We start from the raw sequence: 115,091 nt of genomic DNA, 5'->3' as shown, positions 1-115,091 counted from the left end.
TCTGGAGGAGGTGCTCGGTCGGATCCTCGCGGAGGAGAACGCGGGCTGAAACGCGACCGACAGGTGCGCTGAGGCGGGGACGCCCAGGTCACTTCTTGCGCCGACGGCCCCTTCCGCCGCCCCGCGCCGCCGTGCTCGTGTCGGCCGCGCGGTCGGCGGAGACGACCAGGGCGGCCAGTGCGGTGGTCACCGGCACCGACGCGACGAGACCGATCGATCCCACCAGTGTCCGTACGATCTCCATCGCCACCAACTCGCTGTTGGCCACCGTTCCCACGCCGGACTGCGCGATCGAGAAGAGCAGCAGCAGGGGCAATGATGCGCCCGCGTAGGCAAGTACGAGCGTATTGACGACCGAGGCGATGTGGTCCCGGCCGATCCGGATGGCCGACTGGTACAGCGCGCGCGGCCCCATGGTCGAATCCGCCTGGTGCAGTTCCCAGACGGCCGATGTCTGGGTCACCGTCACATCGTCGAGCACACCGAGCGAGCCGATGATCACGCCGGCCAGCAGGAGGCCGGACATGTCGATCTCGGGGTAGAGACCATGGATCAGACCGGTGTTGTCGTCCGTGTTCCCGCTCAGCGCCGCCCAGCCGATGAAGAGCGAACCGAGCAGTCCGATGAGCAGCAGCGAGATGAGCGTGCCGAGCACCGCGACCGAGGTACGGGCAGAGACGCCATGGCACATGTAGAGCGCGATCAGCATGATGGCGCTCGCTCCGACGACCGCCACCAGCAGCGGATTCGAGCCCTGCAGGATCGCGGGCAGGATGAACAGGGTGAGCACGGCGAAGCTCGCGGCCAGTGCGATCAGGGCCATCACGCCGCGCATCCGGCCCACGACCACCACCGCGAGTGCGAAGATCCCGGCGAGCAGGGCCAACGGGATTTCACGGTTCACATCGGAGACCGAGTACTGGAGTTCGCGCGGCGCATCCGGCGCATACGCCACCACCACCTCCTGGCCCTCGTGCAGTTGCCGTGGTGCGTCCGGCTGCACGATCTCGAGGAACGTACGGCCCTTGTCCTTGCCGGTCGTGACCTCGACCGTCGCCTTTCCGCACGTTCGCTGCTGTGAGTTGACCGCTTCGCGCCCCTCGGGCGTCGGGGTGTCACCGGTGGGCGGCACCTGCGCGGCATTGACCTTGTCGCAGTCGACCTGCTCCACCTTCACCACCCTTCCCTCCTCGGTCTGCCGGTCGAAGCCGACACCTGTGCGCTCGTGCCCCGGTGTGCCGCCGGGCCAGAGGACGACGAGCCCCACGACGACTGCCGTGGCGAAGGGAATCAGCACCGCGGCGATGACCCGCCGCAGATGCCGGGAGACGGGCGCGGCGGGGCCGTGAGCGTGTGCATGGCCATGGCCGTGATCGATTTCGGGGCCGTTCGCTCCGCGGGCGCCGGCCTTGCGGTCGTGGGGTTCGGGCGTCTGCTGGGAGGAGGTCACCGCCAGATCATCGCAAGAACGGAGGAGGCCCACTGTTCAGCGCGCCCGGCGGGGCGCTAGCGTGGTGGCACCTTTGCACACGCGGGAGCTCGGAGCACCGGGCTGAGAGGGCGCTGACCGCCGTACAACGAACGGGACAGCTGCGCCGACCGCCGAACCTGTTACCGGGTAATGCCGGCGTAGGGAGTAGGTCACGATGACCGTTCAGGACACACGCACGCCTGCCTCCAACTCGAACGAGGGCGAGAGCGGGAAGTCCGTCGGCTGGCACAAGGGATATGTCGAGGGCTCCCGCCCGGACATCCGCGTGCCCGTTCGTCAGGTGCACCTCACCAATGGCAAGGACGTGACCCTGTACGACACGTCCGGGCCGTACACCGACCCCACTGTCGAGACCGATGTCCGCCGCGGGCTGTCGCCGCTGCGCGAGAACTGGATCATCGGCCGCGGCGACACCGAGGAGTACGCCGGCCGTCCTGTCCGCCCGGAGGACGACGGAATCAAGCACACCTCGCCGCGCGGCGGGCTGCGCAACCTCGACGCGGTGTTCCCCGGCCGCCCGCGCCAGCCCCGCAGGGGCCGCGACGGACAGGCGGTGACGCAGCTCGCGTACGCCCGTCGTGGTGAGATCACGCCGGAGATGGAGTACGTGGCGATCCGCGAGAACGTCTCCCCCGAGGTCGTACGTGAGGAGATCGCAGCGGGGCGTGCGGTGCTGCCCGCCAACGTCAACCACCCGGAAATCGAGCCGATGATCATCGGCAAGCGGTTCCTGGTGAAGGTCAACGCCAACATCGGCAACTCCGCGGTGACTTCCTCCATCGAGGAGGAGGTCGAGAAGATGACCTGGGCGACCCGCTGGGGCGCGGACACGGTCATGGACCTCTCCACGGGCCGAAACATCCACACCACCCGCGAGTGGGTACTGCGCAACTCCCCCGTGCCCATCGGTACCGTCCCGCTCTACCAGGCGCTGGAGAAGGTCGACGGCCGGGCCGAGGAGCTGACCTGGGAGATCTACAAGGACACCGTCATCGAGCAGGCCGAACAGGGCGTCGACTACATGACGGTCCATGCCGGCGTGCTGCTCCGGTACGTGCCCCTCACCGCCCGCCGCAAGACCGGCATCGTGTCGCGCGGTGGCTCGATCATGGCCGCCTGGTGCCTCGCGCACCACAAGGAGTCGTTCCTGTACGAGAACTTCGAGGAGCTCTGCGAGATCCTCGCCGCGTACGACGTGACGTACTCGCTCGGCGACGGCCTGCGACCCGGCTCGATCGCGGACGCCAACGACGAGGCGCAGTTCGCCGAGTTGAGGACCCTCGGGGAGCTCAACACGATCGCCAAGCGCCACAACGTGCAGACGATGATCGAGGGCCCGGGACATGTTCCGATGCACAAGATCAAGGAGAACATCGACCTCCAGCAGGAGATCTGTGAAGAGGCGCCCTTCTACACCCTGGGGCCCCTGACGACCGATGTGGCGCCCGCGTACGACCACATCACGTCCGGCATCGGTGCCGCCATGATCGCCTGGTGGGGTACGGCGATGCTCTGCTACGTCACGCCCAAGGAACACCTCGGCCTGCCGAACCGGGACGACGTCAAGACGGGCGTCATCACCTACAAGATCGCGGCTCATGCCGCCGATCTCGCCAAGGGGCACCCGGGCGCCCAGGAGTGGGACGACGCCCTCTCCGACGCGCGCTTCGAGTTCCGCTGGGAGGACCAGTTCAACCTGGCCCTGGACCCGGACACGGCACGGGAGTTCCATGACGAGACGCTGCCGGCCGAGCCGGCGAAGACCGCGCACTTCTGCTCGATGTGCGGACCGAAGTTCTGCTCGATGAAGATCAGCAGGAGCATCTCGGAGCAGTTCGGCGGTGATGAGCAGGCCACGACGGATGCCGAGATCGCCGAGGGCATGCTCCAGAAGTCGAAGGAATTCGCGGAGAGCGGTAGCCGCGTGTATCTGCCGCTCGCCGACTGAGTACAGTCCGGATCGGCCCGCGACCCAACCGGGGGAGTCGCGGGCTCCCTCCCCTCCGGGCCGACGGCATCGCCGCCGGCCACCAGGGGAGACCGCTGCCCCGGGGAGCCTCAGTTCCCCGGAGCAGCGACGGTGCCGGTGCCGTGCGTTCACGCCCGGGCGTGCCCGGGCCGTCTCTCAGGCGGCGGGGAGTTTTGCCGCCAGCACGTCGACCGGGCGGATGTCCGGGGCCTCGGCGAGCAGCGGGGCCGCGTCGGCGAGCGCTGCCGCGATCTTCCCTTCGAGGTGGGCGCGGCGGGCGTCCTCACTGCCGAACGCGTCGAAGACCCCGAAGGAGGTCGGACCGAGACGCAGGGCGAACCAGACCGTGGTGCGGTCCTCCTGCTCGGCCAGAGCGACCGCGCCGGTGAGGAGGTCCTGGATCTCCTGTGCGTGCTCAGGCTTGGCCTCGATACGGGCGAGCAGGGCAAGGCGGACGGATTCATGGGTGCTGGTCATGAGAAGCGTTCTCCGTGGATGGTCGGGGTGGCGTTGGTCCGTTTCCGATCGGTGTGATCAACGTACGGCGCCGACCGAGGTCGTCCCAGTGGCGGATCCGACACTTCTTCTACCGTTTCCGACATGGAGATCGAGGGCTTGCCGATGCCGGAATCTTCGATTCCGGGGCTGTCGTGCCAAGTGACGTCCTGCTGACGTCAACGAGCCGTGGGACGAACTTCGAGCCCCTGCACCCCTGAACGGTGAATCGCGCGGGTCCGCACGGCCCCGTGCGTACGGGCTGCGGGCCCGGCCGTGGGAACGCCGTAGAGCTCAGCCGCTCTGAGTGAACTCCCGGGCCAGGGCTCCGGACGGCCTCCGCTGCGGGACGGCCTCCCCTGCGGGACGGCCTTCGCCGCCCGCGACGGCCCGCCACCCGCGACGGCCTCCGCCTCCCGGATGTCCGGCGGCTACTCGGGCTGGTGCTCGGGCGGGCCGAAGTCCGGACTCGTGAAGTCCGGGCTGGTGAACGTCGGCCGGGAAGTGGTGGAAGAGCCCTCGCTCGGGCTCGAGAAGTCGGGCCCGCTGTAACCGATCTTGGGGATCCGGTTCACCCGGCGGGGCGGGGCCGGGGAAGTCGGGTCGGTGCTGGGGTCGGCGAGGGCGGCCCGCAGAAACGGGATGACACCCCGCTCCAGGACGGCGTGCCGCCAGGCATCCTTGGCGCGAGCCACCTCGTCGGGCAGTTCGCCGCTGGTCTCCTCGGCGGGCACCTGGGTCGCGCCGTTGCGCAGAGCGGTGATCAGCAGGCCGATCGCGGCGGCCAGAAGACCCGCCGCCGCGAGTGCCCCGAAGAACCAGCCGGCCGTCAGCAGGGTCTCCGCAAAAGCGGGTTCAGGGCTGAGCGCCTTCAGGACATAACCCACGAGCAGAAAGATCACCGCGGCGGTGCCCGCGAGGATCGGCGCCAGCACGGTGAGGACGGCGCCGAAGCCCGCCCCGGCACCGGCCTCTGCCGTGTCGCCGACCGCAGGTCCCAGCACCGAGCTCGCGACGGACGAGGCAGTGGGCGAGCGTTGCTCCTCGCGGAGTTGCACGTAGTACGCATACTCCGGGGCGGCTGCGCTGGTTATCAGCGCGGTGGCGTTGAGGGCCATCGTGCGCAGTTGTTCGGCGTTGAGCCGCTTTCCGACGGCGTCGAGATCCGGGCGTTCGTGTGCGTTGCGCAGCGCGTCGTCGAGGATGCGCTCGTATTCGGCGCGATCCTCGGTCAGCAGGTGCGGAGCGCTGTTCATGTGCATCCCCCGATGCTCCGTAGGGCCGGATTGCCCGCGTGGATGGGCAGTTGGGCGGAAACGGAGGAGAGCCTGCTACGGATAAGCCGATGGTAGAGCGGTCAAGGCACGGGGTGACAGGGGGTTTCCGGAAATCGCCTCCCCCGGATTGCCTCAGCTCTGCAACGGAAACTGGACGACCAGCAGCTTTCCGGCCATGGTCACGCCGCCGTCCATCGCCACGGCAAGCCCGTCCGCGTACACGTGCGGGCCCTCGACGACCGGTCCCGAGTCGCCCTCGCCGTCATCGGCGTCCTCGGTGCCCACCTGGCCCAGCAGATAGGGAATCGGGCTGTGGCCATGGACGATGCGCCGGCCGCCGTATGCGCCGAGCAGTTCGCGCACGGCCTCGGGGCCGTCGTCGTCACGGAAGGCGAAACGCTTGGTGAACTTGCGGAAGAGGTCCCAGCACTCGTCCGCGTCGTTCCGGTTGAGGATCTCGTGGACGTTCTCGTTGACGTCCTCGATGGTCGTGCCGAAGTCGAGGTAGGCCGTCGTGTCGGAGTGCATCAGCAGATGCCCGTCCTCCTCGACCACGGCGTCCAGTCGGGACATCCACTGGAGGTGGACGTCCTGGAGCCGGTCCATGTCGCACTTCTGGCCGCCGTTGAGGAGCCAGGCGGCCTGGAAGGTGGCGGTACCGGCGCCGGAGTTGACGGGGGTGTCGGCGAAGCGTTTCGCGCCGATGAGCAGCAGCTCATGATTGCCCATCAGGGCCTTGCAGTAGCCGCCGGCGGCCGCGGCCTCGGCGGAGAGCCGCATGACGAGGTCGATCACGCCGATCCCGTCGGGACCGCGGTCGGTGAAGTCGCCGAGGAACCAGAGCCGGGTGTTGCCGGCCGCCCAGTGGCCCTCGGCGTCGATCAGGCCCTGCTCGGTGAGCGCGGCGAGCAGCTCGTCGAGATAGCCGTGGACATCTCCGACGACAAAGAGCGGGCCGAGGCCGTCGGGGACGGGACTCTCCGCCTCGACGGGCGTGACATTCACCTGAACGGTGTCTCCGCGGCGGTTGATCACCGGCAGATCGCGTTCGGTGGGTGTGTACCCCTCGGGCAGCTCATCGTCCGGATAGGCGTTCCCGGGGTGGGCGGCCGGCTGCACGGACGCGCCGACGCCATGGGCGGGTGCCTGCTCGGTCACGGGCATGGCCTCGTGCGCCGCGGCGGTCTGCTCGGGCACGGGAGGGTGCTCATGCATGGCAGCCTGCTCGGCCACGGGCACGGGAACGTGCTCATGCGCGGCAGACTGTTCAGGGGCGGGCGGCTGTGACTGCCCGGCGACCTGTGACTGCACCGGAACCTGCGCATAGGGGGGCACCCGGAAGTCACGCAACGTCGCCGTCCGCACCACGGGTTCCTGACCGGCCCCCTGAGTCATCGACCCCTCCACCACCGTCGCGCCGCCGTGCACCGTCGGACCGGCCTGGTCGGGGGAGGCCCTCGGTGTCGTGCGCCCATCATAGGAATGCGGCTCGTGCTGTGTGACGCACCAGGGGTGCTGAATCCGGGTAGAGCCAGGGTTCGGTGACCGCTTCGCCCTAATTGGGGTGATCCAGGGTTCGGTGATCGGGCCACTCAGTCCTGAGTCTCGTCCTGGGAGGGCGACCGCGGGGGGCTCACCGTCGTCCGGGGGAAGCGGCGCTGTGAGGACGTACGGATGATGAGTTCGGTCGGTATCACCTGCTCGACCGGTCCGCCGTCGTCGACGCCCTCGATGGCGTCGATGAGCAGCTGGACCACAGCGGTGCCGATGCGCCGGGGCTTGAGCGAGAGCGTGGTGATGGGCGGCTCGGTGTTGGCGTACACCATGGACTCGCTGCAGCACACCAGCAGCAGGTCGTCCGGGACTCGCAGCCCGTACCGCCGGGCCGCGGCGAGAAGATCGGTGCCGTTGGGGTCGAAGAGTCCGTAGACCGCGTCGGGGCGGTCCGGCCGGGCGAGCAGCCGGTCGGCGGCGACGGCGCCCGCACACGGGTCGTGTGCGGGATAGGCCTCGTAGACCGGGTCCTGGCCGACCCGCTCGCACCAGTTGAGGTACGCGGTGGTCGAGAGCCGGGTGTAGGTGTCCGTGGTGGTGCCGGTGAGCAGGCCGATGCGGCGGGCGCCGGCGGCCGCGAGATGATCGAGCAGGTCGAGTACGGCGGCTTCATGGTCGTTGTCGACCCAGGCGGTGACGGGAAGAGTGCCTGCCGGGCGGCCGTCGGAGACGACCGGCAAGCCCTGGCGGACCAGTTCCGTGACGACCGGGTCGTGGTCGGAGGGGTCGATCACGACGGTGCCGTCGAGGGCGACGTTCGACCAGACGTCATGGCGCGAGGTGGCCGGGAGGATGACGAGCGCGTACCCGCGGGCGAGTGCGGCGGAGGTCGCGGCTCTGGCCATTTCGGCGAAATACGCGAATTCGGTGAAGGTGAAAGGTTCATCCCCGTACGTGGTCACCGTCAGGCCGATGAGTCCCGACTTGCCGGTACGGAGCGTTCTGGCGGCGGCCGACGGGCGGTAGCCCAGTCGGTCTGCGACCTCGCGCACGTGGCGGCGCGTGGCGTCCGGGAGTCTGCCCTTGCCGTTGAGTGCGTCGGAGACAGTCGTGATGGAGACACCGGCTGCGGCGGCCACGTCCCGGATGCCTGCCCGACCCTGCCGGCGGCCCCGGCGCGAAGTTTCTGTCCGGCTCACCTGGTGCTTCCCTGCTGCTGTCATGGCGAGCCGATAGTAGGGCGATGACGAGTGGTTGGTCCGGTCGCATATGCGCTCGTTGACAGGTACGTTTCTGCATGGCGAATGACCCGTAATTGTCTTTGAATCAAAGGGTGTTGATGGGGTCTGCGGTGGTCTCACGGTCGTCAACCGGCATGGGCCTGCCATAAGGGCGATGTCTCGAAGAGGTCTCAACTCACCACTACGGGTGATGCGCGCCACGGAGTGAGCCACCGGCGCGCGCCCAGATGGGGAGCGCTCCCCCTTTTCTCCGCGTTCCGCCTCCGCCCATTCGCAGCAGCCCGGAATCCTCATAAGGTGAGCAGCATTGGTGAGTGTGTAGGACGGTCGAGGAGGACCTGCGGTGAGTGAGACGAGCCCCAAGCTGCGCGCCGAGCTGGATGGCATTCCCACCTACAAGCCCGGCAAGCCGGCCGCGGCCGGTGCCGAGGGCCCGGCTGCCTTCAAGCTGTCCTCCAACGAGAACCCGTATCCGCCGCTGCCCGGAGTGATGGAGACCGCGGTCGCCGCGGCAGCGAGCTTCAACCGCTACCCGGACATGGCCTGCACCGGGTTGATGAACGAGCTCTCCGACCGTTTCGGCGTGCCTGTCTCGCACCTGGCGACCGGTACCGGCTCGGTGGGCGTCGCCCAGCAGTTGCTCCAGGCCACATCGGGTCCCGGTGACGAGGTCATCTATGCGTGGCGGTCCTTCGAGGCCTACCCGATCATCACCCAGGTCAGCGGTGCCACGTCCGTCCCGGTGCCGCTGACGCCGGGCGATGTGCACGATCTGGACGCCATGGCCGACGCGGTGACCGACCGGACCCGGCTGATCTTCGTCTGCAATCCCAACAACCCCACCGGAACCGTGGTGCGCCGGGACGAGCTGGAACGGTTCCTCGACCGGGTGCCCTCCGATGTCCTGGTGGTGCTGGACGAGGCGTACCGCGAGTTCATCAGGGACACGGCCGTACCGGACGGTGTCGAGATCTACCGGGAGCGGCCGAATGTCGCCGTGCTCCGGACCTTCTCCAAGGCCTACGGCCTGGCCGGCCTGCGGGTCGGCTTCGCGATCGCCCACGAGCCCGTGGCGGCTGCGCTGCGCAAGACCGCGGTGCCGTTCGGCGTGAGCCAGCTCGCCCAGGACGCAGCGGTGGCGTCGCTGCGGGCCGAGGACGAGCTGCTCGGGCGGGTCGGCGCCCTCGTCGCCGAGCGCACGCGGGTGTACGACGGGCTGGTGAAGCAGGGCTGGACGGTGCCGCAGACCGAGGCGAACTTCGTCTGGCTTCGGCTCGGCGAGCGTACGGTCGACTTCGCCGCGGCGTGTGAGCGGGCGGGTGTCGTGGTGCGGCCGTTCGCGGGTGAGGGCGTGCGGGTCACCATCGGCGAGTGCGAAGCGAATGATGTGTTCCTGAACACGGCGGAGGCGTTCCGCAACGCGATGTAGCGGGCCTCCGGACGATCGGGAGAGCCCCCGCGAGCACCCCGCTCGTGGGGGCTCTCCCATGCTGCCCGCGTGCTGTTCGGTGATCCCCGCCCCCCGGGCCCTCAGGGCCCCGAAGTCGACACTGCGTGGGGACGGCCGGCGGTGCAGCAAGCCGGTGACCGGCAGAGGGGGACCCGCTCACTCGTACGGTTTTCGGATAGGTCATAATTGCTTGTGAATGTGAACGCGTTCACAAGCACGATCCCTATGGTCCCGGTTTTCGGTGGGATGGGAGGGGCGAGTGCTGCGTGATCCGTGATCAGGCCGATGTGACCACGCCGACGTAAGGAGAGACGACGTGGACCTCGCTCTGGCGCCAGAGACCCTGGCGCGCTGGCAGTTCGGCATTACCACCGTCTACCACTTCCTCTTCGTCCCGCTGACGATCTCGCTGGCCGCACTGACGGCCGGACTGCAGACGGCGTGGGTGCGCACGGAGAACGAGAAGTACCTCAAGGCGACCAAGTTCTGGGGCAAGCTCTTCCTGATCAACATCGCCATGGGGGTGGTCACCGGCATCGTGCAGGAGTTCCAGTTCGGCATGAACTGGTCGGACTACTCGCGCTTCGTCGGTGATGTGTTCGGTGCCCCGCTCGCGTTCGAGGCGCTGATCGCCTTCTTCTTCGAGTCCACCTTCATCGGCCTGTGGATCTTCGGCTGGGACAAGCTTCCGAAGAAGATCCATCTTGCCTGCATCTGGATGGTCTCGATCGGCACGATCCTGTCGGCGTACTTCATCCTGGCGGCCAACTCCTGGATGCAGCACCCGGTCGGTTACCGCTTCAACAAGGAGAACGGCCGGGCCGAGCTCACGGACTTCTGGCTCGTTCTCACCCAGAACACGGCGCTGACCCAGGTCTTCCACACCCTCACCGCGGCCTTCCTCACGGGAGGCGCATTCATGGTCGGTATCGCGGCCTTCCATCTGGTGCGCAAGAAGCACGTCCCGGTGATGAAGAGCTCGCTGCGGCTCGGCCTGGTCACGGTCGTCATCGCCGGCCTGCTCACCGCCATCAGCGGCGATCTGCTCGGCAAGGTCATGTTTAAGCAGCAGCCGATGAAGATGGCCGCGGCCGAGGCGCTGTGGGACGGCGAGGGTCCGGCGCCCTTCTCCGTGTTCGCGTACGGCGACGTCGACAAGGGCCACAACAAGGTCGCGATAGAGATCCCCGGCCTGCTGTCCTTCCTGGCCAACGACGACTTCACCTCGTATGTGCCGGGGATCAACGACACGAACAAGGCCGAGCAGCAGAAGTACGGGCCGGGGGACTACCGGCCCAACATCCCCGTCACCTACTGGGGATTCCGCTGGATGATCGGCTTCGGCATGGCGTCCTTCGCGATCGGTCTGGCCGGACTCTGGCTGACCCGCAAGAAGTTCATGCTGCCGCGGTCGCTCAGGGTCAGTGAGGACGAAGTGCCGCATGTCGTCCTCCTCGGGAAGCCGCTCGGCCCGAAGCTCACCAGGCTCTACTGGCTGGCGGCGATCTGGACGCTGGGCTTCCCGCTGATCGCGAGCTCGTGGGGCTGGATCTTCACCGAGATGGGCCGGCAGCCCTGGGTCGTGTACGGCGTGCTGCGCACCCGTGACGCGGTCTCCCCCGGTGTCTCCACGGGCGAGGTGATCACCTCGATGATCGTCTTCACGACGCTCTACGCGGTACTCGCCGTGATCGAGGTCAGGCTGCTGGTGAAGTACGTGAAGGCCGGGCCTCCCGAGCTCACCGAGTCCGACCTCAACCCGCCCACCAGGATCGGCGGCGACGACCGTGACGCCGACCGGCCTATGGCCTTCTCGTACTGAGACCGACAGGGAGCTGAGGCATGGAACTCCATGACGTCTGGTTCGTACTCATCGCCGTTCTCTGGACCGGCTATTTCTTCCTCGAAGGCTTCGATTTCGGGGTGGGCATCCTCACGAAGCTGCTCGCCCGTGACCGGGCCGAGAAGCGCGTCCTCATCAACACCATCGGTCCTGTCTGGGACGGAAACGAGGTGTGGCTGCTCTCGGCGGGCGGGGCGACGTTCGCCGCGTTCCCGGAGTGGTACGCCACCCTCTTCTCGGGCTTCTATCTGCCTCTGCTGATCATCCTCGTCTGTCTGATCGTGCGCGGAGTCGCCTTCGAGTACCGGGTGAAGCGGCCGGAGGAGAGCTGGCAGCGCAACTGGGAGCTGGCGATCTTCTGGACCTCGCTGGTGCCGGCCGTGCTGTGGGGTGTGGCCTTCGGCAACATCGTGCGCGGAGTGAAGATCGATGCGGAGATGGAGTACGTCGGTACCTTCGGCGATCTGCTCAATCCGTACGCGATCCTCGGCGGACTGGTCACACTGTTCCTGTTCACGTTCCACGGGACGGTGTTCGCCGCGTTGAAGACGGTGGGCGACATCCGTGCCAGGGCGCGGAAGCTGGCTCTGCCGCTGGGCGTGATCACGGCCCTGACGGCGTTCGGCTTCCTGGGCTGGACCCAGGCGGACAAGGGGGACACGGCCAGTCTGGTGGCCATGACCGTCGCTGTGGTGGCGCTGGTCGGGGCGATCGTGGCGATCAAGGCGGGACGGGAGGGGTGGTCGTTCGCACTGTCGGGTGTCACGATCGCGGCCGCGGTCGCGATGCTGTTCCTGACGCTCTTCCCGAACGTCATGCCGTCCTCGCTCAATGAGGAATGGAGCCTGACGGTGACCAATGCCTCCTCGAGCCCGTACACGCTGAAGATCATGACCTGGTGTGCGGCGATCGCCACGCCTCTGGTGCTGCTCTACCAGGGGTGGACGTACTGGGTGTTCCGGAAGCGGATCGGCACGCAGCACATCGCCGATCCGCACTGAGTACCAGGCCCTCCGGGGTCCGCACGCCCCGAGCCAGGTACCGATCACTGAGCATCGCGCACAGGGCTCCGTCGACCTGCCGTCCATGAGTAGGGGATGTTTCACGTGAAACCCGTCGACCCGCGTCTGCTTCGGTACGCCAGGGCCACCCGCTTCTTCATGGCGGCTGTGGTGGTCCTCGGCCTTGCCGGGGCGGCGCTGGTCGTCGCCCAGGCGATGCTCATCGCCGAGGTGGTCGTGGGGGCGTTCCAGCAACGGCTGGACGTTTCCGGTCTGTGGACGCCACTGGTGCTGCTCGCCGGGGTTGCGGTGGGGCGTGGGCTGGTCGCATGGCTGACCGAGCTGGCGGCGCACCGGGCGAGTGCGGCGGTCAAGAGCGAGCTACGGATGCGGCTGCTGGCACGCGCTGCGGCGCTCGGTCCGGGGTGGCTGAGCGGGCAGCGCACCGGATCCCTCGTCGCCCTGGCCACACGTGGGGTGGACGCGCTCGACGACTACTTCTCGCGCTATCTGCCGCAGTTGGGGCTTGCGGTGGTGGTCCCGGTGGCGGTTCTGGCGCGCATCGTCACCGAGGACTGGGTGTCGGCGGCGGTCATCGTGGTCACGCTGCCACTGATTCCGATCTTCATGGTGCTGATCGGCTGGGCCACCGAGGCCCGGATGAACCGTCAGTGGGCGCTGCTGTCGCGACTGTCCGGGCACTTCCTTGATGTGGTCGCCGGACTGCCGACGCTCAAGGTGTTCGGGCGGGCGAAGGCACAGGCCGAATCGATCCGGTCCATCACCGCCGAGTACCGGCGGGCGACGCTGAAGACGCTGCGGATCGCCTTTCTGTCGTCGTTCGCGCTGGAACTGCTGTCGACGCTGTCGGTGGCGCTCGTGGCCGTGGGCATCGGAATGCGGCTCGTCCACGGTGACCTCGATCTCTACACGGGCCTGGTGGTGCTGATCCTGGCGCCCGAGGCCTATCTGCCGATCCGGCAGGTCGGGGCGCAGTACCACGCGGCGGCGGAGGGCCTGTCGGCGGCGGAGGAGATCTTCGCCGTGCTGGAGAAGCCCGTGCGGGGCGGAGGTGCGGGGACGCCGGGCTCGGTACGGCTTGAGCTCGCACAGGTGACGGTCCGTCGTGAAGGGCGCGCGGAACCGTCGCTGGACTCGGCGTCGCTGGTGGTGGAGCCGGGAGACGTGGTGGCCCTGGTGGGGCCGAGCGGGGCGGGGAAGTCGACGCTTCTCGATGTGGTGCTGGGGTTCGTTCCGCCCGACGAGGGCCGGGTGCGGGCAGGCGGAGTGGATCTGGCGTCGCTGGACCTGGATCGATGGCGGGAGTCGATCGCATGGGTACCGCAGCGCCCGTATCTCTTCGCGGGAACGGTCGCGGAGAATGTGCGGCTTGCGCGACCGGACGCGACCGATGAGGAAATCATGGCTGCCCTGCGGGATGCCGGGGCGTACGAGTTCGTCTCCGGGCTGCCCCAGGGCATGGGCACCCTGCTCGGCGAGGACGGCACCGGGCTGTCAGCGGGACAGAGGCAAAGGCTCGCGCTTGCCCGTGCGTTCCTCGCCGACCGCCCCTTGCTGCTGCTCGACGAGCCCACGGCCGCGCTGGACGGAGAGACCGAGGCGGGGATCGTGGACGCGGTCCGGCGGCTGGCGGCCGGCCGCACCGTGCTGCTGGTGGCGCACCGGCCGGCGCTGCTGGCCCTCGCGGACCGGGTGGTGGAGCTGGGCGCTTCCCGGGCGGTGCCCTCTCCCACCCGTCCGCCCACGGTGGAGCAGGCCGGGGACTCCCCCAGCGCCACCGGGCTGCCGCGGCCCCTGTCCTCGGCGGCCGGTGCGGCCGGTGACGGGGCGGAGACGGACAGGGGCGGTTCCGGGGCGGGGGGACAGCACTCCGCCCGGTCCTCGGCTGTCGTAGCGGGTGCGGGTGCGCTCCTGGGTGCGACGTCTCATGGGCGGCAGCGCGTCGCTGATCCGCAAGGTGCCGATGGTTCACGGGACGCAGACGCGACACGGGAAGTCAGCGGGCCACGGGATGCCCATGGGTCACAGGACTCCGGAGCGGAAGCGCCCGACCGGACCCGGCGCGACGGTGTTCTGGCACGGGTGCGGGGGATGGCCGGAGGGCTGCGGGGGCGGCTGGTGCTCGGGCTGCTGCTCGGGAGCCTGGCGATGGGGTCCGCGGTGGGGCTCATGGCAGTGTCCGGATGGCTCATCTCCCGGGCATCGGAGCAGCCTCCCGTGCTGTATCTGATGGTCGCCGTGACCGCGACCAGGGCATTCGGGATCGGGCGGGCCGTGTTCCGTTATGCGGAGCGTCTGGTGTCGCATGACGCAGTGCTGAGGATGTTGGCCGATATGCGGGTCGGTGTGTACCGGCGGCTGGAACGGATCACGCCCGCTGGGCTGCGGCGTGCCCGGCGCGGCGACCTGCTGTCGCGGCTCGTCGCCGATGTGGACGCCTTGCAGGACTACTGGCTGCGCTGGCTGCTGCCCGCGGGTGTCGCCCTCGTCGTCGGGGCCGGTTCGGTGGGCTTCACGGCGTGGCTGCTGCCCGAGGCCGGTGCCGTGCTGGCCGTCGGGCTGCTCGCCGCAGGGGTGGCCGTGCCGATGGTGAGCGGTGCGTCTGCGCGACGGGCCGAGGGCAGGCTCGCCCCGGCGCGGGGTGTGCTGGCGACCCGCGTCGTGGATCTGCTCCGTGGGGCGGCGGAGCTGACCGTCGCAGGCGCGGTCAGGGGCCGGGTGGCCGCGGTGCGGGAGGCCGACCATGCGCTCACCGGGATCGCGTCGCGTGCCGCGTCCGCCACGGCGCTCGGCGGCGGACTCTCCGCCGTGGCCTGCGGGCTGACCGTTGCCCTCGCCGCGTGCACCGGTGTCATGGCAGTGCATGCGGGCCGTATCGAGGGCGTGGAGCTCGCCGTCGTCGTACTGACCCCGCTTGCCGCGTTCGAGGCGGTGAGCGGGCTTCCGCTCGCCGTGCAGTACCGGCAGCGGGTGAAGCGGAGTGCCGAGCGGGTCTTCGAGGTGCTCGACGCCCCGGTGCCCGTGCATGAACCGCACACCGGGGCACCTGCACCGGCTTCCGCGTTTCCGCTCCAGGTGCGCGGCCTCGCCGCCCGGCACGCGGACCGGCAGAGCGACGCGCTCACGGGGTTCGATCTGACGCTCACCGCAGGCAAGCGGGTAGCTGTCGTCGGGGCCTCGGGTTCCGGCAAGACCACACTCGCCCAGGTACTGCTGCGCTTCCTGGACGCGCGGGCGGGCACGTACACCCTGGGCGGGACCGACACGGCTGCTCTGGACGGCGACATGGTCCGACGCTTCGTCGGCCTCTGCGCCCAGGACGCGCACATCTTCGACAGCTCCATCCGGGAGAACATCAGGCTCGCCCGCACCGATGCCTCCGAGGACGAGCTGCGGGCGGCGCTGGCCGGTGCCCGGCTGCTGGAGTGGGCCGACGGTCTCCCCCGTGGCCTGGACACGCTCGTGGGCGAGCACGGAGCCCAGCTGTCCGGCGGTCAGCGGCAGCGCCTCGCCCTCGCTCGCGCACTCGTCGCCGACTTCCCCGTGCTGGTGCTCGACGAGCCCGCCGAGCATCTCGACCTCGTCACGGCGGACGCCCTCACCGCTGATCTGCTGGCTGCCACCGAGGGGCGTACGACACTGCTCATCACCCACCGGCTGCGCGGCCTCGACGCGGTCGACGAGGTGGTGGTGCTGGACGGCGGCCGGACGGTGCAGCGCGGACCGTACGCGGAGCTCGCGGCAGCCGACGGGCCCCTGCGCCGGATGCTGGAGCGTGAGCGTGCCGGTGATCTGCTGGCCAGCCGACTTCGGGAGCCGACTTTCCAGTCCAAATAGGGCTTACTACGCTCAGGAGCATGACAGCGCCCGGTGCGAGCGGTCCGGAAGACCACGAGGGCCCCGGGGACCGAAGAGGGCCCGAGGACCCCAGGGGTCGTCTCGAGGCCGCCGCGAAGGCGGCCCTCAGTCTCCGGAGTCTGTCCGCCGAGTTCATCGCCCGCCTCCCCGAGCTGCTCGAGGCGATGGGCTCCTCCGGCACCGGTGCGGAGCTGCACTCCACCCTGGACCGGATCTGTCAGACGGCCACGGAACTCGCCGGCGCCCGCTATGCCGCAATCGGGGTCCTCGACGAGGCGGGCCGGGGACTCTCCGACTTTGTTGCGCACGGAGTGACCGAGGTGGTGGCCCGGCGCATCGGTCGCCGGCCGGACGGGAGGACGGGGCTCCTCGGCGCCCTGATGCGCGAGCCCGAGGCGATCAGGCTCGCCGATCTCACGAAGGACCGGCGCGCTGCCGGATTTCCGCCGGGCCATCCGCCGATGCGGTCCTTCCTCGGAGTGCCGGTCCGGGTGCAGGGGGAGATCTTCGGCAATCTCTATCTGGCGGACAAGCGTGGCGGGGACGAGTTCACGGACGAAGACTTCCATCTGGTGCGTGTTCTCGCGGCCGAGGCGGGCATCGCGATCGGCAATGCCCGGCTGTACGAGGCCGCACGGCAGCGCGAGCGCTGGATCGACGGCTCGGTGGCCGTCACCACCGCACTGCTCTCCGGCGGGGACGCGGACGACGCGCTGTCCGTGGTCGCGGAACAGGCGCGGATGCTCGCCGATTCGGCCGCCGGCGTCGTGCTGCTGCCTGCCGGGGAGGGAGGACTGGAGGTCGTCGCCGTCTCCTCGGAGCGGCCGGCCGTGCCGCTCGGCGCGGTGATCCCGGCGGACAACCCGGCTGCCGTGTCACTGCTTGCGGGCGAGTCGGTGTTCGCTGCGGACGCGGACGCCGATCCGCGCATGCCCCCCTGTCTGGCGAGCGAGTACGGGCCGAGCATGCTGTTGCCGCTGCAGAGTGGCGGCCGGGTGCTCGGTGCGCTGGCAACACCGAGGGCAAGGGGGGCGCGCCGGTTCACCGTGAGCGAGCGCACTCTGGCCGCCCAGTTCGCCTCGCAGGCCGCGCTGGCGCTGATGATGGCCGAGGCGCAGCGGGACCGGGAGCGGCTCGCCGTGTACGAGGACCGGGACCGGATCGCCCGCGATCTCCACGATCTGGTGATCCAGCGGCTGTTCGCCACCGGGATGATGCTGGAAAGCGCCCAGCGGAAGTCGCTCGTGCCCGGTGTGCAGGAGGGCGTGGGAAAGGCGGTCGACGAACTGGATGTGACCATCCAGGAGATCCGCACCGCGATCTTCGCCCTGCAGCAGGGGCCGGTGGAGGCACCCTCGGGACTGTGCACGCGTGTCCTGCGCGAGATCAACATGGCGGCCGTCCCGCTGGGCTTCAAGCCCTCGCACCGCTTTCTCGGCCCGGTCGACTCGGCGGTCGGCGAGCTGACCGGCAAGAATCTGATCGCCGCGCTGCGGGAGGCGCTCTCCAACGCGTTCCGGCACGCTGAGGCAACCCGTATCGACGTCGTCGTCGATGCGACGGTACGGCTGGAGGGGCTGCACGACCGGGGAGACGGCCGCAGGGTGCGGCTGTCCGTCGCGGACGACGGTGTGGGGATTCCGGAGGGCGGCCGGCGCAGCGGGCTGCGCAACCTCCGGCGGCGCGCCGAGTCCCTCGGCGGATCGAGCTGGTGCGAACCGGGGCTCGCGGAGGGCGGCGGCGGTACGACGGTGATCTGGGAGGCGCCGCTCCAGCTGCGCCCGGGCGCGGGAGCCGGACGGGATCAGCCGGAGGCATGACGGGTCCGGCGTGCCCGGCGCCTGGCTGACCGTCAGACTCCGTTGCAGGCACCGGGGGGCTGCTCCGGGCGCGGGCTTTGCGCAGCGATTGGGCTGGTTGGCGGTACGACACCGACGAAATACCGCACATCAGACAAATGTGGTGTGACGATCCGGACATGGGCCACCAACACCGCGACCGGCACAGGCTGCTGTTTGTGTCGTTGATGTGCCTGCTGCTGGTCCTGCCCGCACCGCGGGCCACCGCCACCGACGGGCCGACCGTCAGTGCCCAGGTGGCCGGGCTGCTGGAGGAGGCGGCAAGGGCGACCGTGTTGTACGAGCGGGGCCTGCATGCCGCCGAGGTCGAGCGTGCCCACACCGAGGTGCTCCAGCAGCGGCTGGCACAGCGGCGCCGCGAACTCTCGCGTCTGCACGACAGGATCGGCATGGTGGCCCGCGCCCAGTACCGCAGCGGAGGCTCCCTCGCGGTGACCGCGAAGCTGCTTCTCACCGACGACCCCGACGACATGATGCGCGGGTGGCAGCTGGCCTGGCAGATGGAGCTGGCGGTGAACAGGCTGCTGGACGAGGCCAAGAAGGCCGAGCGCCGGAGCGCCCGGGCGGAGCAGAAGGCGCGCATCGCCTGGCTCGATCTGGACGCTCGCGCCGAGCGGCTGGCCTCGCTCAAGCAGGGAATCCAGACCAAGCTCGAGACGGCTCAGTGGATGCTCCAGGCCCAGGCCGACCGCAGTGCCGCGGCCGGCCAGTGTGCCGGAGCGGTACGGCTCGACCAGCCGCCGTTGCCGGAAGGGCCCAACTGGGTGGCGCCGGTGCAGAACTACACGCTCTCGGCCGGTTTCGACAGTGCGGGCGAACACTGGGCACACCGCCACACCGGGCAGGACTTCGCCGTCGGCATCGGCACGCCTGTGCGGTCGGTCGGAGAGGGCCGGGTGGTTTCGGTGTCCTGCGGAGGCGGCTTCGGCATCGAGGTCGTCATCCGGCACTCCGACGGCTGGTACACGCAGTATGCGCACCTTGCCGCGGTCACCGTCGACCAGGGCGACTGGGTGAGCACCGGGCAGTGGGTCGGACAGGCGGGTACAACCGGCAACTCGACGGGGCCGCACCTGCATTTCGAGGCCCGGCTCACGCCCTATCTGGGCTCCGGGGTGGATCCGGTGGGCTGGCTGGCGGAGCGCGGGGTGTCGGTCTGAGCCGGGTGCCGGCTCCGTCCTGGCAGGTTTGAGGGCCGCTCGCTTCCCGGGCCGGCCGGTTCCGACGAGGTCGCCTCGGGACCGCGTCCGACGTGCCACACGAGTACGGGTGCTGTGAACACCACTGCCGCCGACCGCCGTTCCGCAGGCCCCGGAAATTCCGGGCAGGTGCTGGTGCCGACGGTCAGCGGCGGGGACCGGCGCCTGCCCGTGGGCCCCGCGCGAGCGTGGGCGATGTGGTGGTGGACCGACCGTGCTGTCGACAGCCGGTCCACGCCCAGAGGATGACCGTCGGCCTACGGCACCGGTCGTCGACGTGCCGCGCTACGCCTTGTGCGCGGCGAGTATCTGCTCGATGACGACCGCGACCCCGTCCTCATTGTTCGCGACGGTCCGGCCCGAAGCGGCGGCGAGGACGTCCGGGTGGGCGTTGCCCATCGCGAACGATGTGCCCGCCCAGGTCAGCATCTCCATGTCGTTGGGCATGTCGCCGAACGCCACGACCTCGTCGGACGAGATTCCCCGCTGCGCGCAGCAGAGGGCGAGGGTGGAGGCCTTCGAGACGCCCTTGCCACTGATCTCCAGCAGGGTGGTGGGGCTGGACCGGGTGAAGGAGGCCAGATCGCCCGCCGCCGTCCTGGCCAGGGCGAGGAAGCCGTCGGGCGTCAGCTCGCCATGGTGGGCGAGGAGCTTGAGCACGGGCGCCCCGCCGCCGGGCACCTCCTCGTGGAGGAGCTTCTCGGCGGTGGCCACGGTGGCCCCCGGGTCGAGATGGAAGGGCGGGTAGTCCGGCTCGTAGTGGATGCCCGTGCTCAGCTCGACCGCGAACGAGGTGCCGGGCGCCGCGTCACGCAGCGTCCTGACCACGGTGAGGGCGGTGTCCCGCGCCAGGGGACGTGCCTGGAGAAGCCTGCCGCCGGCATGGAGGTCGACGACCGCGGCGCCGTTCGCGCAGATCGCCAGGCCGTGGCCGTGGACGTGATCGCTGACGACATCCATCCAGCGCGCCGGGCGGCCGGTGACGAAGAAGACCTCGATCCCGGCCTCTTCGGCGGCGGCGAGCGCCGCGACGGTGCGGTCCGAAACGGACTTGTCGTCGCGCAGCAGGGTGCCGTCGAGGTCGGTTGCGATCAGCCGGACGGTGGCCGGGAGGGGGAGAGGATCGTTAGCTGAGGTCACAGACGCATTGTCCCGTACCGGGGTGCACGTGCGTGCGGGAGGTCGCACATCTGAGTGTGCGGCCCTGCACCCACAGTGGTCAGCCCAGCTGCGAGAGGCCTTCGGTGGCGATCCGCTCGAAGACCCTCAGGTCCGCCGCGAAGACCGATTCGGCGATCGGCCAGTGGACGACGAGCTCGGTGAAACCGAGCTCCGTGTGCCTTCCCGCGAAGTCGACGAAGGCATCGAGCGAATCCAGTGGGTGGCCATGCCCGGCCGTCGTGATGGCCGGGTCGAAGTCCGGGGTGAAACCGGTGAGCAGGATCCGGTCGAGCTCCGACTCGTCCCGGCCGGCCTCGGCGCACGCCTTGCCCAGCTTGCTGACCTGCCCGGCGATCGCCTCGAGCGACTGTTCCGGGGTCCCCGTCCCGTACAGCTTCGGGTCACCCGTCGTGACCCACGCCTGTCCGTACTGTGCCGCGAGCTTCAGCCCGCGAGGTCCGGTGGCGGCGACGGCGAAGGGGAGCCGCGGCCGCTGGACGCAGCCCGGGATGTTCGATGCCTCGGTCGCGGAGTAGAAGCGGCCGTCGGACGTCGTCCCTGCCGGTTCGCGCAGCAGCTTGTCCAGCAAGGACACGAACTCGCCGAACCTGTCCGCACGCTCACGCGGTGTCCAGGGTTCCTCGTCGCTCCTGAGCAGGGTCGTCGCATCGAAACCGTTGCCGCCGGCGCCGATACCGAGGGTGATACGGCCGTCGGAGACGTCGTCGAGGGTGATCAGTTCCTTGGCGAGGGTGACCGGATGGCGGAAGTTCGGGGAGGTCACGAGAGTGCCCAGGCGCAGCGTGCCGGTGGCTGCGGCGGCGGCGGTCAGGGTGGGCACGGCACCGAACCAGGGGCCGTCGCGGAAGGTGCGCCAGGCCAGGTGGTCATAGGTGTATGCGGCGTGGAAACCGATCTCCTCGGCCCGCTGCCAGAGCGCCCTGCCCCCGTTGTTCCAACGGTGCACGGGAAGGATCACGGTGCTGAGGCGCAGGTGGGACGTCATGCCCTCCAGCGTACGTTGGCCGTGTCGCCGTCCCGGTCGGCGTTTTGTGCCCGGCCGAAACCCCAGGTCATGCGGGGGTCAGCCGGGAAAGCGCAGAAACTTCGGCGGAACGGCATCCGTGAGCCAGACGCCATTGGCGCTGACATGGAACACATGGCCGGCCCGGTGCATCGCGCCGGCGTCCACGGAGAGGACGACGGGGCGGCCGCGACGGGCGCCGACGCGGGTGGCGGTCTCGCGGTCGGGCGAGAGATGGACATGGTGGCGTGCCATGGGACGCAGGCCCTCGGTGCGGATCGCCTCGAGGCTGCGGGCTGCCGTGCCGTGGTAGAGATACGCGGGCGGCTCGGCGACCGGCAGGTCGAGGTCGACCTCGACGGTGTGGCCCTGGTTGGCGCGGATCCGGTCGCCGTCGATCGTGAAGCGCCGCTTGTCGTTGACCGCGACGACGTGGTCGAGCTCGGCGCGGGTGAAAACGAAGCCGTGTGCGGCCGCGGCCCGCATCAGCTCATCGATGGTGACCCAGCCGTTCGCATCGAGGGTGATCCCGATCCGCTCGGGCTGATGCCGCAGATGTTTCGAGAGGTACTTCGACACCTTGACGGTGCGCTGTTCGTTCATGCCGTCAGAGTGCCCGCGGATGTCGGCCCGCCGCCACGCGATTTTCATTCGGACGAAAGTGCTCCACATGTTTGGTCCACAGCCAAGTGCGTTTTCCACAAGGGGACTTGGGCGATCTGTGGACAACAGTCCTGCGATTCAAGGAGTTTGTCCAACTTCGCCTGATTCGACATGGTTTGAAGTGAGTGAATCCAATGTTCTTGTATGCAGCTCCCGTTCCGTCGCTGCGGTGATGAAAGCCTCCGTGTTCACCACGCCAACCAGGCGCTGAACCGCACGAATTGTGGCGATCGGCAGTGACACCGGGTGCTGCTGGTCATCGGGCACCGGAGGGCCCTCGGCGCTCAGGTGGTTCTGCAGATGCCGGGTGGCGAACATCTGCATCGCTCTGGCCAGTTCGGCATCGACCGTCTGCTGTGCGAGCGGTCTCAGTCGCCGAACCAGCGAAGCCGCTTCCGCCGCGTCCGCGTCCGTCGGTGGCCGATGACCCAGATATCGGGCAAATACATGCTCAGTCGTGAACTCCAGGAAACGAACGGCGATGTGTTCGACCTGAACGCGAAGCTCCCTCAGATGCCCGGAGATTGCGAGCAGTGGTACGCCTGCCGCGTGCAACTCGGCCGCCACCGCGAGCTCCTGGGGGCTGGGCACCAGGAACTCGTCCTCCCGTCCCGGGACGCGCTCCAGGACTCCGAGCTCCACCGCCTCGGAAATGGCCTGATCGTCCGGTTGCCCGCCGAAGGTCTCGTTCAGCTCCGCGCGGGTGATCCGGTCCGCCACCTCGTCGGTCCACGGGCCGTGCACCTCGGCGACGAGTCCGAGTACCCCGCCGAGCCCCCTTCCCGTGTCCCAGGCCTCCAGCAGCTCCTTGATCGACGCCAGGGTGTACCCCCGGTCGAGGAGGTCGGCGATCTGCCGCAGCCGGGACAGGTGCGTGGCACCGTACACATTGGACCGCCCGCGTCGCTCGGGCTTGGGCAGCAGTCCCCGGTCCTGGTAGGCACGAATGGTCCGTACCGTGGCGCCGCTGTGATGCGCCAGGTCCTCGATGCGGTACTCCGACCGGTACCCGGCTGCCGGCTCTCCGGACACGACGCTCACTCCCTACTGCCCCGTGGCGGTGCGTGCCGTCGCTCCACACGCGCCGCGCGGAGGCCACGGGCGACGACTCGGGACACCCGACCGCCGTGCGCAGCAACCCTTCCTGCGAGGGATGGTACGACCGTCCGGGGCCGCCGGGTATCGCCGGACCCGGCGCTCTGCCCGCCGGACGGCACCCCGCCCGGCGGGGAGCGCCGGGCGGCGGCCGCAGTCCGGCGTACGGCTGCTCACAGTGGCGGCTTCAGCCGGGCTGCCGCACGCAGAGCCCCGGGGGCGAAACGGGACACAAGACGCGCACCGCGGGCTTCCGGTGTCACGGGCACCACCGCCTGGTTCCTCACGACGGAGCGCAGCACCGCATCGGCCACCTTTTCCGGAGGGTAGTTGCGCAGCCCGTACAGCCGGGATGCCTTCTTCTGCCTGCGCTTCTCCTCCTCCGCAGAGACTCCGGCGAAGCGGGCGGTCGCGGTGATGCCCGTGTTCACGATGCCCGGACAGATCGCGGAAACCCCGATGTCCTGTGCCGCCAGCTCGGCGCGCAGACATTCGCTGAGCATCAGCACAGCGGCCTTCGATGTCGCATAAGCGGGAAGGGCTCTGGAGGGCTGGAACGCTGCGGCCGACGCGATGTTGACGATGTGGCCGCCCTGGCCGCGCTCGGTCATCTGCCTGCCGAAGATCCGGCAACCGTGGATGACGCCCCACAGGTTGACGTCGAGCACCTTCCGCCAGTCCTCGCCCGTCGTGTCGAAGAACGAACCGGACAGACCGATGCCCGCGTTGTTGACCAGCACATCCACGATGCCGTACTCGGCGGCGACCCTTCCCGCGAGCTTCTCCATCGCCTCCTCGTCGCTGACGTCGGCCGGCTCGCCCCAGGCGTCCGGCGCACCGATCAGCCGGGCCATCTCCGCAGTCCTGGCCGCACCTTCCGCGTCGACGTCGACGGCGACGACCCGCGCGCCCGCCTCCGCAAAGGCGAAGGCCGTGGCCCGGCCGATGCCGCCGGCCGCACCCGTCACCAGCACCAACTGCCCGCCGAACCGCTCGGCATACGGACCGGAGGCGGTCTTCTCCCGGGCCGCCAAGGCCGATCCCGCCCGCTCGCCGTCTTCGTTCCTGGTCACGAACCCGGTGATCCAGGCGGCCAGTTGGTCGGGGCGTGAGCGCGGCACCCAGTGCTTGGCGGGCAGTGTGCGCCGCACCAACCGCGGTGCCCACCGGCCCAGATCGTCGTAGAGCCGCTCGGACAGGAAGACGTCCTCCGTGGGAGTGATCAGCTGAACCGGTGCATGGGCATAGGCGTCGGAACGCGGCCTGCGCAGCCGGGCGCGTATGTTGTCGCGGTAGAGCCAGGCTCCATGCGCCGCGTCGGACGGCAGCGAGGCGGTCGGGTACCCGTCGCCCGGCAGCTTCTCCACCCGCTCCAGGATCCTGGGCCACCGTTTGCCGAGCGGACCGCGCCAGACCAGCTCGGGCAGCACGGGCGTATGCAGCATGTACACGTACCAGGACTTGGCCCCCTGGCCGAGCAGCTGGGCGACACGACGCGGGGTCGGCCGGGTCATGCGCTGCTTGATCCAGTGCCCGAAGTGGTCGAGGGAGGGCCCGGACATCGACGTGAACGACGCGATCCGGCCCTCGGTGCGCTTCACCGTGACGAACTCCCAGCACTGCACGGAGCCCCAGTCGTGTCCGACCAGATGCACCGGCCGGTCCGGGCTGACGGCGTCGGCGACGGCGAGGAAGTCGTCCGTCAGCTTCTCCAGCGTGAAGCCGCCACGCAGGGGCAACGGCGCTGTCGAGCGGCCGTGTCCCCGGACGTCGTACAGCACGACATGGAAGCGCTCGGCCAACCGGCCGGCCACCTCGGACCACACCTCCTTGCTGTCCGGGTAGCCGTGCACCAGCACGACCGTCGGCTGTGTCCTGTCACCGAGCTCCGCGACGCACAGCTCGATGCCGCCCGTATGCACCCACCGCTCGCGCGCCCCTTCGAGCCCCTTGCCCACGCCCGCCTCGGTCACGCCGCCTCCTCCTCGTCGGCCCAGCGCCGCACATGCGGCAGATCGTCGTCCAGCCAGAACGCGCTCTGCTCCGGGTCACCGGAGTCGGTGACGACCAGGAGCTCCTCGAACTTCGCACCCGTGCCCCGGAATCCGAGGTGCGGCTCGACCGCCCACAGCCCCGGCGACGGCGGGTGGTCGGAGATCTTGTACGGAGACCACAGCGGCGACCAGCCGTCCCGGTGACCCCGCAGAACGTCGCCCGCGAGACCCTTCAGGGACTGCGCGCCGAACCCGAGGACCGTCGGGGACCAGGAGCGCTGCCTGACCCGTCCCACCTTGTGGGCGATGACGCCGACGGGATAAGCGCGATGCCTGTTGGCATAGCCCTGCCTGACCATCAGCCTGTCCACGTCCTCGTAGATCTCACGCAGCGAGCGGCGCTCGCGCACCTCGCGCAGGATCAGCTCGCGGTGCGCCCGGAGATCGGTGAGCAGTCTGTCGTGCAGAGGGTGGGGCCCCAGACAGCCGGAATAGCCGATGTCCGCAGTGAAGCCCCTGTGCACCGGAGCCATGTCGAGGATGAAGGGCATCCCGGCCTCCAGCTTCCGGTCGGTCGGGAAGAACTGCAGCGGCAACCTGAAGTTGACGAACGCCGTCCGGTCGCCGAACCAGGCGAAGGGCAGATGGAACCAGTCCCGCACACCCCGCTCGCGCAGCCATTCCCGCTGCATCCGCGCCGCCTCGCGCTCGGTCACCCCCGGCCGGAGCTGTGCCGCGACGGCCTCCGCGCAGTCGTAGGCAAGACGCTGCACCTTCCGGAACCCCTGCAGCTCCGCAGTCCGTTCACCGGTCACTGCCGGGGTTGCGCGGGTTGCGCGGGTTGCGCGGGTCGTGCCGGCCATGCGCGCCACCGTCCGTCCCTCGTCATACGCGGTACGTGGTCGTAACTTGACACTGATGAATGTGACAATGCCCGGCGGCGGCGTCAAGAGACGTGCACCAGCCTGTGGACAACCCCGGACCGGGTCCTCCTTCGGCGGGGTCCCCCTACGGGCCCGTACGCCTCGAGTCTGATGCGGAACCAGCCGCCAGGGCTGACGCCGGATGTGGTGCGCGCCACTACCTTCGAACCGTGACTGTGATCGTGACCGAAAGCCTGAGCAAGCGGTACCCCCGGGTGACCGCGCTTGACCGGCTCTCCCTGGACATCGGGCCCGGTGTGACCGGACTCGTGGGCGCCAACGGGGCCGGCAAGTCCACACTGATCAAGATCCTCCTGGGTCTTGCCCCCGCCACCGAAGGACGGGCCGAGGTGCTCGGTCTGGACGTCGCCACCTCCGGTGCCGCGATCCGTGAGCGCGTCGGCTACATGCCGGAGCACGACTGTCTGCCGCCCGATGTCTCGGCCACCGAGTTCGTGGTCCACATGGCGCGCATGTCCGGTCTGCCGCCGACCGCTGCACGCGAGCGCACCGCCGACACCCTCCGCCATGTCGGCCTCTACGAAGAGCGGTACCGCCCCATCGGCGGCTACTCGACCGGCATGAAACAGCGCGTCAAGCTGGCACAGGCCCTCGTCCACGACCCACGGCTGGTCCTCCTGGACGAGCCGACGAACGGCCTCGACCCGGTCGGCCGCGACGAGATGCTCGGCCTGATCCGTCGCGTGTACACGGACTTCGGGATCTCGGTCCTGGTCACCTCCCACCTGCTCGGGGAACTCGAGCGCACCTGCGACCACGTCGTGGTCGTGGACGGCGGCACCCTGCTGCGCTCCAGCTCCACCAGGGACTTCACCCAGATCACGACCACCCTCGCGGTCGAGGTCACCGACAGCGACACCCATCCCGACGGGACGGCGGCGCTCCGCGAGGCCCTGACGGCCGCCGGAATCACGCTGCACGCGGGTGTCGAGGACGGTCTGCCCGGCGCCGGCCACATCCTCCTGCTGGAGGCGGTCGGCGAGGAGACGTACGACATCGTCCGCGACACCGTGGCCGCCCTGGGGCTCGGACTCGTCAGGATGGAACAGCGTCGCCACCACATCGCGGAGGTCTTCCGCCCGGATTCGGCGGCCCAGCCCATGGAGGTGCCGGCGCGATGAGCACCGAGACGACCCGGACCGGGACCGCCGGCAACGGGGCATCCCGTATCCACAACATCGGATACCGCAACTACGACGGTGCGCGCCTCGGCCGTGCCTATGCGCGCCGCTCCCTCTACGCGCAGTCGCTGCGCGGAGCCTACGGACTCGGCCGCTCCGCCAAGTCCAAGGTGCTGCCGATGATCCTGTTCGCGGTGATGTGCATCCCCGCGGCGATCATCGTCGCCGTCGCGGTGGCCACCAAGGCGAAGGGCCTGCCGGTCGACTACACGCGCTACGCGATCATCACCCAGGCGGTGATCGGCCTGTTCCTGGCCGCCCAGGCCCCGCAGTCCGTCTCCCGCGACCTGCGCTTCAAGACCGTGCCGCTGTACTTCTCGCGGCCGATCGAGCGCGTCGACTACGTCCTCGCCAAGTACGGCGCGATGGCCTCGGCCCTCCTCGTGCTCACCGGGGCCCCGTTGCTGATCCTCTACATCGGCTCGCTGCTGGCCAAGATGGACTTCGCCGAGCAGAGCAAGGGATTCGGACAGGGACTGGTCTCGGTGGCGCTCCTCTCACTCCTCTTCGGCGGCCTCGGCCTCGTCATGGCCGCCCTCACCCCGCGCCGCGGCTTCGGAGTCGCCGCTGTCATCGCCACCCTGACGATCAGCTACGGGGCGGTGTCCACGGTCCAGGCCATCGCCGAGGCGACCGGGGCCTCCGGCGGAGTGGAGTGGCTGGGGATCTTCTCGCCCATCACGCTCATCGACGGTGTGCAGACCGCCTTCCTCGGCGCGAGCTCCTCCTTCCCCGGCGGCCACGGTCCCGGTGCGGGCGCCGGTGCGGTGTATCTGCTCGTCGTCCTCGCGCTCATCCTCGGCTCGTACGCCGTGCTCATGCGCCGCTATCGAAAGGCCGGGCTGTGACTACCCTCAACATCGACCGCACCTCGCGCTGGTTCGGCAATGTGGTCGCCGTCAACGACGTGACCATGACCATCGGCCCCGGGGTGACCGGACTCCTCGGCCCGAACGGCGCCGGCAAGTCCACGCTCATCAACATGATGGGCGGGTTCCTCGCCCCCTCCACGGGCAGCGTCACGCTCGACGGCCAGGCGATCTGGCGCAACGAGTCGGTGTACCGGCAGATCGGCGTGGTTCCCGAGCGGGAGGCGATGTACGACTTCCTCACCGGGCAGGAATTCGTCGTCGCCAATGCCGAGTTGCACGGTCTGGGCGCGAAGGCGGCCCAGCGCGCGCTGGCCACGGTGGAGATGGAGTACGCGCAGGACCGCAAGATCGCGACGTACAGCAAGGGCATGCGCCAGCGCGTCAAGATGGCGTCCGCCCTGGTGCACGAGCCGAGCGTGCTGCTCCTCGACGAGCCCTTCAACGGTATGGACCCGCGCCAGCGCATGCAGCTCATGGAGCTGCTCCGACGCATGGGAAGCGAGGGCCGGACGGTCCTGTTCTCGTCCCACATCCTCGAGGAGGTCGAGCAACTCGCCTCGCACATCGAGGTGATCGTGGCGGGACGGCACGCAGCCAGCGGCGACTTCCGCAAGATCCGCCGACTGATGACGGACCGGCCGCACCGGTACCTGGTCCGCTCCAGCGACGACCGTGCCCTGGCAGCCGCGCTCATCGCGGACCCGTCGACAGCCGGCATCGAAGTGGACCTCCAGGAAGGGGCGTTGCGGATTCAGGCGGTCGACTTCGGCCGGTTCACTGAGCTGCTTCCGAAGGTCGCCCGCCAGCACTCGATCCGGCTGCTGACGGTGTCGCCGTCGGACGAGTCCCTCGAATCGGTCTTCTCCTACCTCGTAGCGGCCTGAAAGGAGCCTCGACATGTACAACCCGACAGTCGCCCGGCTCACCTACCGGGCCCTCCTCGGACGGCGCCGGGCGGCGATCCTCTTCCTGCTTCCCGGCCTGCTGCTCCTCATCGCCGCCGCGGTGCGGGCGCTCAACGGGGTGGACGACCAGGTCGCCGCCGATGTACTCGGCGGATTCGCCCTGGCGACGATGGTGCCGTTGATCGGTGTCATCGCGGGGACCGGCGCGATCGGCCCCGAGATCGACGACGGCTCGATCGTGTATCTCCTCGCCAAGCCCGTGAAGCGACCGACGATCATCGTCACCAAGCTCATCGTGGCGATCGCCGTGACGATGGCCTTCTCCGCGATCCCCACGCTGCTGGCGGGTCTGATCCTCAACGGCAACGGTCAGCAGATCGCGGTGGCGTACATGGTCGCGGCCCTGGTCGCGTCGATCGCCTACAGCGCGCTGTTCCTGCTGCTCGGCACGATCAGCCGGCACGCGGTCGTGATCGGACTCATCTACGCACTGGTGTGGGAGGCGCTCTTCGGCAGCCTCGTGTCGGGGGCGAAGACCCTCAGCGTGCAGCAGTGGTCGCTGGCCCTTGCGGAGGACGTCGCCGGAGAGGGCATGGTCGCCTCGGACGTGGGCCTGCCTCTGGCGGTGTCGCTGCTGGTGGGTGTCACGGTGCTGGCCACGGGCTACGCGGGACAGAAGCTGCGGACGCTGACACTGGCCGGGGAGGAGTAGCGGGGAGGCTCCGGGACGGGTCGGTGCGTTCGTTCCGGCGGCGACCGGTTCCGGTCGCCGCACGGGCCATGGGCACCCCTCTCCGTTGTCCCGGAGCTCACGCCGTCCCGGCACTCACGCCCGCTTGACGGGGCGGCGAGGACACTGGCCGCCAGGAGAGACGGAGGAGCCGCCATGGCCGAGGAGCCGGTACCGGAAACGGGGGCGGAGCCAGGGGCGGGAACCTGGGAGTCCGCTGATTCCCCGGAGCCCCCGGAGCCCCCGGAGTCCAGGCGGTCCCAGGAACCCGGGCGACCCCGGGATCCCTGGGACGAGCTCGTTCTGGACCAGGACTTCGTACAGGCCGCGGAGACGGCCGAGCCGTCGGCTCGGGCGCGTATGCTCGCCGCCCGCTGGCGCGCCTCCGCGCCCGAGCCCCAGCCGTGGCGCTCCGACGAACCGCCCGCGGGATGGTTCTGGAGCCGGGCGCGCAGACGTCGGCGGTGGCGGAGACGGAAGAGCTGAGGCCCGAGGCGGCAGCGGAGGCGGGCGGCGGGGGGACGACGCCGCAGGAAATTCGGTGGCAGGGAACTGCCCGCGCGGGCAGAGTGGTGGGAGCAGTCGCGCAGAAGTGCATCGAATATTTCTTCGATTCCTTCGATGCGGCGCATGTGACACCACGCATGGGCACGGCGAATTTTTCGAGACCGGGGAGGGGCGCGGCGATGACCGAGAGTACGAGTCCGTCGAGCTCCCAGCAGGGCAGCGCGCGGCAGGCTTCGGAGTAATCATCGGACTCCGTCGAGCCGACCGCAGACAGCTGCCAGGGCGGCCGCTTCGAGCGCGCATCCGCGCGGGCCGCCCTCCCGGAGGATTGGCCGAGAGGTAAGGCACCGGCTTGCTAAGCCGTGGTCGGGGTCAACCCCGCGCGCGTTCGATCCGCGCATCCTCCGCACAACATCACTGAAGAAGCCTCGGACGGTGTCCACCCGCGGACGCCCCGGACCGTATCCACCGGGCCGTGTCGGACGGGTGCCCGCCGGGACGGCTCCGGCAGGGTCAGCCCGAGAGCAGTTGTTCCAGCACCACCGCTACACCGTCGTCGTTGTTCGAGGCCGTGACCTCGTGGGCCACGGCCTTGAGATCGTCGTGAGCGTTGGCCATGGCCACGCCATGAGCGGACCAGGCGAACATCGGGATGTCGTTGGGCATGTCGCCGAAGGCGATCGTCTGCGATGCCTTCACACCGAGCCGACGGGCGGCCAGGGAGAGACCGGTGGCCTTGCTCAGGCCCAGCGGGAGCATCTCCACGATGCCGGCACCGGCCAGCACCACGTCCACCAGACCTCCCACCGTGCCACGGGCGATGCGCGTGAGGGTGTCGTCGTCGAGCGACGGGTGCTGGACGTAGACCTTGGTGAGCGGTGCGGACCACAGTTCGGCCGGATCGTCGCAGAGGACGGCCGGGAGCGGCCCCTCCTGCATCCGGTAGCCGGGGCCGACCATCACCTTGCCTTCGAGGCCGTCGCGAGCGGCGGCGAGAGCCAGCGGGCCTACCTCGGCCTCCAGCTTGGCAAGCGCGAGACCGGCCAGCTGCCGGTCCAGGGTCACCGAGGTCAGCAGCTTGTGCTCGCCCGCGTGGTAGACCTGCGCGCCCTGGCCGCAGACCGCCAGGCCCCGGTAGCCCAGGTCGTCCAGGATGGGGCGGGTCCACGGGGTGGCGCGTCCCGTGACGACGATGTGCGCGGCGCCCGCCGCCGTGGCGGCGGCGAGCGCGGCGCGCGTGCGCTCCGAGACCGTTTCGTCGGAGCGCAGCAGCGTTCCGTCGAGATCCGTGGCTATCAGGCGGTAGGGAAAGCTCACTTGCCCACGGGCTCCAGCACTTCACGGCCGCCCAGGTAGGGCCGGAGCATCTCGGGCACCCGCACCGAACCGTCCGCCAGCTGGTGGTTCTCCAGGATCGCCACGATCGTGCGCGGTACGGCGCACAGTGTGCCGTTCAGCGTCGCGAGCGGCTTGACCTGCTTGCCGTCACGCATGCGCACCGACAGCCGGCGCGCCTGGAATCCGTCGCAGTTCGACGCCGACGTCAGCTCGCGGTACTTGCCCTGGGTGGGAATCCACGCCTCGCAGTCGAACTTCCGGGACGCCGACGAGCCCAGGTCACCGCTCGCCACATCGATCACCTGGAACGGCAGCTCAAGACCGGTCAGCCACTGCTTCTCCCATTCGAGGAGCCGCTTGTGCTCGTTCTCGGCGTCGTCGGGGTCGACGTACGAGAACATCTCGACCTTGTCGAACTGGTGGACGCGGAAGATGCCGCGCGTGTCCTTGCCGTAGGTACCGGCCTCGCGGCGGAAGCACGGCGAGAAGCCCGCGTACCGCAGCGGAAGCTTGTCGGCGTCGATGATCTCGTCCATGTGGTACGCCGCGAGCGGGACCTCGGACGTGCCGACGAGATAGAAGTCGTCCTTCTCCAGGTGGTACACGTTCTCGGCGGCCTGGCCGAGGAAGCCCGTGCCCTCCATGGCGCGCGGGCGGACCAGCGCCGGGGTCAGCATCGGGATGAAGCCGGCCTCCGTGGCCTGGGCGATCGCCGCGTTGACCAGGGCGAGCTCCAGGAGCGCGCCGATGCCGGTCAGGTAGTAGAAGCGCGAGCCGGAGACCTTCGCGCCGCGCTCGACGTCGATGGCGCCGAGCGCCTCGCCGAGCTCCAGGTGGTCCTTGGGCTCGAAGCCCTCGGCACCGAAGTCACGGATCGTGCCGTGCGTCTCCAGGACGGTGAAGTCCTCCTCGCCGCCGACCGGTACGTCGGGGTGGACCAGGTTGCCCAGCCGGAGCAGCAGCCCGCGGGTCTCCTCGTCGGCCTCGTTCTGCTCGGCCTCGGCGGCCTTCACGTCGCTCTTCAGCTGCTCGGCCTTCTTCAGCAGCTCGGCCCGCTCGTCCGGGGACGCCTTGGGGATGAGCTTGCCGAGCGACTTCTGCTCGGAGCGGAGTTCATCGAAACGGACGCCGGACGACCTGCGCCGCTCATCGGCGGAGAGCAGGGCGTCGACGAGCTCGACGTCCTCTCCACGGGCGCGCTGGGAGGCGCGAACACGGTCGGGGTCCTCACGGAGCAGGCGAAGGTCAATCACCCCACCAGGCTACCGGTGTGCGCTCCCGCCTCCCCAGTTGATATTGATTGCGTGTCCCTTTGTCCCAATTGCCCCGAATTAGGGAAAGGGGAGGCAAGGAGGAGCGGGCTTCCGTCAATGAACCGGACGCCAGTCCCGAAATGGGGCAAGTCTCCCTCCCTGCTTGACCCACCCCCCTTGTGGAGTGCGGAACTTGGGGGTCGTTGTCCACAGGGATGCGGAGCTCCGATGAGTTATCCACAGGCTGCTGGGGTGATCTGTGGATTACGGAAGAGATCATTCCGAAAGTGACATGAGGAGCGGGGGATTCCTCTTTCAAACCTGCCCCACACGCTCTTTCGAGTGGCAATTCCTCGCTCCAAAGAGTCGATCAAAGGAATTGTGCTGACGCGGGCAGCCGGTAGGGCTGTGGACCCATGTGGGATGACTGAGGTGATTTGTCGACCTTGTCGTTCTGTGATGTCGACTTGTCCCCAGGTCGAGAGTCCAGCCTGTGGATAACTTCTGTGGGCAAGGAAGGCAGGAAGAGCGTGCAGAAGCCATCGACCTAGGCGAACCCCGGGTTACGCCCGCCCGTCCTGACAGCGTGCCAGCCACTCCGCCGCATTCACGAACTCCGCGTCCGACGTCCCTGGCCGCAGCGCACGCGCCGTCTGCGCCGGCGTCGACACGCCCGCCTGCGGATACGAACCCAGGAATCGCACCTCCGGGCAGATCCGCTTGAGCCCCATCAGAGCCTCGCCCACCCGCCGGTCCGAGATATGGCCCTCGGCGTCGATCGCGAAGCAGTAGTTGCCGATGCCTGCACCGGTCGGCCGCGACTGCAGCAGCATCAGGTTCACCCCGCGCACCGCGAACTCCTGGAGCAGCTCCAGCAGCGCACCCGGGTGGTCATCGCGCTGCCAGATGACCACGGACGTCTTGTCCGCCCCGGTCGGGGCCGCCGGCCGGGCGGGGCGGCCGACCAGCACAAAGCGGGTCTCCGCGTTCTCCGCGTCATGGATCTCGGTGACCAGCGGTTCGAGACCGTAGGTCGCCGCCGCGAATGCACCGGCGAAGGCGGCGTCGAAGCGGCCTTCCTGGACCAGCCGGGCGCCGTCCGCGTTCGACGCCGCCGACTCCCACACGGCGTCGGGCAGATGGGCGCGCAGCCAGTTCCTCACCTGCGGCTGGGCAACCGGGTGTCCGGTCACCGTCTTCACGTCCGACAGCTTTGTGCCGGGCCTCACCAGCAGTGCGAAGGTGATCGGCAGCAGCACTTCCCGGTAGATCATCAGCGGCTCGCCGGAGGCCAGCTCGTCGAGCGTCGCGGTGACACCGCCCTCCACCGAGTTCTCGATGGGTACGAGCGCGGCCGCGGCCTCCCCGTTCCGTACGGAGTCGAGTGCGGCCGGTACCGACACCATGGGGACGAGCTCTCGGGTCGCGGCCTCGGGAAGCGTGCGCAGGGCGGCCTCCGTGAAGGTGCCCTCAGGGCCGAGATAGGCGAAGCGCGTGGCGGACATACCCGTCACCCTAGTGCGCCTACGCCCCTCGCTGCTTTCGTCGCCCTCGCTGGTTCCTCGCACCGCAGCGCCTGCGCCCGTGCCGTCGTTCCCGTCACCCGTGCCGTCCCTGTCGTGTCACGTCAGGTCCCGTCATGACTCGAGCAGACGCTGCCCGACGTATTCACCCTCCTTCGGCCCGCCCGGGACGGCGAAGAGGCCGCTCGATTCATGACGGATGAACGCCGACAGCGCGTCGCCCCGGTCCAGCTTGCGCTGCACAGGCACGAAGCCCTTGAGCGGATCCGCCTGCCAGCAGACGAACAGCAGCCCGGCGTCCGGTGTGCCGTCGACGTCGATTCCGTCGTGGAACGAGAACGGGCGCCGGAGCATCGCGGCTCCGTCGTTCTGCTCCGGCGCCGAGATACGGGCATGGGCGTTGTCAGGGATGACCAATTTCCCGTCGGGGCCGGTCTTGTCCAGTCCGAGTTCGGTCGTCTCGCTGCCACCGGTGAGCGGGGCGCCGTCCGACTTCCGCCGGCCGATCACCCGCTCCTGGTCCTTCAGGGACAGCTGCTCCCAGTCGTCGAGAAGCATGCGGATCCTGCGGACGACCGCGTAGGACCCACCCGCCATCCACGGGTGACGCCCGCCGGACGGGACGAAGACACGCCGGTCGAAGTCCGGTTCGGCGGGCTTCGGATTGCGGGTGCCGTCGATCTGCCCCATCAGATTGCGGGCGGTCATCGGCGCCGCCGTGGCTCCGGGCGAACGGTTGAAACCGTTCATCTGCCAGCGCAGCCGCGCTGCCCGGCCGGCGTCCTTCTGGATCGCACGCAGGGCGTGGAACGCGACCAGCGCGTCGTTCGCGCCGATCTGCACCCAGAGATCGCCGTCGGAGCGCCGGGCGTCGAGCTGGTCCGAGGAGAAGGGGGGCAGCGGGTCCAGCTCGGACGGGCGCTGCGCGGCCAGCCCCGTACGGTCGAAGAAGGTGCGGCCGAAGCCGAAGGTGATGGTCAGCGAGGACGGGCCCGCGTCCAGGGCGACGCCCGTGTCACCGTCCCCCACCGGCTCGCCGGCCATCAGCCGTGCCGCCGTCGCCGACCAGCGCCGCATCAGTGCCACGGCTTCCCTGCGGCCGGCGCTCGCGCCCGCGCCCGCAACGAGGTCGAAGGCGACGAGATGGCCGCGGGACTGCATGGGCGTGGTGATGCCCGCCTGGTGGTCGCCGTGGAAGGACTCGGTGGCGGAGCCGACGGTGGCCAGCGCGGTCACCGGTTCGCCCGCGGCTGCGGCATGGGTCGCGGCACCGCCTGCCGCGCCGAGAACCAGGCCGGTGGCGCCCGCGGCGCCGACCGTGCCCAGCAGCCGGCGTCGCGAGATCTCGATACTGCTGTCGCTCATTGCACTGTCAGCCGATCTTCACGTTCTTCTCGACGGTCGTCTGGTCGATGTCCGACGTCCGTACGGTGATCTGGACCTGCCACTCCCCGGGCAGCGGGACCTGGATGTTGTTCGCACCCCATTGACCGGTCGCGATGTGATCGGGGACGACCGGGAGCGGTCCGATCGCCTCGGCCTTGAGGGTGAACGCGACCTTCACCTCAGGGATGTCCAGGGGTCGTCCGTTGGGCCGGTTCACCCACAGGCGCAGCCCGTTGGCGCCCGAGCGGCCCGGGTCGATCTTCAGCCGGACCGTGCCCTTGCCGTCCTTGCCGCCGCTGTCGAAGGGCAGGGTGAAGTCGACGGGGCGGCTGGGTACGGCGCTGGACGCCTGGCCTCCGCTCGCTGCCCTCACGGCTTCCTCCGTGCGTCCGGGCTCGGTCGAGGTCAGCACGGTCGTCACGGCGAGGAGCACGACGGCGATGCCGGCCTCCGCGAGCACGGAGCGACGCAGCCCGTTGCGGGCCGGATCGGCGTCCCTGAGCCGCTTTCGCCGGGCAGTGGCCAGTGCGGCCCTCTGGCGGGCGAGTTGCGTGGCACGCTCGGGGTCGGAGCCCTGCGCTCCCGGACCGTCTGTCTCGGCCCTGTTCCCGTCAGCGGCTCCGGCGTCCGCCTCGTTCCCGTCGGCGTCGGCGTCCGCCTCGTTCCCGGCGTCGGCGTCGGCGTCGGCGTCGGCCTCGGCCTCCGCAGCCGCCTCGTCATGCCCGTCCGCCCCCGGCGCGGAAGCCTCCGCGAGCTGTGCCGTCCACCGCCGCGAGACCCACGCCACCGCCACGAGCACGGCGACCAGGCCCACCTTCACCAGCAGTAGCCGGCCGTAGGAGGTGCCCGTGAGCGCCGACCAGGAGCCGACCTGGCGCCAGGACTGGTAGAGGCCGGTCAGGGTCAGCACGACGACCGAAGCGAACGCGACCCGGGAGAATCGGAGCACCGCCGTACGTTCCAGGGAAGGCGTCCGGTACAGCGCCACCAGCACCGCCACCAGACCCCCGAGCCAGCAGGCCACGGCCAGCAGATGCAGCACGTCCACGGGCATCGCGACGCCCGGCTGGATCCCGGTCGACGCATGCTCGGAAAGCGCCCAGGTGCCGGCGATGCCGGCTGCGACGACAGTGCCGCCGACGGCGAGCCCGAAGGTGAGGTCGCCCTTCTCCTTCGCATCGTCCCCGGAAGCCTCGGCGTCCCGCCTCGCGTAGGCCCCGAACAGCACCGCCACGAACAGTGCGGCGGCGCCGAGCAGCAGCAGCCGCGACACCAGCGCCGCTCCGGTCTTGGTGTCCAGTACGGACTTCAGCCCGCCCAGGTCCAGGACGTCGGCCAACTCCCCGGAGCCCGTGTAGGGGTTGCGCAGCAGCAGCATCGCCAGCGTCGCCACGATGAGTGTCACCCAGCCCCGGACCACCAGCCGCTGCATCGGCCGTTCACCGGCACCGCGCGGCCAGCACGCGAGGATGAACGCGGCACTGCCCGCGAGCAGGATGAACCCGGTGTACGCGGCGTAGCGCGCGATGTCGTACAGCGTGCCGACGAGTCCGCCGCCCGCCTCCTGTTTCGGCAGCTCCACCACCGTCTTGGAGGGGGTGCCGATGGAGAACGTGAACGCGCCCGCGATCGGATGGCTGTCGGCGGACACCGCCTGCCAGGCGACCGTGTAGGTGCCCTTGGCCAGGCCCGGGTTCAGCGAGACGCCGTACTTGACGAGGCTTCCGCTGCACAGGTTCTGCAGTTCCCCGGTGTCGACCCGTTTGCTTCTGGGGTCGAGGACCCGGATCGAGCTGTCACCCATGGCGACCTGCTCGGAGAAGGTGAGTGTGACGTCCTTGGGGGCGGTGGCGAGCACCGCCCCGTCCTTCGGGGTGCTCCCGGTCAGCGCGGCATGCGCACTCGCGGGCGTCGCGCCCATGAGCACGGTGCCGACGAGCGCGGCCGCGACGAGGAGCAGCCGGATCAGGGAGGTGCCGGGATTCCGTGTCCCGAAGCGCGGGGCGGTGGCCGTCATGTTCTGTCCCCTCGGTGTGTCAGTGGTGCTTCGGGTTGTACGTGCGTTCCTTCACCGGAAGCTCGATCCTGACCGGTTCGGACTTCTCGAAGTGGAGCTCCACGGACACGTTGTCGCCCTGCTCGGGCTTCTGCTTCAGGCCCATGAACATGATGTGGCTGCCGCCGCGCTCAAGAGCCAGCTCGCCGTTTGCAGGGATGTCGAAGGACTTCACCTGCTGCATCTTCTGGTTCTTGGTCTCGTGGATCTGCACATCGGTGGCTATGTCGCTGGTGACCGAGGTGAGCTTGTCCGCCTCACCGCCGTTGTTGGTGACGGTGAGGAACCCGGCCGCCATGTCGTCGACGGGCTGGGGCATGAACGCCCCGCTGACCTTGAGCTCGGGAGCGGATCCGGAGCCGGACGAGCAGCCCGCCAGAGTCAGTCCCGCCGTGAGGGCGACGACGGAGGCGAGGGTGGAGCGGCGGGTCACGGGTTCTCCCCCTTGATGATCTTCGGCAGGTCCTTGGCAAAGTCGTCCGCGCGGGTGCTCTCCCCGTACAGGACATAGCCCTGGTCGGTCGTCGGGGAGAAGGCGATCACCTGCGTGCCGTGCATGGAGACGACGGAACCGTCCTTCTCCTTCTTCGGCGGATCGATGCCGATGCCGAGCTGGCGCGCACCCGCCTGAATGGTGGCGAAGTCACCGGTGAGGCCGACGAACGACGCGTCGCCGGCCGAGGGGAGCCACTTGGCGAGCTCCGCGGCGATGTCCCGCTCGGGGTCGGTGGTGACGAAGACGACCTGGAGCTTGTCCTGGTCGGCCTTGGGCAGCTGCTTCCTGGCGATGGCGATGTTGCTCATCGTCAGCGGACAGACGTCGGGGCAGTGCGTGTAGCCGAAGTAGACCAGCGTGGGCTTGCCCTTGGTCTGCTCGCGGAGGTCGTACTGCTTGCCCTTGGTGTCCGTCAGGACCAGATCGGGCTTGTCGAAGGGGCGGTCCAGGACGGTCGCCGCCTTGGTCCTCGGCTGGGCGGACAGATCGGCGAAGCCGCCGGTGGAGGACGTCTTTTCGTCGCCCTGGGTGAGGGCGAAGCCCGCCGCGACGGCCAGTACCGCCGTGGCGGCGAGCACCGCGATCAGAGGGGTACGCCGACGCGGACGGTTCGGGTCGTCGTTCTTCCGGATGTGCATGAGGTTCTCCCAGGAGGGGTCCGTGCTCGGCCGTCAGGCCGAACGACGCCGGCCGGCCAGCACGCCGAAGGCGACACCCGCGGCACCGGTCACGATGCCCACGACGGCCAGTACGCGGGCGGTGGTGTCGCTGGTCCCCGAGTCCGCCGCGGCTCCGGAGGAACGGCCGTCCTTGTGTTCGTCGCCGTGCCCGCCGTTCTTGCCCTCGCCCTTGGCGTCGGACCCGGCGCCCCCACCGTGGTGGTCAGCGGTCGCCGCGGACAGGGTGAGCACGGGCGCCGGGCTCTCCGGCTCCGCCGCGCCCTCCTTCGGCTCCTCGATCCAGCGGACGATCTCCTTGTTGTCGTACGTCTGCAGGGCCTTGAACACCAGCTTGTCGGTGTCCTCCGGCAGCTTCCCCAGCGAGACCGGGAACTGCTGGAACTCGCCAGGGCCGATCTTGCCGCCGTCGGCGGTCCAGGTGATCTTGGAGACGGCCTCGGTGATCTGCTTGCCGTGCACCGTGAGCGGCTTGGCGAGCTTGGTCTTGGTGACCTCGGCCTTCCAGCCCGGGACGGGCTGCGGCATCACGGAGGACAGCGGGTGCTCGGCGGGGACGGTGACCTCGAGCTTCACCGTCGAGGCGTCGTCGCGCTCGTTGGGGACCTTGAAGTTGACCGTGGCGTAGCCGCCCTTGGCGGCCTCGCCCTGCGGCTGCACGCTGACGTGCGCGAAGGCGGTGCCGGAGAGCAGCAGGACGCCCGAGGCGGCGACGGAGGCGGCGACGGCGAGACGAGAGAAGTTGTTCATGGCAGGGAACGCTCCACGTGAGCAGGAAGGTGATCGGTCCGCGCACGGATGCGCACGGACGCAGCGACACCACTCCCGTCGAGTGGGTCGCTTCAGACTGCGAGGGCGTACGGCACCGGAGGGCCGCGTCTGATCACCGTGTGCTGGAGTGCCCCGGCCGCGAGTGGCGGAGGGTCGTCGGTGAGTGTCCGGGCACGGGCCCGAGGGCCGCTGCCGGGTGCCCCCGGCAGTCCGGCGAGGAGAGCCCGTACGAGAACGAGCGCGGCACGCAGGGAGCGTACGAGCGCCGCTTCCGCGATCTCGGTGGCGCCGTCCACCGACAGCCGTGCCAGCCGGAACAGTGCGACCTCGCCGCGCCGCAGCAGCCAGCCGACGACGACCGCGGCCAGCAGATGGCCGAGCACCATCGGCGCACCGGGCAGCAGCCCGGCCGCTTCCGGGGCCACATGACCCGGGTGGGCGGTGTCGGCGGCATGGCCGACGCCTGCCGGATCGATCCCGGCGCGGACGAGGACCCGATGGGCGTCGGCGGCGCTCAGTGACGTGGCGCCGGCACCGCACAGGAGTTTCGCCGCGGTCCTGATCAGCGCGTCGTCGGCGGTCGGTGCCACCGCGAGCTGACGCTGGCCGAGGCCGAAGAGCGTGTGCAGGGCGAGCTGCCCGCCCGCCAGGGCCGTGGCGATGACCGGCAACGAGTGCTCACGCCCGGCGAGCGGTGTCGCCACAGCGAGGGTGAGCAGGAAACCTGCCACCAGCGTCCACCAGGGGATGGGCGCGCACGAGGCCAGTACATGCCCGAGCGCGGACAGCACGACGCAGACCGCGGCGAACACCGCGGCCCTCAGCAGCCGCAGACCGGCTCCGGCGTGTGCGATCGGGGGCTCGACCGACGGGTGGGCAGACATGGCCGGGACATCATCGCACTGCGTCCGCCGAGGCCGGGCAGCAGGCCCGGAAGGCCGGCTCCGGGGCCGCTCCACGCACGCGCTCCCCGGCATACACCGGGTTGTACACCGGTGTAGGCCACCTGCGCGTCCGCCGAACGGGGGCATTGGCGCCCTGCACGTCGGCCACACGCTTACGAGCGCGGCCTTGCGGCAATAGGTAACGGTATGTCGAGCCGCAGCCAGGAGGCTGGAGCATGAGCATCTGGTGGTCTCTCCATTTGCGGCGTGAGGCTGCGAGCGTCCCGCTCGCCCGTCGCCTTCTCCTCGGCACGATGGAGACCGCAGGCGTCGACCCCGACATCTCCTACGATCTCTCGGTCGCGCTGAGCGAGGCGTGCGCCAATGCCGTGGAGCACGGCGGGAACGCGGAGACGGACGCCCCTTCGGCGGCCTACCGCGTGACGGCGTATCTCGACGGTGAGAAGTGCCTCATCGAGGTGGCGGACTCCGGACCGGGTTTCCCCGACGGCCGCTCCGCACCTCCTCTCGCCTCCCTGGTGCCCACATCGTCCCTGTCCGCGGAGCACGGACGCGGACTCTGTCTCATCGAGCAGCTCGCCGACCACGTCCACTTCGGGAACCGGCCGGGGCGCGGGGCGGTCGTCAGTTTCGACAAGATGCTGAAGTGGCGGGAGGGCGCCCTGCTCAGGGTGACCTGAGCGGGAACGCCCTCCGCTGTCCTCTGCGCCTTGTCGCCCCTCGGCACGCCGGTGGGCCGTTAGCCCGTCGGTCCGTGCGCCGGGGGTCAGCCCTTGAGCTGCGCCATCCAGGCCTCGACCTCGTCGGCCTGCCGCGGCAGCGAAGCCGACAGATTCCGGTTGCCGTCCTCCGTGACGATGATGTCGTCCTCGATCCGGACGCCGATGCCCCGGTACTCGGCGGGCACGGTGAGATCGTCCGCCTGGAAGTACAGCCCCGGCTCGACGGTCAGGCACATGCCCGGCTCCAGGATCGCTTCCACGTACGCCTCGGTCCGTGCGGCAGCGCAGTCGTGCACATCCATGCCGAGCATGTGGCCGGTGCCGTGCAGGGTCCAGCGGCGCTGCAGACCGAGCTCCAGGACCTTCTCCACGTCCAGGTCCCCGAGCAGCCCCCACTCCACCAGCCTGGTGGCGAGAACGCGCTGCGCGGCGTCGTGGAAGTCGCGGAATGCGGCGCCCGGCTTCACCGCGGCGATTCCGGCCTCCTGCGCTTCGTACACCGCGTCGTAGATCTTGCGCTGCAGCTCGCTGAAGCGGCCGTTGATCGGCAGCGTGCGCGTGACGTCCGCGGTGTAGAGCTCCGTGGTCTCGACACCGGCGTCGAGCAGAAGCAGTTCGCCGGGGCGTACGGCGCCGTCGTTGCGCACCCAGTGCAGGGTGGTGGCGTGCGGACCCGCCGCGCAGATCGAGCCGTAGCCGACGTCGTTGCCGTCGACGCGGGCACGCAGGAAGAAGGTGCCCTCGATGTAGCGCTCGCTGGTGGCCTCGGCCTTGTCCAGGACCCTGACCACGTCCTCGAAGCCGCGGGTGGTGAAGTCACAGGCCTTCTGCAGCTCGGCGATCTCGAACTCGTCCTTGACCAGGCGGGCCTCGGAGAGGAAGACGCGCAGCTCCTCGTCGCGTTCGGCGGTGACCTTGTCGGTCAGGGCCGCCTCGATGACGGCGTCGTGGCCGCGGACGTTACGGACCGGGCCCGTCGCCTCCCGCAGCTGCTCGGGCAGCTCCCGTACGTCCTTCGCCGGAATGCCCAGCAGCTGCTCGGCCTCGGCCAGCGAGTGGCGCCGGCCGACCCACAGCTCGCCCTGGCCGTCCAGCCAGAACTCACCGTTCTCCCTGTTGGAGCGCGGCAGCAGATAGACGGTCGCCTCGTGGCCGCTCGTCCCGTCGGCGAACGTCGCCGGCTCCAGGACGAGCACGCCGTCCTCGGTCTGGTCACCGGTGAGGTACGCGTACTCGGTGGAGGCCCGGAACGCGTACTCGGTGTCGTTGGAACGGGTCTTCAGCCGGCCCGCGGGGACGACGAGACGCTCGCCCGGGAAGCGGGCGGAGAGCGCGGCCCGGCGGCGCGCGGTGTGCGCGGCCTGCGGCACCGGCTCCAGGCCGTGGAGCTCGGTGTCGGCCCAGCCCGACTTCATGTTCTCCGCGAGCTCGTCGGAGACACCCGGGTACAGCCCGTTCTTCCGCTGCTTGATCGGCTCTTCGCCCGACTCTTCCGGGGTCTCCGGAGTGAGCTCCTCTGCCACGGGTCCGCCTCCTCGTTGGTACGACACTGAACCCTCACCCATCGTACGGTCGTGCGGAAGACCGCCCGGTGCCGCCGGACCCGTGGCACGGAGTCGGCAGGCGGTCGCGACGCCGTCACGACAGGTGTCGTGCAGGGGTCACTCGAACCAGGCCGCCATCAGCACCACGTCCTCGGCGTCCTCGGCGTCCTCGGTGGTACCGGCGGCGTCCTCGGCGGAGGCGAGGCCGTCGGGCAGCACGGTCCGCAGCACATGGTCGACGATCGCCGCCGGGTCGTGGCGGGCGGCCCGCGGCACACCCGCCGCCGCCGCGTGAAGCCGGGAGAACGCCCGGTCCATGGGATCGCCCGTGCGGCGCAGCAGCCCGTCGGTGTAGAGCAGCACCGTTTCTCCAGGTGCCGGCGAGAACTCCACGCTCGGCGCCTCCCAGCAGGCCAGCATCCCCAGTGGCGCCGACAGTGAGGTCTCGATGAACTCGGTGCGCCGTTCCCCGATGATCAGAGGTGGTGTGTGCCCCGCCCCGGCCAGCACGACCTTGCGCAGCGCGGGCTCGCAGTACGCGAACAGCGCGGTGGCCGAGCGAGCGGGTTCCGTGAGCCGCAGCAGCAGTTCCAGATCGGACAGTACGGCGACGGGGTCCTCACCCTCCATCACCGCGTAGGCCCGCAGACTCGCCCGGAGCCGGCCCATCGCGGCCAGGGCGCTCGGCCCCGAGCCGGAGACCGAGCCGACGGCGAGCCCCAGCGCGCCTTCGGGCAGCGGCAGCGCGTCGTACCACTCGCCGCCGCCCCGCGGTCCACCGAGATGCCGGGCCGCGAGCCGGACCCCGGGCACCCGGGGCAGCCGGCTGGGCAGCAGCTCCTCGGCGATGGTGGCCAGCCGCTTGCGCGCCCGGTCCAGCTCGAGGAGACGGGCCAGATGTTCGGTCGCGTAGCGGCCGTAGAGGCCGACGAGATGACGCCGGCGCTCGATCGGCTCGGCGGGCTCGTCGTAGAACCAGACGGCGACGCCCAGTTTTCCCGCTCCACCGGTGGCGAGCGGCAGGGCGTAGCTGGCGGCGTAGCCGAGGCGCGCGGCGACCTCGCGCAGTCGGGGGTCCAGGTGCTCGTCGCCGAACAGATCGGCCTGCGCGACCGGGGCGGGGACGCTCGCGGGAGCTCCGTCGAGGATCCGGCCGTAGGAGGTGGCGCTGCGCGGGACGGTCTCGATGTGGCCGAGGTCGGCGTGGGCGAGGCCGAGGCCGACGGTGATGGCAGGACCGCGGTCGTACGGAGGTTCGAGGACGACCATGCCCCGGCGGGCGCCGACCAGCGCGGCGCCTGCGCGCAGGAGTTCATGGAGGGCGTCGTCCAGCGTGCTCGTTCCGGCGAGACGCTCGGTGAGTTCGTGAAGGGTCGTGAGGTCGGACACCCACCCGGCCAGCCGGTCCTGGATCAGCGTGCCGGGAGCGGTGTCGGGGACGGAGGCGGACGCGAGAGGGGCGACAGTGTGAGCGGACGCAGGAATCGTTGAATCGATTCCAGCCACTTTCGGCAGGTGAGGGGCGCTCATGGCAGCCGGCTCTCCGACTGGTTCGTTTCGGCCAATAGCATCGCAAACCCCCATGTCATTCTGCGCCGCTATCAATGCATCCACATGTACACGCACACATGAGGGGATGTCCAGCATTGTCCTGCCGAAATTGCTGGTGTCCATGGGGTGTTCGAGGAGCTTCTAACTTGGCCAAAAATTGCCCCCCATGGCGCCTATTTGCGGTCGACTGAAGGCGTTCGAGAGGGTGTACCTCCTGGGACCGAGTCCTGGGAGGAGCGTCATTCCGAGCGTCATGGGTACGTAAACGGTGATGGCCAGGGGCAGTTGGGACGGTCCCGGAACCTGGCGGGGAGCCCGGGCGTCTTAACCGTCGAGGCCGCCGCGCCCCATCCCGAGTGGCGGGACCAGTACAGCGGGACGGCAAAGCGCCATGCACGCGCCACCCCTCGCCACGCGTTTAATGGACACAGCCCACTTCGTTCGGTTTCCCGGCGGTGTTCGTCGCCGCATGTGATCAGGGCTCCCATGCCCGTGGCAGGCCCATGGCGCGGGTGGTGACGTGCCGACTTGGACGCACAGCGAGACGCACGGCGGTACGCACGGTGAAGTGATGCACACATGGTGTGATGTGGCCCTCGGCGTTCAACGGAAAGGACGAGCGCTCATGCGCGAGATCCCCGGAAGGCGACGCAGGCTCTGGTTCCGGCGCAACCGGCATGAGGGAACGCCTGCCCAGCTCGATGCGGCGCTCACCTGCGCAACGGCATGGCACTGGCCCGTGCTGCCCGGCGTGGGACTCGGGCCGGCCGGACGCGGTGACCGCGGACGCGGCTGTGCCTGCCCCGACCCCGAGTGCGTCGTCCCCGGCGCGCACCCGTTCGACCCCGGAATTCTCGCGGCGACCACCGATGAGCGGATGGTGCGCTGGTGGTGGACCAACCGCCCCACGGCACCGATCGTGCTGGCGACGGGTGGCCGGGCGCCGTGCGCGGTCAGTCTGCCCACAGCGGCAGGGGCGAGGGCGCTGGCCGCACTCGACCGCATGGGCATCAGGCTCGGCCCGGTCGTGGCGACCCCGACCCGCTGGGCGCTGCTCGTCGCCCCGTACTCGATGGAGCAACTGGGCGAGCTGCTCTATGCCAAGGACAGGGTGCCCGGATCGCTCCGCTTCCACGGCGAGGGCGGCTATCTGGTGCTGCCGCCGTCGGAGGCCGGCGCCGGGCAGGTCCGCTGGGAGCGGGCGCCGCTGCCGGGATCTGCGAGGCCGTGGCTGCCGGATGTGGAGGCGGTCGTCGATGCCCTGGTGGAGGCGAGCGTGAGCGCGCCGGCCCCGGAGGCGGGGGACGGCACCCGGCTCACGTACTGAGTGGTCCGTACTGGGTCGTCCGTACTGAGTGGTCCCTGCTTCGTCCGTGCTTCGTCCGTGCCGGGCCGGTCTCTGCCGTGCCGTCGGCCGGACTCGGTCCCTGTGCATGGGTCCGGGCGTACGGACCCGTACCGGGTCCACGCGCGCCACGGGCCGCCGTTGCGAACGGAAACCCGGGGCGTGCCCGGTCGTAGGGCGTGCATCGCCTCCGGCGGTGCCGGACCAGGCCGGGACGGTCGCCGGGCCGGATCCCCGGTGGGGGCGGATGCCCGATCGGGGTCACCAATCCATAGCAGATGGCAAGACCACACCCCGCCCGGGAATTCTGGCTGGAATCGATGCGGCCCGCGCGTCACTCCGGGCCCACGCCGCTGCCCGTCGGGGCCCGGACATGCCGCGCCGGCCGAGTGGCGGGGACGTAGGCGGCCGAGGCGTCCGGGTGCGGTTCGTGCGAGGCAAAGGTCCGGGCGCAAGCCGGTCCCCGTTCCCGCAGCCGGGGCGCGGGCGGGGGTGCTGCAGACGCATTGCTTTGCCGTGGCGGGCGATGAGCCGTGATCCGCGAAACGCCTCGTGAGAAGGCCCGAGGTGAAGCGAGTAAGTATCCGGCGGTCTTGGACTGCAAGGGTTCCGGTGATCTCGGATAAGGGACCGCTGGCGCCTGGCGCGGACAGCAACTGATCGGCTGCCGGGGAGAGTTGAGGCCCGGTGGTGCGACGGGCGTAATTCGGGAATAGCAACGCCCGGTCGCTGGCGACGGGGGATGCACCAGCGACCGGGCTTCAAGAACGGTAACAAGAGATCTGCTGTTCGCAAATTCGATCTCGGGTATTCGGACAGCGAATTACCAACCCATGGGGTTGGTTGTGACCGGGATCACCTGTCGGATGACAGGAATCTTCACTGTCCGGACACAGACCGCACGGTCGGTCAGCTGAGGGTCACCTGGCGATTGGTGAGCCCGCCCCGCGCCCGGCGCTCCTCCCCGGTGAGCGGGGCGTCCACGGCGAGCGCGGCGGTGAGGCGCTCGGCGAACTCCGCGGCCGGCTTCTCGCACTCCTCCGCGCCCATGGCGCTCGGCAGGTCCCAGACCGGGACCATGAGTCCGTGCGCACGGAACGAGCCGACGAGACGCGTGCCTTCGCCGAGGCTCGTCGTGCCCGCGGCGTGCAGCCGGGCGAGCGCGTCGAGCAGCTTCTCCTCGGCGTGCGGCATGACCCAGCGCAGATGGTTCTTCTCCGGGGTCTCGCACCAGTACGCCGCGTCCACGCCGGACAGCCTGACCGTGGGGATCGCGGCGGCGTTCGCGCGCTCCAGCGAGGCGGCGACCTCCGGACCGGCGTTCTCCGCGTTGTCCGGGATCCAGAATTCGAATCCCGTGTGGACGACCGGCTCGAACGGGGCTGACGGGTCGAGCAGATCCTGCAGCCGCGGTCCGTCCGCGGGCGCGCGCTCGCCGCCGACCGGCGAACCGGGCTTCGCGGTGAGTGCGCGGCGCAGTGTGTCCGCCAGGTCGCGGCTCAGGTCGCCGGAGGACGTGTCGTTCTGCAGAGCGAGCAGCACGGCGCCGCTGTCGCGGCGCAGGGCCGGCCAAGCCATCGGGAGGACGGTGGCGAGCGTCACCGACGGCACGTCGTCGGGCAGTCCGTCCTTCAGGGTCAGCTCGACGGTGGCGGCGGGGACCAGCTCACGCAGGGCGACCCAGTCGCACTCGGCGGGGAGCCCCTCGAAGGGGCGCTGGACCAGTTCGGTCACGGCGTGCGCGGCGGCCCGGCCGTGACAGGCCTTGTAGCGACGGCCCGAACCGCAGGGGCAGGGCTCGCGGGCCCCGACCACCGGGATCTCTCCGTCGGTGATCTGCGGCTTGACGGCCTTCGTCTGGGGGCGCTTCTTGGCCATGGTGTGGGTCTCTCCCGAGGACTGCGGTGCTGTGGGTGCCTGTGTCTCGGGCGCGAGCCTAGCCGTTACGGTGCGACCACCGGTTGCTACCTGTCGTCGTCGTCCTCGTACGCGTCGTCGACGTACGGTGCCCGGCGTCGTGCTGGGCTGCCGTCGGTGCCGCCGGCCGGGCGCCCCGATTCGGCGTCCGCACCGGCCGTCCTGGTGCCTGACCGCGAATCCTCGGCGCGCACCGCGCCTGCGGCGTCCGCAGGCGCTCATGGCGGCGTGCCCGCCGTCAGGCCTCGTCGTACGCCTCGTCGTACGCGTCCACGAAGCCGAACGCGGCCGCGTGTCCCGGGCTGGTGACGCGCGTAGCGAAATCGTCGTGACGGTGCCCTTCCGCAACGAGCGCCCACACGGTGACCTCACCCGTGGCGCCGTCCCGTACGCCCCAGTCCTGGGCGAGCGCGCTGATGATGTTGAGCCCCCGACCGCCGCGTGCGGTCACCGACGGCGTGGCCGGAACCGGACGGGTCGGACCGCCTCCGTCCGTCACCTCGACGGTCAGCCTGCCTGTTCTGTCGACGCGCCACGCAGCGCGGATGTCACCTTCCCCGATCTCCGAGCGCCCCAGCGGCCTGCCGTGCCGGCAGGCATTGCTGAGGAGTTCGGAAAGGATCAGAACAGCATCGTCGACGACCGATTCGGACACGCCGCTGCGTCGCAGCTGCTCACGCATCCGGTGCCGTGCCTCACCCACGCCCGCAGGGCCATGGGGAACGGCCATGCTCGACGACGTGGGCACCTCCTGTGCCACCACCAACGCCACCCCCGAGACCTCCTTTGCCCCACGCCACGGTGTGGATGCCCCAAGGGACTGGACCGGAAACCGGCCAATACACGTCTGGTGACGCACTCGTAACGGTCGAACACGGAACGAACGCGCCGGTGCACTCCCTGTAGCAGCCGCTAGCGGCGGCCCAGTTGAGCCAGGACCTGCTTGGGGCGGTTGGTGATGATCGCCTCGACCCCGAGGCCGACGCAGAGTTCGACGTCCTCCGGCTCGTTCACGGTCCACACATGGACCTGGTGGCCCGCTGCATGCAGCCGATCGACATAGGAGGGGTGATTGCGTACGAGCCGGATACCCGGTCCCGCGATACGGGCTCCTGCCGGGAGCCGGACCTCGCGCATGCGCAGCGGAGGGAACTGCATCAGATAGACCGTGGGGATCTGCGGTGCGGCGGCCGCGATCCGGTGCAGCGAGCGTGCCGAGAAACTCATGATCCGCACGGGCGACTCGGCGGGGTCCGCCGGGCCGTCGAGGCCGAACCGCTTCAGCAGCTGGAGCAGGCGGTCCTCGACCTGGCCGGCCCACCGGGTGGGGTGCTTGGTCTCGATGGCCAGCTCGATCGGCCGCCCTGCATCGGCGACCAGCTCCAGGAGGCGTTCCAGGGTGAGCACGGACGTGAAGTCGCGGTCGCCCCAGTCCGGGCTCTCGTCCCGGTCCTTCCAGGAGCCGAAGTCGAGCGCCGCGAGTGCCGAGAGCTCGAGGGCGGAGACGGCGCCACGGCCGTTGGACGTACGGTTGACGCGGCGGTCGTGCACACAGACGAGATGGCCGTCGGCAGTGAGCCGTACATCGCATTCGAGGGCGTCGGCCCCGTCCTCTATTGCCTTCACATAGGCGGCCAGGGTGTGTTCTGGGGCGTCCTCCGAGGCGCCTCGGTGAGCGACGACCTGGATCGGGAGTTGTGTCACTGCGTCATGGTGTCATCGTCGCCATGAGGGCGCCGCACCCCTGTCCGCAATGTCCGGGATAAGGGATGGCGCGGATATGCACAGGTCCTGCTTACAGTGGCCTGACGGCCAGTGGGAAAAGCTGGGCGCAGCGGACGGACCGGAAACCGACACGGAAGCGGAATCGAGGAGACAGAGCTGTGAGCACCGAGAACGAGGGCAACGAGGGCACTGCGGGCAGGGCTGTCCCGTCCGTACCTCCTGTGCCACCTCCCGGGCAGGCGGCCGCTCCCGAAGGTGCGGCCGGATACGGGCCCGCCGGTGATGCGGCCGGGCACGGGCCCGCCGGTGATGCCCCGACGCAGCAGATGCCGCCCGCACCGCAGATGCCCCCGGCGCCGCCGGCGTCGGCCCCGGCCGGCCCGGCACACCCTGCGGCCCCGGCCGGCCATGGTGCCGCCGCGGGCGGCGCCGGGTGGCCTCCTCCTCCCCCCACCTCGCCCTGGGGCTGGGACTCCACCGCGCATGCATCGGGGCCCGGCCCTGCGGCCGGACCGCGCAGGCGCTATGGCGGGCTCGTCGCCGCCGTGCTCGCGGCCGCACTCGTCGCGGGCGGGGTCGGCGGCGGCATCGGCTACTGGGCGGCCGAGCGCAACGACGAAGCCGGAATCTCCACGACCGTCTCCGCCGGCGAGGCTCCGGCAAACTTCAAGCGTGATCCCGGCACGGTTGCCGCGGTCGCGAACAAGGCCCTGCCGAGTGTCGTCACCATCGACGCGAAGGCCGAAGGCGGCCAGGGCCAGGGCGGCACGGGCACCGGGTTCGTCTACGACAAGCAGGGCCACATCCTCACCAACAACCACGTGGTGGAGTCCGCTGCCGACGGCGGCACTCTCTCCGTGACCTTCTCGAACGGCAAGGCGTTCGATGCCGAGGTGGTCGGCCGGGCCCAGGGTTACGACGTCGCCGTACTGAAGCTGAAGGACGCCCCGTCAGGCCTGGTCCCGCTGCCGCTCGGGAATTCGGACCGGGTCGTGGTCGGCGACTCGACGATCGCGATCGGTGCGCCCTTCGGCCTCTCCAACACCGTGACGACGGGCATCATCAGCGCCAAGAACCGCCCGGTCGCCTCGGGTGACGGCTCCAGCGGCAAGAACTCGTACATGAGCGCCCTGCAGACCGACGCATCGATCAACCCCGGAAACTCCGGTGGCCCGCTGCTCGATGCGAGCGGTGCGGTGATCGGCATCAACTCCGCCATCCAGTCCGCGGGCGGCAACGGCCTCGGCCAGTCCCAGGCCGGCTCCATCGGCCTCGGTTTCGCCATTCCGATCAACCAGGCCAAGAACGTGGCCGAACAGCTCATCAGGACCGGAGAGCCCGTCTACCCGGTGATCGGCGCCGCGGTGAGCATGACCGGCCAGGGCAACGGTGCCGTGATCCCCGCCCAGGGCTCCGGCAGCACCCCCGCGGTGAGCCCCGACGGTCCGGCCGCCAAGGCGGGCCTCAAGGCGGGTGACGTGATCACCAAGTTCAACGGCAAGCCCATCGACAGCGGTCCCACCCTGATCAGTGAGATCTGGAACCACAAGCCGGGCGACAAGGTCTCGCTCACCTACGAACGCGGCGGTAAGGAGTCCACGGTCGACGTCACCTTGGGGCAGCGCAAGGGTGACAGCTGACGGGCTAGGCTGTGCACGCGCACGTCACCCGTGATCGCCACGGGCGGTGGTGCGCAAGGTGGGTTGCCCGAGCGGCCTAAGGGAACGGTCTTGAAAACCGTCGTGGCAGCGATGTCACCGTGGGTTCAAATCCCACACCCACCGCCAGGTCAGCGTGTGTGCTGGTCAGAAGGGGTGCCCGGAGCTTCCGGGTACCCCTCTCGTATTCGAACTGTCTCAAGGTTTCTCGCCTGTGCCCCGCTGATGACCAGGGCGTGTGGCCCAGAAGCATGCCCTGAGGATCAGAGCGTCAGCACAGGCCGAGTGGAGGAATCCTCGTACATGTCCTCGCCGTCCGGGCCGTACACGAACTCGGCCATGAAGGGGTTACGGTTCGCGGTGGCCAGGGGCAGCCAGGCCAGCAGCGTGCCGTAGCCACCGCACACCGACTCGCCGCCGTCTCCGCCGTGGACCGCGATGACGTCGCTCGTCAGCTCCGAGCGGTAGGTGTCGTAGGCGATGCGCAGGCCGAAGGCGTTCGGCTGAGTGTGCGGGCCGGTTCCATCCCCGTACGGGATGCGGTCCATGGGGCAGGTGTCGCCCCACCGGAACAGCGTGTCCGCGCCGGCTCCGCAGGCGTGCTCCCACTCGTCGGAGGTCGGCATCCGTAGGCCGCGGGCTGCGAGGACAGCCAACATGTCGGCAGGGGGCTCGGTCAGGTTCTCGTCCTCCACGGCCATGAGCACCGCAGCCAGGACGACGCTCCGGCGTGGACTGAGCAATTGTGCGAGGTGGGCTCGAAGATCGGGCCCGAAGCCGTATCCCTGATCCAGGCTCTCCTGGTAGTCGGCGGTCTGCTCGGGCGTCGGCTGCCAGGCGGCGAGGTCGAATCCGAGTGTCACTGCGCCACCGGGTATGAGCGCGAATTCCTGGGCGTTCCGCTCGATGCGGACGCGGTGGAGCGGGGCCCCGAGGTGCTCAATGGTTTCGACGACGGTCACACGGCCATCGACTCGGGCCGCCGCCTTCTCGGCGACGCGACGTGCGGTAGGCAGGTCGAAGGAACGCCACTGGTCAAGACTGAGATCGGCGAGAGACATGTGCCGCAGTGTCGCAGGCGGGTCTGACATGGATACCTGTTGCGGGTTCCCGGTGGCCATGGCTCGGGACCTGGCTGACGTCCTGCTTCGCCCTCGGCGTGACGTTCGACGACGAGGCCGAAGGTCACGCCATCGACGGTCAGCAGGAAGGGGCGGATCGCGATGTCCCCGTGCTCGCGCTGGGGGAGGGCATCGAGCATGGCCGCCATTCGCGCGTCCGCACGGGCCAGTACGGAGTCGTCGTCGCTCGGTCGTCGCTGCTGCTCGGCGCCTTGTCGATGAGCTGGTTTGCCTGGCTGCCCGGCTGTGCAGGCATCGTGAGCGTGGCCCGACGCCTGCACAGCCGCGGTCATGGCGTGACACGTTCAGTGAGTACGACTGACGTCACGGCGGTCAGCCGCCGCTACCAGCCATGAACGAGGTTGCAGCCGATCGGCTGCAGCTTCCTTACCCGTCCAGCCGATACGCCGAACTCGGCTGCAGCTGTGTGGGACAGCCTGGGGTCCCCTTCACCCAGTGCCGGACCCAGGTCGCTTCGGTCCCGGTTTCCCGTGGAGAGGGCAAGGAGAACGCCCGGCGAAACCCATGGGGGCAGCGCCGAGGCAGGGAATGCCAGGAGAACTACTTCTTCCACTGGACGTCGTAGGCCACCAGTGCGTACTGGCCGCACTCGCCCTCGAACTTCCAGTATCCGCGGCCGACCCACTTGCCGTAGTGCGTCTTGCCGTTGCGGCAGTCGGTCGACGTGCGGGCCTTTCCACGCGTGACGTGGCAGTCGGCGCTCCAACCGTGGCTGGTGGTCTTCCAGTTCTTGCAGGTGTAGCCGTAGTCGTTGGCGCTCGCTGCACCAGGCATGGCGACGAGCATGCCGCCCGCGAGGACGGTGGTGGCGACAGCGGCTCCGAGGCTGCGCATCACACGCTTCATGTTTCCTCCGTTACCCGCTCATATACGCACGGCACGGCACGGGGCGGAGCGGGTGAGGCGCCCCCCGCCGCCCGGTTGATGATCTTACCGGGGAGGCGGGGTGCCCTGTGTCGCCGCCAACTGGAATGGGGCCGTGCCGTTCTCGGCGCCGCCCGGGCGCCTGGTTGGTCGTGTGTTGCCCCAGCTGGCGCAAGCACGCAGAGAGAGCGATGCGTCGGCCATCCGATCGAACCCCTGAAGTGGGTGCAGGGCTTGGCCCGCCCTCCAGAGCACGTCCTCTGGAGGCGCTGTGGGCCATGTGCGGGCCAGCGAAGGCAGTTGGACACCCTTCTTTGGTGCTGGTGCTGGTGCTGGTGCTGGTGCTGGTGCTGGTGCTGGTGCTGGTTTATGGATCCTCTGCCAGCGTTCGGTGCCAACCACGGAGGAGTGAGTCGGCGGTGGTTGACGAGGCTGCGGCTGTACCGGCGAAGGCGAGGAAGTGCTCGGCCTTGCGTTCGTAGCGGGTCGGAAGGCAGTGCTCCCGAAGTTTCGATGGGCCGCTACGAAATGACACGGTTGGGTCGCCGGTAAGTCGCTATAAATGGGGCGAACTCGTGTAGCGAGAGGAATGTCAGTGAATGTCCGCTGCGACACAAAGATTCCACTGATCAGTCGTATTCGCAGACGATGTGCCGGGGTGTGCTCCATGCTCCTCGGCGCGATCGCGCTCGTCCTTTTCCCTCAGGCCTCGTCCGCCTACGCTGCCCCGATCACCTCGCCGGGGCCGCTTACCTCGATCGACATCAGCAGCGACTTGAACTGCTCTGTCAGACACACCGGGGACCTTTTTCCCGAGTGGTTCGGCGGCACTGCTTGCGGCACCTTCATTGCGCTGAACAGCACGCTGTACGGACCAAGTGCGGTGCCGGCCGGCCAAAGCGCTGCACCGCGCACGGCGTACTCGCCAGTCAGCCAGTCGGCGGTCACCGGCTCGGGCACCGGGGCCGATCCGTACCAAGTGGTGACCGTGGTGAACGCCGGAACCGGCGTCACGCTCACCCAGACCGACCGCTATGTCGTCGGCCAAGACCTCTACGACACCAAAGTAGCCGTCCAGAACAATTCGGGGCAGCAGCGCGTCGGCAATATCTACACGGCAGGGGACTGCTACCTGCAGGACAGCGACTCCGGCTATGGGCGCGTCATCCGAACGGCTCCGGCCTGCAGCACCACCCCCGACGCCGGTGGTCGTATCGTGGGGCTTCTGCCACGCACGAGCGGAAACGCATACATCGAGGCCCACTTCGACCAAGTCTGGAGCCGGATCGGCACCCAGCAGCCTTTTCCGAACACCTGCCAGTGCAGTGAACTGCTCGACAACGGCATCGGTATCAGCTGGCCGGTGAATATCGCGGACGGTGGAAGCGCCACCTACCAGTGGTCGACGTCCTTCTCCCCCACGGGAGCGGTACCGCTCGTCACCGGAGCCGCCGCGGACGACCGCGTATCGGAGGCCGGGGCCGACAACGGGTACACCGTCACCCTCGAAAATCCCAATACCTCTGCTGCCACGGTCAACAGCATCTCGGTCGTTCTGCCTCAAGGATTCTCCTACCGGCCCGGGACGACGACGGGGATCACCACGCATGATCCGGCCATCGACGGACAGACCCTGACCTGGCAGGGCCCCTTCACACTGGCAGCGGAGGCCACCGCCACCGTCACATTCGGCGTCACGGTCGGCACCAGAGCCGGCACGTACACCATCGATGTGGACGCAACCTCACCCGATACCGCAGTGACACCCGCGATTGATGCGGCTCCGGTCATGGTCATCGTGCCGCCGGTCATCACCAGCCCTGCCGACGGGTCACGCATCAAGGGTTGCCGCGAGCCCGTGGACAACGCCGTCGAACAGAAGGGCTCGAGCTGTGTGCTGACGTTCGTCGGTACCGGTGAGGCCGGTGCCAGGATCTCGGTCACCGAAGATGACAACGAGATCTGCTCAGCCACCGTCAACGAGTCCGGTGAATGGACGTGCAGGGCGAACGCGGCGAGCGGGGTCGGCGAGCACACCTTCGTCGCCGTGGCGACGGACGGCAGTGGTAACGCCACCAAGGGTGAGCCGGTGACCGTGACCATCAAGCCTCGGCACCATCCGCACAAGGAGAAGCCCCACAAGCCCCACAAGCCCCACAGGCCGCACGGCAATGACGGGCACGGGAACACGCGAGTGGCCGCGTGAGTCGATGAGGCCGAGGCAAGGCACGCTTCTCCGCCGTTCTTGAGAACCGTCGTGGCGGCGACGTCCCCGTGGGTTCAAAGCCCACACGGCCTGGTGAGAAGGGGTGTCCGGAGGGTCCGGACACCCCTTTCCCTCACCCGGGCGCGGACAGAGCCGCGAAGTAGTGGGACAGGGCCGCCGCGGTGCCGGCGAGTGGGAAGCGGGCGCCGAGCTGCCCGTCAGGGCGGACAACGAAGCCGGTCGGGCCGTCGGGGCGATAGAGCCGGGCGAACTCCCCGGCGGTGTCACGGTATGCGGGGACGGCCAGGGTGTCGGGGACGGTCAGTGCGGTTCCGCGGGCGAGGACAGCGACGGTCTGCAGGCCGGATCCGGAGTGCGGGCGGTCGGGGGTGCCCGGGCTGCCGTCGGCCGTCAGCGGCACGCCGGCAGCCGCGGCGGCCTCGGTCAGGTCGGCAGTGTCGGCCGCGTACAGGAGCAGCACGTGCCCCGTGCGGCCGCGCAGGATGTCGAGCAGGCGCCAGGGGTAGGTGGCGACGGAGGTGGTCAGGCCGGCGCAGTCCGGGGCCCGGTCACCGGGCTGGGGTGCGTCGATCGGCCCGTAGGGGTCGCCGGCGAGCGGGCCGCCCCGGTAGCCGACGAGCAGTTGAGCCTCGCGGAGCATCAGGGACTGCGGGTCGTCAGGGTCGGCTTCGATGCCGTGGGTGGCGTGGCGGACGGTTCGGCCGACGACCTCTTCGCCGACCGGGCGGCGTTCGGCGTCGTAGCTGGCGAGCAGGGCGGAGTCCGCCTCCCCGCGGACGACGAGGGCCAGTTTCCAGGCCAGGTTGCAGGCGTCCTGGATGCCGGTGTTCATGCCTTGGGCGCCGGTGGGCGGGTGGATGTGGGCGGCGTCGCCCGCGATGAAGACCCGTCCGTCGGCGTAGCGGTCGACGATCCGATGGCTGATGCGGAAGACGGAGGACCAGCGCATCCGGGAGAGAACGGCCGGTCTGGGAGCGAGGCGATCCACGACGGCCTGGATGTGGGACAGCTTCGGGGTGCGGCCGCCCTCCAGGCCGTGCGCGACGCCGTCGCCCTGCGCGGGCCCCCGGCCGGTCGGTTGCGCGGAGAGTTCGGGCGGGACCAGCGTCGACATGCGGTAGCGGCCTGCGCCGGGCAACGGGATGCAGACCAGCACGTCGTCGGTGGAACCGTCGTCGGCACGGTGAATGGACCGCACGCCGTATCCGTGCGGCAGGTCCCAGTCGGCCTCGACGTCGGCGAGCATGTACTCCTCGGGGAAGGCCCCTCCCTCGAAGGCGAGACCGAGCTCCTTGCGGACGATGCTGTGCGCTCCGTCGCAGCCCATCAGATAGCGGGAACGGACCTCCTCCTCGGCGCCGGACGAGGTGCGCAGCCGGGCGGTGACCCCGTCCGGGTCCTGGACGAAGGACAGCAGTTCGGTGCTGCGTTCGATGACCGTACCCAGGCCGGCGAGGTACTCCTCGAGGAGTCGCTCGGTCTCGTACTGCGGCAGCGCGGCGAATCCGTAAGGCACTTCGGGTGGCAGCTCGAGGTCGATCCGCATCTGCTCCCGGCCGTTGGCGTAGATCAGCTGGCCGCGTAGCGGAACGGCGGCTTCCAGCATGGTGCGGGCCAGGCCCATCCGGTCCCAGATCTCCAGGGTGCGCGGCTGGATGCCGACGGCCTTGGCGTACGGAAGGCGGGCCGGCAGCCGGTCGACGAGACGGCAGCGCACTCCGTGGCGGCAGAGTTCGGCGGCTGCACTCAGTCCGACGGGACCGGCGCCCGCGATCAGTACATCGTTTGTATGTGTGCGCGCCACGGGTGCCTCCCAGTGCCTGGCCCCCGGACCGGTCCCGTTTCCCATAGTCGCCCGGCGGTGCGCAGGCGGCGAGCCGGGCACCGGGGTCCACGATGCGCGCCCCGGCCGGTCCCGAGCGGATGGCCGCGTGGCTCGCCGAGCACATCCGGGTGTATGCCGGCAACTGTCGGCCTCGGCCCTGATGATTCTCGCGACGCTGCTTGAGGTGGCGTCATGCAGCCGGTCGGCATGGCAGGACACGGCAGAGAGAGGCCGTGTACGAACCGCACCGCGCAGAGGCCCATCCTTGTGGCGGCGGGAGCGTATGCGGGAGAAGGCGGCACGGGACATACCGAGTTCGGGCCGCCCGGCGGCATGCCCGGGCGGGGCCGGGCCGACACGTCGAGCAGTCACCCTCAGTCTCAGCCGTCCCGGCGCCTGAGCCGTCCCGGCCGTCTCAGCCGGTGGGCCGGTCGTGAGACGGCCGAGGTGCGCAGGGCAGTGCCCTGTCGAGGCCGTGGGCGAGCATGCCGAAGGCCTCGTCGGCGTCGGCCACTGCTTCCGGGTACACGTCGTCGGCGCTGCGCCCCGAGGCGATCCGGAGCCAGTTGGCCCGGCCGAGTTCCTGACGCACCGTCACCAGGTGCAGCGAGGCCGTACGGGCAGCCAGCGGTGTGCAGGACTCTGCTTCCAGTACTGCGGCGAGCAGTTCGGCCTCGCGGGCGGTGTAGCGGACCAGTCTGCTCTCCAGGCTGGGGGTGGAGTACAGCAGCCGCTGGAAGGCCACGACATCGGACACGTCGCTGAGTCCCGTGATCGGATCGCGCTCGCGCAGCGCGGCAAGGAAGTGCTCGTGCAGGGCCCTGACGGGGCTGTGCCCCTCCGGGCGAGTGCGCACGAGGCGGGCGGCCTCGTCCTGGTGGTCGGCGAAGCGGTGCAGCAGCAGGTCTTCCTTGCTCGCGAAGTAGCGGAAGAGGGTCGGCTTGGAGACCTCTGCCGCGGCGGCGACATCGGCCACCGACACCTCGTCGAAGCCTCGCTCGAGGAACAGCGCCAGTGCGGCGTCCGCAAGATGACGGCGCGTGCGCAGTTTCTTGCTCTCCCGTAGTCCTGGCCCCTGCCCATGGTTCATGGCCGGAAGTCTAGCATCATTCACGCAACCTAGTTAATTTAGTTACCCGGTTGCATTTTCTTTGGATGGCGGCTTCACTGAGCGCTTCGACAGCCCGCATCCAGGGTTCTCCGACCGCTCCGCGTGGATCTGCGCAGCTCTGCGACGGCTCTGCGACGACTCGACCTCGGTGATCCGACGGTGTCCGACGGTGATCCGATGGCGAATCCGCGGGCGAATCCGACAGCGAACGACGACGAAAGGACTCGCGATGACCGATGTGCTGATCGTGGGCGCCGGCCCCACCGGACTCACTCTGGCCTGCGATCTCGCCCGCCGCGGCACAGCGGTGCGCATCATCGACCGACGCGCTGCTCCGCACCGGGAATCCCGGGGCAAGACCTTGCACCCCCGAAGCCTGGAGGTTTTCGAAGACCTGGGCGTGGCCGGACAGGTCCTCGCCGCCGGCACGGCCCACCTGGTGTTCCGCAAGTACTTCGACGGCGCCCACGCGAACGACACCGACCCGTTCGCGGGCGACGGGCCCCTCCCCGATTCCCCTTACGACAGTGCGGTGTTCATCGGGCAGTGGCAGATCGAGGACATCCTGCGCCGGCGGCTCGACGGGCTCGGCGTCGCGGTCGAGTACGGCGCGGGACTTGCGAGGTTCACTCAGAGCACGGAGCACGTGACCGCCGTCCTCGCCGACGGGCGCACCATCGAGGCCGCCTATCTGGCCGGTTGCGACGGCGGGCACAGCGACGTGCGCAAGATGCTCGGCATCCCTTTCGACGGGCACACCGGTCCCGACCGGTCGATGGTGTGCGGCGATGTGGCGGCGGCGGGGCTCAGCCGGGAGTACTGGCACCAGTGGTTCACCCGGGACGGTGACGCGGTCATGCTGTGCCCGATCCCGGGGACGGACGTCTTCCAGCTCCAGGCGTCCCCCGAACTCGATGACAGGGGGCAGCCGCTGCCGCCCTCCTTGGAGAGCTTCCAGCGCCTCTTCGACCGGCATGCCCGGATGCCCGGGATCCGGTTGCACGACCCGAGCTGGCTTTCGACATGGCGAGTCAATGTCCGTCTCGCCGAGCGGATGCGGGCCGGCAGGGTGTTCCTCGCCGGGGATGCCGCCCACGTCCACCCGATCGCCGGCGGCCTCGGCATGAACACCGGTATCCAGGACGCGTTCAACCTGGGCTGGAAGATCGCCCTCGCTCTGGCCGGGCGCGCCGGATCCGTCCTGCTGGACACCTACGAGGAGGAGCGGCTGCCCGTCGCCGCTCTGACCCTGGACGTCACCACCGACCGGCTCCGCCACGTCATGGATGTGATCAAGGAGCCCGGTAACGGCACCGAGACCACCCTGGCCGCCCCCATCGGCACCAGCTACCGATGGAGCTCCCTGGCCGGCGGCAGCGGGAGCGGGACCCTTCGGCCGGGAGACCGTGCCCCGGACGCGGCATGCGACGCGGACACGCTCGGCCGCCCCACTCGCCTCTTCGAGCTCCTGGCCGGACCGCGGTTCACGCTTTTCGGCTTCGGAGCCGGTACCGCGGCGGCACTGCGCGAGGCCGCAGCGACCCATGGTGACCTCGTCCGTACGCATGCCCTGCACACGGCGCCGTCGGAGACGAACGCCCCCGGTGCAACCGCCCGGCGCGTCTACGGCATCGAAGGCGACGCCCTGGTGCTCGTGCGGCCCGACAACCACATCGCACTGATCACCAGGGACAACGACCCCGGCCCGGTGCACGCCTGGCTCGCGGGACTTCGCTGAGACCTGCGGACGCCGTCGGGCACGACTCCCGCTCGGGCACGACTCCCGCTCGGCTCCGGCCGACCGGACCGTCCGGCGACCACCCCATAACCGTGTCGACCGGACCGACCGGCCGCTCACCTCGTCCGGCCGGCCTCCGGTGACGAGCGCTGTCGTCGATGAGGCCGGAGGGTTCACCGGCTGCCGACGCCGTGCACGACGCTCCACCCGGCTACCGCAGGGAACCCCTCCTGTGCTGCGTTGTCGGGAGTCGCCGCTGTCGGAGTCACCCCCGGCGGAGCCAGTGGGAGTGTCCCGACCGCCTTGCGATCCTTTCCCCTCGGCCCGGGTGGGCCCGGGAGTCCCCAGATGCACCCGACGTCGCGGGCTTCCCGCCCCATCCCGCCGCGGCGCTATCCGGTTCCGGGTCTCCGTGGCGGCTTCGCGATGCCGAGGCTGCCCCACGGGGCGCAGATCTCGCACATCTCCAGGCCCGGGAACTCCTCCAGCGCGACCTTGACGTGCTCGAGGTCGAGATATCCGAGCTGGGTCCTGAACAAGTGGCAGTTCCCGCGGTGCAGCACGGGGTCGGCGCCGTCGGCACGGCCGGGCTGCAGCTTCCACGACATCTCGATGCGGGCCACCTCGCGGCGGCGCCGGTCGTCCTCCTCCTCGCGCTCCAGCTCGCGGATGGTCCGCTCGGTCTGTCGCAGCTGGTAGATGAGCCAGTCGCGCACGGCGTGGTTCATCCGGATGCGGTCGGAGCGTGACAGGTCGGGCATCTGGGCGGCCTCCGCTACGCAGCCGCGGCGTCTGCCGGCGGGCCGTCCTCCGGATGCTTCTTCAGCGCCGTGCGTGCTCCCACCACCGCCGGGCCCTCGAGGGCTGCCCAGTACGGGTGGGTCGACACGGCGATGGACAACTCCATGACGAGCGCGCGCAGCCGGGCCTCCTCTGCCTTCTGCTCGTCGGTGTATCCGGGGCTGGCCGGGAAGTCGTGCCGGTAGCTGGAGTACTGCCCCTCGACACCCGTCCAGCCCTCGGCCGGCTCGACCGACCACGGCAGTGTCCGGCACAGAGCCCGGTACTGGGCCCGGGCCTGGTGCAGGCGCAGCTGGGCGTCGCGCAGATCGTCGGGGAAGTCGTATTCAGCCACAGCCAGAATGATACGCCTGTTCGAATATCTGGGAGGTGTACAGCGCTGCGCGGGTGACGATGACGGCGGGCGACGTCGGCCCCTGGGCCGTTCTGTGCAGTGCGGCGCGAATGGGGCCGAGCCCGTCGTGGGATGGGCTGCCCGGAGATGCCAGGGGTGGCGCCGCGCGTCGACGTCCTGTTGACCTCGGAGTGATGGGCGCTTCAGTGCTCACTCCCTTGTGCCGATGCTTGTGGCGTGGCAGTCCGGGTGGGGTGCGCGGCCGACAGTCCGCTCGGCATGCCGGCGACGGCTTGGACCGAAGCCGGGTGTCGCCCCGGTCGGCCCGACCGCTGCGTGATGTGCGACGCCCGATGTGCGACGCGCGACAGATGATGCGCGGCGTGCGGCTTGCGTGGAAGGGTGACGCAAAACCGCACGTCAGAGCGGTATCCCTGTGTGTGTGCGACTGGCTGGGGCGGGCGGCTGTTACGAAAGACGGGCCCTTTCGGTGCTCTGTTCCGCGCTGTGTGGGGTGGGCTCCGGGTCGGCTGGAAACCGCTTGTTGTTGATTGCTCAACGGGTCGATGTAACCGACAGCGAACCATTGGTAAGGGGTCGGCCGGTGTCGATGTCGGATACAGGGGAGAGTTACGGAGATGTCCGGTTTCTGTAATGTGAACGGTTTTGCTGGCGAATGGCCACGTGGCGCGTCCAGAGTGAGGGTCCTCGGCAGCAAGCCGGGGAACCCGATCGCCCAGCAGCAGCCCTGAACGGGGCTGTGCGGGCACGTCTTTGAGAGGGCATCACATGCCTGCTTCTCGCATTGCCCAGCGGATCGTCGCCACCGTCCTCGCCTCCGGCGCCGTCGTCGCCGTGACCGCCCTCCCCGCATCGGCGGACCACGACCGCCGTGACGACCGCCGCTCCTCGGTCATCATCGACAGGGTCCACCACGACAGCCGGGGCCGTGACGACCGCTCCAACCACGCCCTGAACGCCGAGTGGGTCGAAGTGACGAACGTCGGCCGGCGCACGGTGAACCTCCGGGGCTTCACCCTCACCGACCGGGACGGCAACCGCTACCGCTTCAACCACCTCCGCCTCGACGGGCACTCCAGCGTCAAGGTCCACACCGGGCGGGGCCGGGACACCGACCGCGACGTGTACCAGGACCGTCGTCGGCAGGTCTGGGACAAGCGCGACACCGCCACCCTCCGCGACGAGCGCGGCCGGGTCGTCGACTCCAAGTCCTGGGGCCGTGGCGGACACCACCACCGCTGATCCCGACCGGTAGCCCCCGGACCGGTACGGCGCCGGGGGCTTGTCGGACCGTCCGAGCGGTGTGCCGGACCGGTACCGGCACACCGCAACGCACCGCACCCACCGTGTGAGGCGCGGCCGGTGGGATCCCGACGGGACGCGGAATTCCGACGGAAACAAGGGAAGGGGCGCCCCCGCATCGCGGGGGCGCCCCTTCCTCATGTGTTCGTGTGCAGGCTGGGCACAGGTCCTGTCGTGCGCCAGGGGTCGTTCGGGGCGGCGCGGGAACGCGGCCGCAGGCGGGGCACGGGTCACTCGCGCTCCCGGGCGCTGAGTCGTGCCGCGGAGGCGATCGTCGCGCGTGCCTCGCGCTCGGCCAGCCCGGCGCCGACCGCCGCCTCGGTGAGGGCGTCCGCGAGCGCGTCGCCGATGCCGTTCTCGTATGCGCGGCAGGCCGCCCAGAACAGCCGGGTGTTGCGCTGGCCCTCGTGGGCGGCGCGTACGAAGTGAACAAGTCCCTCACCACGGGGCGTCCGTTCGGTCGTCGGCGATGAGTGACGGTGGTGGTGCGGACGGGGAGGGCGCCCGGGTGGTGCGATCAGGTGCAGCAGTGCACCGGGGCAGGGAGCCGGAGGCAGATCCGCCGTCCCCGGTGCGAGCCGGTAGGCCCCGTGTGCGGTCACGGAGCCAGGGCCCACGAGATAGCCGCCGCTGCCCCGGACGTCGATTCCGGGTGCGAGCCGGCTCGCCGAGTTCGGCACGACGACATCGGGTGGGCCGGACAGCCACAGATGGCGGCCGCCGCTGGGTGTGAGGACGGTGACCGTCTCCGGAACCGTGAAGAGGTACTGGAGGGCCAGCTGACGCAGGGCGGCCGCGGAGTCCGTGCCGCCCGCCGCGGCGGTCTTGGTGTCCAGGTCGATACCGATGAGGTGATGCGGCGGCCGGCCGCATGCGATGCCGTACCCCGTGGCCCACGGTGCGGCGGCGAAGAGCGCTCGCACGGCAGCGGGGTCGGTCGTGGCGTCGTGCACGCCGTGACCGGGAAGCCCGCACTCGCCGCGGCAGAGGGCAGGATCCGGATCGCGCCTGTGGGGCGAGGGCAGCGCGGGGAGTTTCGTGGGGGAAAGGGGGATCACGGGGAGCCCGTGCTCGGCGGCGGAGAGCGCATGGGCGAGGGCCAGGGTGGTGCGGTGCCGGTCGGTGATGGCCATGAATCTATGTTCGTACGAGTGTTCGAATAAGGGAAGAGTGGAAGTTTGGCCGAAAATGTGCCGGAACGCTTTTCCTCTTGCCGTGGGCAGGTTTCGCCGGGTCCGTGGGGCTTGGTCTGGGCAGTCGAGGGTGTGAAGGGGGTTTATCGACTTGTCCTCACGCTTGAGGAGGAATCGGGGTGGCGTGGGCGGTTCACGGGAGATTCGGTGGGCAACTCTGGACTCGCGACGTCGTGAACACGACCCGGGTGGCCGGCCAACCATCCTGGTTTCAGCCGTACTTCAGCACTTCAGTACTGCAGCACTTCCGTACTTCCGGTGCACTCACCGTGCACCTCCGGTTCCTGGAGGAAATGACATGGCAAGCATCCGTACCGCCCGTGCCCTCGCTGCCGTCGCCGCGCTGCCCCTTGCCGCTGCGCTCTTCACAGGTGTCGCCCACGCCGACAACGGGGCGTTCGCGGACGATGGATCGAACGCCGCCGTGGCCGAGATCGAAAGCAGCGGTGTCGGAGGGGACAACCACGGCAATTCGACGACCACCCAGCAAGTGGCCACCGGCGCCGGGGCGTCCAACCAGAACAACACCGCGAGCGTGAACGGCTCGGCCTTCACGGCCATCGACCAGTCGAACGAGAACATCGCGGTGACCTTCTTCCCGCTCTGGTGATCCGCGCCCAGGGTGGGGGTCCGGGCTGAGGGGGTGAACACGGCCTGCGCGACGGTGCTCCGGTGCCGTCGCGCAGGCCGTTCGCGTTCCGCCCCTCCGCCCCTCCGCCCCGCTCGCCCGTCTGCAACTCCGCGTCTCTGCGGCTTCGCATTTCCGGTGCCCGGGCTCATGACCTTGACAGTCAGGTCCGATCTGACGGACAGTCAGAAACCCGACCCCGCCCGCACTCCTGAGCCGGGAGGCCGCAGTCGTGCATCTCGCACCGACAGAGCGCCAGCAGCGGCTGCGCGCCGAACTCCGCTCGTACTTCCGTGGTCTGATGCCGGACGGACCTCCGGCTGCGCAGGACGCCACGGAGCATCGCCGACTGCTGCGGCGGATCGGTGCCGACGGAATGCTCGGGCTCGGCTGGCCCATCGAGTACGGGGGTCAAGGGCACGGCGCGGACGAGCAGTTCGTCTTCTTCGACGAGGCGTACCGCGCGGGCGCGCCGGTATCCATGGTCACGCTGAACACCGTCGGGCCGACCCTGATGAGATACGGGACCGAGCGGCAGAAGTCCTTCTTCCTGCCGCGGATCCTGAGCGGCGACGTCGTCTTCGCGATCGGGTACACCGAGCCCGAAGCCGGGACCGACCTCGCGTCGCTGCGGACGAGGGCCGTGCGCGACGACGACGGCTGGCTGGTCGACGGGCAGAAGATCTTCACCTCGAACGCCCAGAACGCCGACTGGATCTGGCTGGCCTGCCGCACGGACCCGGAAGCGCCCAGGCATCAGGGCATCTCGATCATCCTGGTGCCGACGGACACGCCGGGCTTCTCGTGGACGCCGATCGAGACGGTGGGCGGGCTGACCACGACAGCAACGTACTACGACGCGATACGGGTTCCCGCCACGAGCATCGTCGGTGAGGAGAACCGCGGCTGGGAGCTGATCACCAACCAGCTCAACCACGAACGGGTCGCGCTCGCCGCCCTCGGTATGCAGGCGGAGGACTTCGCAGCCGCGGCGCTTGAGCACGCCCGCACACCTGATCCGGTGACTGGGGTGCGCCCGGTTGACGAGCCGTGGGTGCGTTCCAGGATCGCCGAAGTGCATGCCCGGCTTGCGGCTACGCGCCTGCTCAGCTGGCGTTTGGTGGGAGATGTCGGGGCCGGCCGACTCGCCCCGGGCGATGCGAGCGGCGTGAAGTTCATGGGAACCGAATCGGCCGTCGAGGTGTATCGAATGTGTCAGGAAATAGCGGGGGATGCGGGGCTGCTGAGGGCCGGTTCGCCGGGGAGCTTCGGCGACGGGGAGCTGGAGCGGATGAACAGAGCGGCGCAGATCAACACCTTCGGGGGCGGGGTGAGCGAGGTGCAGCGGGAGATCGTCGCGACGATGCGGCTCGGTATGAGGAGGGGGAAGCGGTGAGTGCGGGAACGGGCGATCTGTATGCACGGCTGAGGGCGTACGAGGGGCGGTCCGCGGCCACTTCGGGTGTCGGGAAGGACCATGTCAACGAGCCCATGATCAGGCACTGGTGCGAGGCGGTGGGGGATGCGAACACGGCGTACACGGGACCGGACGCCATCGCGCCGCCGACGATGCTCCAGGCCTGGACGATGGGCGGTCTTTCGGGACACTCGGACCGCTCGGGGGCGCATGACGAGCTGTTCGGCCTGCTCGACGGGGCCGGATACACCTCGGTGGTGGCCACCGATTGCGAGCAGGACTATCTGCGGCCGCTGCGGCCCGGTGACGCGATCACCTTCGACGCGGTGATCGAGTCGGTTTCGCCCCTGAAGACGACCAGACTGGGAGCGGGCCACTTCGTCACGACGCGGATGGACATCCGGGCGGACGGGGAGCTCGCGGGCACGCACCGCTTCCGCATCCTCAAGTACGCGCCGGCTGCGGCAGGGAGGCAGGGCGGACAAGGCGGACACGGCGCACAGGGCGAACAACGCGGACACGGGGGGCAGGGCGAGCAGGGGGAACGAGCGCAGGGGGAACAGCGAACACAGGGTGAGCAGCGGGCAGGGAAGGCCGGGCGCCCCCGGCCGGTGATCAACCGGGACAACGCCGGATTCTGGGACGGTGTCGCCGCCCACAAGCTGCTGATCCAGCGGTGCGGGGCGTGCGGGAAGCTCCGTTTCCCCTGGCTGCCGGGCTGCGGTGCGTGCGGCTCGGCGGAGTGGGACACGGTCGAGTCCTCCGGCGAGGGCACCGTCTACTCGTACGTGGTGATGCACCACCCGTCCTTCCCCGCATTCACCCTGCCCGACCGGGCGACTGACGCACCGGGTCCCTATGCGGTGGGGCTGATCGAGCTGGCCGAGGGCGTCCGGATGGTCAGCAACGTGATCGGGGTTCCTTACGACGCGGTCCGTGTCGGCATGCCCGTCCGGCTCGAGTTCCTGCGTGTGGACGAGGAGCAGGAGCTGCCGGTGTTCCGGCCCCTGGAAGGCGGTGTCGGCTGACATGGACTTCACGCCCACGGAGGAGCAGGCGGCGGCTCACGAGCTGGCGGCGCGGATCTTCGGCGATCTCTCCACTCCCGACCATCTGGGCGCCATCGGCACCGGGACGGACGCAGAGCTGTGGAAGGCACTGTGCGCGGCCGGACTGAACGCGGCCGTGGAGGACATCGGGCTGCTCGGTCTTGTGCTGCTGCTGGAGGAGCAGGGACGCAGGACCGCGCAAGTGCCGTTTGCGGTGAACTGTGTCCACGGCGTGCTGGCGGTGAGCCGGCACGGTTCGGACGAACAGCGGTCCCGGCTGCTGCCGGCGTTGCGGGAGGGGACGGCGATCGCCACGGGAGCCTTCCCCGGGCGCGGCTCGATACGGGCCGACGGGGACGGGAGGCTGACCGGGACCGTCGCACTGGTGCCATGGCTGAGGGACGCCACGCATGTGCTGGTGCCCGATGCCGACCATGCCCTGTGGCTCGTACTGGCCCAGGACGCGGAAACCGCAGCGGTGGAGACCACGGCTCCCTGGGCGGCGGGTCGGCTCGTCCTCGACGGCACGCGGGCCGAACGGCTCGGTGCGGGCGAGGGCGGCGATGCCTACGCGGACGTGCTGGCCGCCGCCCGTATCGCCTTCGCCGGGCTCCAGGCAGGCGTGTGTGCGGGCTCGCTCGCCCTTGCCGTCGCCCACACATCGGTCCGGGAGCAGTTCGGCCGCCCCCTCGCGTCCAAGCAGGCCGTACAACTCCGCGCCGCCGATGCCTATATGGACACGGAGGCGATACGGGTGACGGCATACGAGGCGGCGTGGCGGTACGACGAGGGACTGCCCTGCGGCCCTCATGCGCTGACCGCGGGATGGTGGGCGTCCGAGGCGGGCAAACGAGTCGTTCACACGGGCCAGCATCTGCACGGCGGCCTCGGGGCGGACCTCGGCCATCCCGTCCACCGACACTTCCTGTGGGGCCGTCAGCTCGACTCCCATCTGGGCTGCGGCGCGCAACTCCTCGATGAACTCGGACTGCTGCTCGCCAAGGAGGACGCGGTATGAGGGCTGCACGGAGTGGGCGTCCGCGCGCGGGTGACGAGCTGTCCCCGCTCACCGTCCCCATCACGCGCACTCTGATCGTCGCGGGAGCCATCGCCTCCCGGGACTACCAGGATGTGCACCATGACGTGGAGCTCGCGAAGGAGAAGGGCTCCCCGGACATCTTCATGAACATCCTGACGACCAACGGTCTCGTCGGAAGGTTCATCACGGACCACTTCGGTCCGGAGGCGGTGCTCCGCAGAGTGTCGATACGGCTCGGTGCCCCCAACTACCCGGGCGACACGATGACGTTGACCGGTACGGTCACCGAAGTGGAGGGCGACACGGCACAGGTGACGGTCATCGGGGTGAACGGGATCGGCCACCACGTGACGGGCACGGTGACGGTGACCGTTCCAGGAGCAGGAGCAGGAGCAGGAGCAGGAGCAGGAGCAGGAGCAGGAGCAGGAGCAGGAGCAGAGGCAGGGGTGGGGGCGGGGGCATGAGCGTGCGCAGAGCCGACTCGCTCGGCGGACGGGCGGCCGTCGTCGGTATCGGAGCCACCGAGTTCTCCAAGAACTCGGGGCGCAGTGAGCTCAAGCTGGCCGTGGAAGCGGTGCGCGCGGCACTCGACGACGCCGGGCTTTCCCCCGCCGATGTCGACGGCATGGTCACCTTCACCATGGACACCAGCCCCGAGATCACCGTGGCCCAGGCGGCGGGCATCGGCGAGCTGTCGTTCTTCTCCCGCATTCACTACGGGGGCGGCGCGGCCTGCGCCACCGTCCAGCAGGCCGCTCTCGCCGTTGCCACGGGCATCGCCGAAGTCGTCGTCTGCTACCGGGCGTTCAACGAGCGGTCGGGCCGGAGGTTCGGCTCCGGTGTGCAGCAGCGGGAGCCATCGGCGGAAGGGGCGGCGCTCGGCTGGAACCTTCCGTTCGGACTGCTGACCCCCGCCTCCTGGGTGGCCATGACGGCCCAGCGCTATCTGCATACGTACGGGCTGACCCCGGAGGCGTTCGGCCACGTTGCCGTCACCGACCGTCGTCACGCCGCCCGCAACCCGGCGGCGTACTTCCACGGGAGGCCGATCACACTCGCGGATCATGCCGCCTCCCGATGGATCGCCGAGCCGCTTCGGCTGCTGGACTGCTGCCAGGAGACGGACGGCGGCCAGGCGGTCGTGGTGACCTCGGTCGAGCGCGCCAGGGATCTGCCGCATCCGCCTGCCGTGATCGTCGCGGCGGCGCAGGGTGCGGGCCGGGCGCAGGAGCAGATGACCAGCTACTACCGGGACGATCTCACCGGTCTGCCGGAGATGGGTGTGGTCGCGCGCCAGCTCTGGCGGACCTCCGGGCTCGGTCCCGCCGCCGTCGATGTGGGCATCCTCTACGACCACTTCACGCCGTTCGTGCTGATGCAGCTGGAGGAGTTCGGCTTCTGCAAGCCGGGCGAGGCGGCCGACTTTGTCGCCGCGGACGCCGTCCCGCTCAATACCCATGGAGGCCAACTCGGGGAGGCGTATCTGCATGGCATGAACGGCATCGCAGAAGCGGTCAGGCAGCTGCGCGGCACTTCGGTGAACCAGATACCCGGGGCCGCGACGACCCTGGTCACGGCTGGTACCGGAGTACCGACCTCCGGTCTCATCCTGGGGGCGGACGGCTGAGACTGCCCTGCTCAGCGCCGGTGCAGGCGGCGAGCTGGGGCGATTCGTCCCGTGCGCGGGTCATCCCGACCCCTACTCGCGGGTCGGCCACCCTCCACCTTGGGGAGGTCGGGCTTACTCGGCCCCTACAACCTGAGAGGGACCCCGTTTCGGGACCTGGGGGCGATCCCGCGGGGTAGGGGCCGCTCCTAGCGTTGAGCCATGACCACGCCAGTCTGCACGACCGCCTCCAGGGTCGCGTCGCCGCCGCCCTCCTACTCGTCGTACCCGTCGTTCTCGTCGTATGTACGGGCGCGGGGGCCCGTGCTGCTGCGTACCGCCCGCTCCCTCACGGCCAATCCGTGCGACGCCGAGGATCTGCTGCAGACCGCGCTCACCAAGACCTACGTCGCCTGGGAGCGCATAGAGGACCACCGGGCGCTGGATGGCTACGTCCGCCGCGCACTGCTCAACACGCGTACGTCGCAGTGGCGCAAGCGCAAGGTCGACGAGTTCGCCTGCGACGAGCTGCCCGAGCCGTCCGGGGCGCCCGAGCCGGACCCGGCCGAGCGGCAGGTGCTGCACGACGCGATGTGGCGTGCGGTCATGAAACTCCCCGACCGGCAGCGAGCCATGGTCGTCCTGCGGTACTACGAAGACCTCAGCGAGGCCCAGACCGCCGAGGTGCTCGGAGTCTCCGTCGGCACGGTCAAGAGCGCTGTTTCGCGCGCACTCGGCAAACTCCGTGAGGACCCGGAGCTCATTCCGGTGCGCTGAGCCGGTCCGCTGTCCCGCGGTCCGTGCACCGAACCGGTGCGCTGCCCCGCTGCCCCCGCTGTGCGGGGGCGTTCCCTCGACCTGGCCGACCGGGGCGATGCCCGATGCCGATGGGTGATGCCGTCCGGGTAAAGGCCGGCGCGGGGTGCGGCAGCAAGTTTCGTCCTCCTTTTCGTACCCGGGGGTAGTGACATACCGCGTGGTATGTGCGCAGAATCTCCACACCCTTACTGCCGGGGGGACGGCACGTCCCCTTGGCCGAGAGCTGCGCGCCCACCGGGAGGACGCCGTGCTGAGCACCATGCAGGACGTACCACTGACCGTGACCCGCATCCTGAAGCACGGGATGGCGATCCACGGCACCTCACAGGTCACGACGTGGACCGGGGAGGGCGAGCCGCAGCGCCGCAATTATCGCGAGCTCGGCGAGCGCGCCGCCCAATTGGCACACGCCCTGCACGACGAACTCGGGGTCGAAGGCGACGAGCGCATTGCCACGCTGATGTGGAACAACGCCGAGCACGTCGAGGCGTACTACGCGATCCCCTGCATGGGCGCCGTCCTGCACACCCTGAATCTGCGGCTGCCCGTCGAGCAGCTGGTGTTCATCGTCAACCACGCCGCCGACCGGGTCGTCGTGGTCAACGGTTCGCTGCTGCCGCTCCTCGCTCCGCTGCTGCCGCACCTGCCGACGGTCGAGCACGTCGTGGTCTCGGGCCCCGGTGACCGTTCGCTGCTCGACGGTGTCCAGGCCCAGGTGCACGAATACGAGGAGTTGATCGCCGGAAGGCCGACCTCCTACGACTGGCCGGAGCTGGACGAGAACTCCGCAGCGGCGATGTGCTACACCTCCGGCACCACCGGTGACCCCAAGGGCGTCGTCTACTCGCACCGATCCATCTATCTGCACTCGATGCAGGTCAACATGGCTCAGTCGATGGGTCTGACGGACTCCGACACCAGCCTTGTCGTGGTCCCGCAGTTCCATGTCAACGCCTGGGGCCTGCCGCACGCCGTGCTGATGAGCGGCGTGAACATGCTGATGCCGGACCGTTTCCTCCAGCCGGCCCCGCTCGCCGAGATGATCGAGACCGAGCGTCCGACCCATGCGGCGGCCGTTCCCACCATCTGGCAGGGCCTGCTCGCCGAGCTCACCGCCAAGCCGCGCGACGTCAGCTCCCTCACCCAGGTCACCATCGGCGGCTCCGCGTGTCCGCCCTCCCTGATGGAGGCGTTCGACGAGCTGGGCATGCGCGTCTGTCATGCCTGGGGCATGACGGAGACGTCCCCGCTGGGCACGATCGCACGACCGCCGGCCCACGCGGTCGGTACGGAGGACGAGCTCGGCTACCGGCTCACCCAGGGCCGCTTCCCCGCCGGTGTCGAGGCGCGACTGCGCGGTCCGGGCGGCGAGTTCCTGCCGTGGGACGGCGAGGCCGCGGGCGAATTGGAGGTGCGCGGCCCGTGGATCGCGGGGGCGTACTACGGCGGTGCGGCGGGCGAGCCGCTCCGGCCCGAGGACAAGTTCAGCGAGGACGGCTGGCTCAAGACCGGTGACGTCGGCGTCATCAGCTCCGAGGGCTTCCTCACCCTGACCGACCGAGCCAAGGACGTCATCAAGTCCGGCGGTGAGTGGATCTCCTCGGTCGAGCTGGAGAACGCGCTGATGTCGCATCCCGAGGTCGTCGAGGCGGCGGTCGTCGCCGTGCCCGACGAGAAGTGGGGCGAGCGCCCGCTGGCCGCGGTCGTTCTCAAGGACGGTTCCACGGCGGACTATGCGTCGCTGAAGGACTTCCTCGCCGGGAAGATCGCGAAGTGGCAGCTGCCGGAACGCTGGACGATCATCCCGTCGGTGCCCAAGACGAGCGTCGGGAAGTTCGACAAGAAGGTGATCCGCAGGCAGTACGCGGACGGCGAGCTGGACGTCTCCGAACTGCGGTAGTCGGTAGCTGGCAGTCGGCAGTCGGCAGTCGGCAGTCGGCAGTCGGCAGTCGGCCCCGGCCTGGCGCGCGACCTGCGCACCGGGCCGGGCGCCTGTCCGACCGGAACGCCCTGCTCTGTACCGGTTCGCCGCCGGGGATGTGACCGGATGGATTCACCGGCTCCCGGGCCCTGTGCGGGCGCCGTCGCCGTGTTGCCGGAGCCACCCGGCGTCGGAGCCGCCGGTCATTCGAGCCGCCGGAGTGCTTTCCCGGAGCCGGGCCCGGGAGGTTCCCCATCCGTACGAGGACGCTCTCCCCTGCCTCCGGTCGGTGGAGGCACCTGGGCGGAGCCGGAGGCCGGTCCCACCGCCCGGTGATCCTTCCCCTCGGCCCTGGCAGGCCCGCGAAGACCCGTGCACGGACGCCGCCGCCCTCCGCCTCAGCCTCCGCCGCGGACCTTCCCGGTCCGCGCCCAGGGCCTCTCGTTTGGATCTTGCCGGGCTCGCGTGCCCCGGGCACGCTGATCCAGCCTGATCCAGACGAAAGACCCTAAGTCCTGTCCGCACGGACAGGACTTAGTTGTGCTTTGTCGGGTCCGGGCCGTTGCGCGGGTGCCGCTGCCGGATGGTCCCGGGGGACGCCCGCGACCTGCGACGAACGGTGCGCGGATCGCGCCGACCGATCGTCGGGCCCGCTGCACGCCGCAGGTCGGCGGCATCCGACCAAAGCACTACTAGTTGGTGCCGATCTTCGCCAGCAGTTCCACGATGCGGCCTTGCACATCGGTGCTCGTGGAGCGCTCCGCCAGGAACAGGACCGTCTCGCCCGAGGACAGCTTGGGCAGTTCGGCGTGGTCGAGGCCCGCCGAGGTGTAGACGACGAGCGGGGTGCGGTTCAACTGCCCGTTGGCCCGCAGCCAGTCGATGATGCCGGCACGCCTGCGGCGAACCTGCATCAGGTCCATCACCACCAGGTTGGGCCGCATCTGCTGCGCCAGCGAAACCGCCTCCGAGTCGGCCCCGGCCCGTGCCACCTGCATCCCGCGCCGCTCCAGCGTCGCCGTCAGCGCGGCCGCGATGTCCTCGTGCTCCTCGATCAGCAGCACCCGCGACGGGTGCTGGTCGCTGTCACGCGGAGCCAGTGCCTTGAGCAGTACAGCCGGGTCGGCGCCGTACGCCGCCTCGCGCGTCGCCTGCCCCAGACCGGCTGCGAGAAGCACCGGTACCTCGGCCGCCACCGCCGCCTGGCGCAGCGACTGCAGCGCGGTGCGCGTGATCGGCCCGGTCAGCGGGTCGACGAAGAGCGCCGCGGGGAAAGCGGCGATCTGCGCGTCGACCTCCTCGCGCGAGTGCACGATCACCGGCCGGTAGCCGCGGTCGCTCAGCGCCTGCTGTGTGGCGACGTCGGGCGCGGGCCAGACCAGCAGTCGGCGTGGATTGTCGAGCGGCTCCGGGGGCAGCTCGTCGTCGACGGGGACGGGCGCGGGTCGGTTGGCGACCTCGACCGCTCCGCCGGGGCCGTCGAGGAGCTCCGGGCCCTCGGCGCCCTCGTCCGGTGCGCCGATCGCGTATGCCCGGCCCTCAACCGGCGCCACGAGCCTCTGGAGGGGCTGCTGGGGCTGGGACTGCGCGGGCTGCGGTTGCGGCTGGAGTGGCGCCGGGGCTTGCGGCTGCGGCGGGGCGGCCGACTCCGTCGACGTACCCGCGCCACGGTCCTCGCCGTCGGGCCGGCTGGCCAGCTTCCGGCGCCGCCCGGCGCCCAGCGTCTGGTTCTGCCCGAGGGACTGGTTCCTGCCGAGCGTCTGGTTCGGCCTCGGCGGCCGGCTCTGCGCAGCCTGTTGGGCGAAGGGCACGCCCTGCCCGATCGACTGGTTCTGTCCGGCCTGCTGGGCGAACGGAACACCCTGGCCAAGCGTGCGCACGCTGAACGATCTGCCCTGCGAAGCGTCGGCGGGCACCGGCGCTTCCGCGGGCAGCGGCTGTGCGACGCGCTGCGGCCCGACGGCGGGCGGCAGAGGTACGGAACCGGTGTCGGAGCCTTCGCCCTTCACGGGCTCAGCGGGCTCAGCCTTCATGGGGTCAGCGGTCGCAGCGGTCGCAGCGGTCTCAGCGGTTCGTGCCCTGCGCCGCCCCGTCGGCACGGGATGCGGCTGCGGCGGGGTGTGATCGGCACCGGGCTCGGTGCGTACGGCGTCGTGGCGGCCCTCGTCGTCCTGAGCGGCGGCCGACTGCGCGGGTACGCGATCGGATTCCGCGGGCGGCAGCGCGAACGCGTTGCGCGGCTCCCCGGTCTCACCGTTCGCGGCCCGCTCCTGGGGCCCGGCGAGTGCCCGCCGCGCGCGCCGCCCGCCGGGCTGCGCAACTGCTCCGGCCGGCTCCAGCGCCGCTGCGCCGATACCGTGCGCGTCCGACCCGGGGGCGGCGGCAGGGGCGGCGGAGGCCGCGGTGAGCGGGTTCTGCCCGGGCACCGGCCAGGCATCGGGGCCGGCTGCGGGACCGGTCGTAGGCGGCGGAACCGGGGCACCGCCCTGCGGGGCGGCGGGCCAGACCCCTGAGCCGGTGTCCTGACCGGAGCCCGGCGCCGCGGTCGCCGCCGGGACCGGGGCGGGGCCGCCGGGCACACTCACAGCGCTGCCTGCCACCGGCGACGCCTCGGAACCGGGCGCGGCAGGGGTCGCCCCTGCCTCCGGGGTCCCCGGGGCGGCTTCCGGTGCGGGAGGCGCCGCGGGCACGGCCGCCGACGGGGCCGAGGGGCCCGACGGCAGAGCGGGCAGTGCCGCCTGGGACCGGCGGGCACGGCGGCCCGTGGGGTGGGGAGCCGCCGCCTCCGGGGCCATGCCCTGGGGCGGGACTGTCTGGCCGAGCGCCGGGCGGCCGCTGTCGGCCGCGCTTTCCGCGGCGGTGACCACGGCACCCTCGGCGGGGCTGGGGCGCCCGCGACGACGGCCGGTGCCGCCGCCCGCGACGACCACGGCGCCCGGGGTTCCGGGCGTGCCGCCGTCGGTGTCGGCTTCGCCCGCCCGGCGCCGTCCCGAGGGTCCGGCCGAGGGGTCCGGGGCCAGCGGGCTCTCCAGGAACGCGTCCGTGGACGCCCGACGGGCGCGTCGGCGCCCGCCGCCCGACGTCGACTGCGCCGGCACGACGGGTGCGGCGGACTGGGCGGGCGCCGGGGCCGGCGGGACCGTGCCCGCGCCCTCCCCCAGCGGTACCTCGAGGACGTACGCGCTGCCGCTCATCCCCGGCACCTCGTGCGTCTGCAGTACACCGCCGTGCGCGGTCACGATCCCGCGGACGATCGGCTCGTGCACCGGGTCGCCCCCGGGGTAGGGCCCGCGCACCTCGATCCGCACGACGTCGCCCCGCTGGGCGGCGGCGACGACGATCGTCGAGTCGACGTATCCGCCGCCCGCCACGACCCGGGCCTTGCCGGTCGAGTCGACCCCGGCGACATCGGCGACCAGATGGGCCAGGGCGGTCGCCAGCCGGGCCGCGTCCACCTCGGCCTCTATCGGCGGGGCGTGCACCGCGAACTGCGCCCGACCCGGACCGATCAGTTCGACCGCACCCTCGATGCCGGTCGCCACAACACCGTCGAGGAGCACCTTCGCCCGCTGCAGCTGCTCCGCGCCCGCGTCCAGGCGCTGGAAGCCGAGCACGTTGTCCACGAGCGTGGTCATCCGGGCGTAGCCGGCTGCGAGGTGGTGCAGCACCTGGTTGGCCTCCGGCCAGAGCTGTCCCGCCGGGTCGGCGGCCAGTGTGCCGAGCTCGCCGCGCAGTTCCTCCAGCGGTCCGCGCAGCGACTCGCCCAGCACCGCGGTCAGCTGGTCCAGCCGGGCGGCCAGCGAGGCAGCCCGCTCGTCGCGCTCCTCGGCCTCCGCCGTGTACCGCTCGGTCCTGTCGGCGAGCTCCGCCGTGTGCTTCTCGGTCAGCTCCTTCAGCTCGGCCGTGTGCTGCGCGTCGCGTTCGGCGATCTCCGCGGCGTGCTGCTCCGTCAGCTCTTCGTAGGGCCGCCGGTCGGTGAACGTCATCACCGCACCGACGAGCTGGTCCCCGTCCCGTACCGGGGCGGTCGTCAGGTCGACCGGTACCTTCTTGCCGTCCTTCGCATACAGCGTCTGCCCCCGCACGCGGTGCTTGCGGCCGGACCTGAGGGTGTCGGCGAGCGGCGACTCGTCGTACGGGAACGGCTCGCCGTCCGGACGGGAGTGCAGGATCAGCGGGTGCAGTTCCTTGCCGCCGAGGTCGCTGGCCCGGAAGCCGAGGATCTGGGCGGCGGCCGGGTTCACCAGCACGACCCGGCCGTCGGTGTCCGTGCCGACGACACCTTCGGAGGCGGCCCGCAGGATCATCTCGGTCTGCCGCTGGGAACGGGCCAGTTCGGCCTCGGTGTCGAGCGTGCCCGAGAGATCGCGTACGACCAGCATGAGCAGCTCGTCGCCGGTGTAGCTGACGCCGGCGCTGCTGTTCGAGGCGTATGCGTCCCGGCCGTCCTCCAGGCTCGCGCTGGTCACCTCGACGGGGAACTCCCCGCCGTCCGTGCGCCGCGCGATCATCCGGGTCGGCTTCGTACGGCCCCGCTCGTCGGCGGCGTCCGGCCGCCGCATCGAGCCCGGGATCAGCTTCGAGTCGAAGGAAGGCAGCAGATCGAGCAGCCCCCGCCCCACCAGCGCCGTACCCGGCGTCTCGAACATCTCCAGGGCGATGGTGTTGGCGTTGACCACCGTGCCATTGCAATTGACGAGCACGAGCCCGTCCGGGAGGGCGTCGAGTATGGCTGCGAGGCGAGCAGCGCCTCGGGATGGCCTGCTGCTCACGACGACGCTTCCTCCCTGACCTACAGCACTTGCGGACGGCCGGCCCCATCCTGCTCCTCGGGCCGCGGCCTGTCACTGGAGGGAGTCTAAAGGCAGGGGATGGGCATGCGGCGGTGGATGAGGGGGAGCTCTCACCAAGTTTCTGTGTACACCGAGCGCTCCCCGGCCGGTCGGAGTGCGCACCGACCCGGGCGCCGTCCGGCGCCGAGGCCTGCGCGCACTCTCCGGCTCCCGCTACACCCTGGCGGTCGGCAGGACGGGCTCCATCGCCCGCCACCGACCGATCTCGCAGCCGTTGCTCCGGTCGAATGAGGTGTCGACGGGGCGGCCGTGCCAGGTTCCGGTGATGCGAGCGGTGGCGGGGCCCCCGTACTGCTGTGTGCACATCCTGTCCTGGCCGATGGGTGCGAACGGGTCCTGGCCGCCCTCGCCGAGCTCGTCAAGCCGGTCGCAGGCCGACTCGGCCTCGGGGTGCGTGCCGCCGGCCGGGCCGCAGGTCAGTTGGTACGAACCGTCGGCCTTCGGGTTGCCGGTGTGCGAGGTCGTGACCGTGAGCCGGTCCTGGGGCTCCTCCTGCACCAGCGGCAGCGGAAGCGTTGCGAGCGCGGACGCGCCCGGCGCGGTGACGATGAGCGTGGCCACTGATGCCGTGGCGATGAGGACAAGGCGGCGCAGCATGGATGCTCCTGTGGACGACGGATGGGGGCGGTCGGCCGCCCCGGCATCTCTAACGCTCCGCACGCCCGTGCGTTGCGCAACCCGGACTCACCCGACCGTGCACGGCGAGATCGCCGCGCGCCCCGGCCGAGCGGCTCTTTGCCCCCGGGCCTGCGTGCCTAGTACCGTGGGGAGCGATTGGTGACACCCCACCCAACTGTGTCATCATCTGCACGCACCACTCGCGCCCGCGCGGGTGTGCTGGAGGCGTCGCCTAGTCCGGTCTATGGCGCCGCACTGCTAATGCGGTTTGGGTCTTAAAGCCCATCGAGGGTTCAAATCCCTCCGCCTCCGCCCCAACACCGAAGCCCCGGCCCGACGGCCGGGGCTTCGGTCGTTTCCGCTCGGGACCGGGACGCGCGGCGCCGCTGCCGTACGGGATGCGCGGGCACCACCGCCAGAGCCGGGCGCTCATACGGCTGTAGGGGTGTTTGCGCAGGTCAGGCATGGTGCGGGTAATGGATTTCGTCTGACGGCGCAGGTCATGTAATGTTGTTCCCGCAACGCCAACCGGGCCGAAAAGCCCGAGAGGTGAAGCCAACGGCAAGACCGTCGGCAAGCACTCGTAGCTTAACGGATAGAGCATCTGACTACGGATCAGAAGGTTGCAGGTTCGAATCCTGCCGAGTGCACAACAGTTCAGAGGCCCTGTGGAGTGATCCACAGGGCCTCTGGCTTTTTGTCTTGACGGCAGTGTTTGACGGCAACCGGGTTCGGGGGCGGATTGGACGCCTGCCGGGGCACCGGCCGCGCCGTCGTCATCGTCTGGGTCGTTGCCGTCACCCCTCAAGACATCCCCGACGCGATCGAACGCCGAGCGCTGCGAGTCGAGCAGCACGAAGGTGTAGCTGTCCATGGTCACGCGGATCGAGCTGTGGTCGAGTACCTCCATGATCATGCGTGCGTCGGCACCCTGTTCGTGGAGGAGCGACGCGCAGGTGTGCCGCGGGTCGTGACAGCGGACCTTGCGGACGCCGGCCCGAATGGACAGCGCCTCGAAGGCGCGGTTCAGGTTGCGCGGCTCGACGGGGGTTCCGTTCCAGGTTGAAGAGGAGGCCCTGCCCTGCCTCCTTCCGGCTGTTGCCCACTCCCTTCCGGTCGGCGATCTGCCGCGCGCGCCGAGCGCGGAGCGCGGTCACGCACTCGGACGGCAGGGCCACGCGACGGGCTGAACGCTGCGTCTTCGGCGCGACGATCAGCGGCTCGCCGCCGACCCGCTGCAGCGACTGCCGGACGGTAAGGACGCCCTCATGGAGGTCCACGTCCGACCAGCGCAGCCCGAGCAGCTCCCCGTGCCGCAGGCCGATGCGGACCACCAGCTCGTACCCGGCCCACAGAGCCGGGTTTCCTGGCCGCCGCCAGGAGCTGACGCCCTTCCTCGACCGTGAGCGGTTCGATCTCGCGCTTCGTTCCCACGCCCAGCTCCACGTTCCGGGCCACGTTGCGGGGCAGCTCGTCCTCACGCACGGCGTCCTGGAGAGCGGTACGCCTGATCACCAGCAGGAAGCGCACAGCCGTTGGCCGGTGAAACCGGCCGCAGCCGCCCTCCGCACCCGGATCCGTGTGCAGCAACCCCGGATCGACGAGACACGGCGCCCCTGCCGCCTCCTTGACCGGACCCTCCCGCGCCTCAGCGCCTCAGCGCCTCAGCGCCTCAGCGCCGCGGCGTAGACGGCCGTACCAGCCGTGCACAGCGCCGCCAGGCCATGGGCATGGCCCTGCCCGGCTGTGGTCACTGGGGATCCGGCGGCGCGTCGAGCAACCCCGACCGGGCGATGAGCACCCCGAGCTGCACGCGGTTGGCGCTGCCGAGCAGTTCGGCGAGGTGCGCGATGTGCTTGCGGCACGTCCGCACGCTGATTCCCAGACGCCGGGCCACGACCTCGTCCGCATGCCCCTCCGCCAGCAGCAGCGCGATCGCGAACTGGCGCTCCGAGACGCCCTCGGGTCCGGGCAGGGCGGGGGCCGAGGCCTCGAGCGGCAGGGCCTGGTGCCAGAAGCGTTCGAAAATGGAGATCAGGTAGTCAACCAGTGCGGGATGCCGCAGTTCGAGCGCAACGCGACGGTCGGGGCTCGCCGGCACGAAGGCGACCGTGCTGTCCATGATGAACATCCGCTGCGGTACATCCCCCACACTGCGCACCTCGAACGCATCTCCCAGCGCCGCCATGAAGCCGCGCAGCGCCGGGCTGTGCAACGACGCCCTGCCGTACAGGCTGCGGGTGTGCACCCCGCGTTCCCGCAGTCGCAGATGCCGTGGCAGCGCCCCCTCGAGGACGGACTCGCTGCGCATCCCGGGCTGGATGCACAGCAATTCCCGCTCACACGCGTTGGTTGCGCTCTCGACCGCCGCATTGATCCGGGCGAGTCCCTCCAACACCACGATCCCGCCCGCATCCACTGCCGGCGGCGTCACCCCGAGTGCCTGGAACTGCTCCAGCGACCGGGCGACCTTCGCCTCCCGCAATCGCTGCGTAAGGATCTCCGCCTCGATGTCCCTGAGCGCCACGTGCAGCGCGACAGCGGGATCCGTCGGCCGCAACCACTCCATCGCCTGCGGATCGGGGTGCAGCAGCCCCAGATCGATCAGACACGGCACCCCGGCCGCTTCCTCCCGTCGGACACGGCCCCGACGCAGCGCCGCTGCGTAGACCTCACCGCCCGCCTCGCACAACTCCTCCAGACCATGCGTGTGCTGAACCTGTGTCATTCCCACCCCGTCGGCACGACATCGCCGATCGGATGTCGGCGCGCCCAACACAAGATCCTACGAGGCTCGTTGGCGGGTGCGGCTGGACAGGACACAGTGACAGCCATGGCCGTACGAGGGGAGATCGGCCACAGCCCGCATCGAGGCCGGAGCCCATCCCGGTCCGACCCTGCGCCATCGCCTCTCTCGCGGCCGCGGCGCGGTCGCCATCGTCATGGTGTTGGACTGCATGTGGCGGAGCAGCGCGAAGGCGCCGACAACAATCAGCATGACGCGTGCTCCAGGGCTCTGTGACCGTCTGTGCGGACAGGTCAGTCACCGCGCGGACGCCAGGCGCGGGCCTGTCGGACAGCGACAAGGGCTGCCCACAGCCACATGAGGACGCTGACCACCAGGACGATCCCCGCCGCCGACCAGAGCAGCTCACGCGTGATGTAGGACTCTCCGTACGCGTTGACCGGGGCTGCAAGGCCGGCTGCGACAACGCTCCCGACAAGACCTGCCAGGGCAAGTGGGGTGAGGACGGACCACGCCGCGCTCGCACGGAAGACGCGCAGGCCGCCGGTGAGGACGGACAGGGGAGCGAGCGCACGTCCGTGGCGCAGGAATTCCGCCATGGCGCTGAGGCCGGCGGTCACGGCGAGCACGGTGATGCCGGTCACGCCGAGGAGGGCGCTCCAACGCCCCTGGTCCCGGTTGGGGATTCCGGCGGTCACCTGCTCCTCGCCCGGAGCGCGGACTTGTGCGCCGCGGGGGAACACCTCGTAGGACAGCTTCTTCACGGCTGCGGTGGAGAGGTCGTTTCCGTCGCGGTGCAGGATGACGAGGGGGAAGTCCGCTTCGGGGGACGCGGCGCGCTGTGCGATGTCATGGGTGTCGGTGCGGTGGATGTCCAGGATCAGTTCGCCGTGCGGGGTCCATCGGATCAGTTCTTGGAGCCGGGGGTCCTCGGGTGCTCCGGTGATGCGGTTTGTGCCGGCGGGGCAGGGAAGTCGCAGGGCGGCGAGGGCGGGGCAGCCGGCATACAGGGTCATGGGGCCGTCGGCGCCGTCGGCCGGTGGGACGAGCAGGACGGCTTCGGTGTCCGGCAGGCGGTCCAGGAAGGCGGTCATTTCCGCGGTGGTCACGTCTCCTCTGGCGCCGACAATGAGGGCGCTGCGGCCGATGCGGTCGAGGGTGTGCCGTGCCCCGGCGCTCTGTGAGCCGAACAGGCCCTGCCAGGCGACCGCCTGCATGAGGATGATGAGGGCCACCGTGACACCGGTGACCATCCGGGCGGTGGCACCGGGGTGGGTGTCGGTGCGGCGTCCTGCGACGAGGGTGCCGGGCAGCCCATGTGCTTGCCCCCGGCGGGTGAGGATGCGTCCGCCGGCTGCCGTGACGGTCGCGACGGCGGCGGGCAGGGTGAGGGTCGTGCCGGCGATTCCTGCCCATCCGATGAGGATGCGCAGAGCGGAACCCTGCCCGGCGAAGTCGGGGCCGTACAGCGCTATGAGGAACATGACGGGGAACAGCGCGGCGATGCGGGGCAGCCAGGCGGAGGGGGCCCGGCTGTGGGGACGCGTTGCGTGGGCGCCCCGGCGTGGTGCGAGGTCTGCGGTGACGACTGCCGCAAGGACGGTCAGGAGCGCGATGACGGGGGTCAGAGTGATCTGCCGGCCGTGTTCGATCAAGTACGCGGACGAGAGGATGTAGTCGGTGTAAGGGATGTGGGTGTCGTGCAGCAGGGTTGTGGTGACGGCTGCGGCGCCGAGGAGTGCGCCGGTGAGGACCGGGTGGCCTGCTTCGCCGAGGGCGATGAGGGCTCGGTCCCTGCGCTGTCCTCCGAGTGCGGAGACCAGGGCGGTCCTGCGGTCGCGGGCGTGGGCGCCGGTGCGTGCGGCGACGAGGAGGAGGACGAGGCCCGGCAGGAGGAGCATGCCGGCCACAGCAGCCTGGAACATCCATTCGGCTTTGTCGTCCTGTCGTCCCGAGCCGGGTTCGAGGCCGGGCATGATCCGGCCGTCGGCAGGGCCGAAGCCGGTGACGACCTCGTTCGGCAGCTCGGCACTGAGGCCGTCGCGCGGCCGGACGTAGGCGAGCCATTCGGTGGGCTCGTCCAGGCCGGATGCCTGGATGGTGCCCGCGAGCTTGCCGTACCGGTTGTCGATGTCCTCGCCCGCGCCGGCTTTCCTGAGGGCCGGTGACAAGACCGCCTCGCCGGGGGCGGGCCAGCGCTCCACTCCGGGCGGCAGCGGCGCGTCGCCCTGGTGCGGCGCCAGGTACACGACGCTGAAGCGCCGTTCGCCGTCGAGCGAGTCGGATCCCACAAGCCACACGGTGGAACCTAGGGGGCCTTCGCGTTCTGTGACGACGGGGGTTCTGGCGGTGCGGTGTTGTTCCTTGCCCGTGTACACGGCGTGGACCGCGACGAGGCTGCCCATGGCGAGGGTGAGGACCAAGGTGGCGAGGAGGAGGGCGACGAAACGGGTACCGCCGGCTTCTGCCTTCAGGCCGGCAGTGCGTCCGATGGTGAGGAGCTGACGCACCAGTCCTCTCGTGGTGGTGGCCATCAGCGTGCCTTTCGCGCGATGGCCGGTGCGAGGGTGCCGGCGGTGAGATGCAGGGTGCGGTCCGCGCGGGCGGCGATGCCCAGGTCGTGAGTGACCACGAGGAGTCCGCAGGAGTACTGACGCGGCAGGTCGAACAGCAACTGGGCGGTCCTGTCCCGGGTTTCGGTGTCCAGCGCGCCGGTCGGCTCGTCGGCCAGCAGGAGGGCAGGCTCATTGATCAGGGCGCGGGCCACCGCTGTCCGCTGCCGTTCTCCGCCGGAGAGTTCCTGGCTGGTCGCCGCTTGTGGCACGCCGAGGTCGTCGAGCAGGCGTTGCGCGCGGTCTCGCACGTCATGACGGCTGCGGCGGGCGAGGAGGGCGGCGAGGACGACGTTGTCCAGCGGGCTGAGTTCCGGGAGGAGTTCACCGAACTGGAAGACCATGCCGATCGACTGGGCGCGCAGTCGGGCAAGTTGGGATGTACGGAGGCGAGTGATCTCGCTGCCGGTGACGGTGACCGTTCCTTTGTCCGGGGCGATCAGGCCCAGCACGCAGGACAGGAGTGTGCTCTTCCCGGATCCGGACGGCCCGGTCACGGCGATCGATTCGCCCGCGCACAGGGACAGTTGGAGGCCGTCGAACAGCGTTCGTCCGCCGATCCGATGACCGAGCCCGGTGACCTCCAGTACCGCCCGCGTGTCTGCGGTGGCGTCATGTGCTGTCTGCATGGGGGGTCGTCCTCAATGTGTTGTCGGTGTCCGAGAACGCGAAAATGCGGTGGGGCGGTCCAGACCGCCCCACCGCATCACTGGGTCTTAGAAGTCGTCACCGGGGCGGTCGTCTGGGCCACAACTGTCCGGGCTGAGCTGGAGGTTGACACAGGCGGTCACCTTGCGGACGTAGTTGGTCTCGTCCATGCCGCTTCGGACGGTGTAGCCGTGACCCCTGGAGTTGTTGAGGCGCAGGCCGGTGTTGTATCGGCGGTCGTACAGGGTGTAGACGGAGTGGCTGTCTCCCACGGTGTCGCTGACGGCGACCTGGCCGTTGGTGCCGTGACTCCAGGCCTTCGAGCCGTAGACCTTCGAGTCCAGGTTCTCCCCGGCGCCCGCGAATGCCTGTCCGGCCCCGGACAGTGCGAGTACGGCTGCGCCGCCAACCAGGATCCTGGTTGCAGTTCTGCCGATGGACATGAGTTCTCCCCTGTTGGTCGATGCACTACTGAATACGCGGACGCGGTGACGACTCTTCGCTCACCGTCCCGGCGCCGTAGGTCCCCCCGCGCCGCGTCATCGACTCTCCCGCGGCCGCGGCGCAGCCACCACCGTCATGTTGTTGCACTGCACGAAGCTGAGCCGTGCAGAGGCACCCCTGCCCGGACGTCGCCCGGCAGGGACGCCTGGGCACGGCAGCGTGCCGCGGCCGCGCCGCTGGATGATGATGTCCTCGTGGATCACCTCCCCGTGGACGTACGTGCTGCGCTGCGCTTCTTCGCCTTCCACCTGGCGAACGGCACCCTCGACGTGGAGCTCCTGGACGGTGTCGACTACCGGCCTCGGCTCATGGCGTTCGGCTCTCCGCTGGAACAGGTCTTTGCGATCTTCGCCAACGTCCTGCAGGTGGACGAGAACGGGGAAGTGCTGAACGCCGGAGAGGCTCAGTACCGTGCTGCGCAATGGGTCCGCTCGTACTGCGATCCCGGCTACCGGGTCGAGCCACCGTTCGAGTGGTGGGAGACCGAGCTGCACGGGCCGTGACGGGACCAGGGGTTGCGGGCTCGAGTCCTGCCGACTGCACATCGGGCCGGTGGGCCCCGGACGGTGAGTCCGCGCGGGCCTCCGGCGTCGGCCTTGCTGCGGTGGAGGACGGCAGCCGGCGCGGCCCGGGCGTCCACCGGCCCGCGGATAGGGTGTCTGCGCACGTCGCACGCCGACCAGGGGGTCGAGGCAGCTGTGCGACGTCGTGAGGGGGCAATCGTGAAGACCTGGACGGGACCGGCGGGACTCGTCACCGTGGCACTGGCCGCACTGGTGGGATGCGGACCCGAGCCGGCGGCGGTTTCCGGGGACCCGGTGGAGCGGGCATCGTCGGCTCCCTCCTCCGCGGTGCAGTCGCCGACGCGAGAGCGTCTCCCTCCCGAGGTTCTGCAGAGCCGGTGGTGGACATGGGCGTCGTCGGAGCCGGAGCAAACGAATCCTGTTGCCGACCAGGACGGGAGCGAGTGCGGACGCAACCAGTCGCGGGACGTGTGGTTCCTGGCCGGCACCTTCGGCACTCGGGCCGAGCGCACTTGCAGCATGCCCGGCGGAGTGCCTGTCGCCTTCCCCCTCGTGAACTCGACCGGTAGCCCGGCGGACTGCGCGGATTTCATGGGGGCGGCCGAAGGATCCGCGGTCCTGGACGGCAAGAGGGTCGAGGCGGACGCCCATCGAGGAGAGGCGATCACGATGCGGGGAGTCGCCGACAATCCCGTCACCGGCAGAGCCGGCGGCCTCACGACCACCGGGTGTGGCCTCTGGGTCCAGCTGCCCCCGTTGGAACCCGGAAAGCACACGCTCGCGATCCGCGGCCGGTCCGGTGCCTTCTCGGTCGATGTGGACTACTTCCTCACCGTGGGCGCCGCGTCGGAGTAGGCGGGCAGGCAGGGTGCCGGGTGAGCCGACCCGTTCCTGCGCGTAGTTGGGGCAGGCTGGTGCCGATGATCCGGACTTGGCGTCGGTCGTGGGCACAGGTCTGCTTCATGCCCGACCCGCCCCCGAGACTGCGGGACCTCTCCCGGTGGCGGTGACTGCGGACGCGTTGACGGTGAAGCCGGACCTTCGGAGACTCCCGGGGGCGTGATCAGGAGGCGAAGCATGGGCGGCGGCGCGGGCCGGTGGCGGTTCCGGCGGATGGGCTGGGCGGGCGGCGCGGTGCCCGTGCTGCGCTGGGACCGGGGCGGCGAGATGCGGGAGAGCCGGCTCGCCTACGGGCGGGGCCTCGGGTTCCGGGCCGTCGGGGAGCGGGGTTGCCCCGGGGCGCGCGGGAACGTGTGCCCGGTGGGGGCCGTGGTGCCGGGACGCAGTACGGGCGGGTTGTGCCCGGAATGCGCACGGCTGGACCGGGCGCACTCGGTGGCCGCCGACACCATGGCCGACGACCCCCGCCCGTACCGGGTGTATCTGGCGTGGTTCGGGCCCGGGATGGTGAAGGTGGGGATCACTGCCGAGGAGCGCGGCGCGGCGCGCCTGCTGGAACAGGGTGCGGTGGTGTTCGCCTGGCTGGGCCGGGGGCCCCTGATGGCGGCGCGGCGCACGGAGGAACTGCTGCGCGCCGCGCTGCGGGTGCCGGACCGCATCCCGTACGCGCAGAAGCGTGCTGTGCGTGCGGTGCTGCCGGCCGGGGCGGATGAGCGGGCCGCGGAGGTCAAGGAGCTGTACGCGCGAGCGGTCGCCCTGGAGGGGTGGCCGGAGGCGCTGGAACGGGTCGGCGGCGAGGTGGCCGATCACATGGGGGTGTTCGGGCTCGAAGGACTCCCTGCGGCATCGGGAGTGGTGCGGGAGCTGGTGGACGGCGGGACCGTCGCCGGGAGGCTGGTCGCCGCGGCCGGTCCCGATCTGCATCTGCTCGGTGCCGACGGGCGGACGCTGGTCGTCGACACCCGGGTGATGACCGGCTGGGAGCTCGTCGGAGCCGATCCGCTCGGTGCGGTGACCGTGCCCGTGGACGAACTGCCGCAGGGCGTGCAGGACGGGCTCTTCTGATGGATGCACGGGACGGTGCGGAATCATGGCGTGATCGGCGTGATCGGCGTGATCGGCGTGATCGGCGTGATCGGCGTGATCGGCACGACCGGCCGACCGGCATGATCGGCATGATCGGCATATAGAGGTCGTTCAGGACGAAGGTGATGGTTCCGGCGCCCGGAGGGGCCCGGCAGTGGGGACGGTAAAGACTCGGATCCCTTTGGCCCGGTGGCCTGGACACCGTATCGGCGCACGTCGGAGGGTGTTCGTCATGAGCGATCACCTCGTGGCGGGCATCGAACCGCCCTATTACACCGTTGTGTTCACTTCCCTTCTGCGGCCGGATTCCAGCGGCTACGCCGAGACCGCGGTGCGCATGCGTGAGCTGGTCGAGCAGGTGCCCGGGTTCCTGGGGTACGAGTCGGCCCGTACGCCGGGCGGGCTCGGGATCACCGTCGGCTACTTTCGGGACGAGGAATCCATAGCCGCCTGGCGGCGGAGCCTGGAGCACCAGGAGGCCCAGCGGCGCGGCCGCGCGGAGTGGTACGACCGGTACAGCGTCCATATCGGCAAGGTCGAGCGGAGTTACAGCTTTGAGCGGGAATGAGTCCGAGCACGAGGCCGGGGCGGTACGGGCGTTCTGGGAGCGGCTCGGGCTGCCCGGGCTCGTCGATGTGCACACGCACTTCATGCCCGAGCGGGTGCTGGACAAGGTGTGGGCGTACTTCGACTCCGTGGGCCCGCTGACCGGCATGGAGTGGCCCATCACCTACCGGGAGGAGGAGGACCGGCGGGTCGCCCTGCTCCAGGAGTTCGGGGTGCGGGCCTTCACGTCGATGCTCTATCCGCACAAACCGGGGATGGCGGAGTGGCTCAACGGCTGGGCCGCCGACTTCGCGGCCCGTACGCCCGGCTGTCTGCACACGGCGACGCTCTACCCCGAGGAAGGCGTGGAGGGCTATGTCCGCCGGGCCGTGGACAACGGCGCCCGCGTCTTCAAGTCGCATCTGCAGGTAGGGGCGTACGACGCGAACGACCCGCTGCTCGATCCGGTGTGGGGGCTGCTCGCGGAGGCCCGGATCCCCGTGGTGATGCACTGCGGATCGGGCCCGGCGCCCGGTAAGTACACCGGGCCGGAGCCGGTCGCCCGGCTGCTGGCGCGCCACCCGCGGCTGCCGCTGATCGTGGCGCACATGGGGATGCCCGAGTACACGGACTTCCTGGGGCTGGCCGAGCGGTATCCGCAGGTGCGTCTCGACACCACCATGGCGTTCACGGACTTCAGCGAGCGGTTCAGCCCGTTCCCGGTGAGTGAGCGGGGACGGCTCGCGGATCTCGGGGACCGGGTGCTGCTCGGGACGGACTTCCCCAACATCCCGTATCCGTATCTGCACCAGCTCGAGGCGCTGGAGCGGCTGGAGCTGGGTGACGACTGGCTGCGGGCGGTCTGTCACGGGAACGGCGCCCGGCTCTTCCTCTGACTCCGGCGGGAGCCGCCCCGGTTCTCAGGGAATTCACAGGTGAGGGAAAGGCCGCTCTCACGGCAGGGTCCCAGAGTGTTGCACCATGACGACGACCTCTCCCCAGGTACGTACCGAACTGCGCCGGCCGGACGGCGGACCCGTCCGGGTGCTCGTCGTGGACGACGAGGCGTCCCTCGCCGAGCTGCTCTCCATGGCGCTGCGCTACGAGGGGTGGGAGGTGCGCAGTGCGGGGGACGGTGCGAGTGCGGTGCGTTCGGCGCGCGCCTTCCGGCCCGACGCCGTCGTCCTGGACGTGATGCTGCCCGACATGGACGGACTTGCCGTCCTCGGGCGGCTGCGACGTGAACTCCCCGACGTTCCGGTGCTGTTCCTGACCGCGCGGGATGCCGTCGAGGACCGGATCGCGGGCCTGACGGCGGGCGGTGACGACTATGTCACCAAGCCGTTCAGCCTGGAGGAGGTCGTGGCGCGACTGCGCGGACTGATCCGGCGCTCCGGCGCGGCGGCGGCAGCGCGCGGTGAGTCCCTGCTCGTCGTCGGGGACCTCACCCTCGACGAGGACAGCCATGAGGTGACCAGGGGCGGTGCGGGCATCCATCTGACGGCGACCGAGTTCGAGCTGCTGCGCTATCTGATGCGCAATCCGCGGCGCGTACTCAGCAAGGCGCAGATCCTCGACCGCGTGTGGTCCTACGACTTCGGGGGCCAGGCCAATGTCGTCGAGCTCTACATCTCCTATCTGCGACGGAAGATCGACTCCGGGCGGTCGCCGATGATCCACACCAGGCGTGGTGCGGGGTATCTGATCAAGCCGGGTGAATGACCGGATGCGGAAACGGTGGTCGTTGCGGACCCGGCTCGTCGTGTCCGCGGTCGCGCTGATCGCGGTCGTCGCGGCGGTGATCGGCACGGTCACGACGCTCGCGCTGCGCAGTTATCTCCACGCGCAGAAGGACGACCAGGTGAATGCCCTGGCCCGGCGGGCCGCGGGGCCTCCGCCGGACGCGCGGGACGTGGGGATGCCACCCCCCGTGGATCCGCTGCGGTTCGTGACCGGCGGCGGTGCGCCCGTCGGCACGATCGGCGTGGAGGTGGATGACGACGGCACACTCGGAGCCGGACTCGTCTCCACGCAGCAGGAGACCGACGGGCGCGGCCCCCTGGTCACGGACCGTGCACTGTCGAAGGCGGAACGGGCGGCCCTCGGGGATGTGCCGCACGACCGGGCGCGGCACACCGTGGAGCTACCGGGTCTCGGCGAGTACCGCGTCGCGTATGCGGAGGGCGGGAACGGCACCTTCCTGGTCGGTCTGCCGCTCGCCGAGGTGAAGAGCACCGTCGGCACGCTCGTCGTCGTCGAGGTGTGTGTGACCGGGGCCGGACTGCTTGCCGCCGGACTGGCGGGCGGGTCGCTCGTCGGGGTCGCGCTGAGGCCGCTGCGGCGGGTCGCCGCCACCGCGACCCGCGTCTCGGAACTCCCGCTGCACAGCGGCGAAGTGGCGCTGCACGAGCGCGTTCCGGACACGGAGGCCGATCCGCGCACGGAGGTCGGGCAGGTCGGCGCAGCGCTCAATCGGATGCTCGACCATGTCCATTCCGCGCTGCACGCGCGCCAGGAGAGCGAGATGCGGGTACGGCAGTTCGTCGCGGACGCCGGCCATGAGCTGCGCACGCCGCTCGCGTCCATCCGCGGATATGCGGAGCTGCCGCGCCGGAGCAAGGAGGTGCCGGGGCCGGACACCCGCCATGCGCTGGGGCGGATCGAGTCGGAAGCGTCGCGGATGACCGGGCTCGTGGAGGATCTGCTGCTGCTGGCGCGACTCGATGCGGGACGCCCGCTCGCGTACGAGAGCACCGATCTGTCGATGCTCGTGGTGGATGCGGTGAGCGACGCCCGTGCGGCGGGGCAGGACCACCTGTGGCGGCTGGCCCTGCCGGACGAGCCCGTGACGGTACCCGCCGATCCGGCGCGGCTCCACCAGGTGCTGGTCAATCTGCTCGCCAACGCCCGCTCGCACACCCCGCCCGGCACGACGGTGACCGCGCGGGTCCGGCTGCTCGACTCCGGGACGGCCGTGGCCCTGGAGGTCCGGGACGACGGGCCGGGCATCCCGCCCGCTCTGCTGCCGCACGTCTTCGAACGCTTCGCACGTGGTGACGCCTCGCGCTCGCGCCACGCCGGAAGCACCGGTCTGGGGCTGGCGATCGTTCAGGCCGTCGTCTTCGCGCACGGGGGGACGGTGGGTGTGGAGAGCGTGCCGGGCCGCACGGTCTTCTCGGTCCGGCTGCCGATGCCGGCCGGGCCGCCCGACCAGGGGAGCCGGGCCGGGGCGCGTGACTCACAGACAGCGCACAGCCTCACCACAAAGCCGTGACAGCTGCCCTGGCGAGAGTCAGGGTCATGCGAACCGACACAGCACCGGGCACCTTGCCGGTACGGGAGCATCTGCCCGCGACAGCGGCCGGGACCCCCGTACTCGACGTGGTGATCCCCGTGTACAACGAGGAGAAGGACCTGGAGCCGTGTGTACGGCGGCTCCACGATCATCTGGCGCGGACGTTTCCCTACGGCTTCAGGATCACCGTCGCCGACAACGCCAGCACCGACCGCACACCGGAGGTCGCAGCGGCGCTCGCGGCCTCGATCCCCGGGGTGCGGGCGTACCGGCTTGAGCAGAAGGGGCGCGGGCGGGCGCTGCGCACTGTCTGGGGCGCGTCCGACGCACCCGTACTGGCCTATATGGACGTCGATCTGTCCACCGACCTCAATGCGCTGCTGCCGCTGGTGGCCCCGCTGATCTCCGGGCACTCCGACCTGGCGATCGGCTCGCGGCTCTCGAGGGCGTCCCGCGTGGTGCGGGGGCCGAAGCGGGAGTTCGTCTCGCGGGCCTACAACCTGATCCTGCGGGGCTCGCTGGCGGCGCGCTTCTCGGACGCCCAGTGCGGGTTCAAGGCGATCAGGCGTGATGTGGCCCTGCACTTGCTGCCGATGGTCGAGGACACCGGGTGGTTCTTCGACACCGAGCTGCTGGTGCTCGCCGAGCGGGCAGGGCTGCGGATCCACGAGGTGCCCGTGGACTGGGTCGACGACCCCGACTCCACGGTGCACATCGTGAGTACGGCGGTCGACGACCTCAAGGGTGTGTGGCGGGTGGGGCGTGCGCTGGCGGTCGGCGCGTTGCCTCTGGACCGGCTGGCGCGGCCGTTCGGCGACGACCCGAGGGACCGGCAGCTCAGCGGCGTACCCGGCGGGCTCGCCCGGCAGTTGGTCGGATTCTGCGTGGTCGGGGCGCTGTCCACGCTGTTCTACCTGCTGTTGTACTCCGTGTTCAGGGCGGGCACCGGCCCGCAGACCGCGAACGCCGCGGCCCTGCTGGTCTCGGCGGTCGCGAACACCGCGGCCAACCGGAGACTCACCTTCGGAGTGCGGGGCCGTGAGCGTGTGATCCGCCACCAGGCCCAGGGCCTCGTGGTCTTCGCCATCGGTCTCACCCTGACCAGTGGCTCCCTCGCCGCCCTCGACGCGGCCACCTCCACACCGTCCCACGGCACGGAACTGGCGGTTCTGGTCGTGGCCAATCTCGCGGCGACGGTGCTCCGTTTCGTGCTCTTCCGCGCATGGGTCTTCCCGGACCGCCGCGAGGGCGCGCCTTCGACAGGCACCTCCGCCGCCCGCCCCGCGGGCCGGCCGACGCCCCCGGTCGCGGGCCCGTACGGCGACGCGACCATGCCGCTGCGCACCCCGTCCACCGGCGAAGAGCCGACCATGACGATGAACAGGACCCACGGATGACGACGACACGGCACCACCAGGATGACCGGCACGAGGGGGCGGCGCCCGCCGGTCTTCCGGATCCGGCACGACGCAGAACCTCCGGATCCACGGCCGGGTCCACGACCGGATTCCCGGCGTTTGACGGAGCCGGGCCGAACGCAGGTGACCCGAGTGGCCGTTCGGCACGGGCGTACGGGTACGCCTCGCCCGGCGGGACGGGGGCGGACGACGCTCCTCCCCCCGGGCGGCTCGCCCGCATCTGGCGGGGACGCCCTGAGGACGCCGCCTGGGTGCGGCCCGCCCTGCTCGCGCTGCTGCTGCTCACCGGGCTGCTGTACCTGTACGACCTCAGTGCCTCCGGCTACGCCAACTCCTTCTACTCCGCCGCCGTTCAGGCCGGCAGCGAGAGCTGGAAGGCGTTCTTCTTCGGGTCATCCGACGCCGCGAACTCGATCACCGTCGACAAGCCGCCCGCCGCGCTCTGGCCGATGGCGCTGTCCGTACGGCTCTTCGGGCTGGGATCGTGGCAGATCCTGGTGCCCGAGGTGCTGATGGGCGTGGCCACGGTCGGTGTCCTGTACGCGGCAGTACGGCGGCGCTTCAGTCCGGCCGCCGGCCTGATCGCGGGCGTGGTGCTGGCGCTCACCCCGGTCGCCGCGCTGATGTTCCGGTTCAACAACCCGGACGCGCTGCTGACGTTGCTCATGACCGTCGCCGTGTACTGCGTGCTCCGAGCCCTCGAAGGCGCACGGACGAAGTGGCTGGTGTGGGCCGGTGTCGCGATCGGGTTCGCGTTCCTCACCAAGACCCTCCAGGCGTTCCTGATCCTGCCGCCGCTGGCGCTGGTGTACGCGGTCTGCGCGCCCACGACCGTACGCCGCAGGCTTGGGCAACTGGCTCTTGCCGGCCTGGCGTTGATCGTCTCCGGCGGCTGGTGGGTGGCCATTGTCGAGCTGTGGCCGGCGTCCTCGCGCCCGTACATCGGAGGCTCGCAGTCCAACAGCTTCCTGGAGCTCACCTTCGGCTACAACGGCCTCGGGCGCATCAACGGCAATGAGACCGGAAGCGTCGGTGGCGGCGGTTGCGGCGGCACCAACGGTGGTGGCGGCGGGCCGGGCGGCGGCTGGGGAGAGACCGGCATCGGCCGGATGTTCAACGACAGCATCGGCGGTCAGATCTCCTGGCTGCTGCCGGCCGCCCTGATCCTGCTGGCCGCCGGGATCGTCATCACCTGGCGCGGCAAGCGGGCGGACACGGCCCGGGCCGCGTTCCTCGTGTGGGGCGGCTCCCTGCTGACCACCCTCGCGGTCTTCAGCTTCATGGCCGGGATCTTCCACGAGTACTACACGGTGGCTCTCGCCCCGTACATCGCCGCCCTGGTCGGCATGGGGGCGACGGCGCTGTGGGAGGAGCGGACGCAGTTCGCGGCACGTGCGGCGCTGGCGGGTACGACGGCGGTGACGGCGGTCTGGGCATACGTACTGCTGGACCGCGCCCAGGACTTCGTGCCCTGGCTGGGCACTGCGGTGCTGGTCGCCGGGCTCGTGGCCGCGGCCGGGTTGCTGTTCGCCGGGAGCGCCGGGCGGCGGCTCACGCTCGCTGCGGCGGGTCTCGGGCTGACGGCTGCGCTCGCCGGACCGGTGGCCTACACGGTGTCCACGCTGGACACCGGACACCGGGGCTCGATCGTGACGGCGGGGCCGGCCTCGATGAGGGGCGGCCCCGGTGGAGGGGGTCCCGGTGGCCAGGGTGGTCCCGGCGGACGCATGCTGCCGCCCGGGACGGCGGGTGGCCAGGGCGGCCAGTTGGGCCAGGGCGGTCAGACGGGTCAAGGCCCGCAGGGCGGCGGGATGACCGGGGGCGGCATGGGACAGGCCCCGACGGGCGGCCAGGGGCAGGGTCCCGGCATGGGACAGAGTCAGGGGCAGGGCCAGGGGCAGGGTCCCGGCATGGGACAGAGTCAGGGGCAGGGCCAGGGGCAGGGTCCCGGCATGGGGCAGGGTCAGGGCCAGGGGCCAGGCACGGGCCAGGGTCAGGGCGACCGACGTGGCGGCGGCATGGGCGGGCTTCTCAACGGCACGGACGTCAGCGCCGCCACCGAGGCCGAGTTGACGCGGGACGCCTCCGACTACACCTGGGTCGCCGCCGCCATCGGTTCGCAGAACGCGGCTGGTTACCAGCTCGCCACCGAGAAGCCGGTCATGGCGATCGGCGGCTTCAACGGCAGCGATCCGTCCCCGACTCCTGCCCAGTTCAAGCAGTACGTCGCTGCCGGAAAGATCCACTACTTCATCGCCGGAGACAGCGCAATGCCCGGCAGGAGCGGCGGCACGAGCGAGGAGATCTCCGCCTGGGTCGAGAAGAACTTCTCGCAGGTCACGGTCGGCGGAGCCACCCTCTACGACCTCACCGACAGGAAATAGCGCTATACGGCGTATGGGGAGTCCTTGTACGGTGTACGAGACCTAGTCCCGTACACCGTACAAGGAGTGTGGAAATGACGGCCACGGCCGCCGAGTCCCCATCCACCGCCTCCCCTGGCGGCCACCCGCAACGGTGGCTGATCCTCGGCGTCATCTGCCTCGCCCAGCTCACCGTGCTGCTCGACAACACCGTTCTGAGCGTCGCGATCCCCTCCCTCACCACGGAACTCGACGCCTCGACCGCCGACATCCAGTGGATGATCAACGCCTACTCACTGGTCCAGTCGGGTCTGCTGCTCACGGCGGGCAATGCCGCCGACCGCTACGGACGCAAGAAGATGCTCACCACGGGCCTCGCGCTCTTCGGGATCGGTTCACTGGCCGCGGGCCTCGCGCAGGACGCCGGCCAGCTGATCGCCGCCCGCGCGGGTATGGGCATCGGCGGAGCCCTGCTGATGACCACGACCCTCGCCGTGGTCATGCAGATCTTCGACGAGAAGGACCGGGTCAAGGCGATCGCGCTCTGGGCCACCGTCGGTTCGCTGGGATTCGCCGCCGGCCCGCTCATCGGCGGCGTCATCCTGAACCACTACTGGTGGGGCATGATCTTCCTGATCAACCTGCCGGTGGCACTGCTCGGGCTGATCGCGGTCGTGAAACTCGTTCCCGAGTCGAAGAACCCTCAGGGCGACCGGCCCGACCTCCTCGGCGCGCTGCTCTCCACGATCGGTATGTCGGGGGTGGTGTACGCGATCATCACCGGGCCCGTGCACGGCTGGGCGTCGGGCCAGGTACTGGTGTCCGCCTCGATCGGTGTACTCGTCCTCGGTGCGTTCGTGCTCTGGGAGCTGCGCGTCCCGCACCCGATGCTGGACATGCACTTCTTCCGCAACCAGCGGTTCGTCGGCGCGGTCTCGGGCGCGCTGCTCGTCGTCTTCGGCATGGGCGGATCGATCTTCCTGCTCACCCAGCATCTGCAGTTCGTGCTCGGGTACGAGCCGTTGGAGGCCGGTCTGCGCATGGCGCCGTTCGCGCTCACCATCGTCGTGCTGAACCTCTCCGGCCTCGGGCCCAGGGTCGTGGTGAAGCTCGGCACGCCGCTCACGATGCTGATCGGCATGGCGATGGTGTCGGGTGGACTCGCGGCCATCGCCGTGCTCGGCGGCGGGACCGACGGTGGCTATGGCGGGATGCTGCTCGGCCTGGTTCTGATGGGCGCCGGTGTCGCCGTCGCACAACCCGCCATGGCCACCGCCATCATGAGTGCAATTCCCGTCGAGAAGGCGGGCGTCGGAGCCGGAATCAACGGCACGCTGGCCGAATTCGGGAACGGCCTCGGTGTGGCCGTGCTGGGTGCCGTGCTGAACTCCCGTTTCGCCTCGCTCGTCGCCGTCTCCGCGGCCTCCCTCCCGGCGGCGCTCGCCGCGGCGGAAGGCCCTGCGGAGAAGGCGCGCATCGCCGATGCCTTCGCCTCCAGCCTTCAGACGAGCCAGCTGGTCGGCGCGGTGGCGGTGCTGGCGGGAGGCGTGCTGGCCGCGGTGCTGCTGCGACGGGCCGAGCGGGCCGACTCCCGGCAACAGGACATGACCCGGCAGCAGGACTCCCCGCAGTCGGACTCCCCGCAGCAGGACTCCTCGCGGCAGGTGGCCTCCTGAGAACGGCCGGACTGGTCGGGCCGCGGTGCTGGTGGGGCCGTGGTGCTGGCCGGGTCGCCGGGCTGGTCGGGCCGCCGGACTCCTCACGGCGGGCGTACTGCGTCTGACCGGCGGCATAGCATCGTGACCGGGTGGACCGTGCGGACCGGTGAATTCCGGTCCGTACGTCCGGCGCGATGATCCGGCGCGATGAGGAGGAACACCATGGTGTCGGCAGCCGACCGCACGAAGCATCCGGTGCGGAAGAGCGTGTGGCTGGAGGGCAAGACTCCGCGAAGCCGGAAGGCCGAGCAGCCCTCCGGCCTCGACCGGGACAAGATCACTGCGGTGACCGTGCGGCTCCTCGACACGGAGGGGCTGGCCAAGTTCTCCATGCGCCGGCTCGCCGCGGAGATCGGCGTGACCGCGATGTCCGTCTACTGGTACGTCGACACCAAGGACGATCTGCTCGAGCTCGCCCTCGACGCGGTGTTCGGCGAGATCCGGTTGCCCGACCCCGCTCAGGAGGGCGCGGACTGGCGCGACCAGCTGTGCGAGCTCGCCACCGGCTACCGGCGGCTACTGGTCGCGCATCCGTGGGTGTCCCCGCTCGTCGGCAGCTTCCTGAACATCGGCCCGCACGCGATCCGCTTCTCGCACTCCGCGCAGCAGATCGTCCGCAACACCGGCCTTTCGCTGGAGTGGCGGACGGCTGCACTGAACACGGTCTTCCAGTTCGTCTACGGCTCGGGCACGGTCGAGGGGCACCTCAAGAAGCGCTGCGCGGCCGCCGGGGTGACCCTGGACGCGTTCTACGAGGAGGCCCTGGGTGCGGCCAGGGAACTCCCTGCGCTCGCCGAGATGATCGAGGATGCGGAGGAGATCATGAAGGCGCGCGGGGGCACGGTCGAGGAGATGCTCGACCGGGACTTCACCTTTGCGCTGGAGCTGGTCATCGCGGGGATCGAGGCGATGGTGGCCCGCAATCCCGGGGCCTGAGCCACCGCCCCTTCGCCTCCCGGCGGCGGCAGTTCGGATCCGCCGCTACGGGCCAGCACCACCGTGCCGACGTCGGCCCAGCCGCTCGCGGTGACGAGGGCGGTCGATTCGTGCGGGCCGTAACCGACGGCCGTCACGATCGCCGTGTACGGGCCGGGCGGCAGCGCCGACGCCGTGTGCACGGCTCCGTCCGTGTCCGCCTCGGCCCGCAGCACCTGGGTGCCGGTCGCGTCGGTCAGGGTCACGACCGCGTGCTGGACCGCCCAGCCGTCCCGGGTCCTGACGTGTGCGTTCAGTCCCCTCGCGTGTCCCGTTCTCTCTGTGCGAATGCCGGGGCGGCAGGCCGTCCCTGCCCGCCGCCCCGGCCCCGGGCGGCGCCTCCGCTCGGAGCGTCGCCCGGGGGTCGGATCACTCGCCGGGGTGGGCGAGTTCGATGTCGTGGCCGTCGATCCCGCGGCCGGCGACGGTGAGGGACCCCGCCACCGGCGGATAGCCGGCCGCGATGACCGTGTACGCGCCGGTGTCCAGGTCGGCGAAGGCGTACGCCCCGTCATCTCCGGTCGTCGCGGTGGCGACCACGTTCCCCGCGGCGTCGAGGAGCGTCACCCGTGCGTCGGCGAGCGGCCTCCTGGTCCCCTGGTCGCCGGCTGCCCGAACGACGCCCTGGACCAGGGCACCGGTCTGCAGGGCCACCTCGATCCGGGTCACGCCCTGGCCGCCGATCTCCACGGGCAGGGCCTGCGGCCGGAAGCCGGTCGCGTTCACGGCGACGGTCACGGAACCCGGGACCAGTTCGGTGAACGAGAATCCGCCGTCGGCAGCGCATTCCCCGGTGGCCAGGACATCGCCGCGCACATCGGTGACGATCACCATGGCGCCGGCCACCGGGTCACCGCCCAGGGCCGCGACCACGGCACCCGTCAGGCCACTGGTCCCGACGAGCACGATGTCGTGGGCGAGCGGTTCGTCACCGACGACCACCGTGGAGGCCTGCGGCTGGAAGCCGTCGGCGGAGGCGATCAGGACGTACGAGCCGGACCCCGGAGCGTCGAGTGCGTACGAGCCGTCGGGCTGGGCCATCGCCCGGCCCAACTGCCGCCCGCCCAGTGAGATCAGGGTGACGGCGGCCCGCTCGACGGGGGCACCTTCCGCGCCCCGCACGACTCCGCGCACCGGGGTGCCGGTGCCCGTGCCGGCGCTTGCGGTGGCCCCGGTCACGTCCTCGGCACCTGCCACGGCCATGGCGGCCGGAACCGGATCCTGAGCCGGAGCCTCCGGCCCGGACTCCTCGGCGGCAGCCTCGGGCAGCGAACTGCTCTTCAGCGCCACCTCCTTGATGAACAGCGTCACCAGGAACGCGAGCACCGCGAACGGTGCCGACCACAGGAAGACGTCCGCGACACCGTGCCCGTACGCGCTCTCCATGACCGTGCGGATCGGGGCCGGGAGTGTGTCCAGGTCGGGGATGCTCCCGCCGCCCGTGCCGTTGTGGCTCAGTGCCGCACCCTTCGGGCCGAGGGCGGTGAGCCCGTCCTCGACGTAGTGCGTGACCCGGTTGGCGAGCACCGCACCGAGCGCCGAGACACCGATCGCACCGCCCAGCGAGCGGAAGAACGTGACCACCGACGAGGCCGCGCCCAGGTCCTTCGGAGCCACCTGGTTCTGGGTGGCGAGCACCAGGTTCTGCATCATCATGCCGAGGCCGAGGCCCATGACGGCCATGAAGACCGCGATACGCCAGTAGTCGGTGTCGTAGCGGATCTGGCCCAGCAGTCCGAGCCCGCCGCTCACCAGGACACCACCGCTGACCAGCCATGCCTTCCACCGGCCGGTCTTGGTGATGATCATTCCGCTGACCGTCGACGAGAGGAAGAGTCCGGCGATCATAGGGATGGTCATGACGCCGGACATGGTCGGCGACTCGTTCCGTGCCAGCTGGAAGTACTGGCTGAAGAAGACCGTGCCCGCGAACATCGCGACACCGACGAAGAGCGAGGCCAGCGAGGCCAGCGTGATGGTGCGGTTGCGGAACAGCCGCAACGGGATGATCGGCTCGCTCGCCCTGGACTCGATGAGCAGGAAGAGCCCACCGAGGACGACGGCGCCACCGGTCATGGCGTACGTCTGCCAGGACAGCCAGTCGTACTTGTCGCCGGCGAAGGTCACCCAGATCAGCAGCAGGGACACCGCGGCGCTGATGAAGAGTGCGCCCGACCAGTCCACCTTCACCTGTCGCTTCACGACCGGGAGCTTCAGGGTCTTCTGGAGCACGACGAGTGCGATGAGCGCGAACGGCACACCGACGTAGAAGCACCAGCGCCATCCCAGCCATTCGGTGTCGGTGATGACACCGCCGAGCAGGGGTCCGCCGACCGTTGCGACGGCGAACGTCGCCCCGAGGTAGCCGCTGTAGCGGCCGCGCTCCCGCGGCGCGATCATCGCGGCCATGATGACCTGTGCGAGGGCGGTCAGACCGCCGACGCCGATGCCCTGGACGACCCGGCAGGCGATCAGCATGCCCGTGTTCTGGGAGAGTCCGGCGACGACCGAGCCCGCCACATAGATGAGCAGGGCTATCTGGACCAGCAGCTTCTTGGAGAAGAGGTCGGCCAGCTTGCCCCACAGGGGCGTGGTGGCGGTCATCGACAGCAGGGCCGCGGTGACCACCCAGGTGTAGGCGGACTGGCCGCCACCGAGGTCGGTGATGATTTCCGGCAGGGCGTTGGAGACGATCGTCGAGGACAGGATGGCGACGAACATGCCGAGCAGCAGCCCGGACAACGCCTCCATGATCTGCCGGTGCGTCATCGGCGAGCCAGTGTCCCGGGTCTTGGCGTGGCCGCCCCGCACACCGGTCGGTGTGGTCGTAGCCATGAACTTCCTTGTCTTTCTCGGTCTTTCTCGTCTTTTAGGTGTGCTGTGCGGTGACAGGTGCGGGTGTGCGGCCGGGGTGGGCCCTGCAGTCCCCGAAGGAGTCGCGGAGACGGGCCAGCAGCGCGTTGAGCTGTCCGACGTCTTCGTCGGTCCAGTCGCCGAGGTGGTGGGCGAACAGGTCGGTGGTCCGCCGGCCCAGGTCGTCGAGCATGTCCCGCCCCGCGGGCGTGAGCCGCAGGATGCGGGAACGGCCGTCGTCCGGATCGGGCGAGCGCTCGATCCAGCCGCGCTCGGCGACATGGGCGACATGCCGGCTGGTCACCGACATGTCCACGGCGAGCAGCTCGGCGAGCCGGCTGGCCCGCATCTCGCCGTACCGGTCGAGGAGGGCCAGTACGGCCGCGGACCCGGATGGGCACTCGGCGGGCAGCAGCCGGGAGAGACCGCGTTTGACGGCACCCACGGCGCTGATCTGCCGGGCCAGTTCCTCGTACTGGCTCCGTTCGGCCATGGGAAGGCACCCCCAGATCTTGTTGCTTAGGGCAACCATAGAAGCGGATGGTTGCTGCAGGCAAACGAAAATGGGCTCCTCGGAGTAAAGGAAGGCAAAAGGATTTGCATGTGCGAGGTCATGGTGCGGACATGCTGGGGGTATGTCGCGATGGCGCCGGGCCGGGGGTTGGGCGGGTCAACCGGGTTCGCTAGTGTCCTGGCCCATGGCACACAACCCCCAAGCCCCCCAGGGTCCCGAGGGCAGCTACGACCCCGCGGGCAGTACGCAGATGTTCCGCGCCTTCGTCGACGAGGGTGCGCCACGGCAAGGCGGCGGACGGTCGGCCGGAGCCGCGAAGCAGTCCGGCCCCCGGATCGGCCTGGTCATCGGCCTGGTGGCGGTCGTCGCGATCCTCGGTGCGGTGGCCTGGCTGGCGCTCGCGTAGCACCTGACCGGCGGGGAGCGGTGCACCCTGCCGCGCATCCTCGGACCCGGGGCACGCCCAAGGGCGTGCCCCCGAGCTCCCACCGGTCCGCGGTACCCGCCGCACCCGCTCGCTGCGCCGTCGGGCTGCCCGTCGGACGCACGACGCTACTGCGCGGACGCGTCCCGGTACTCGGCGTGCACGTCCTGTGTCTCGATGTGCATGCCGAGCGGAACGCGCCAGGCGTCGACGCACACCGTGTACGTACGGGTCCTCGCCGTGCCGGCAGCGATCGGCGTGGGCAGCGGCTGTGCCGATTCCACGGTCGCCCAGTCGATCCCGAGCGCGCCGATGATGTGCGTCCCGAACCGCACGCTGCCCGACCGTACTGCCGAGCCGCCGGTGTTCCGGAACTCCAGCGTCACCGTCTCGCACCATCGTTTCTCCGTGCTGCCCCGCACGGGGGCCCCGACGGTCAGCACAGCAGGACCCGGCGGCGGGGCGGGCGCGGTCGTGCCGGGCGGGGGCGTCGGCGAGGGGCCGGACGATCCGCCGGCGCCTCCGGCCGGGGGGCGCGAGGGTGACACCGTACGGCCGGGTGCGCTCGGTGTTCCGGCGGCCGTGCCTGCGCCCGCTCCCGTCCCCGTTGCTGCTTCCGTGCCCGCACCGGCGCTCGGAGGTCTGCTCGGTCCGGGACTGTCGGCGGTCATGGGCGGCGTACCCGAGGCACCGCCCGAGCCGGGCGGGCGTGGCGTCGATCCGTCGAGGGGGACCAACTCGACCTCCCCGGACGGCCGCACCGCAGCCTTCGGCCCGGTGTCGGGGCCTGTGCCCGCGGCCCCGATGGCCACATAGCCGTCGCCGGGCCCCCCGCCGCCGCAGGCGGCGAGCACCCCACCGAGGCAGAGCGCGACCCCTGCGAGCCCATAGCCGAGCCGTCGCCGTCGCATCGCGCCAGTGTGTCTGACGATCCGTCAATGAGGAACCCCGCGACGGGAAAGTGGGGTGGGACGCATGCTCCTGGACGGGAAACGCGGGGTGGGGCGCATGCTCCCGGGCGCCGGAGAGCACTGTGCGGGCCGGCGAGGTAATCGCCCGCCGCCCTGTTGCGGCTGCGGGGGCGGTGCGCCCATCGCACTGCCCCGGCAGACCCGCCCGGTGGGGATGTGGGGACCGCGCCGGCCCCCACTGACGACCGTCAGTCCCCGATGAGGCCTTCCCGCAGCTGGGCCAGCGTGCGGGTCAGCAGCCGCGAGACATGCATCTGCGAGATGCCGACCTCCTCGCCGATCTGGGACTGCGTCATGTTCGCGAAGAAGCGCAGCATGATGATCTGGCGTTCCCGCGGGGGGAGTTTGGCGAGCAGGGGCTTGAGGGACTCGCGGTACTCGACGCCCTCCAGCGCGCTGTCCTCGTAGCCCAGACGGTCCGCCAGCGAGCCCTCGCCACCGTCGTCCTCGGGGGACGGGGAGTCGAGCGACGAGGCGGTGTAGGCGTTGCCGACGGCGAGACCGTCGACCACGTCCTCCTCCGAGACGCCGAGCGCCGCGGCGAGCTCGGGCACCGTCGGGGACCGGTCCAGCCTCTGGGCCAGCTCGTCGCTCGCCTTGGTCAGCGCGAGCCGCAGCTCCTGCAGCCGGCGCGGCACACGCACCGACCAACTGGTGTCACGGAAGAAGCGCTTGATCTCGCCGACCACGGTCGGCATGGCGAAGGTGGGGAACTCCACGCCCCGTTCGCAGTCGAACCGGTCGATCGCCTTGATCAGGCCGATCGTGCCGACCTGGACGATGTCCTCCATCGGCTCGTTGCGGCTGCGGAAGCGTGCTGCCGCGTACCGCACCAGCGGCAGATTGAGCTCGATGAGGGTGTCGCGCACATACGTACGCTCCGGGCTGTCCTCCTCCAGTGCGGCCAGCCGCAGGAAGAGGGAGCGGGAGAGCGTACGGGTGTCGAGTGCCTGCGGGGCCGCCTGCGCCTGCGGGGTTTCCGGAGCTTCCGGGGGCGACGGCACCGGCGCGGGTGCCTGCACCGGAAGCACGTCGGGCGAGGGAGCGCCGAGTTCGCGCGTGAGCACCTTCGAGCTGCCCTGTTCTGCGGACATGCCACCCCCTGGAGGTCGCGGACGGTCGCCTGGGCCGCGACCATCGGAGGAACGCAGCCTCCACCTGAATACCGGAGGCGGGGCCGCGGCAAACGCGGTTTCCGCAGAATGTCACATGTCGGCAACGCGCTGTAGTGACATGTCGACAACGAGGCGTCAAATCAGTGCAGGAAAAAGGGGTTCTGAGGCTTTTGTGCGGCTCGAAGTGGGCTGAAAGGTGTCTACCCGTTTCGGTTACGCTTCGATCCTGTTTGCGGATCTCAGTCGTGCGAAGCTCCGGGCGAGGAGCCTTGACACATGCATCTGGGACACCCCCAGCTCCGCGCTGATCTGCGACTGCGTCAGATTGCTGTAGTACCTGAGCAGAAGGATCCGTTGCTCCCGCTCGGGCAGCTGTACGAGCAGATGGCGTACGAGGTCCCGGTGCTCGACTCCGGCGAGGGCGGGGTCCTCGTATCCGAGCCGGTCCAGCAGTCCGGGCAGCCCGTCTCCCTCCTGCGCGGCTTCCAGCGAGGTCGCGTGATAGGAGCGCCCCGCCTCGATGCAGGCGAGGACCTCGTCCTCGCCGATCTTCAGCCGTTCGGCGATCTCCGCGGTAGTCGGGGACCGTCCGTGAGCCGTCGTCAGGTCCTCGGTCGCGCCGTTGACCTGTACCCACAGTTCATGCAGCCGGCGCGGCACGTGGACGGTCCGTACGTTGTCGCGGAAGTAGCGCTTGATCTCGCCGACCACGGTCGGCATGGCGAAGGTGGGGAACTGCACCCCCCGGTCGGGGTCGAACCGGTCGATCGCATTGATCAGGCCGATCGTGCCGACCTGGACCACGTCCTCCATCGGCTCGTTGCGGCTGCGGAAGCGTGCTGCCGCGTACCGCACCAGCGGCAGATTGGCCTCGATCAGGGCGGCGCGCACCCGTGAGTGCTCGGGGCTGCCCGGCTCCAGCTCCTTGAGCTGTGCGAACAGGACCTGGGTGAGCGCCCTGGTGTCCGCGCCTCGGCTCTGGGGTCTGGCGGGCCGGTCCTCGGTCTCGTTCTGGGGCGGCACTTGGGGCGCAGTACTGGCCGGCACGGTCTCGCCACCCCTTCGCGGTTCGAACAGCGGATCGGTATCGGTGAACTCATCCGTCAAAAGCGGTCATAGCATCACAAGACATGTCCACTGTGTGCAAGCACCCCATAACTCCGTGTTGAGGGCGGGTTCCCGCGCAAGTAATAAAAAGCCCCCACCGTTGCGGTGGGGGCTCGGGGATGCCGGGGTGCCAGGGGGGTCAGAACTCGTAGTCGGCGATCACCCACGTGGCGAACTCGCGCCACTGTCCGGCGGCCGCCTGATGATCGGGGTGCTCGATGTAGCGCTGCAGGGCTTCCTTGTCGGCGACCGCCGAGTTGATCGCGAAGTCATGGGCGATCGGCCGGTCGGTGATGTTCCAGGCGCACTCCCAGAACTCGAGCTCGGGAATGATGCCGCCGAGTTCCTGGAAGGCCTTCACGCCGGCGACAACCCGGGGCTCGTCACGCTCGACGCCCTCGTTGAGCTTGAACAGGACCAGATGGCGGATCAAGGGGACGCTCCTCGTGTCGACCTAGTTGACGAGCTCGGTCATGAACTCTCCGACGCCTTGAGCGGCGCTCGAAATGCCCTCGAACCCTACCTGGACCAGGTCGGCGGCGCGGTCCGGAGAGTTGATGATCGTGTACAGCACGAAGACGACGACTATGTAGAGGGCGATCTTCTTCGTTTGCACCATCGGTCCTGTCTCCCCTGCGTCCCCTGACAAGTCGCGTGAGTCTAACCGAGCCGTTTAGGGACCAAGGTCCCGGCGATAAGGGCCCTTGGTCGGGCCCGCCGAGGGTGCCCGCGGGCGCACCATGGGAGTCGAGCCCGGAGGAACCGGCAGGGATCCGACGGGTGAGGAACCGGCCCCCACTGCGGGGATCCGTGCCGTGAGCTTCCCCCCGAGAGCGGCCCGGGTCCGGCGGACCGGTTCTTATCGGGGGGAGCGGCTTGTCCCCCGAGAGGCCGCTCCCCCGGCCTCCTCTCCACCTCCCTCCCCGGAAGCGCAGAGGCGGGCGAACGGCAACTGCATGACAAAGGGCCCCGGTGGAGTACACCGGGGCCCTTCCGTGCATGCCGGCCGGTCCGGCGCTGGTGCGGTCCGGGCGTGCGGCGGGCGCTCCGCCGCTCCCACGGCGTGCTGACCGGCCGTCAGGGCGCACCAGCGGGAGATCGCGAAAGGGCGGCCCCAACGGGACCGCCCTTTCGTTCGACAGCGGTAGCGGAGGGATTTGAACCCTCGGTGACTTGCGCCACACTCGCTTTCGAGGCGAGCTCCTTCGGCCGCTCGGACACGCTACCGGGAGAGAGCTTAGCCCAAGGTGGGCCGTGCTCTGAAATCGATATCGATCAGCGGTCTCCGGCACCGTTCCCGGGGCCGTCCCGGAAGAACGCCGACAGCTGTTGCGAGCACTCCTTCTCCAGCACGCCGAGGACGACTTCCGGGCGGTGGTTGAGCCGCCGGTCCCGTACGAGATCCCACAGCGAGCCGGCCGCACCCGCCTTCTCGTCCCGTGCGCCGTAGACCACCCGGTCCACCCGGGACAGCACGAGCGCGCCCGCGCACATCGTGCACGGTTCCAGCGTGACGACGAGCGTGCAGCCGGTCAGCCGCCACTCCCCGCGCTCCGCCGCGGCCCGGCGGAGCGCGAGCACCTCGGCGTGCGCCGTGGGGTCGCCGCTCAGTTCGCGCTCGTTGTGGCCCACGGCGAGGACCGCCCCGTCCGGCCCCAGCACGACGGCGCCGACCGGCACGTCACCGGTCTGCGCCGCCCGTGCCGCCTCGGCCAGGGCCAGGCGCATGGACGCCTCCCACGGGGCGCGTACGGGATCGGGCGCGGTCCCCGCTCCCGGCACGTCCGGCACCACGGGATCGGGCACGGCTCCGGTCACTAGCGCACGGTCTCCAGCATCTCGGCCGCGCCGAGCGCGTCCGCGATCTCGGCCAGTGCGTCCGTGTCGAGGGACAGCAGCTCCTTCGTGGACATCCCGAGGTCCGCGAGGATCTCGCGGTCTCCGGCCGGTCCTGCCGGAACGGCTTCGGCCGAGGCCGAAGCCTCGTCCTCCCCCTCCTCCTCGGCCGTGAGAGGCTCGCCGTCCTCCGTGCCGTCGAGGTCGAGCGAGTCCAGGTCGGCGTCGTCGTCGTCCTGGTCCCCGCCCAGCAGTTCCTTGGTGAGGATCTCCCCGTACGAGGAACGGGCGGCAGCGGCGGCGTCCGACACGTAGATGCGAGGGTCCTCCTCGCCCTCCACGCGGACGACGCCGAACCATGCGTCCTCCTGCTCGATGAAGACGAGGACGGTGTCCTCGTCCCTCGAGGCGTCGCGGGCCAAGTCGGTCAGATCCGACAGGGTCTCCACATCGTCGAGCTCTGTGTCGCTCGCTTCCCACCCGTCTTCGGTGCGCGCGAGCAGTGCGGCGAAGTACACCGTGACTCTCCCACTGATCAGAGTTGTGACGACCGGCGGTGCGCTTGGTGGCCCCGCCCTTCGGAATCGTGACAGAAACAGCGGCTTCGCGAGAGGTCTTCCGGCGTTGCGTCGTGCACGCGTTCAGTCGAAGAGCCCGCCCGGGGGCGTACTCGGACTCACCAGCGGAAGGTGCGCATCCGCATGGCCTGGCGCATCCGGGCCGCGCGAGCACGGCGCGGCTGGACGCGCTCGCGCAGCGCCTTGGCCTCGTTCAGTTCGCGGAGGAACTGGGCGCGCCGCCGCCGGCGCTGCGCCTCGTCCCCCAGCCCAGGCTGTTCCTGTTGCTCCTTGTCCTGCTGTTCCCGGTCCGGCATCGGCCACACCACCTCAACGCTGGAAGGGGTACGTCCCACCTTCCCTCCGAAGTACCCGTTGATGCCAGGGGCTGTCCGGTCCCGGCTACTGTTGGGCACATGCGGATCCACGTTGTCGACCACCCCCTGGTGGCGCACAAACTCACCACCCTGCGCGACCGGCGCACCGATTCCCCGACCTTCCGGCGGCTCGCCGACGAGCTGGTGACCCTGCTCGCCTACGAGGCCACCCGGGACGTGCGCACCGAGCAGATCGACATCGAGACCCCGGTGTCACGGACCACGGGCGTCAAGCTCTCGCGTCCGCGCCCGCTGGTGGTGCCGATCCTGCGGGCAGGCCTGGGCATGCTGGACGGCATGGTGCGGCTGCTGCCGACCGCGGAGGTGGGCTTCCTCGGGATGATCCGCAACGAGGAGACCCTGGAGGCGTCGACGTACGCGACGCGCATGCCGGAGGACCTCTCGGGCCGCCAGGTCTACGTCCTCGATCCGATGCTGGCCACCGGCGGCACACTGGTCGCGGCGATCCAGGAGCTGATCAGGCGTGGCGCCGACGATGTGACCGCGGTCGTGCTGCTGGCGGCGCCCGAAGGGGTGGCCGTCATGGAGCGCGACCTGGCCGGCACGCCGGTGACGGTCGTCACCGCCTCGGTGGACGAGCGCCTCAACGAGCACGGCTACATCGTTCCGGGCCTCGGGGACGCGGGCGACCGGATGTACGGAGCGGCGGAGTAGCCAGGAACGTCCGGGGTCCGGTCGTGGCTCCGAAGAGGCCCTGAGAGCTTCTCCGCACCGCCCCGCACCGCCGTGACGGTACCGGGGCTTCGGCGACGGCGGTGGGCCCGGGCCCACCGCCCGGTCCTCACCCCGTCGCCCTGAGGTGTCCGCTCAGCACTTCGCCGCAGGCTTCGGCGGCGCGGTCAGCGCCGCCAGGGCCTTGTCCGCCGCCGGTTTGGCCGTGAGCGACTTGAAGGCCGTGCCCAGGATCAGATCGACGTCCGCGGTCTTGCGGGCGTCGACCCTGAGCTGGGCGCCTGACAGTTGCGTGGCCAGCACCCGGAGCGGTCCTTCGTGCGCGGTGGCCGCGCCGAGCAGCATGGCGGCGCCGGGGACCTTCTTGTCGTACGCCGCGGGGGCGTTGCCGACCTTGCCGATGGCGAAGCCACGTTTCTTCAGTTCGTCGGCGGTGGCCTTCGCCAGGCCGCCACGCGGGGTCGCGTTGTAGACGTTCACCGTGATCCCGGCGGGATTCGGCGGTGCGGGTGCGGCCGAGGGAGACGCCTGCGGCTCACAGGTCGCAGCCACATTGCCCTTGGCCGTTGCCTTCTTGCCATCGCCCGAGAAGACGTCGATGAGCTGCAGCGTTCCCCAGCCGCCAAGGCCCAGGACGGCAACGGCGGCGACAACTGCGATCACGATCCTGCCGCGACGGGGGCGGGGGCGCATACGCGGATACGCGTTGCCCGTAATGCGGTACTTTCCGCCCATGCCTGGGGGAGTGAGCATGCTCATGGGCGCAGCGTAGTGCGGTCCCGGGACATGGGCTACTAAACGATCATCCGACGGCGTCCGTATGGTCCCAAACTGCGCCCGTACGGGTCGGACGACAGCCCAGGACCTGGGTCCCGAAAGGGTCGATCAGGGGTCGCCGGAGACCGGCCGGGGAAGCGGGCGGCCGGTACCGGAAGAGCCTCGAAAATCAGTCCAGCTCCAGCACACGGGCGTGCAGCACCTGCCGCTGCTGGAGCGCCGCACGCACGGCACGGTGCAGCCCGTCCTCGAGATACAGATCGCCCTGCCACTTCACGACATGGGCGAAGAGGTCGCCGTAGAACGTGGAGTCCTCGGCGAGCAGGGTTTCGAGATCGAGTTGGCCCTTGGTCGTCACGAGCTGATCGAGGCGGACCGGGCGCGGCGCGACATCCGCCCACTGTCGGGTGCTTTCCCGGCCGTGGTCGGGATACGGCCGCCCGTTGCCGATGCGCTTGAAGATCACACGGAAAGCCTACCGGGCAAGCGGCGGTCGGCGCAGCCACGCGACGCCGGTGCGATGCTGGTCAAAACCTCGCAAACCCGGAATAGGGGCCCTGATATGAGTGAGCCCGAGCAGCAACCGCCCCCCGGCCCGGGCGCGTCGGGGACGCTGCCGCCCGGGGCCGGCTCGTCGCCGGCGCTCCCGCCCGAGGCGGAGGCGATCGCCGCCGGATACGCGTTCGCCGGCCCCGTGCTCGATCTGGGCGCCCTGCTCTGGGAGGGCCGGTGCCACCCGGAGGCGCAGATCCGGGTTCCGCTCGGCATGCTGGGCCGCCACGGTCTGGTCGCCGGGGCCACCGGGACGGGCAAGACCAAGACCCTGCAGCTGATCGCCGAGCAGCTGTCGGCGAACGGCGTTCCCGTCTTCCTGGCCGACATCAAGGGCGATGTCTCGGGCATCTCCGCACCCGGCGAAGGCGGGGAGAGGACCACTGCCCGTGCCGGGCAGGTGGGGCAGGAGTGGCAGGCAGCCGGGTTCCCCTGCGAGTTCTACTCCCTGGGCGGTATCGGCCCCGGCATCCCGGTGCGGGCCACCGTCACCGCGTTCGGGCCCGTCCTGCTGTCGAAGGTGCTGCAGCTCAACCGGACCCAGGAGCAGTCGCTCGGGCTGATCTTCCACTACGCCGATGCCAAGGGGCTCGAGCTGGTGGACCTGAAGGACCTGCGGGCCGTGGTCGCCTTCCTGGTGTCGGACACGGGAAAGCAGGAACTCAAGAACATCGGCGGGCTCTCGACCGTCACAGCCGGGGTGATCCTGCGGGCGCTCACGGCCTTCGAGCAGCAGGGCGCGGGCGACTTCTTCGGGGAGCCGGAGTTCGACACGGCCGAGCTGCTGCGGACGGCGCAGGACGGACGAGGGATCGTCTCCGTACTGGAACTGGCTGCGGTGCAGGACAGGCCGCAGCTCTTCTCGACGTTCCTGATGTGGCTCCTCGCCGATCTCTTCGGCGGTCTGCCGGAGGCCGGGGACCTGGAAAGGCCGAAGCTGGTCTTCTTCCTCGACGAGGCGCACCTGCTCTTCGACGGGGCGTCGAAGGCGTTCCTGGAGGCAATCACACGGACCGTGCGGCTGATTCGCTCGAAAGGGATCGGGGTCTTCTTCGTGACCCAGACCCCGAAGGACGTCCCGGGGGACGTACTGGCGCAGCTGGGCAACCGGGTGCAGCACGCGGTGCGCGCCTTCACACCGGACGACGCGAAGGCGCTGCGGGCCACGGTGCGCACGTTCCCGGACTCGGCGTACGACCTGGAGGAGGTGCTCACCTCCCTCGGCACCGGCGAGGCCGTCGTCACCGTCCTGAGCGACACGGGCGCCCCGACTCCGGTGGCCGCCACCCGGATGCGTGCGCCTCGGTCGCTGATGGGGCCGGTGGAAGCGGCCGCACTGGACCGGGCGGTGCGGTCCTCGGCGTTGCACCCGCGCTATGCACAGGCTGTGGACCGCGAGTCGGCGTTCGAGAAGCTGACCGCCGAACAGCAGGCGGCGGAGGCGGCGGCGTTGCGGGCGGCGCGTGAGGCGGACGCCGAGAAGGAGGCGGCGAGGGCGGAGAAGGAGGCGGCGAGGGCGGAGAAGGCCGCCGCTCGCACTCCGCGACGTCGGGAGGACGAGTCCCTCGTCGGGCAGGTCATGGGCAGCGGGCTCTTCACGTCCCTGGCCCGCTCGGTCGGTACACAGCTGGGCCGTGAGATCTCGCGCTCGCTGTTCGGCACGGCGCGTCGGCGCCGGTGAAAGCGGTGCACGGGGCCCGGCGCCGGGCCTCATGGGGTCCGGTTCCGGCGGCAGAGCGGACCGGGGGCGACCTGCTCCGGCTGTCGTTCCGCGGGTTCCGGGCGGGCTGGGTGCCGAATTCACCGACAGATGGCCCGGGCGTCCGTCCTCGGGCTCCCCGGGCACCGTCCGCGCGAGCCCGACGGGCCGATGAACGGGTGCGCCGGGTGGGCCTGAGTCCGGCCCACCCGGCGCGTGGAGCCGGAGCCCCGTGGTGTTCCTACTCGGTCACGTCGTGGCCGTCGTGCAGGCCGCCACCGCTGCCCGTGCCGCCTTCCGTCGGGACGGAGGTGACCGGCTTGCGCAGCGAGCTCAGGTCACGGGCGTAGGTGCCGACCGCGTTGGCGATGACGTCGATGTTGGCGTCGAACGCCGTCATGTTGACGTTCTTGATGTCGTCGCACTTGGCGTGGTAGCAGGAGTCGTACGCGACACCGGCCGTCCCGCCGAACTTCGCGGCCTGCGCCTCGGTCTTGAGGCCCTCGGCGCCGGTGAAGGTGCCGCCGGACGCGATGCCCGCTTCGACGAACGGGCCGTAGTCGGAGCGCCCGGTGAAGTCCGTGCCCTCGTGCGGCCTGCCCTGCTTGTCCATGAACTCGTTGATGTCGCGCTCGAGCTGTGCGGAGCCCGCCGGGCCGGCCGGTGCGCCCACGCCGTCCGAGTCGTCGCCGTCGTAGACGAACAGACCGTAGTTCGGCGAGGCGATCATGTCGAAGTTCAGGTAGAGCTTGATTTCCTTCTTGCCCAGGTTGCTGAGGTTCGCGACATAGTGCTCCGAGCCCAGCAGGCCGTTCTCCTCGGCCGACCACCAGGCGAAGCGCACCTTGTTGGCGGGCTTCTTCTCGGCCTTGGCGAGCTCCAGGGCGACCTCGAGCAGACCGGCCGAGCCGGAGCCGTTGTCGTTGATGCCGGGGCCGGCGGTCACACTGTCGAGGTGTGAGCCGAGCATCACCGTGTTGGCGGCGTTTCCGTGCCTGGTCTCGGCGATGACATTGTTGGTGGAACGCTTCTGCTGAAGCTGGCGGACCTCGAACTTGATGCCGACCGGGCCCTTGGCCAGGTCCGCGGCGAGCTTCTCGCCCTCGGCCAGGGTGATGCCGCCGGTCGGGATCTTGCCGAACTCCGGGCCGCCGAGGGTGCCCGAGAGCGTGCCCTCGGTGTTGTTGTAGATCACGGCACCGACCGCGCCCGCGGCCGCCGCGTTCTCCTGCTTGGCGGCGAAGGTGCAGCCGCCGCGCTTGATCAGGGCGACCTTGCCGGTGAAGGTCCCGGACGCGAAGTCGCCGGGCTCACAGCCGGTCGTGCCGTCGGCGTCGACGGGCACGGCGACCAGATCCGCCTTGATGCCGCCGACCGGCGTCGACTTGGTGTACGTCATCGCCGAGATCGCGACGTCGCGCGGCTCGGGCGAGACCACCGACAGCTTCTCGGCCTGGGTCTCGGTGTAGATGAACTCGAAGGCCTGGTACGAGACGTCGTATCCGGCCTTCTTCAGCTGTTGGTAGACATACGCTGCCGACGCGTCGTGGCCCAGCGTGCCCGCGGCACGGTTGCCGGCGGCGCTGTCGGCTATCTGCTGGAACTTCTGCAGGTGCTTGAAGGCGTCCTTGGCGGACGATTCGCGGACCAGCTTCTTGGAGAGCTTGGCCGCTTCCTTTGCCGCTTCCTTGGCAGGGTCATGCCGGTAGGCGGAGGCGGGGGAGGCGGATGCCAGCAGGAGCGGGGTCGCGAGTGCGGCTGCGGCCATGGTGGCCACTGCTCTGCGATGGGTTGCGTTCACAGAGGTCCTTCCCGGTGCGAACGAGGTTGAGGGGAAGTTAGCGATCTCTGAGTGTCCTGTGAACAGTTGTGCCGCAACTCACGCGATATTTAGCAGCATTGACATCATGTTGTACGTCTTCGGGCGTACCTGCAGGGCTATTTGGCCTCCTTCGCCGCGCGCTTCATCTCCTGCTTGTGGGCGCGTACCTTGGCCAGTGACTCGGGGCCCGTGATGTCCGCCGCCGACCGGTACGCCCCCGCTTCTCCGTACGGTCCCGCCGCCTCCCGCCAGCCCGTGGGTGTGATGCCGAACTGCTTGCCCAGCAGCGCCAGGAAGATCTGAGCCTTCTGCTTGCCGAAGCCGGGCAGCGCGTTCAGCCGGGCGAGCAGCTCCTTGCCCGTGGAGACGTCCCGCCACAGGGCCGTCGGGTCGCCGCCGTACTCGTCCACGAGGTATTGGCACAGCTGCTGGACCCGCTTCGCCATGGAACCGGGGTAGCGGTGCACCGCGGGCTTCTCGGACAGCAGCGCGGCGAAGCCCTCCGGGTCGCGGGCCGCGATCTCGTGCGCGTCCAGATCGTCGGCGCCGAGGCGCTGGGCGATGGTGTACGGGCCGGAGAAGGCCCATTCCATGGGGACCTGCTGGTCGAGCAGCATGCCGATCAGAGCGGCGAGCGGGCTGCGCCCGAGGAGCTCGTCCGCCTCGGCCTGCTGGGCCAGATGAATCGTGGGGCTCATCTCCCGATGATCCCTCCGGCGCGGGACCGGCGCACCCCCGGCGGCACCCGTCGGACGAGTGCCGCCCGGACCGTCATGCCAGCTTGCGGGCCTCGATCAGGAAGCGGGTCGTGTGTGCCACGAACGGGCCCTCGGCCTCGATGTGGTCGTGGAGCTCGCGCAGGCGGTCGCGATACTGCGCCACCGTGAACCCCGGGACCATCCAGACGACCTTCCGCAGGAAGTAGATCACCGCTCCGATGTCGAAGAACTCGGTGCGCAGCGACTCCGAGCGCAGATCGGTGATCTCCAGGCCGGCTGCCTCGGCGGCCGTCCGGGCGTCGTCGGGGTGACGGGCGCGGCGCACCTGATCGGGCTGTGGGCCGAGGAAGTACTCGACCAGCTCGAAGACGCTGGCGGGGCCGACCTGCTGGGAGAAGTACGTGCCGCCCGGACGGAGTACGCGGGCGATCTCGTCCCACCACACGGCCACGGGGTGCCGGCTGACGACGAGATCGAAGGCCTCGTCCCCGAAGGGCAGCGGTGGCTCGTCCGTGTCGGCGACGACGACCGCGCCGAGGGGGTGGAGAAGCCGCGTGGCCTTCTCGATGTTCGGAGGCCAGGCCTCGGTGGCGACCATCAGCCGCGGCAGCTCGGGGGCCCCGGCGAGGACCTCCCCGCCACCCGTCTGGATGTCCAGAGCCGCGGAGGCCCTGGCGAGACGTTCGCTCATCATGCCCTGGTATCCCCAGGTGGGACGCTGCTCCGTGGCGCGGCCGTCGAGCCACGAGAAGTCCCAGCCGGCGACGGATACGGCCTCGGCCTCGGCGACGAGGTGGTCGAATGTGCGTGTCATGATCCGATCGTCCTGCCGTACCGGAGCGCCTGCCAACCGTTTTCCCGTCGCGTCAGACCGCCGTCAGGTCCCTGATCAGGGTCGCCAGTCGGGCCCGTGCCACGGGGTCGTAGGCCTGCTCCTCGGCCCTGACCTCGTCGAAGCGGTCGAAGTACTTCGCCGTCATCCGCTCCAGCGCAGGGTCCGCGATCAGCCGCAGCGTCGGCCGTACGCCCTCGTCCGGCGGGACCGCCGGGACGAAGCCGCTCCGACGCACCATCCCCGTGTCCATGAGGTGCGCCGGATGGAGGGCGTTGACCGTGATCCCGGTGCCGGCGAGCTCCTCCGCGAGGTCCATGGTCGCCATGATCAGCGCGAGCTTGCTGCGGCAGTAGGCGTGGATGCCCTCGTAGCCGTGCTCCAGCATGACGTCGTCGAAGTCGACGGGGGCCTGTCCCTTCGAGGCCACGTTCACGACGCGGGCGGGTGCCGACGCCGCCAGCAGCGGGAGCAGAGCGCGGGTCAGGACGTACGGGGCGAGGACGTTCACGGCCAGCCTCAGCTCATGGCCCTGGCGGCTCACCTCGCGCCGTGTGGTGTCGGGCCCGCCGCCGACGGCCGCGTTGTTGACGAGCACATCGAGCCGGGGCTCGTTCTCGCTCACCCGGGCCGCCAGCTCGCGGACCCGGTCCAGGTCCGCGAGGTCGGCCACCTGGGTGCGAACCGTGACGCCGGGGGCGGCGGCCCGGACTTCGTCGGCCGTTGCCGCGAGCCGGTCCTCGTTCCGGCCGTGGAGCACCGGCGTGGCACCGGCCGCAGCGAGCGCCAGGGCGAGCTCGTGGCCCATTCCCGACGTGGCGCCGGTGAGCAGAACCGTCTTCCCGTCGAGCCGGTACGACGTGTCAGCGGTCATGACCTCAGGCTATGCGGGCGCGTCGCCTGCCGTCCGGGCCCGTCGGGGGCATCCGCGGCAGAACCACCGATGAGGACCGGGCCGGTAGCGGGTGGCCTCCCGCCCGGGACCCCCGGACGGGAGGCGTCCTGTGCCGGGCCGCTCGGCGTCGGGGCCGTGACCATCGGGCCGCCGGGATCCGGGGTTCCCTCCGCCCCGACCGGTGGTGAGGCGGCGCCTGCCGTGAACCACCTGCCGTCTGCACGCGGGCGGGACGGTCAGCGGCCGGCCGGGGTGCCGGTCCAGGACCATCGGGCCGCCGGGATCCGGGGTTCCCTCCGCCCCGACCGGTGGTGAGGCGGCGCCTGCCGTGAACCACCTGCCGTCTGCACGCGGGCGGGACGG

General features: G+C 70.2%; 98 protein-coding genes, 5 tRNA genes and 2 pseudogenes (1 of these 105 only partly in view). 46 read left to right on the top strand and 59 right to left on the bottom strand.

The window, feature by feature from the left end; genetic code table 11:
• Positions 1 to 49, top strand: partial view of an SsgA family sporulation/cell division regulator gene (locus AC068D_RS08595; RefSeq protein WP_478822216.1) — the 3' portion only. It extends 386 nt beyond the left edge of the window; the window shows 49 of its 435 coding nt (coding positions 387–435); the start codon falls outside the window, past its left edge; its stop codon occupies positions 47 to 49.
• 39 nt (positions 50 to 88) lie between these two features.
• Here the strand turns inward: AC068D_RS08595 and AC068D_RS08590 are convergent, their stop codons facing one another.
• Positions 89 to 1,450 (bottom strand): YibE/F family protein, encoded by a 1,362-nt coding sequence (locus tag AC068D_RS08590; protein ID WP_478822215.1) that lies wholly within the window; start codon positions 1,448 to 1,450, stop codon positions 89 to 91.
• A gap of 196 nt (positions 1,451 to 1,646) precedes the next feature.
• On the opposite strand from AC068D_RS08590, the gene thiC reads away from it, so the two are divergent.
• Complete coding sequence (thiC, locus tag AC068D_RS08585; protein ID WP_478822214.1) at positions 1,647 to 3,440, top strand: phosphomethylpyrimidine synthase ThiC; 1,794 nt, start codon at positions 1,647 to 1,649, stop codon at positions 3,438 to 3,440.
• 177 nt (positions 3,441 to 3,617) lie between these two features.
• On the opposite strand, the gene AC068D_RS08580 is transcribed toward thiC, so the two are convergent.
• The 4 genes from AC068D_RS08580 to AC068D_RS08565 form a co-directional block, all read right to left on the bottom strand.
• Positions 3,618 to 3,938: a putative quinol monooxygenase gene (locus AC068D_RS08580; RefSeq protein WP_478822213.1), complete on the bottom strand. Its 321-nt coding sequence runs from the start codon at positions 3,936 to 3,938 to the stop codon at positions 3,618 to 3,620.
• Between the two features lie 449 nt (positions 3,939 to 4,387).
• A complete protein-coding gene (locus AC068D_RS08575) occupies positions 4,388 to 5,218 on the bottom strand; it encodes a hypothetical protein (RefSeq protein WP_478822212.1) in 831 nt (276 codons plus the stop codon).
• Positions 5,219 to 5,365: 147 nt separating this feature from the next.
• A complete protein-coding gene (locus tag AC068D_RS08570; RefSeq protein WP_478822599.1) occupies positions 5,366 to 6,643 on the bottom strand; it encodes a metallophosphoesterase in 1,278 nt (425 codons plus the stop codon).
• A gap of 182 nt (positions 6,644 to 6,825) precedes the next feature.
• Positions 6,826 to 7,950 carry a LacI family DNA-binding transcriptional regulator gene (locus tag AC068D_RS08565; protein ID WP_478822211.1) on the bottom strand — a complete coding sequence of 375 codons (1,125 nt, stop codon included), beginning with the start codon at positions 7,948 to 7,950 and terminating at the stop codon, positions 6,826 to 6,828.
• Positions 7,951 to 8,311: 361 nt separating this feature from the next.
• On the opposite strand from AC068D_RS08565, the gene hisC reads away from it, so the two are divergent.
• From hisC to AC068D_RS08535, 6 genes are all read left to right on the top strand, one after another.
• Positions 8,312 to 9,397, top strand: a complete 1,086-nt coding sequence (hisC, locus tag AC068D_RS08560; protein WP_478822210.1) for a histidinol-phosphate transaminase — start codon at positions 8,312 to 8,314, stop codon at positions 9,395 to 9,397.
• Positions 9,398 to 9,734: 337 nt separating this feature from the next.
• A complete protein-coding gene (locus tag AC068D_RS08555) occupies positions 9,735 to 11,240 on the top strand; it encodes a cytochrome ubiquinol oxidase subunit I (protein ID WP_478822209.1) in 1,506 nt (501 codons plus the stop codon).
• A gap of 20 nt (positions 11,241 to 11,260) precedes the next feature.
• Positions 11,261 to 12,262 carry a cytochrome d ubiquinol oxidase subunit II gene (cydB, locus tag AC068D_RS08550; protein ID WP_478822208.1) on the top strand — a complete coding sequence of 334 codons (1,002 nt, stop codon included), beginning with the start codon at positions 11,261 to 11,263 and terminating at the stop codon, positions 12,260 to 12,262.
• A gap of 105 nt (positions 12,263 to 12,367) precedes the next feature.
• Positions 12,368 to 16,120: a thiol reductant ABC exporter subunit CydD gene (cydD, locus tag AC068D_RS08545; protein WP_478822207.1), complete on the top strand. Its 3,753-nt coding sequence runs from the start codon at positions 12,368 to 12,370 to the stop codon at positions 16,118 to 16,120.
• A gap of 20 nt (positions 16,121 to 16,140) precedes the next feature.
• Positions 16,141 to 17,961 carry a GAF domain-containing sensor histidine kinase gene (locus tag AC068D_RS08540; protein WP_478822206.1) on the top strand — a complete coding sequence of 607 codons (1,821 nt, stop codon included), beginning with the start codon at positions 16,141 to 16,143 and terminating at the stop codon, positions 17,959 to 17,961.
• A gap of 158 nt (positions 17,962 to 18,119) precedes the next feature.
• Entirely contained in the window at positions 18,120 to 19,160 is a 1,041-nt protein-coding gene (locus AC068D_RS08535) for a murein hydrolase activator EnvC family protein (protein ID WP_478822205.1), read from the top strand.
• Positions 19,161 to 19,484: 324 nt separating this feature from the next.
• Here the strand turns inward: AC068D_RS08535 and AC068D_RS08530 are convergent, their stop codons facing one another.
• The 6 genes from AC068D_RS08530 to AC068D_RS08505 all read right to left on the bottom strand — a co-directional run bounded on the left by AC068D_RS08530 (position 19,485) and on the right by AC068D_RS08505 (position 25,999).
• Positions 19,485 to 20,339 (bottom strand): HAD hydrolase family protein, encoded by an 855-nt coding sequence (locus tag AC068D_RS08530; protein ID WP_478822204.1) that lies wholly within the window; start codon positions 20,337 to 20,339, stop codon positions 19,485 to 19,487.
• 79 nt (positions 20,340 to 20,418) lie between these two features.
• Positions 20,419 to 21,366 carry an LLM class flavin-dependent oxidoreductase gene (locus tag AC068D_RS08525; RefSeq protein ID WP_478822203.1) on the bottom strand — a complete coding sequence of 316 codons (948 nt, stop codon included), beginning with the start codon at positions 21,364 to 21,366 and terminating at the stop codon, positions 20,419 to 20,421.
• A gap of 78 nt (positions 21,367 to 21,444) precedes the next feature.
• Positions 21,445 to 21,987 (bottom strand): RNA 2'-phosphotransferase, encoded by a 543-nt coding sequence (locus AC068D_RS08520; protein ID WP_478822202.1) that lies wholly within the window; start codon positions 21,985 to 21,987, stop codon positions 21,445 to 21,447.
• A 138-nt stretch (positions 21,988 to 22,125) separates the two neighbouring features.
• On the bottom strand, positions 22,126 to 23,079 hold the full coding sequence (locus AC068D_RS08515) for a MerR family transcriptional regulator (protein WP_478822201.1): 954 nt from the start codon (positions 23,077 to 23,079) through the stop codon (positions 22,126 to 22,128).
• Between the two features lie 236 nt (positions 23,080 to 23,315).
• On the bottom strand, positions 23,316 to 25,115 hold the full coding sequence (locus tag AC068D_RS08510) for an SDR family oxidoreductase (RefSeq protein WP_478822200.1): 1,800 nt from the start codon (positions 25,113 to 25,115) through the stop codon (positions 23,316 to 23,318).
• Positions 25,112 to 25,999, bottom strand: coding sequence for a M24 family metallopeptidase (locus AC068D_RS08505; protein ID WP_478822199.1), 888 nt, complete (start codon positions 25,997 to 25,999; stop codon positions 25,112 to 25,114). The genes AC068D_RS08510 and AC068D_RS08505 overlap by 4 nt, the downstream gene beginning before the upstream one ends.
• Before the next feature lie 236 nt (positions 26,000 to 26,235).
• On the opposite strand from AC068D_RS08505, the gene AC068D_RS08500 reads away from it, so the two are divergent.
• The 6 genes from AC068D_RS08500 to AC068D_RS08475 all read left to right on the top strand — a co-directional run bounded on the left by AC068D_RS08500 (position 26,236) and on the right by AC068D_RS08475 (position 30,682).
• Positions 26,236 to 27,201: an ABC transporter ATP-binding protein gene (locus AC068D_RS08500; RefSeq protein WP_478822598.1), complete on the top strand. Its 966-nt coding sequence runs from the start codon at positions 26,236 to 26,238 to the stop codon at positions 27,199 to 27,201.
• Positions 27,198 to 28,109 (top strand): ABC transporter permease, encoded by a 912-nt coding sequence (locus tag AC068D_RS08495; RefSeq protein WP_478822198.1) that lies wholly within the window; start codon positions 27,198 to 27,200, stop codon positions 28,107 to 28,109. The genes AC068D_RS08500 and AC068D_RS08495 overlap by 4 nt, the downstream gene beginning before the upstream one ends.
• Positions 28,106 to 29,017 carry an ABC transporter ATP-binding protein gene (locus AC068D_RS08490; protein ID WP_478822197.1) on the top strand — a complete coding sequence of 304 codons (912 nt, stop codon included), beginning with the start codon at positions 28,106 to 28,108 and terminating at the stop codon, positions 29,015 to 29,017. The genes AC068D_RS08495 and AC068D_RS08490 overlap by 4 nt, the downstream gene beginning before the upstream one ends.
• 13 nt (positions 29,018 to 29,030) lie before the next feature.
• Positions 29,031 to 29,750: an ABC transporter permease gene (locus AC068D_RS08485; protein WP_478822196.1), complete on the top strand. Its 720-nt coding sequence runs from the start codon at positions 29,031 to 29,033 to the stop codon at positions 29,748 to 29,750.
• Between the two features lie 321 nt (positions 29,751 to 30,071).
• Positions 30,072 to 30,254, top strand: a complete 183-nt coding sequence (locus AC068D_RS08480) for an SGM_3592 family protein (protein WP_478822597.1) — start codon at positions 30,072 to 30,074, stop codon at positions 30,252 to 30,254.
• 343 nt (positions 30,255 to 30,597) lie between these two features.
• A tRNA-Ser gene (locus AC068D_RS08475) sits at positions 30,598 to 30,682 on the top strand.
• Between the two features lie 106 nt (positions 30,683 to 30,788).
• Here AC068D_RS08475 and AC068D_RS08470 read toward each other — a convergent pair.
• The 9 genes from AC068D_RS08470 to AC068D_RS08430 all read right to left on the bottom strand — a co-directional run bounded on the left by AC068D_RS08470 (position 30,789) and on the right by AC068D_RS08430 (position 40,659).
• Positions 30,789 to 31,592, bottom strand: a complete 804-nt coding sequence (locus AC068D_RS08470; RefSeq protein WP_478822195.1) for an HAD family hydrolase — start codon at positions 31,590 to 31,592, stop codon at positions 30,789 to 30,791.
• Entirely contained in the window at positions 31,589 to 32,866 is a 1,278-nt protein-coding gene (gene serS / locus AC068D_RS08465; RefSeq protein WP_478822194.1) for a serine--tRNA ligase, read from the bottom strand. The genes AC068D_RS08470 and serS overlap by 4 nt, the downstream gene beginning before the upstream one ends.
• A 563-nt stretch (positions 32,867 to 33,429) precedes the next feature.
• The gene (gene pheA / locus AC068D_RS08460; protein WP_478822193.1) at positions 33,430 to 34,371 is read right to left on the bottom strand and encodes a prephenate dehydratase; all 942 of its coding nucleotides are present in this window, start codon (positions 34,369 to 34,371) and stop codon (positions 33,430 to 33,432) included.
• Between the two features lie 132 nt (positions 34,372 to 34,503).
• Positions 34,504 to 35,754, bottom strand: coding sequence for an iron uptake transporter deferrochelatase/peroxidase subunit (gene efeB / locus AC068D_RS08455; protein WP_478822192.1), 1,251 nt, complete (start codon positions 35,752 to 35,754; stop codon positions 34,504 to 34,506).
• 7 nt (positions 35,755 to 35,761) lie between these two features.
• Positions 35,762 to 37,792 (bottom strand): copper resistance CopC/CopD family protein, encoded by a 2,031-nt coding sequence (locus AC068D_RS08450; RefSeq protein WP_478822191.1) that lies wholly within the window; start codon positions 37,790 to 37,792, stop codon positions 35,762 to 35,764.
• A gap of 19 nt (positions 37,793 to 37,811) precedes the next feature.
• Positions 37,812 to 38,264, bottom strand: coding sequence for a copper chaperone PCu(A)C (locus tag AC068D_RS08445; protein WP_478822190.1), 453 nt, complete (start codon positions 38,262 to 38,264; stop codon positions 37,812 to 37,814).
• Complete coding sequence (locus tag AC068D_RS08440) at positions 38,261 to 38,965, bottom strand: SCO family protein (protein ID WP_478822189.1); 705 nt, start codon at positions 38,963 to 38,965, stop codon at positions 38,261 to 38,263. The genes AC068D_RS08445 and AC068D_RS08440 overlap by 4 nt, the downstream gene beginning before the upstream one ends.
• Before the next feature lie 33 nt (positions 38,966 to 38,998).
• A complete protein-coding gene (locus AC068D_RS08435) occupies positions 38,999 to 39,754 on the bottom strand; it encodes a YcnI family copper-binding membrane protein (RefSeq protein WP_478822188.1) in 756 nt (251 codons plus the stop codon).
• A gap of 92 nt (positions 39,755 to 39,846) precedes the next feature.
• Complete coding sequence (locus tag AC068D_RS08430; protein WP_478822187.1) at positions 39,847 to 40,659, bottom strand: hypothetical protein; 813 nt, start codon at positions 40,657 to 40,659, stop codon at positions 39,847 to 39,849.
• 236 nt (positions 40,660 to 40,895) lie between these two features.
• On the opposite strand from AC068D_RS08430, the gene AC068D_RS08425 reads away from it, so the two are divergent.
• Entirely contained in the window at positions 40,896 to 41,360 is a 465-nt protein-coding gene (locus AC068D_RS08425) for an ATP-binding protein (RefSeq protein ID WP_478822186.1), read from the top strand.
• An 86-nt stretch (positions 41,361 to 41,446) separates the two neighbouring features.
• Here the strand turns inward: AC068D_RS08425 and AC068D_RS08420 are convergent, their stop codons facing one another.
• The gene (locus AC068D_RS08420) at positions 41,447 to 42,925 is read right to left on the bottom strand and encodes an aminopeptidase P family protein (protein WP_478822185.1); all 1,479 of its coding nucleotides are present in this window, start codon (positions 42,923 to 42,925) and stop codon (positions 41,447 to 41,449) included.
• Positions 42,926 to 43,063: 138 nt separating this feature from the next.
• Complete coding sequence (locus AC068D_RS08415) at positions 43,064 to 44,593, bottom strand: PP2C family protein-serine/threonine phosphatase (protein WP_478822596.1); 1,530 nt, start codon at positions 44,591 to 44,593, stop codon at positions 43,064 to 43,066.
• Positions 44,594 to 45,122: 529 nt separating this feature from the next.
• Between AC068D_RS08415 and AC068D_RS08410 the strand changes: the two genes are divergently transcribed.
• Positions 45,123 to 45,824, top strand: a complete 702-nt coding sequence (locus AC068D_RS08410) for a bifunctional DNA primase/polymerase (protein WP_478822184.1) — start codon at positions 45,123 to 45,125, stop codon at positions 45,822 to 45,824.
• 927 nt (positions 45,825 to 46,751) lie between these two features.
• Here AC068D_RS08410 and AC068D_RS08405 read toward each other — a convergent pair.
• The 3 genes from AC068D_RS08405 to AC068D_RS08395 form a co-directional block, all read right to left on the bottom strand.
• Positions 46,752 to 47,720 (bottom strand): DUF5926 family protein, encoded by a 969-nt coding sequence (locus AC068D_RS08405; RefSeq protein ID WP_478822183.1) that lies wholly within the window; start codon positions 47,718 to 47,720, stop codon positions 46,752 to 46,754.
• A 277-nt stretch (positions 47,721 to 47,997) separates the two neighbouring features.
• The gene (locus AC068D_RS08400; protein ID WP_478822182.1) at positions 47,998 to 48,618 is read right to left on the bottom strand and encodes an ATP-binding protein; all 621 of its coding nucleotides are present in this window, start codon (positions 48,616 to 48,618) and stop codon (positions 47,998 to 48,000) included.
• A 53-nt stretch (positions 48,619 to 48,671) separates the two neighbouring features.
• Positions 48,672 to 49,463, bottom strand: coding sequence for a glycerophosphodiester phosphodiesterase (locus AC068D_RS08395; RefSeq protein WP_478822181.1), 792 nt, complete (start codon positions 49,461 to 49,463; stop codon positions 48,672 to 48,674).
• A gap of 179 nt (positions 49,464 to 49,642) precedes the next feature.
• On the opposite strand from AC068D_RS08395, the gene AC068D_RS08390 reads away from it, so the two are divergent.
• On the top strand, positions 49,643 to 51,124 hold the full coding sequence (locus AC068D_RS08390; RefSeq protein ID WP_478822180.1) for a S1C family serine protease: 1,482 nt from the start codon (positions 49,643 to 49,645) through the stop codon (positions 51,122 to 51,124).
• Positions 51,125 to 51,181: 57 nt separating this feature from the next.
• Positions 51,182 to 51,271 (top strand) — tRNA-Ser (locus AC068D_RS08385).
• Between the two features lie 134 nt (positions 51,272 to 51,405).
• On the opposite strand, the gene AC068D_RS08380 is transcribed toward AC068D_RS08385, so the two are convergent.
• Positions 51,406 to 52,203 (bottom strand): hypothetical protein, encoded by a 798-nt coding sequence (locus AC068D_RS08380; protein ID WP_478822179.1) that lies wholly within the window; start codon positions 52,201 to 52,203, stop codon positions 51,406 to 51,408.
• 98 nt (positions 52,204 to 52,301) lie between these two features.
• Between AC068D_RS08380 and AC068D_RS08375 the strand changes: the two genes are divergently transcribed.
• On the top strand, positions 52,302 to 52,619 hold the full coding sequence (locus AC068D_RS08375; RefSeq protein WP_478822178.1) for a hypothetical protein: 318 nt from the start codon (positions 52,302 to 52,304) through the stop codon (positions 52,617 to 52,619).
• A 205-nt stretch (positions 52,620 to 52,824) separates the two neighbouring features.
• On the opposite strand, the gene AC068D_RS08370 is transcribed toward AC068D_RS08375, so the two are convergent.
• Positions 52,825 to 53,130: a hypothetical protein gene (locus tag AC068D_RS08370; RefSeq protein ID WP_478822177.1), complete on the bottom strand. Its 306-nt coding sequence runs from the start codon at positions 53,128 to 53,130 to the stop codon at positions 52,825 to 52,827.
• 735 nt (positions 53,131 to 53,865) lie between these two features.
• Positions 53,866 to 54,108, bottom strand: a complete 243-nt coding sequence (locus tag AC068D_RS08365; protein WP_478822176.1) for a hypothetical protein — start codon at positions 54,106 to 54,108, stop codon at positions 53,866 to 53,868.
• 31 nt (positions 54,109 to 54,139) lie between these two features.
• Here AC068D_RS08365 and AC068D_RS08360 point away from each other — a divergent pair, with 31 nt between their 5' ends.
• Positions 54,140 to 55,354 carry an Ig-like domain-containing protein gene (locus tag AC068D_RS08360; protein WP_478822175.1) on the top strand — a complete coding sequence of 405 codons (1,215 nt, stop codon included), beginning with the start codon at positions 54,140 to 54,142 and terminating at the stop codon, positions 55,352 to 55,354.
• Between the two features lie 133 nt (positions 55,355 to 55,487).
• Here AC068D_RS08360 and AC068D_RS08355 read toward each other — a convergent pair whose 3' ends face one another.
• Positions 55,488 to 57,179 carry an FAD-dependent monooxygenase gene (locus AC068D_RS08355; protein WP_478822174.1) on the bottom strand — a complete coding sequence of 564 codons (1,692 nt, stop codon included), beginning with the start codon at positions 57,177 to 57,179 and terminating at the stop codon, positions 55,488 to 55,490.
• Between the two features lie 436 nt (positions 57,180 to 57,615).
• Entirely contained in the window at positions 57,616 to 58,290 is a 675-nt protein-coding gene (locus AC068D_RS08350; RefSeq protein WP_478822173.1) for a TetR/AcrR family transcriptional regulator, read from the bottom strand.
• A gap of 250 nt (positions 58,291 to 58,540) precedes the next feature.
• Between AC068D_RS08350 and AC068D_RS08345 the strand changes: the two genes are divergently transcribed.
• On the top strand, positions 58,541 to 60,049 hold the full coding sequence (locus AC068D_RS08345) for an FAD-dependent monooxygenase (RefSeq protein ID WP_478822172.1): 1,509 nt from the start codon (positions 58,541 to 58,543) through the stop codon (positions 60,047 to 60,049).
• A 392-nt stretch (positions 60,050 to 60,441) separates the two neighbouring features.
• Here the strand turns inward: AC068D_RS08345 and AC068D_RS08340 are convergent, their stop codons facing one another.
• Together AC068D_RS08340 and AC068D_RS08335 are read right to left on the bottom strand one after the other, a co-directional pair.
• Positions 60,442 to 60,810: a DUF6233 domain-containing protein gene (locus AC068D_RS08340; protein WP_478822171.1), complete on the bottom strand. Its 369-nt coding sequence runs from the start codon at positions 60,808 to 60,810 to the stop codon at positions 60,442 to 60,444.
• 14 nt (positions 60,811 to 60,824) lie between these two features.
• Complete coding sequence (locus AC068D_RS08335; RefSeq protein WP_478822170.1) at positions 60,825 to 61,184, bottom strand: hypothetical protein; 360 nt, start codon at positions 61,182 to 61,184, stop codon at positions 60,825 to 60,827.
• A gap of 789 nt (positions 61,185 to 61,973) precedes the next feature.
• On the opposite strand from AC068D_RS08335, the gene AC068D_RS08330 reads away from it, so the two are divergent.
• Positions 61,974 to 62,447 carry a lamin tail domain-containing protein gene (locus AC068D_RS08330; protein WP_478822169.1) on the top strand — a complete coding sequence of 158 codons (474 nt, stop codon included), beginning with the start codon at positions 61,974 to 61,976 and terminating at the stop codon, positions 62,445 to 62,447.
• A gap of 290 nt (positions 62,448 to 62,737) precedes the next feature.
• Here the strand turns inward: AC068D_RS08330 and AC068D_RS08325 are convergent, their stop codons facing one another.
• Positions 62,738 to 63,640 carry a bifunctional DNA primase/polymerase gene (locus AC068D_RS08325; RefSeq protein WP_478822168.1) on the bottom strand — a complete coding sequence of 301 codons (903 nt, stop codon included), beginning with the start codon at positions 63,638 to 63,640 and terminating at the stop codon, positions 62,738 to 62,740.
• 358 nt (positions 63,641 to 63,998) lie between these two features.
• Between AC068D_RS08325 and AC068D_RS08320 the strand changes: the two genes are divergently transcribed.
• The 8 genes from AC068D_RS08320 (at position 63,999) to AC068D_RS08285 (ending at position 72,158) form a co-directional block, all read left to right on the top strand.
• Entirely contained in the window at positions 63,999 to 64,310 is a 312-nt protein-coding gene (locus AC068D_RS08320; RefSeq protein ID WP_478822167.1) for a hypothetical protein, read from the top strand.
• Positions 64,311 to 64,560: 250 nt separating this feature from the next.
• Positions 64,561 to 65,724 (top strand): acyl-CoA dehydrogenase family protein, encoded by a 1,164-nt coding sequence (locus AC068D_RS08315; RefSeq protein ID WP_478822166.1) that lies wholly within the window; start codon positions 64,561 to 64,563, stop codon positions 65,722 to 65,724.
• Positions 65,721 to 66,773 carry a bifunctional MaoC family dehydratase N-terminal/OB-fold nucleic acid binding domain-containing protein gene (locus tag AC068D_RS08310; protein ID WP_478822165.1) on the top strand — a complete coding sequence of 351 codons (1,053 nt, stop codon included), beginning with the start codon at positions 65,721 to 65,723 and terminating at the stop codon, positions 66,771 to 66,773. The genes AC068D_RS08315 and AC068D_RS08310 overlap by 4 nt, the downstream gene beginning before the upstream one ends.
• 1 nt (position 66,774) lies before the next feature.
• On the top strand, positions 66,775 to 67,812 hold the full coding sequence (locus AC068D_RS08305; RefSeq protein ID WP_478822164.1) for an acyl-CoA dehydrogenase family protein: 1,038 nt from the start codon (positions 66,775 to 66,777) through the stop codon (positions 67,810 to 67,812).
• Positions 67,809 to 68,297, top strand: a complete 489-nt coding sequence (locus AC068D_RS08300; protein WP_478822163.1) for a MaoC/PaaZ C-terminal domain-containing protein — start codon at positions 67,809 to 67,811, stop codon at positions 68,295 to 68,297. Before AC068D_RS08305 ends, AC068D_RS08300 begins: the two co-directional genes overlap by 4 nt.
• Positions 68,294 to 69,460 (top strand): lipid-transfer protein, encoded by a 1,167-nt coding sequence (locus AC068D_RS08295; protein ID WP_478822162.1) that lies wholly within the window; start codon positions 68,294 to 68,296, stop codon positions 69,458 to 69,460. Before AC068D_RS08300 ends, AC068D_RS08295 begins: the two co-directional genes overlap by 4 nt.
• A gap of 201 nt (positions 69,461 to 69,661) precedes the next feature.
• Positions 69,662 to 70,216 carry a SigE family RNA polymerase sigma factor gene (locus AC068D_RS08290; RefSeq protein ID WP_478822161.1) on the top strand — a complete coding sequence of 185 codons (555 nt, stop codon included), beginning with the start codon at positions 69,662 to 69,664 and terminating at the stop codon, positions 70,214 to 70,216.
• Positions 70,217 to 70,505: 289 nt separating this feature from the next.
• The gene (locus AC068D_RS08285; RefSeq protein WP_478822160.1) at positions 70,506 to 72,158 is read left to right on the top strand and encodes a long-chain fatty acid--CoA ligase; all 1,653 of its coding nucleotides are present in this window, start codon (positions 70,506 to 70,508) and stop codon (positions 72,156 to 72,158) included.
• 713 nt (positions 72,159 to 72,871) lie between these two features.
• Here AC068D_RS08285 and AC068D_RS08280 read toward each other — a convergent pair.
• Together AC068D_RS08280 and AC068D_RS08275 are read right to left on the bottom strand one after the other, a co-directional pair.
• Complete coding sequence (locus AC068D_RS08280; RefSeq protein WP_478822159.1) at positions 72,872 to 76,951, bottom strand: response regulator; 4,080 nt, start codon at positions 76,949 to 76,951, stop codon at positions 72,872 to 72,874.
• Positions 76,952 to 77,185: 234 nt separating this feature from the next.
• Positions 77,186 to 77,629, bottom strand: a complete 444-nt coding sequence (locus AC068D_RS08275) for an SSI family serine proteinase inhibitor (RefSeq protein WP_478822158.1) — start codon at positions 77,627 to 77,629, stop codon at positions 77,186 to 77,188.
• A gap of 242 nt (positions 77,630 to 77,871) precedes the next feature.
• Between AC068D_RS08275 and AC068D_RS08270 the strand changes: the two genes are divergently transcribed.
• Together AC068D_RS08270 and AC068D_RS08265 are read left to right on the top strand one after the other, a co-directional pair.
• Positions 77,872 to 77,962, top strand: a tRNA-Ser gene (locus AC068D_RS08270).
• A 265-nt stretch (positions 77,963 to 78,227) separates the two neighbouring features.
• Positions 78,228 to 78,300 (top strand) — tRNA-Arg (locus AC068D_RS08265).
• 269 nt (positions 78,301 to 78,569) lie between these two features.
• Here AC068D_RS08265 and AC068D_RS08260 read toward each other — a convergent pair.
• From AC068D_RS08260 to AC068D_RS08235, 6 genes and pseudogenes are all read right to left on the bottom strand, one after another.
• A pseudogene (locus AC068D_RS08260) lies at positions 78,570 to 78,653 on the bottom strand (hypothetical protein); the annotation flags it as partial.
• A 747-nt stretch (positions 78,654 to 79,400) separates the two neighbouring features.
• Positions 79,401 to 80,378, bottom strand: a complete 978-nt coding sequence (locus AC068D_RS08255; RefSeq protein ID WP_478822157.1) for a helix-turn-helix transcriptional regulator — start codon at positions 80,376 to 80,378, stop codon at positions 79,401 to 79,403.
• Positions 80,379 to 80,435: 57 nt separating this feature from the next.
• The gene (locus AC068D_RS08250) at positions 80,436 to 80,648 is read right to left on the bottom strand and encodes a hypothetical protein (protein ID WP_478822156.1); all 213 of its coding nucleotides are present in this window, start codon (positions 80,646 to 80,648) and stop codon (positions 80,436 to 80,438) included.
• A 41-nt stretch (positions 80,649 to 80,689) separates the two neighbouring features.
• Positions 80,690 to 82,930 carry an ABC transporter permease gene (locus tag AC068D_RS08245; RefSeq protein WP_478822155.1) on the bottom strand — a complete coding sequence of 747 codons (2,241 nt, stop codon included), beginning with the start codon at positions 82,928 to 82,930 and terminating at the stop codon, positions 80,690 to 80,692.
• On the bottom strand, positions 82,930 to 83,637 hold the full coding sequence (locus tag AC068D_RS08240; protein WP_478822154.1) for an ABC transporter ATP-binding protein: 708 nt from the start codon (positions 83,635 to 83,637) through the stop codon (positions 82,930 to 82,932). Before AC068D_RS08240 ends, AC068D_RS08245 begins: the two co-directional genes overlap by 1 nt.
• Positions 83,638 to 83,724: 87 nt before the next feature.
• Positions 83,725 to 84,099 carry a hypothetical protein gene (locus AC068D_RS08235; protein ID WP_478822153.1) on the bottom strand — a complete coding sequence of 125 codons (375 nt, stop codon included), beginning with the start codon at positions 84,097 to 84,099 and terminating at the stop codon, positions 83,725 to 83,727.
• 255 nt (positions 84,100 to 84,354) lie between these two features.
• Here AC068D_RS08235 and AC068D_RS08230 point away from each other — a divergent pair, with 255 nt between their 5' ends.
• The 11 genes from AC068D_RS08230 (at position 84,355) to AC068D_RS08180 (ending at position 96,946) form a co-directional block, all read left to right on the top strand.
• Positions 84,355 to 84,663: a DUF7677 family protein gene (locus AC068D_RS08230; RefSeq protein ID WP_478822152.1), complete on the top strand. Its 309-nt coding sequence runs from the start codon at positions 84,355 to 84,357 to the stop codon at positions 84,661 to 84,663.
• A 219-nt stretch (positions 84,664 to 84,882) separates the two neighbouring features.
• A complete protein-coding gene (locus AC068D_RS08225) occupies positions 84,883 to 85,539 on the top strand; it encodes a signal protein (protein ID WP_478822151.1) in 657 nt (218 codons plus the stop codon).
• Between the two features lie 222 nt (positions 85,540 to 85,761).
• The gene (locus AC068D_RS08220) at positions 85,762 to 86,649 is read left to right on the top strand and encodes a DUF2797 domain-containing protein (protein ID WP_478822150.1); all 888 of its coding nucleotides are present in this window, start codon (positions 85,762 to 85,764) and stop codon (positions 86,647 to 86,649) included.
• Between the two features lie 253 nt (positions 86,650 to 86,902).
• Complete coding sequence (locus tag AC068D_RS08215; protein ID WP_478822149.1) at positions 86,903 to 87,238, top strand: antibiotic biosynthesis monooxygenase family protein; 336 nt, start codon at positions 86,903 to 86,905, stop codon at positions 87,236 to 87,238.
• Positions 87,225 to 88,112, top strand: coding sequence for an amidohydrolase family protein (locus AC068D_RS08210; RefSeq protein WP_478822148.1), 888 nt, complete (start codon positions 87,225 to 87,227; stop codon positions 88,110 to 88,112). The genes AC068D_RS08215 and AC068D_RS08210 overlap by 14 nt, the downstream gene beginning before the upstream one ends.
• A gap of 85 nt (positions 88,113 to 88,197) precedes the next feature.
• Positions 88,198 to 88,938, top strand: coding sequence for a response regulator transcription factor (locus AC068D_RS08205; RefSeq protein WP_478822147.1), 741 nt, complete (start codon positions 88,198 to 88,200; stop codon positions 88,936 to 88,938).
• A gap of 4 nt (positions 88,939 to 88,942) precedes the next feature.
• On the top strand, positions 88,943 to 90,490 hold the full coding sequence (locus tag AC068D_RS08200) for a HAMP domain-containing sensor histidine kinase (protein ID WP_478822146.1): 1,548 nt from the start codon (positions 88,943 to 88,945) through the stop codon (positions 90,488 to 90,490).
• Positions 90,491 to 90,516: 26 nt separating this feature from the next.
• On the top strand, positions 90,517 to 91,908 hold the full coding sequence (locus AC068D_RS08195; RefSeq protein WP_478822145.1) for a bifunctional glycosyltransferase family 2/GtrA family protein: 1,392 nt from the start codon (positions 90,517 to 90,519) through the stop codon (positions 91,906 to 91,908).
• Positions 91,905 to 94,313: an ArnT family glycosyltransferase gene (locus AC068D_RS08190; protein WP_478822144.1), complete on the top strand. Its 2,409-nt coding sequence runs from the start codon at positions 91,905 to 91,907 to the stop codon at positions 94,311 to 94,313. Before AC068D_RS08195 ends, AC068D_RS08190 begins: the two co-directional genes overlap by 4 nt.
• Positions 94,314 to 94,387: 74 nt before the next feature.
• Positions 94,388 to 95,968, top strand: a complete 1,581-nt coding sequence (locus AC068D_RS08185; RefSeq protein ID WP_478822143.1) for an MFS transporter — start codon at positions 94,388 to 94,390, stop codon at positions 95,966 to 95,968.
• Between the two features lie 204 nt (positions 95,969 to 96,172).
• Positions 96,173 to 96,946: a TetR/AcrR family transcriptional regulator gene (locus AC068D_RS08180; RefSeq protein WP_478822142.1), complete on the top strand. Its 774-nt coding sequence runs from the start codon at positions 96,173 to 96,175 to the stop codon at positions 96,944 to 96,946.
• 17 nt (positions 96,947 to 96,963) lie between these two features.
• Here the strand turns inward: AC068D_RS08180 and AC068D_RS08175 are convergent.
• The 3 genes and pseudogenes from AC068D_RS08175 to AC068D_RS08165 form a co-directional block, all read right to left on the bottom strand.
• Positions 96,964 to 97,275, bottom strand: a pseudogene (locus AC068D_RS08175) (carboxypeptidase-like regulatory domain-containing protein); the annotation flags it as partial.
• 79 nt (positions 97,276 to 97,354) lie between these two features.
• On the bottom strand, positions 97,355 to 99,754 hold the full coding sequence (locus tag AC068D_RS08170) for an MFS transporter (RefSeq protein ID WP_478822595.1): 2,400 nt from the start codon (positions 99,752 to 99,754) through the stop codon (positions 97,355 to 97,357).
• Positions 99,755 to 99,854: 100 nt separating this feature from the next.
• On the bottom strand, positions 99,855 to 100,331 hold the full coding sequence (locus tag AC068D_RS08165) for a MarR family winged helix-turn-helix transcriptional regulator (protein ID WP_478822141.1): 477 nt from the start codon (positions 100,329 to 100,331) through the stop codon (positions 99,855 to 99,857).
• A 205-nt stretch (positions 100,332 to 100,536) separates the two neighbouring features.
• Here AC068D_RS08165 and AC068D_RS08160 point away from each other — a divergent pair, with 205 nt between their 5' ends.
• Positions 100,537 to 100,758 carry a hypothetical protein gene (locus tag AC068D_RS08160; protein WP_478822140.1) on the top strand — a complete coding sequence of 74 codons (222 nt, stop codon included), beginning with the start codon at positions 100,537 to 100,539 and terminating at the stop codon, positions 100,756 to 100,758.
• 146 nt (positions 100,759 to 100,904) lie between these two features.
• Here AC068D_RS08160 and AC068D_RS08155 read toward each other — a convergent pair whose 3' ends face one another.
• From AC068D_RS08155 to AC068D_RS08115, 9 genes are all read right to left on the bottom strand, one after another.
• The gene (locus AC068D_RS08155; protein ID WP_478822139.1) at positions 100,905 to 101,687 is read right to left on the bottom strand and encodes a hypothetical protein; all 783 of its coding nucleotides are present in this window, start codon (positions 101,685 to 101,687) and stop codon (positions 100,905 to 100,907) included.
• Between the two features lie 248 nt (positions 101,688 to 101,935).
• On the bottom strand, positions 101,936 to 102,841 hold the full coding sequence (locus AC068D_RS08150; RefSeq protein ID WP_478822138.1) for an RNA polymerase sigma factor SigF: 906 nt from the start codon (positions 102,839 to 102,841) through the stop codon (positions 101,936 to 101,938).
• Positions 102,842 to 103,075: 234 nt separating this feature from the next.
• Positions 103,076 to 103,909, bottom strand: coding sequence for an RNA polymerase sigma factor SigF (locus tag AC068D_RS08145; protein WP_478822137.1), 834 nt, complete (start codon positions 103,907 to 103,909; stop codon positions 103,076 to 103,078).
• A gap of 199 nt (positions 103,910 to 104,108) precedes the next feature.
• Positions 104,109 to 104,402, bottom strand: coding sequence for a Dabb family protein (locus AC068D_RS08140; protein WP_478822136.1), 294 nt, complete (start codon positions 104,400 to 104,402; stop codon positions 104,109 to 104,111).
• 21 nt (positions 104,403 to 104,423) lie between these two features.
• Positions 104,424 to 104,588, bottom strand: coding sequence for a hypothetical protein (locus AC068D_RS08135; RefSeq protein ID WP_478822135.1), 165 nt, complete (start codon positions 104,586 to 104,588; stop codon positions 104,424 to 104,426).
• Between the two features lie 523 nt (positions 104,589 to 105,111).
• Positions 105,112 to 105,196, bottom strand: a tRNA-Ser gene (locus tag AC068D_RS08130).
• 48 nt (positions 105,197 to 105,244) lie between these two features.
• On the bottom strand, positions 105,245 to 105,787 hold the full coding sequence (gene tadA / locus AC068D_RS08125) for a tRNA adenosine(34) deaminase TadA (protein WP_478822134.1): 543 nt from the start codon (positions 105,785 to 105,787) through the stop codon (positions 105,245 to 105,247).
• Positions 105,787 to 106,323, bottom strand: a complete 537-nt coding sequence (locus tag AC068D_RS08120; protein ID WP_478822133.1) for a tRNA adenosine deaminase-associated protein — start codon at positions 106,321 to 106,323, stop codon at positions 105,787 to 105,789. The genes tadA and AC068D_RS08120 overlap by 1 nt, the downstream gene beginning before the upstream one ends.
• A 158-nt stretch (positions 106,324 to 106,481) precedes the next feature.
• On the bottom strand, positions 106,482 to 106,679 hold the full coding sequence (locus AC068D_RS08115; RefSeq protein WP_478822132.1) for a hypothetical protein: 198 nt from the start codon (positions 106,677 to 106,679) through the stop codon (positions 106,482 to 106,484).
• A 99-nt stretch (positions 106,680 to 106,778) separates the two neighbouring features.
• Between AC068D_RS08115 and upp the strand changes: the two genes are divergently transcribed.
• A complete protein-coding gene (gene upp / locus AC068D_RS08110) occupies positions 106,779 to 107,414 on the top strand; it encodes a uracil phosphoribosyltransferase (RefSeq protein WP_478822131.1) in 636 nt (211 codons plus the stop codon).
• 153 nt (positions 107,415 to 107,567) lie between these two features.
• On the opposite strand, the gene AC068D_RS08105 is transcribed toward upp, so the two are convergent.
• Both AC068D_RS08105 and AC068D_RS08100 read right to left on the bottom strand, forming a co-directional pair.
• Complete coding sequence (locus AC068D_RS08105) at positions 107,568 to 108,191, bottom strand: LytR C-terminal domain-containing protein (RefSeq protein ID WP_478822130.1); 624 nt, start codon at positions 108,189 to 108,191, stop codon at positions 107,568 to 107,570.
• 187 nt (positions 108,192 to 108,378) lie between these two features.
• Positions 108,379 to 108,675: a type II toxin-antitoxin system VapB family antitoxin gene (locus AC068D_RS08100; RefSeq protein WP_003999914.1), complete on the bottom strand. Its 297-nt coding sequence runs from the start codon at positions 108,673 to 108,675 to the stop codon at positions 108,379 to 108,381.
• A 96-nt stretch (positions 108,676 to 108,771) separates the two neighbouring features.
• Here AC068D_RS08100 and AC068D_RS08095 point away from each other — a divergent pair, with 96 nt between their 5' ends.
• Positions 108,772 to 110,442, top strand: a complete 1,671-nt coding sequence (locus AC068D_RS08095; RefSeq protein ID WP_478822129.1) for a helicase HerA-like domain-containing protein — start codon at positions 108,772 to 108,774, stop codon at positions 110,440 to 110,442.
• Positions 110,443 to 110,701: 259 nt separating this feature from the next.
• Here AC068D_RS08095 and AC068D_RS08090 read toward each other — a convergent pair whose 3' ends face one another.
• The 4 genes from AC068D_RS08090 to AC068D_RS08075 all read right to left on the bottom strand — a co-directional run bounded on the left by AC068D_RS08090 (position 110,702) and on the right by AC068D_RS08075 (position 114,707).
• On the bottom strand, positions 110,702 to 112,237 hold the full coding sequence (locus AC068D_RS08090) for a M28 family metallopeptidase (protein WP_478822594.1): 1,536 nt from the start codon (positions 112,235 to 112,237) through the stop codon (positions 110,702 to 110,704).
• 161 nt (positions 112,238 to 112,398) lie between these two features.
• Positions 112,399 to 112,980, bottom strand: a complete 582-nt coding sequence (locus tag AC068D_RS08085) for an HhH-GPD-type base excision DNA repair protein (RefSeq protein WP_478822128.1) — start codon at positions 112,978 to 112,980, stop codon at positions 112,399 to 112,401.
• Between the two features lie 73 nt (positions 112,981 to 113,053).
• Entirely contained in the window at positions 113,054 to 113,815 is a 762-nt protein-coding gene (locus AC068D_RS08080; RefSeq protein WP_478822127.1) for a class I SAM-dependent methyltransferase, read from the bottom strand.
• Positions 113,816 to 113,867: 52 nt separating this feature from the next.
• Positions 113,868 to 114,707, bottom strand: coding sequence for an SDR family NAD(P)-dependent oxidoreductase (locus AC068D_RS08075; RefSeq protein WP_478822126.1), 840 nt, complete (start codon positions 114,705 to 114,707; stop codon positions 113,868 to 113,870).
• Between the last annotated feature and the right edge of the window lie 384 nt (positions 114,708 to 115,091).

It is taken from the genome of Streptomyces sp. NPDC043861 (assembly GCF_056435905.1).
This window is presented reverse-complemented; position numbering and strand designations above follow the sequence as displayed.

Bases quoted from the DNA above. Each gene is read 5' to 3' on its own strand.
- thiC (WP_478822214.1), top strand. From the start codon at position 1,647: ATGACCGTTCAGGACACACGCACGCCTGCCTCCAACTCGAACGAGGGC.
- AC068D_RS08580 (WP_478822213.1), bottom strand. From the start codon at position 3,938: ATGACCAGCACCCATGAATCCGTCCGCCTTGCCCTGCTCGCCCGTATC.
- AC068D_RS08575 (WP_478822212.1), bottom strand. From the start codon at position 5,218: ATGCACATGAACAGCGCTCCGCACCTGCTGACCGAGGATCGCGCCGAA.
- AC068D_RS08565 (WP_478822211.1), bottom strand. From the start codon at position 7,950: ATGACAGCAGCAGGGAAGCACCAGGTGAGCCGGACAGAAACTTCGCGC.
- cydB (WP_478822208.1), top strand. From the start codon at position 11,261: ATGGAACTCCATGACGTCTGGTTCGTACTCATCGCCGTTCTCTGGACC.
- AC068D_RS08540 (WP_478822206.1), top strand. From the start codon at position 16,141: ATGACAGCGCCCGGTGCGAGCGGTCCGGAAGACCACGAGGGCCCCGGG.
- AC068D_RS08535 (WP_478822205.1), top strand. From the start codon at position 18,120: ATGGGCCACCAACACCGCGACCGGCACAGGCTGCTGTTTGTGTCGTTG.
- AC068D_RS08525 (WP_478822203.1), bottom strand. From the start codon at position 21,366: ATGACGTCCCACCTGCGCCTCAGCACCGTGATCCTTCCCGTGCACCGT.
- AC068D_RS08520 (WP_478822202.1), bottom strand. From the start codon at position 21,987: ATGAACGAACAGCGCACCGTCAAGGTGTCGAAGTACCTCTCGAAACAT.
- AC068D_RS08505 (WP_478822199.1), bottom strand. From the start codon at position 25,999: ATGGCCGGCACGACCCGCGCAACCCGCGCAACCCGCGCAACCCCGGCA.
- AC068D_RS08495 (WP_478822198.1), top strand. From the start codon at position 27,198: ATGAGCACCGAGACGACCCGGACCGGGACCGCCGGCAACGGGGCATCC.
- AC068D_RS08485 (WP_478822196.1), top strand. From the start codon at position 29,031: ATGTACAACCCGACAGTCGCCCGGCTCACCTACCGGGCCCTCCTCGGA.
- pheA (WP_478822193.1), bottom strand. From the start codon at position 34,371: ATGTCCGCCACGCGCTTCGCCTATCTCGGCCCTGAGGGCACCTTCACG.
- efeB (WP_478822192.1), bottom strand. From the start codon at position 35,754: ATGAGCGACAGCAGTATCGAGATCTCGCGACGCCGGCTGCTGGGCACG.
- AC068D_RS08450 (WP_478822191.1), bottom strand. From the start codon at position 37,792: ATGACGGCCACCGCCCCGCGCTTCGGGACACGGAATCCCGGCACCTCC.
- AC068D_RS08440 (WP_478822189.1), bottom strand. From the start codon at position 38,965: ATGCACATCCGGAAGAACGACGACCCGAACCGTCCGCGTCGGCGTACC.
- AC068D_RS08435 (WP_478822188.1), bottom strand. From the start codon at position 39,754: ATGAACAACTTCTCTCGTCTCGCCGTCGCCGCCTCCGTCGCCGCCTCG.
- AC068D_RS08430 (WP_478822187.1), bottom strand. From the start codon at position 40,659: ATGTCTGCCCACCCGTCGGTCGAGCCCCCGATCGCACACGCCGGAGCC.
- AC068D_RS08425 (WP_478822186.1), top strand. From the start codon at position 40,896: ATGAGCATCTGGTGGTCTCTCCATTTGCGGCGTGAGGCTGCGAGCGTC.
- AC068D_RS08415 (WP_478822596.1), bottom strand. From the start codon at position 44,593: ATGCTGGACATCCCCTCATGTGTGCGTGTACATGTGGATGCATTGATA.
- AC068D_RS08410 (WP_478822184.1), top strand. From the start codon at position 45,123: ATGCGCGAGATCCCCGGAAGGCGACGCAGGCTCTGGTTCCGGCGCAAC.
- AC068D_RS08405 (WP_478822183.1), bottom strand. From the start codon at position 47,720: ATGGCCAAGAAGCGCCCCCAGACGAAGGCCGTCAAGCCGCAGATCACC.
- AC068D_RS08380 (WP_478822179.1), bottom strand. From the start codon at position 52,203: ATGTCTCTCGCCGATCTCAGTCTTGACCAGTGGCGTTCCTTCGACCTG.
- AC068D_RS08370 (WP_478822177.1), bottom strand. From the start codon at position 53,130: ATGAAGCGTGTGATGCGCAGCCTCGGAGCCGCTGTCGCCACCACCGTC.
- AC068D_RS08350 (WP_478822173.1), bottom strand. From the start codon at position 58,290: ATGAACCATGGGCAGGGGCCAGGACTACGGGAGAGCAAGAAACTGCGC.
- AC068D_RS08345 (WP_478822172.1), top strand. From the start codon at position 58,541: ATGACCGATGTGCTGATCGTGGGCGCCGGCCCCACCGGACTCACTCTG.
- AC068D_RS08340 (WP_478822171.1), bottom strand. From the start codon at position 60,810: ATGCCCGACCTGTCACGCTCCGACCGCATCCGGATGAACCACGCCGTG.
- AC068D_RS08330 (WP_478822169.1), top strand. From the start codon at position 61,974: ATGCCTGCTTCTCGCATTGCCCAGCGGATCGTCGCCACCGTCCTCGCC.
- AC068D_RS08325 (WP_478822168.1), bottom strand. From the start codon at position 63,640: ATGGCCATCACCGACCGGCACCGCACCACCCTGGCCCTCGCCCATGCG.
- AC068D_RS08320 (WP_478822167.1), top strand. From the start codon at position 63,999: ATGGCAAGCATCCGTACCGCCCGTGCCCTCGCTGCCGTCGCCGCGCTG.
- AC068D_RS08305 (WP_478822164.1), top strand. From the start codon at position 66,775: ATGGACTTCACGCCCACGGAGGAGCAGGCGGCGGCTCACGAGCTGGCG.
- AC068D_RS08300 (WP_478822163.1), top strand. From the start codon at position 67,809: ATGAGGGCTGCACGGAGTGGGCGTCCGCGCGCGGGTGACGAGCTGTCC.
- AC068D_RS08295 (WP_478822162.1), top strand. From the start codon at position 68,294: ATGAGCGTGCGCAGAGCCGACTCGCTCGGCGGACGGGCGGCCGTCGTC.
- AC068D_RS08290 (WP_478822161.1), top strand. From the start codon at position 69,662: ATGACCACGCCAGTCTGCACGACCGCCTCCAGGGTCGCGTCGCCGCCG.
- AC068D_RS08275 (WP_478822158.1), bottom strand. From the start codon at position 77,629: ATGCTGCGCCGCCTTGTCCTCATCGCCACGGCATCAGTGGCCACGCTC.
- AC068D_RS08255 (WP_478822157.1), bottom strand. From the start codon at position 80,378: ATGACACAGGTTCAGCACACGCATGGTCTGGAGGAGTTGTGCGAGGCG.
- AC068D_RS08250 (WP_478822156.1), bottom strand. From the start codon at position 80,648: ATGCTGATTGTTGTCGGCGCCTTCGCGCTGCTCCGCCACATGCAGTCC.
- AC068D_RS08245 (WP_478822155.1), bottom strand. From the start codon at position 82,930: ATGGCCACCACCACGAGAGGACTGGTGCGTCAGCTCCTCACCATCGGA.
- AC068D_RS08240 (WP_478822154.1), bottom strand. From the start codon at position 83,637: ATGCAGACAGCACATGACGCCACCGCAGACACGCGGGCGGTACTGGAG.
- AC068D_RS08235 (WP_478822153.1), bottom strand. From the start codon at position 84,099: ATGTCCATCGGCAGAACTGCAACCAGGATCCTGGTTGGCGGCGCAGCC.
- AC068D_RS08220 (WP_478822150.1), top strand. From the start codon at position 85,762: ATGGGCGGCGGCGCGGGCCGGTGGCGGTTCCGGCGGATGGGCTGGGCG.
- AC068D_RS08215 (WP_478822149.1), top strand. From the start codon at position 86,903: ATGAGCGATCACCTCGTGGCGGGCATCGAACCGCCCTATTACACCGTT.
- AC068D_RS08205 (WP_478822147.1), top strand. From the start codon at position 88,198: ATGACGACGACCTCTCCCCAGGTACGTACCGAACTGCGCCGGCCGGAC.
- AC068D_RS08200 (WP_478822146.1), top strand. From the start codon at position 88,943: ATGCGGAAACGGTGGTCGTTGCGGACCCGGCTCGTCGTGTCCGCGGTC.
- AC068D_RS08195 (WP_478822145.1), top strand. From the start codon at position 90,517: ATGCGAACCGACACAGCACCGGGCACCTTGCCGGTACGGGAGCATCTG.
- AC068D_RS08190 (WP_478822144.1), top strand. From the start codon at position 91,905: ATGACGACGACACGGCACCACCAGGATGACCGGCACGAGGGGGCGGCG.
- AC068D_RS08185 (WP_478822143.1), top strand. From the start codon at position 94,388: ATGACGGCCACGGCCGCCGAGTCCCCATCCACCGCCTCCCCTGGCGGC.
- AC068D_RS08180 (WP_478822142.1), top strand. From the start codon at position 96,173: ATGGTGTCGGCAGCCGACCGCACGAAGCATCCGGTGCGGAAGAGCGTG.
- AC068D_RS08170 (WP_478822595.1), bottom strand. From the start codon at position 99,754: ATGACGCACCGGCAGATCATGGAGGCGTTGTCCGGGCTGCTGCTCGGC.
- AC068D_RS08165 (WP_478822141.1), bottom strand. From the start codon at position 100,331: ATGGCCGAACGGAGCCAGTACGAGGAACTGGCCCGGCAGATCAGCGCC.
- AC068D_RS08160 (WP_478822140.1), top strand. From the start codon at position 100,537: ATGGCACACAACCCCCAAGCCCCCCAGGGTCCCGAGGGCAGCTACGAC.
- AC068D_RS08155 (WP_478822139.1), bottom strand. From the start codon at position 101,687: ATGCGACGGCGACGGCTCGGCTATGGGCTCGCAGGGGTCGCGCTCTGC.
- AC068D_RS08150 (WP_478822138.1), bottom strand. From the start codon at position 102,841: ATGTCCGCAGAACAGGGCAGCTCGAAGGTGCTCACGCGCGAACTCGGC.
- AC068D_RS08135 (WP_478822135.1), bottom strand. From the start codon at position 104,588: ATGGTGCAAACGAAGAAGATCGCCCTCTACATAGTCGTCGTCTTCGTG.
- AC068D_RS08115 (WP_478822132.1), bottom strand. From the start codon at position 106,679: ATGCCGGACCGGGAACAGCAGGACAAGGAGCAACAGGAACAGCCTGGG.
- upp (WP_478822131.1), top strand. From the start codon at position 106,779: ATGCGGATCCACGTTGTCGACCACCCCCTGGTGGCGCACAAACTCACC.
- AC068D_RS08105 (WP_478822130.1), bottom strand. From the start codon at position 108,191: ATGAGCATGCTCACTCCCCCAGGCATGGGCGGAAAGTACCGCATTACG.
- AC068D_RS08095 (WP_478822129.1), top strand. From the start codon at position 108,772: ATGAGTGAGCCCGAGCAGCAACCGCCCCCCGGCCCGGGCGCGTCGGGG.
- AC068D_RS08085 (WP_478822128.1), bottom strand. From the start codon at position 112,980: ATGAGCCCCACGATTCATCTGGCCCAGCAGGCCGAGGCGGACGAGCTC.
- AC068D_RS08080 (WP_478822127.1), bottom strand. From the start codon at position 113,815: ATGACACGCACATTCGACCACCTCGTCGCCGAGGCCGAGGCCGTATCC.
- AC068D_RS08075 (WP_478822126.1), bottom strand. From the start codon at position 114,707: ATGACCGCTGACACGTCGTACCGGCTCGACGGGAAGACGGTTCTGCTC.